The organism is Companilactobacillus nuruki, assembly GCF_002872255.1.
GTDB lineage: Bacteria > Bacillota > Bacilli > Lactobacillales > Lactobacillaceae > Companilactobacillus > Companilactobacillus nuruki.
Window position 1 is genome coordinate 57,672 of the sequence record NZ_NIPR01000005.1, and the last position, 115,343, is coordinate 173,014.

At 34.1% G+C, this 115,343-nt stretch carries 116 protein-coding genes and 2 pseudogenes (2 of these 118 cut by a window edge); 31 read left to right on the forward strand and 87 right to left on the reverse strand.

The window, feature by feature from the left end:
- Positions 1-22 carry the start of a nuclear transport factor 2 family protein gene (locus CBP76_RS02415; RefSeq protein WP_102195340.1) on the reverse strand. 350 nt of this gene lie to the left of the window's left edge, so only the first 22 of its 372 coding nucleotides appear in the window; it begins with the start codon at positions 20-22; its stop codon lies off the left edge, out of view.
- A gap of 92 nt (positions 23-114) precedes the next feature.
- On the reverse strand, positions 115-993 hold the full coding sequence (locus tag CBP76_RS02420; RefSeq protein ID WP_102195341.1) for a LysR family transcriptional regulator: 879 nt from the start codon (positions 991-993) through the stop codon (positions 115-117).
- Between the two features lie 104 nt (positions 994-1,097).
- On the opposite strand from CBP76_RS02420, the gene CBP76_RS02425 reads away from it, so the two are divergent.
- Positions 1,098-1,307 carry a hypothetical protein gene (locus tag CBP76_RS02425; RefSeq protein WP_102195342.1) on the forward strand — a complete coding sequence of 70 codons (210 nt, stop codon included), beginning with the start codon at positions 1,098-1,100 and terminating at the stop codon, positions 1,305-1,307.
- 99 nt (positions 1,308-1,406) lie between these two features.
- On the opposite strand, the gene CBP76_RS02430 is transcribed toward CBP76_RS02425, so the two are convergent.
- The 3 genes from CBP76_RS02430 to CBP76_RS02440 all read right to left on the reverse strand — a co-directional run bounded on the left by CBP76_RS02430 (position 1,407) and on the right by CBP76_RS02440 (position 3,442).
- Positions 1,407-2,003, reverse strand: a complete 597-nt coding sequence (locus tag CBP76_RS02430) for an NAD(P)H-binding protein (RefSeq protein WP_102195343.1) — start codon at positions 2,001-2,003, stop codon at positions 1,407-1,409.
- Between the two features lie 9 nt (positions 2,004-2,012).
- On the reverse strand, positions 2,013-3,053 hold the full coding sequence (locus CBP76_RS02435) for a zinc-dependent alcohol dehydrogenase family protein (protein ID WP_102195344.1): 1,041 nt from the start codon (positions 3,051-3,053) through the stop codon (positions 2,013-2,015).
- A gap of 158 nt (positions 3,054-3,211) precedes the next feature.
- Complete coding sequence (locus tag CBP76_RS02440; protein ID WP_102195345.1) at positions 3,212-3,442, reverse strand: cytochrome b5 domain-containing protein; 231 nt, start codon at positions 3,440-3,442, stop codon at positions 3,212-3,214.
- Positions 3,443-4,003: 561 nt separating this feature from the next.
- Here CBP76_RS02440 and CBP76_RS02445 point away from each other — a divergent pair.
- Positions 4,004-5,410, forward strand: coding sequence for an APC family permease (locus tag CBP76_RS02445; protein ID WP_102195346.1), 1,407 nt, complete (start codon positions 4,004-4,006; stop codon positions 5,408-5,410).
- 74 nt (positions 5,411-5,484) lie between these two features.
- Here the strand turns inward: CBP76_RS02445 and CBP76_RS02450 are convergent, their stop codons facing one another.
- The 3 genes from CBP76_RS02450 to CBP76_RS02460 form a co-directional block, all read right to left on the reverse strand.
- Positions 5,485-6,324, reverse strand: a complete 840-nt coding sequence (locus CBP76_RS02450; protein ID WP_102195347.1) for an SDR family oxidoreductase — start codon at positions 6,322-6,324, stop codon at positions 5,485-5,487.
- Positions 6,325-6,342: 18 nt separating this feature from the next.
- Positions 6,343-7,098 carry a carboxymuconolactone decarboxylase family protein gene (locus tag CBP76_RS02455; protein ID WP_102195348.1) on the reverse strand — a complete coding sequence of 252 codons (756 nt, stop codon included), beginning with the start codon at positions 7,096-7,098 and terminating at the stop codon, positions 6,343-6,345.
- Positions 7,099-7,654: 556 nt separating this feature from the next.
- The gene (locus CBP76_RS02460) at positions 7,655-8,167 is read right to left on the reverse strand and encodes a DUF2798 domain-containing protein (RefSeq protein ID WP_102195349.1); all 513 of its coding nucleotides are present in this window, start codon (positions 8,165-8,167) and stop codon (positions 7,655-7,657) included.
- A 202-nt stretch (positions 8,168-8,369) separates the two neighbouring features.
- Here CBP76_RS02460 and CBP76_RS02465 point away from each other — a divergent pair, with 202 nt between their 5' ends.
- A complete protein-coding gene (locus CBP76_RS02465; protein WP_102195350.1) occupies positions 8,370-8,714 on the forward strand; it encodes a hypothetical protein in 345 nt (114 codons plus the stop codon).
- Positions 8,715-8,803: 89 nt separating this feature from the next.
- Here the strand turns inward: CBP76_RS02465 and CBP76_RS02470 are convergent, their stop codons facing one another.
- Entirely contained in the window at positions 8,804-9,553 is a 750-nt protein-coding gene (locus tag CBP76_RS02470) for an alpha/beta hydrolase (RefSeq protein WP_102195351.1), read from the reverse strand.
- A gap of 98 nt (positions 9,554-9,651) precedes the next feature.
- Here CBP76_RS02470 and CBP76_RS02475 point away from each other — a divergent pair, with 98 nt between their 5' ends.
- The gene (locus CBP76_RS02475) at positions 9,652-10,512 is read left to right on the forward strand and encodes an SDR family oxidoreductase (protein WP_102195352.1); all 861 of its coding nucleotides are present in this window, start codon (positions 9,652-9,654) and stop codon (positions 10,510-10,512) included.
- 54 nt (positions 10,513-10,566) lie between these two features.
- On the opposite strand, the gene CBP76_RS02480 is transcribed toward CBP76_RS02475, so the two are convergent.
- The 3 genes from CBP76_RS02480 to CBP76_RS02490 are packed head-to-tail and all read right to left on the reverse strand — an operon-like array spanning position 10,567 to position 12,774.
- Complete coding sequence (locus CBP76_RS02480; RefSeq protein ID WP_102195353.1) at positions 10,567-11,433, reverse strand: aldo/keto reductase; 867 nt, start codon at positions 11,431-11,433, stop codon at positions 10,567-10,569.
- Positions 11,434-11,475: 42 nt separating this feature from the next.
- Positions 11,476-12,225 (reverse strand): SDR family oxidoreductase, encoded by a 750-nt coding sequence (locus CBP76_RS02485; protein ID WP_102195354.1) that lies wholly within the window; start codon positions 12,223-12,225, stop codon positions 11,476-11,478.
- Positions 12,226-12,237: 12 nt separating this feature from the next.
- Positions 12,238-12,774: a DapH/DapD/GlmU-related protein gene (locus tag CBP76_RS02490; RefSeq protein WP_102195355.1), complete on the reverse strand. Its 537-nt coding sequence runs from the start codon at positions 12,772-12,774 to the stop codon at positions 12,238-12,240.
- A 105-nt stretch (positions 12,775-12,879) separates the two neighbouring features.
- Here CBP76_RS02490 and CBP76_RS02495 point away from each other — a divergent pair, with 105 nt between their 5' ends.
- Entirely contained in the window at positions 12,880-13,728 is an 849-nt protein-coding gene (locus tag CBP76_RS02495; protein ID WP_245865554.1) for a LysR family transcriptional regulator, read from the forward strand.
- A 76-nt stretch (positions 13,729-13,804) separates the two neighbouring features.
- On the opposite strand, the gene CBP76_RS02500 is transcribed toward CBP76_RS02495, so the two are convergent.
- The 17 genes from CBP76_RS02500 to fabZ all read right to left on the reverse strand — a co-directional run bounded on the left by CBP76_RS02500 (position 13,805) and on the right by fabZ (position 27,252).
- On the reverse strand, positions 13,805-14,548 hold the full coding sequence (locus CBP76_RS02500; RefSeq protein ID WP_102195356.1) for a DNA methyltransferase family protein: 744 nt from the start codon (positions 14,546-14,548) through the stop codon (positions 13,805-13,807).
- Positions 14,532-15,566, reverse strand: coding sequence for an Eco57I restriction-modification methylase domain-containing protein (locus CBP76_RS02505; RefSeq protein ID WP_102195357.1), 1,035 nt, complete (start codon positions 15,564-15,566; stop codon positions 14,532-14,534). Before CBP76_RS02505 ends, CBP76_RS02500 begins: the two co-directional genes overlap by 17 nt.
- Before the next feature lie 128 nt (positions 15,567-15,694).
- Positions 15,695-16,234: a dihydrofolate reductase family protein gene (locus CBP76_RS02510; protein WP_102195358.1), complete on the reverse strand. Its 540-nt coding sequence runs from the start codon at positions 16,232-16,234 to the stop codon at positions 15,695-15,697.
- 205 nt (positions 16,235-16,439) lie between these two features.
- Positions 16,440-17,129: a zinc ribbon domain-containing protein gene (locus tag CBP76_RS02515; RefSeq protein ID WP_102195359.1), complete on the reverse strand. Its 690-nt coding sequence runs from the start codon at positions 17,127-17,129 to the stop codon at positions 16,440-16,442.
- 243 nt (positions 17,130-17,372) lie between these two features.
- The gene (locus CBP76_RS02520) at positions 17,373-17,627 is read right to left on the reverse strand and encodes an acyl carrier protein (RefSeq protein ID WP_102195360.1); all 255 of its coding nucleotides are present in this window, start codon (positions 17,625-17,627) and stop codon (positions 17,373-17,375) included.
- Between the two features lie 40 nt (positions 17,628-17,667).
- Positions 17,668-18,117, reverse strand: coding sequence for a MarR family winged helix-turn-helix transcriptional regulator (locus tag CBP76_RS02525; protein WP_102195505.1), 450 nt, complete (start codon positions 18,115-18,117; stop codon positions 17,668-17,670).
- A 129-nt stretch (positions 18,118-18,246) separates the two neighbouring features.
- On the reverse strand, positions 18,247-19,005 hold the full coding sequence (gene fabI, locus CBP76_RS02530; RefSeq protein ID WP_102195361.1) for an enoyl-ACP reductase FabI: 759 nt from the start codon (positions 19,003-19,005) through the stop codon (positions 18,247-18,249).
- A 22-nt stretch (positions 19,006-19,027) separates the two neighbouring features.
- Positions 19,028-19,798, reverse strand: coding sequence for a carboxyltransferase subunit alpha (gene accA / locus CBP76_RS02535; protein ID WP_102195362.1), 771 nt, complete (start codon positions 19,796-19,798; stop codon positions 19,028-19,030).
- Between the two features lie 4 nt (positions 19,799-19,802).
- Entirely contained in the window at positions 19,803-20,585 is a 783-nt protein-coding gene (locus CBP76_RS02540) for an acetyl-CoA carboxylase carboxyltransferase subunit beta (protein WP_245865562.1), read from the reverse strand.
- Between the two features lie 37 nt (positions 20,586-20,622).
- A complete protein-coding gene (accC, locus tag CBP76_RS02545) occupies positions 20,623-21,996 on the reverse strand; it encodes an acetyl-CoA carboxylase biotin carboxylase subunit (RefSeq protein WP_102195506.1) in 1,374 nt (457 codons plus the stop codon).
- Positions 21,997-22,005: 9 nt separating this feature from the next.
- Positions 22,006-22,425 carry a 3-hydroxyacyl-ACP dehydratase FabZ family protein gene (locus CBP76_RS02550; RefSeq protein WP_102195364.1) on the reverse strand — a complete coding sequence of 140 codons (420 nt, stop codon included), beginning with the start codon at positions 22,423-22,425 and terminating at the stop codon, positions 22,006-22,008.
- Complete coding sequence (locus CBP76_RS02555; RefSeq protein WP_102195365.1) at positions 22,415-22,858, reverse strand: acetyl-CoA carboxylase biotin carboxyl carrier protein; 444 nt, start codon at positions 22,856-22,858, stop codon at positions 22,415-22,417. The genes CBP76_RS02550 and CBP76_RS02555 overlap by 11 nt, the downstream gene beginning before the upstream one ends.
- A gap of 5 nt (positions 22,859-22,863) precedes the next feature.
- Complete coding sequence (fabF, locus tag CBP76_RS02560; protein WP_102195366.1) at positions 22,864-24,090, reverse strand: beta-ketoacyl-ACP synthase II; 1,227 nt, start codon at positions 24,088-24,090, stop codon at positions 22,864-22,866.
- Between the two features lie 36 nt (positions 24,091-24,126).
- Positions 24,127-24,852 carry a 3-oxoacyl-ACP reductase family protein gene (locus tag CBP76_RS02565; RefSeq protein ID WP_102195367.1) on the reverse strand — a complete coding sequence of 242 codons (726 nt, stop codon included), beginning with the start codon at positions 24,850-24,852 and terminating at the stop codon, positions 24,127-24,129.
- The gene (locus tag CBP76_RS02570; protein WP_102195368.1) at positions 24,852-25,760 is read right to left on the reverse strand and encodes an ACP S-malonyltransferase; all 909 of its coding nucleotides are present in this window, start codon (positions 25,758-25,760) and stop codon (positions 24,852-24,854) included. The genes CBP76_RS02565 and CBP76_RS02570 overlap by 1 nt, the downstream gene beginning before the upstream one ends.
- A 49-nt stretch (positions 25,761-25,809) precedes the next feature.
- Positions 25,810-26,787: a beta-ketoacyl-ACP synthase III gene (locus CBP76_RS02575; protein ID WP_102195369.1), complete on the reverse strand. Its 978-nt coding sequence runs from the start codon at positions 26,785-26,787 to the stop codon at positions 25,810-25,812.
- Positions 26,788-26,805: 18 nt separating this feature from the next.
- On the reverse strand, positions 26,806-27,252 hold the full coding sequence (gene fabZ, locus CBP76_RS02580; protein WP_102195370.1) for a 3-hydroxyacyl-ACP dehydratase FabZ: 447 nt from the start codon (positions 27,250-27,252) through the stop codon (positions 26,806-26,808).
- 379 nt (positions 27,253-27,631) lie between these two features.
- Here fabZ and CBP76_RS02585 point away from each other — a divergent pair, with 379 nt between their 5' ends.
- The 4 genes from CBP76_RS02585 (at position 27,632) to CBP76_RS02600 (ending at position 30,803) form a co-directional block, all read left to right on the forward strand.
- Positions 27,632-28,159, forward strand: coding sequence for a biotin transporter BioY (locus CBP76_RS02585; protein WP_102195507.1), 528 nt, complete (start codon positions 27,632-27,634; stop codon positions 28,157-28,159).
- Positions 28,160-28,173: 14 nt separating this feature from the next.
- A complete protein-coding gene (locus CBP76_RS02590; protein ID WP_102195371.1) occupies positions 28,174-29,136 on the forward strand; it encodes a biotin--[acetyl-CoA-carboxylase] ligase in 963 nt (320 codons plus the stop codon).
- A gap of 126 nt (positions 29,137-29,262) precedes the next feature.
- A complete protein-coding gene (locus CBP76_RS02595; protein WP_102195372.1) occupies positions 29,263-29,811 on the forward strand; it encodes a TetR/AcrR family transcriptional regulator in 549 nt (182 codons plus the stop codon).
- 149 nt (positions 29,812-29,960) lie between these two features.
- On the forward strand, positions 29,961-30,803 hold the full coding sequence (locus CBP76_RS02600; protein ID WP_102195373.1) for an alpha/beta fold hydrolase: 843 nt from the start codon (positions 29,961-29,963) through the stop codon (positions 30,801-30,803).
- Positions 30,804-31,216: 413 nt separating this feature from the next.
- On the opposite strand, the gene CBP76_RS02605 is transcribed toward CBP76_RS02600, so the two are convergent.
- From CBP76_RS02605 to CBP76_RS02630, 6 genes are all read right to left on the reverse strand, one after another.
- Positions 31,217-32,467, reverse strand: a complete 1,251-nt coding sequence (locus CBP76_RS02605) for a tyrosine-type recombinase/integrase (protein ID WP_102195374.1) — start codon at positions 32,465-32,467, stop codon at positions 31,217-31,219.
- Entirely contained in the window at positions 32,464-32,676 is a 213-nt protein-coding gene (locus CBP76_RS02610; protein ID WP_102195375.1) for a DUF3173 domain-containing protein, read from the reverse strand. Before CBP76_RS02610 ends, CBP76_RS02605 begins: the two co-directional genes overlap by 4 nt.
- 79 nt (positions 32,677-32,755) lie before the next feature.
- Complete coding sequence (locus tag CBP76_RS02615) at positions 32,756-33,895, reverse strand: replication initiation factor domain-containing protein (RefSeq protein WP_102195376.1); 1,140 nt, start codon at positions 33,893-33,895, stop codon at positions 32,756-32,758.
- 122 nt (positions 33,896-34,017) lie between these two features.
- The gene (locus tag CBP76_RS02620) at positions 34,018-34,866 is read right to left on the reverse strand and encodes a P-loop NTPase family protein (RefSeq protein WP_102195377.1); all 849 of its coding nucleotides are present in this window, start codon (positions 34,864-34,866) and stop codon (positions 34,018-34,020) included.
- A complete protein-coding gene (locus CBP76_RS02625) occupies positions 34,856-35,332 on the reverse strand; it encodes a hypothetical protein (RefSeq protein WP_102195378.1) in 477 nt (158 codons plus the stop codon). Before CBP76_RS02625 ends, CBP76_RS02620 begins: the two co-directional genes overlap by 11 nt.
- Positions 35,333-35,334: 2 nt before the next feature.
- Positions 35,335-35,817, reverse strand: a complete 483-nt coding sequence (locus CBP76_RS02630; RefSeq protein WP_102195379.1) for a hypothetical protein — start codon at positions 35,815-35,817, stop codon at positions 35,335-35,337.
- A 225-nt stretch (positions 35,818-36,042) separates the two neighbouring features.
- On the opposite strand from CBP76_RS02630, the gene CBP76_RS02635 reads away from it, so the two are divergent.
- Both CBP76_RS02635 and CBP76_RS02640 read left to right on the forward strand, forming a co-directional pair.
- Positions 36,043-36,492, forward strand: a complete 450-nt coding sequence (locus CBP76_RS02635; RefSeq protein WP_102195380.1) for a hypothetical protein — start codon at positions 36,043-36,045, stop codon at positions 36,490-36,492.
- Positions 36,493-36,559: 67 nt separating this feature from the next.
- Positions 36,560-37,069, forward strand: a complete 510-nt coding sequence (locus CBP76_RS02640) for a hypothetical protein (RefSeq protein WP_102195381.1) — start codon at positions 36,560-36,562, stop codon at positions 37,067-37,069.
- Positions 37,070-37,203: 134 nt separating this feature from the next.
- Here the strand turns inward: CBP76_RS02640 and CBP76_RS02645 are convergent, their stop codons facing one another.
- The 4 genes and pseudogenes from CBP76_RS02645 to CBP76_RS02660 form a co-directional block, all read right to left on the reverse strand.
- Positions 37,204-40,800, reverse strand: a complete 3,597-nt coding sequence (locus CBP76_RS02645) for a type IIG restriction enzyme/methyltransferase (RefSeq protein WP_425430294.1) — start codon at positions 40,798-40,800, stop codon at positions 37,204-37,206.
- 559 nt (positions 40,801-41,359) lie between these two features.
- Positions 41,360-41,758: pseudogene (tnpA, locus tag CBP76_RS02650) on the reverse strand (IS200/IS605 family transposase); the annotation flags it as partial.
- A 194-nt stretch (positions 41,759-41,952) separates the two neighbouring features.
- Complete coding sequence (locus tag CBP76_RS02655) at positions 41,953-42,174, reverse strand: hypothetical protein (RefSeq protein WP_102195383.1); 222 nt, start codon at positions 42,172-42,174, stop codon at positions 41,953-41,955.
- Between the two features lies 1 nt (position 42,175).
- The gene (locus tag CBP76_RS02660) at positions 42,176-42,565 is read right to left on the reverse strand and encodes a DUF6710 family protein (protein ID WP_102195384.1); all 390 of its coding nucleotides are present in this window, start codon (positions 42,563-42,565) and stop codon (positions 42,176-42,178) included.
- Between the two features lie 391 nt (positions 42,566-42,956).
- On the opposite strand from CBP76_RS02660, the gene CBP76_RS02665 reads away from it, so the two are divergent.
- Positions 42,957-43,766 (forward strand): SMODS domain-containing nucleotidyltransferase, encoded by an 810-nt coding sequence (locus tag CBP76_RS02665; protein ID WP_102195385.1) that lies wholly within the window; start codon positions 42,957-42,959, stop codon positions 43,764-43,766.
- Between the two features lie 15 nt (positions 43,767-43,781).
- On the forward strand, positions 43,782-44,339 hold the full coding sequence (locus tag CBP76_RS02670) for an SLATT domain-containing protein (protein WP_102195386.1): 558 nt from the start codon (positions 43,782-43,784) through the stop codon (positions 44,337-44,339).
- 99 nt (positions 44,340-44,438) lie between these two features.
- On the opposite strand, the gene CBP76_RS02675 is transcribed toward CBP76_RS02670, so the two are convergent.
- The 3 genes from CBP76_RS02675 to coaA form a co-directional block, all read right to left on the reverse strand.
- The gene (locus CBP76_RS02675; protein WP_102195387.1) at positions 44,439-45,131 is read right to left on the reverse strand and encodes a hypothetical protein; all 693 of its coding nucleotides are present in this window, start codon (positions 45,129-45,131) and stop codon (positions 44,439-44,441) included.
- Positions 45,132-45,324: 193 nt separating this feature from the next.
- Positions 45,325-46,890: a glutamine-hydrolyzing GMP synthase gene (guaA, locus tag CBP76_RS02680; RefSeq protein WP_102195388.1), complete on the reverse strand. Its 1,566-nt coding sequence runs from the start codon at positions 46,888-46,890 to the stop codon at positions 45,325-45,327.
- A gap of 57 nt (positions 46,891-46,947) precedes the next feature.
- A complete protein-coding gene (coaA, locus tag CBP76_RS02685) occupies positions 46,948-47,874 on the reverse strand; it encodes a type I pantothenate kinase (RefSeq protein ID WP_102195389.1) in 927 nt (308 codons plus the stop codon).
- Positions 47,875-47,966: 92 nt separating this feature from the next.
- Between coaA and CBP76_RS02690 the strand changes: the two genes are divergently transcribed.
- The 4 genes from CBP76_RS02690 (at position 47,967) to CBP76_RS02705 (ending at position 51,168) form a co-directional block, all read left to right on the forward strand.
- Positions 47,967-48,542 (forward strand): SGNH/GDSL hydrolase family protein, encoded by a 576-nt coding sequence (locus CBP76_RS02690; protein ID WP_102195390.1) that lies wholly within the window; start codon positions 47,967-47,969, stop codon positions 48,540-48,542.
- 11 nt (positions 48,543-48,553) lie between these two features.
- Positions 48,554-49,189, forward strand: coding sequence for a GPP34 family phosphoprotein (locus tag CBP76_RS02695; RefSeq protein WP_102195391.1), 636 nt, complete (start codon positions 48,554-48,556; stop codon positions 49,187-49,189).
- 70 nt (positions 49,190-49,259) lie between these two features.
- Entirely contained in the window at positions 49,260-50,135 is an 876-nt protein-coding gene (locus tag CBP76_RS02700) for a LysR family transcriptional regulator (RefSeq protein ID WP_102195392.1), read from the forward strand.
- A 97-nt stretch (positions 50,136-50,232) separates the two neighbouring features.
- Entirely contained in the window at positions 50,233-51,168 is a 936-nt protein-coding gene (locus tag CBP76_RS02705; RefSeq protein ID WP_102195393.1) for an NmrA family NAD(P)-binding protein, read from the forward strand.
- 165 nt (positions 51,169-51,333) lie between these two features.
- Here the strand turns inward: CBP76_RS02705 and CBP76_RS02710 are convergent, their stop codons facing one another.
- From CBP76_RS02710 to helD, 6 genes are all read right to left on the reverse strand, one after another.
- Positions 51,334-52,062 (reverse strand): GntR family transcriptional regulator, encoded by a 729-nt coding sequence (locus CBP76_RS02710; RefSeq protein WP_102195394.1) that lies wholly within the window; start codon positions 52,060-52,062, stop codon positions 51,334-51,336.
- A 77-nt stretch (positions 52,063-52,139) separates the two neighbouring features.
- The gene (locus CBP76_RS02715; RefSeq protein WP_102195395.1) at positions 52,140-53,573 is read right to left on the reverse strand and encodes a 6-phospho-beta-glucosidase; all 1,434 of its coding nucleotides are present in this window, start codon (positions 53,571-53,573) and stop codon (positions 52,140-52,142) included.
- 38 nt (positions 53,574-53,611) lie between these two features.
- Positions 53,612-54,973, reverse strand: a complete 1,362-nt coding sequence (gene celB, locus CBP76_RS02720; RefSeq protein ID WP_102195396.1) for a PTS cellobiose transporter subunit IIC — start codon at positions 54,971-54,973, stop codon at positions 53,612-53,614.
- Positions 54,974-54,993: 20 nt separating this feature from the next.
- A complete protein-coding gene (locus CBP76_RS02725; RefSeq protein ID WP_102195397.1) occupies positions 54,994-55,485 on the reverse strand; it encodes a hypothetical protein in 492 nt (163 codons plus the stop codon).
- A gap of 807 nt (positions 55,486-56,292) precedes the next feature.
- Positions 56,293-57,624 carry a dihydrolipoyl dehydrogenase family protein gene (locus tag CBP76_RS02735; protein WP_102195399.1) on the reverse strand — a complete coding sequence of 444 codons (1,332 nt, stop codon included), beginning with the start codon at positions 57,622-57,624 and terminating at the stop codon, positions 56,293-56,295.
- 155 nt (positions 57,625-57,779) lie between these two features.
- Entirely contained in the window at positions 57,780-60,101 is a 2,322-nt protein-coding gene (gene helD / locus CBP76_RS02740) for an RNA polymerase recycling motor HelD (protein ID WP_102195400.1), read from the reverse strand.
- A 461-nt stretch (positions 60,102-60,562) separates the two neighbouring features.
- Between helD and CBP76_RS02745 the strand changes: the two genes are divergently transcribed.
- Positions 60,563-62,539, forward strand: coding sequence for a hypothetical protein (locus CBP76_RS02745; protein WP_102195401.1), 1,977 nt, complete (start codon positions 60,563-60,565; stop codon positions 62,537-62,539).
- 114 nt (positions 62,540-62,653) lie between these two features.
- On the opposite strand, the gene CBP76_RS02750 is transcribed toward CBP76_RS02745, so the two are convergent.
- From CBP76_RS02750 to CBP76_RS02785, 8 genes are all read right to left on the reverse strand, one after another.
- The gene (locus tag CBP76_RS02750) at positions 62,654-63,340 is read right to left on the reverse strand and encodes a Crp/Fnr family transcriptional regulator (protein ID WP_102195402.1); all 687 of its coding nucleotides are present in this window, start codon (positions 63,338-63,340) and stop codon (positions 62,654-62,656) included.
- Positions 63,341-63,353: 13 nt separating this feature from the next.
- On the reverse strand, positions 63,354-63,908 hold the full coding sequence (locus CBP76_RS02755; RefSeq protein ID WP_102195403.1) for a ferritin-like domain-containing protein: 555 nt from the start codon (positions 63,906-63,908) through the stop codon (positions 63,354-63,356).
- Complete coding sequence (locus CBP76_RS02760) at positions 63,908-64,138, reverse strand: heavy-metal-associated domain-containing protein (RefSeq protein ID WP_102195404.1); 231 nt, start codon at positions 64,136-64,138, stop codon at positions 63,908-63,910. The genes CBP76_RS02755 and CBP76_RS02760 overlap by 1 nt, the downstream gene beginning before the upstream one ends.
- Positions 64,139-64,198: 60 nt before the next feature.
- Positions 64,199-66,100: a heavy metal translocating P-type ATPase gene (locus CBP76_RS02765; RefSeq protein WP_102195405.1), complete on the reverse strand. Its 1,902-nt coding sequence runs from the start codon at positions 66,098-66,100 to the stop codon at positions 64,199-64,201.
- Between the two features lie 203 nt (positions 66,101-66,303).
- Positions 66,304-66,777 (reverse strand): threonine/serine exporter family protein, encoded by a 474-nt coding sequence (locus CBP76_RS02770; protein ID WP_342746068.1) that lies wholly within the window; start codon positions 66,775-66,777, stop codon positions 66,304-66,306.
- Positions 66,778-66,780: 3 nt separating this feature from the next.
- Complete coding sequence (locus tag CBP76_RS02775; protein WP_102195406.1) at positions 66,781-67,545, reverse strand: threonine/serine exporter family protein; 765 nt, start codon at positions 67,543-67,545, stop codon at positions 66,781-66,783.
- Positions 67,546-67,631: 86 nt separating this feature from the next.
- Positions 67,632-68,453: a helix-turn-helix domain-containing protein gene (locus CBP76_RS02780; RefSeq protein ID WP_102195407.1), complete on the reverse strand. Its 822-nt coding sequence runs from the start codon at positions 68,451-68,453 to the stop codon at positions 67,632-67,634.
- 83 nt (positions 68,454-68,536) lie between these two features.
- On the reverse strand, positions 68,537-69,814 hold the full coding sequence (locus CBP76_RS02785; protein WP_102195408.1) for an LPXTG cell wall anchor domain-containing protein: 1,278 nt from the start codon (positions 69,812-69,814) through the stop codon (positions 68,537-68,539).
- A 188-nt stretch (positions 69,815-70,002) separates the two neighbouring features.
- Here CBP76_RS02785 and CBP76_RS02790 point away from each other — a divergent pair, with 188 nt between their 5' ends.
- Positions 70,003-70,908, forward strand: a complete 906-nt coding sequence (locus tag CBP76_RS02790) for a proline-specific peptidase family protein (protein ID WP_102195409.1) — start codon at positions 70,003-70,005, stop codon at positions 70,906-70,908.
- 81 nt (positions 70,909-70,989) lie between these two features.
- Here CBP76_RS02790 and ppk1 read toward each other — a convergent pair whose 3' ends face one another.
- From ppk1 to CBP76_RS02845, 10 genes and pseudogenes are all read right to left on the reverse strand, one after another.
- Complete coding sequence (gene ppk1 / locus CBP76_RS02795; RefSeq protein ID WP_102195410.1) at positions 70,990-72,993, reverse strand: polyphosphate kinase 1; 2,004 nt, start codon at positions 72,991-72,993, stop codon at positions 70,990-70,992.
- Between the two features lie 8 nt (positions 72,994-73,001).
- On the reverse strand, positions 73,002-74,375 hold the full coding sequence (locus tag CBP76_RS02800; RefSeq protein WP_102195411.1) for a DUF2252 domain-containing protein: 1,374 nt from the start codon (positions 74,373-74,375) through the stop codon (positions 73,002-73,004).
- 740 nt (positions 74,376-75,115) lie between these two features.
- A pseudogene (locus tag CBP76_RS02810) lies at positions 75,116-75,628 on the reverse strand (KDGP aldolase); the annotation flags it as partial.
- Positions 75,629-75,684: 56 nt separating this feature from the next.
- Positions 75,685-76,113, reverse strand: a complete 429-nt coding sequence (locus tag CBP76_RS02815) for a PTS sugar transporter subunit IIA (protein WP_102195412.1) — start codon at positions 76,111-76,113, stop codon at positions 75,685-75,687.
- An 11-nt stretch (positions 76,114-76,124) separates the two neighbouring features.
- The gene (gene agaD, locus CBP76_RS02820) at positions 76,125-76,919 is read right to left on the reverse strand and encodes a PTS galactosamine transporter subunit IID (RefSeq protein ID WP_102195413.1); all 795 of its coding nucleotides are present in this window, start codon (positions 76,917-76,919) and stop codon (positions 76,125-76,127) included.
- Positions 76,909-77,718 (reverse strand): PTS galactosamine transporter subunit IIC, encoded by an 810-nt coding sequence (gene agaC / locus CBP76_RS02825; protein WP_102195414.1) that lies wholly within the window; start codon positions 77,716-77,718, stop codon positions 76,909-76,911. Before agaC ends, agaD begins: the two co-directional genes overlap by 11 nt.
- Before the next feature lie 70 nt (positions 77,719-77,788).
- Entirely contained in the window at positions 77,789-79,015 is a 1,227-nt protein-coding gene (agaB, locus tag CBP76_RS02830; RefSeq protein ID WP_245865557.1) for a PTS galactosamine transporter subunit IIB, read from the reverse strand.
- Positions 79,016-79,314: 299 nt separating this feature from the next.
- Positions 79,315-80,733: a PTS galactitol transporter subunit IIC gene (locus CBP76_RS02835; protein WP_102195416.1), complete on the reverse strand. Its 1,419-nt coding sequence runs from the start codon at positions 80,731-80,733 to the stop codon at positions 79,315-79,317.
- Between the two features lie 31 nt (positions 80,734-80,764).
- A complete protein-coding gene (locus CBP76_RS02840; RefSeq protein ID WP_102195417.1) occupies positions 80,765-81,070 on the reverse strand; it encodes a PTS sugar transporter subunit IIB in 306 nt (101 codons plus the stop codon).
- Between the two features lie 15 nt (positions 81,071-81,085).
- Complete coding sequence (locus CBP76_RS02845; protein WP_102195418.1) at positions 81,086-81,598, reverse strand: PTS sugar transporter subunit IIA; 513 nt, start codon at positions 81,596-81,598, stop codon at positions 81,086-81,088.
- Positions 81,599-81,866: 268 nt separating this feature from the next.
- Between CBP76_RS02845 and CBP76_RS02850 the strand changes: the two genes are divergently transcribed.
- The 7 genes from CBP76_RS02850 (at position 81,867) to CBP76_RS02880 (ending at position 86,972) form a co-directional block, all read left to right on the forward strand.
- A complete protein-coding gene (locus tag CBP76_RS02850; protein ID WP_102195419.1) occupies positions 81,867-82,628 on the forward strand; it encodes a DeoR/GlpR family DNA-binding transcription regulator in 762 nt (253 codons plus the stop codon).
- 16 nt (positions 82,629-82,644) lie between these two features.
- Positions 82,645-83,079, forward strand: coding sequence for a galactose-6-phosphate isomerase subunit LacA (gene lacA, locus CBP76_RS02855; RefSeq protein ID WP_102195420.1), 435 nt, complete (start codon positions 82,645-82,647; stop codon positions 83,077-83,079).
- Between the two features lie 17 nt (positions 83,080-83,096).
- Positions 83,097-83,609 carry a galactose-6-phosphate isomerase subunit LacB gene (gene lacB / locus CBP76_RS02860; RefSeq protein WP_102195421.1) on the forward strand — a complete coding sequence of 171 codons (513 nt, stop codon included), beginning with the start codon at positions 83,097-83,099 and terminating at the stop codon, positions 83,607-83,609.
- 362 nt (positions 83,610-83,971) lie between these two features.
- Complete coding sequence (locus CBP76_RS02865) at positions 83,972-84,916, forward strand: hexose kinase (protein WP_102195422.1); 945 nt, start codon at positions 83,972-83,974, stop codon at positions 84,914-84,916.
- 27 nt (positions 84,917-84,943) lie between these two features.
- Positions 84,944-85,939: a tagatose-bisphosphate aldolase gene (lacD, locus tag CBP76_RS02870; protein ID WP_102195423.1), complete on the forward strand. Its 996-nt coding sequence runs from the start codon at positions 84,944-84,946 to the stop codon at positions 85,937-85,939.
- A 101-nt stretch (positions 85,940-86,040) separates the two neighbouring features.
- A complete protein-coding gene (locus CBP76_RS02875) occupies positions 86,041-86,355 on the forward strand; it encodes a hypothetical protein (RefSeq protein WP_102195424.1) in 315 nt (104 codons plus the stop codon).
- A 215-nt stretch (positions 86,356-86,570) separates the two neighbouring features.
- Complete coding sequence (locus tag CBP76_RS02880) at positions 86,571-86,972, forward strand: MerR family transcriptional regulator (RefSeq protein ID WP_102195425.1); 402 nt, start codon at positions 86,571-86,573, stop codon at positions 86,970-86,972.
- Positions 86,973-87,078: 106 nt separating this feature from the next.
- Here CBP76_RS02880 and CBP76_RS02885 read toward each other — a convergent pair whose 3' ends face one another.
- The 4 genes from CBP76_RS02885 to CBP76_RS02900 form a co-directional block, all read right to left on the reverse strand.
- Entirely contained in the window at positions 87,079-87,912 is an 834-nt protein-coding gene (locus CBP76_RS02885) for a DNA/RNA non-specific endonuclease (protein WP_102195426.1), read from the reverse strand.
- Complete coding sequence (locus CBP76_RS02890) at positions 87,912-88,580, reverse strand: sunset domain-containing protein (protein ID WP_102195427.1); 669 nt, start codon at positions 88,578-88,580, stop codon at positions 87,912-87,914. The genes CBP76_RS02885 and CBP76_RS02890 overlap by 1 nt, the downstream gene beginning before the upstream one ends.
- A 151-nt stretch (positions 88,581-88,731) precedes the next feature.
- Positions 88,732-89,181, reverse strand: a complete 450-nt coding sequence (locus CBP76_RS02895) for a flavodoxin domain-containing protein (RefSeq protein WP_102195428.1) — start codon at positions 89,179-89,181, stop codon at positions 88,732-88,734.
- 8 nt (positions 89,182-89,189) lie between these two features.
- Positions 89,190-89,810 carry an NAD(P)-dependent oxidoreductase gene (locus tag CBP76_RS02900; protein WP_102195429.1) on the reverse strand — a complete coding sequence of 207 codons (621 nt, stop codon included), beginning with the start codon at positions 89,808-89,810 and terminating at the stop codon, positions 89,190-89,192.
- 111 nt (positions 89,811-89,921) lie between these two features.
- Here CBP76_RS02900 and CBP76_RS02905 point away from each other — a divergent pair, with 111 nt between their 5' ends.
- From CBP76_RS02905 to CBP76_RS02920, 4 genes are all read left to right on the forward strand, one after another.
- Positions 89,922-90,578, forward strand: a complete 657-nt coding sequence (locus CBP76_RS02905) for a histidine phosphatase family protein (protein ID WP_102195430.1) — start codon at positions 89,922-89,924, stop codon at positions 90,576-90,578.
- Between the two features lie 71 nt (positions 90,579-90,649).
- The gene (locus CBP76_RS02910; RefSeq protein ID WP_102195431.1) at positions 90,650-91,309 is read left to right on the forward strand and encodes a histidine phosphatase family protein; all 660 of its coding nucleotides are present in this window, start codon (positions 90,650-90,652) and stop codon (positions 91,307-91,309) included.
- 243 nt (positions 91,310-91,552) lie between these two features.
- Positions 91,553-92,692, forward strand: coding sequence for a trans-sulfuration enzyme family protein (locus tag CBP76_RS02915; RefSeq protein WP_102195432.1), 1,140 nt, complete (start codon positions 91,553-91,555; stop codon positions 92,690-92,692).
- Between the two features lie 267 nt (positions 92,693-92,959).
- Complete coding sequence (locus tag CBP76_RS02920) at positions 92,960-95,410, forward strand: hypothetical protein (protein WP_102195433.1); 2,451 nt, start codon at positions 92,960-92,962, stop codon at positions 95,408-95,410.
- A 247-nt stretch (positions 95,411-95,657) separates the two neighbouring features.
- On the opposite strand, the gene CBP76_RS02930 is transcribed toward CBP76_RS02920, so the two are convergent.
- The 4 genes from CBP76_RS02930 to CBP76_RS02945 form a co-directional block, all read right to left on the reverse strand.
- Positions 95,658-97,382: a PTS lactose transporter subunit IIBC gene (locus CBP76_RS02930; protein ID WP_102195435.1), complete on the reverse strand. Its 1,725-nt coding sequence runs from the start codon at positions 97,380-97,382 to the stop codon at positions 95,658-95,660.
- A 130-nt stretch (positions 97,383-97,512) separates the two neighbouring features.
- Positions 97,513-98,940: a 6-phospho-beta-galactosidase gene (gene lacG / locus CBP76_RS02935; RefSeq protein WP_102195436.1), complete on the reverse strand. Its 1,428-nt coding sequence runs from the start codon at positions 98,938-98,940 to the stop codon at positions 97,513-97,515.
- Positions 98,941-98,953: 13 nt separating this feature from the next.
- The gene (locus CBP76_RS02940) at positions 98,954-99,298 is read right to left on the reverse strand and encodes a PTS lactose/cellobiose transporter subunit IIA (protein ID WP_102195437.1); all 345 of its coding nucleotides are present in this window, start codon (positions 99,296-99,298) and stop codon (positions 98,954-98,956) included.
- Between the two features lie 20 nt (positions 99,299-99,318).
- Positions 99,319-100,179: a PRD domain-containing protein gene (locus CBP76_RS02945; protein WP_102195438.1), complete on the reverse strand. Its 861-nt coding sequence runs from the start codon at positions 100,177-100,179 to the stop codon at positions 99,319-99,321.
- 410 nt (positions 100,180-100,589) lie between these two features.
- Here CBP76_RS02945 and CBP76_RS02950 point away from each other — a divergent pair, with 410 nt between their 5' ends.
- On the forward strand, positions 100,590-102,284 hold the full coding sequence (locus CBP76_RS02950; protein WP_102195439.1) for a phosphoenolpyruvate carboxykinase (ATP): 1,695 nt from the start codon (positions 100,590-100,592) through the stop codon (positions 102,282-102,284).
- A gap of 101 nt (positions 102,285-102,385) precedes the next feature.
- On the opposite strand, the gene CBP76_RS02955 is transcribed toward CBP76_RS02950, so the two are convergent.
- From CBP76_RS02955 to CBP76_RS03015, 13 genes are all read right to left on the reverse strand, one after another.
- Positions 102,386-103,117, reverse strand: coding sequence for a hypothetical protein (locus CBP76_RS02955; protein WP_102195440.1), 732 nt, complete (start codon positions 103,115-103,117; stop codon positions 102,386-102,388).
- A gap of 94 nt (positions 103,118-103,211) precedes the next feature.
- Positions 103,212-104,906 carry an FAD-dependent oxidoreductase gene (locus tag CBP76_RS02960; protein ID WP_102195441.1) on the reverse strand — a complete coding sequence of 565 codons (1,695 nt, stop codon included), beginning with the start codon at positions 104,904-104,906 and terminating at the stop codon, positions 103,212-103,214.
- Positions 104,907-104,927: 21 nt separating this feature from the next.
- The gene (locus CBP76_RS02965) at positions 104,928-105,416 is read right to left on the reverse strand and encodes a prolyl-tRNA synthetase associated domain-containing protein (RefSeq protein WP_102195442.1); all 489 of its coding nucleotides are present in this window, start codon (positions 105,414-105,416) and stop codon (positions 104,928-104,930) included.
- Between the two features lie 118 nt (positions 105,417-105,534).
- Positions 105,535-105,987, reverse strand: a complete 453-nt coding sequence (locus CBP76_RS02970) for a hypothetical protein (protein WP_102195443.1) — start codon at positions 105,985-105,987, stop codon at positions 105,535-105,537.
- Between the two features lie 9 nt (positions 105,988-105,996).
- Complete coding sequence (locus tag CBP76_RS02975) at positions 105,997-107,148, reverse strand: ABC transporter permease (RefSeq protein WP_102195444.1); 1,152 nt, start codon at positions 107,146-107,148, stop codon at positions 105,997-105,999.
- Positions 107,141-107,818, reverse strand: a complete 678-nt coding sequence (locus CBP76_RS02980; RefSeq protein ID WP_102195445.1) for an ABC transporter ATP-binding protein — start codon at positions 107,816-107,818, stop codon at positions 107,141-107,143. The genes CBP76_RS02975 and CBP76_RS02980 overlap by 8 nt, the downstream gene beginning before the upstream one ends.
- Positions 107,819-107,830: 12 nt before the next feature.
- Positions 107,831-108,742 (reverse strand): efflux RND transporter periplasmic adaptor subunit, encoded by a 912-nt coding sequence (locus tag CBP76_RS02985; RefSeq protein ID WP_102195446.1) that lies wholly within the window; start codon positions 108,740-108,742, stop codon positions 107,831-107,833.
- 285 nt (positions 108,743-109,027) lie between these two features.
- On the reverse strand, positions 109,028-110,437 hold the full coding sequence (gene nhaC, locus CBP76_RS02990) for a Na+/H+ antiporter NhaC (protein WP_102195447.1): 1,410 nt from the start codon (positions 110,435-110,437) through the stop codon (positions 109,028-109,030).
- A gap of 391 nt (positions 110,438-110,828) precedes the next feature.
- Entirely contained in the window at positions 110,829-111,482 is a 654-nt protein-coding gene (locus CBP76_RS02995) for an amino acid ABC transporter permease (protein ID WP_102195448.1), read from the reverse strand.
- Between the two features lie 12 nt (positions 111,483-111,494).
- Positions 111,495-112,133 (reverse strand): amino acid ABC transporter permease, encoded by a 639-nt coding sequence (locus CBP76_RS03000; RefSeq protein WP_102195449.1) that lies wholly within the window; start codon positions 112,131-112,133, stop codon positions 111,495-111,497.
- Entirely contained in the window at positions 112,130-112,957 is an 828-nt protein-coding gene (locus tag CBP76_RS03005) for a glutamate ABC transporter substrate-binding protein (RefSeq protein ID WP_102195450.1), read from the reverse strand. Before CBP76_RS03005 ends, CBP76_RS03000 begins: the two co-directional genes overlap by 4 nt.
- Positions 112,958-112,969: 12 nt before the next feature.
- Positions 112,970-113,701, reverse strand: a complete 732-nt coding sequence (locus tag CBP76_RS03010) for an amino acid ABC transporter ATP-binding protein (protein ID WP_166667161.1) — start codon at positions 113,699-113,701, stop codon at positions 112,970-112,972.
- Between the two features lie 499 nt (positions 113,702-114,200).
- On the reverse strand, positions 114,201-115,343 hold the 3' portion of the coding sequence (locus CBP76_RS03015; RefSeq protein WP_102195452.1) for an FtsX-like permease family protein. The gene runs 642 nt beyond the window's last position; the window shows 1,143 of its 1,785 coding nt (coding positions 643-1,785); its start codon lies off the right edge, out of view; its stop codon occupies positions 114,201-114,203.

Here is a 115,343-nt window from a genome sequence, read left to right on the forward strand (position 1 = left end):
CAATTACTTCTTTATCTGTCATTTCTATCACGCTTTCTTAACTTACAAAGAGCATGATACCAACATTTTTACTCACAAACTATTCTTAAACTAAGGTCTAATCATAAGTAAAAATTATGCAAAACTCTGTTTCAATAAGTCAGCAAAACTTTCAATATAATAACCTGAATTATCAGCCTGCCAATAAGCGTAATAGTTTTGCATCAACTTACGATCGCCTTTAACCAAAGAAATCATCTTCACAATATCTTGATCCAACTGCTTTCTCATTCGATGGTTAATTATCAAGTAACCTTGATTAGACGCAATCAACATCTGTGCCTCATCGTAATTCCTTGCCAAAACGAATTCACTTTTCACACCTAAAATATCTCGATAATATTCCTCTTCTGTTCCTTGTTGATTACCATCAACGATTAAAATACACGGGACATCTGCCAAATCAGCAATATCAATTTTCTTATCATCAACTGGCAAAGAATGATTAACAGCAACCATAAATTCACTAGACGTCAAAAATTGATTCTGATATTCATTTGATAAGGCTCGACGCTGATCTGAGAAATTCAAATCTAGTTTACCTGTACGCAACAATTCATAGAGTTCTTCGTGTGTCCCACTACTAATCTTGATTTTCACCTTGGGAAACTCTTGCGTGAATTTAGAAACCGTCTGTAAAAATTCAGTTGTTCCAAAGCTCCTTAAATAACCAATACGAAGTTCTACTTCGTCATTTTTTTCAATTTTGATAGTATTTTTAACTAATTGATCCACATTAGCCAAAGTATCCTGACTGTGTGTATAGAAATATTGACCCGCCTCAGTTACTTCAAAACTACGCCCTTTTCTATTCAATAATTTCACACCCAAATGACTCTCTAATTCCTTCATCTGTTGTGAAATAGCTGATTGAGAAATATTACAGTCGACTGCTGCTTGCGTAAAACTATGATTTTTTACAATTGCTATAAAGTACTGCATCTGTTGAAACATTTCTTCACCTCAAACACCATTATTTAATATATTAACCATTCATTGTGTGTCCCTTAAAATAATATTAATATTATAACCATGTTTGCTAAGGGGAAAATAACAATATGCGTAAATTTAGTTCTAGATTAACCATTATCCTATGGGCATTAGTCGTTGCATTCTTAATCAAGGACATTGCTGTAAACCACGGACTTAATAATTTTGATATCAGTATTAATTTTAAAGATCCTTTTGGATGCCTTTTTTCCATCACAATGTTAGTTACGGCATTTGATTATATTTATTACCATTTAATTTATCCTAAGAAAAAATAGTCTCTACAAAAATAATCCATTCAAAAGAAACAGACCTAATAATCAAGATGATTACTAGATCTGTTTCTTTTAATATTTAAAAAATAAAAACACTCTTTTCTATTTCGTATTCAAGCCAACACTATCATGTGAATAATAGTTATCGTTAGCAATTGCATTCTTCACAAAATCAGCAATTGAACTAATGGAGACATCATGTCCACCAAAGGGTTCACCTTTTTTTGTGATCTCATAGTCAACCGGGCCATTAGTAAACCATCCTGGACGAATAACTGTGTAATTCAGATCAGAGCCTTCAACTACATCAGCAGCTTCACGGTAAGAACTTAATATTGAATTACTACTCAAATTACCACTGGCACCAACTGAAGCAGGTATTTCATCATAAATTCCCATTGAAGTAATAAACAATAAACGAGAAACTTTGTTGCGGTCCATGGCGACAACAATCTTTTTAGCAAACTGACCTAAATTACCGCTTAAGGCGACAAAAACTGCATCTTGTCCAGCAATTGCTTTATCTAAATCGCTATCTTTAGTTACATCCCCAGCCATAACCTTTTCGCGGTCACTAGCATTCAAACGACTGGCACTTCTTGCAAATAAAGTTAATTGATCATCAGTTTCATTTAAAAGTGTTTGGCGAACTGCTCCACCAATTGTTCCAGTTGCTCCAATGATTAAAACTTTTTTCATTATTTTCTCCTATTTATCACTTACAATAATCAAAGATTTGATAGCTGTACGTTTATCCATTGCTTCATATGCATCTTGAATTTCATCAAGTGTAAATCTCTTGGTAAAGACTTTTCCTGGGTTAATCTTGCCACTCAATACAGCGTCTAATAAAATATTTTTATCATCAGTTGTTACTGAGGCAATTCCACCACGTAGGCCAATATTCTTCCAGAAAAGATTATTAGTATTCATTTCTGACTTTTGAGGAACACCAACACGACCAACAACAGCACCAGGGCGTCCAACTTTAACAGCTGTATCAACGGATTGTTCTGTTCCGACACATTCAAGAACAGCATCAGCACCATTACCAGTTAATTCCATAACTTTGGCAACGGCTTCGTCACCACGTTCAGGAATAATATCTGTTGCACCAAACTCTTTAGCTAATTTTTGTCTGTCTTCGTGACGACTCATAGCAATAATTCTCTTAGCACCTAATAGATGAGCTGAAAGAACACCACTCAAACCAACAGCGCCATCACCCATAACAACTACCGTGTCACCTTTTTTAACTTCAGCACTAGTTGCGGCATGGAAACCTGTTGCCATAACATCGGCTAAAGCTAAAAAGTTGTTAAGCATATCATCAGAATAATCCTCTGGTTGACCAGGAATCTTAACTAAAGCCCAATTAGCATTAGTAAATCTCAAATATTCACCTTGATAACCACCGTTACCGCCAGCTTCCTGATTCAAACAATCGCCATCAAAGCCTGCTAGACATGCGGCACAATGACCACAGCCATGTGTGAATGGAGCAATTACAAAGTCGCCAACCTTAACATCCTTAACTTCTGATCCGACCGACTCAATAATACCAATAGCTTCATGTCCTACGGTTGACCCTAGTTCACGTTTAGAAATTCCACGATACCACCAGAGGTCAGATCCACAAACACAGGCACGTACAATTCTAATAATTGCATCGGTAGGTTTTTGAATTTCAGGTTTATCATATTCCCTAACTTCCATTTTTCCTGGTTCTATAAAAGTTGCTGCTTTCATAATTAAAATCTCCTCTAAAATTTATTTTCTATCATATGATTATTTCGTTAATTTAACTTACAAGTCATATCTTACAAGCAAATCATGTTTGAACCAATTTCAAATCTAAAACTAATTAATAAGTTTTACTTATGTGTTTCAATAAAAAAAAACGCTCATCAGCGTTCCAATTTTCCAACCTCATTTAATTTTGCTAAAACTGAATGTTTATGTGGTGATTTCATTATTGCCTTAGACAAATCGTTTCCGGCGACATTTCCATGATGTTTCCCACCTTGCCAAGGTTCCACATTACTTACATCATAGACAATACCATCAATTGCCACATAAGCTGGTTGGCCGTTCTCACCATTATATTTTTTCAATTCCTCAAGTGTAAATTGCTTCATCTAATCAACCTCACTTTATAATTTGTTATATCTGGCTTCATTATGCCATGTTTTAGTTACAAATGAACACTTTTATTACTCATAAAATTTGTTAAATTCAACATCCACAGGCTCTTAAGGATTCCTATTTGGATGAATCACAAAAAATTATTGATCAATACTAAAAAAGAACCTCATCAACTAATTACGTTAACGAAGTCCCATCAATATTAATATATTCAATTATTTACGATTGATTCTCACTGGAGACATTGCTGGAGTGCGCTCCATTACCTTAAAAATTAGTGTTAATAAGATTATTGATAACCCGATTATTTGCAACATAATGTCATCCTTTCCATTAAGCTCCATTAATTATCTTAATTGGATAAATCATACTCTTTTGTAAATATAACTACAGTTATATTGTCTCACAACATCTAACTTTTTTTCACGTGTACTGCTCAATATCTATTAAATTATCTTAATTTGTTTTTAATAAAATTAAGAAATGAGTTGTGTTCGTTTAGAATTTGGGTAATAATGAAAATTACGTTTTTCTTTTTCATTAGGGGGTTTTTCATGAAGAGTATTTTTAAAAAAGAAAGTGTTGAAAACTATGTCAAAGCAGATTCTCATTTAGTGAGAACTCTACACGCCAAAGATTTGGTTGCATTAGGAATCGGTGCCGTTATTGGGACTGGGATTTTCATACTACCAGGTCACGAAGCTGCACTTCATGCTGGACCGGCAGTCGTCATCGCCTTTTTAGTGGCAGCTTTAGTTTCCGGAATGGTGGGTATGGCTTACGCCGAATTCTCTTCAGCCATGCCCGTTGCTGGTTCGGCTTACTCTTTTGGCTCCGTAATTTATGGCGAATTCGTCGGCTGGTTATTGGGATGGGCCTTGATCCTGGAATATTTCTTGGCCGTTTCCGCTGAAGCCACAGGTTTTGCTTCTTATTTCAATGATAATATTTTAGCGGCCTTTGGTATCACTTTGCCTAAAGCCTTACAGGCCGGACCTTTAGAAGGCGGCGTCATCAATTTAACTGCTGGCTTAATTGTCTTAATTGTTTCTTTCATTATTTTCCACGGTGTCGACCTATCTAAAAGAATCGAAAATATTGCCGTAGTCGTTAAAGTGGCAATCATCATTCTCTTTATCGTAGTCGGAGTCTTCTATATTAAGACATCCAATTACGTACCATTCTATCCAGCAAAATTTCATTCATCACCATTCGGTCTAGGTGGTATTTCTACTGCTGCCGCCACTGTCTTCTTTGCTTTCATTGGCTTTGATGCCTTAGCTGCCAATTCGGCAGAAACTGTTGATCCTGGTAAGAACGTCGTCAAAGGTATTATAGGAACTGTTATTGTAGCGGTTGTCCTTTACGTGGCCTTCTCTTTTGTCCTAACTGGAATCGTTCACTATACTAAATTGAACGTTGATGATCCGGCCGCCTACGCTTTGAAAGTTGTTCATTTAGGTGCTTGGAATAAAATTATCACTTTAGGTGCTCTGATTGGTATTTTTACAGCCATGATTACGATGTTCTTTGGTGGTTCTAGACTAGTCTACGCTCTTGGCCGTGATGGCCTTTTGCCTAAATTTCTGGGTCGTGTTAATTCTAAACGAGCTGTTCCAACTAATGCCATTATCATTGCAACAGTTATTCAAACATTCTTTGCAGCTTTAGTACCACTAACACAATTAGCTTCTTTAATTAATGCTGGAACATTATTAGCATTCGCCTTTATCTCATTTGGAATTATCCCTTTGAGACATCGTAAAGATATTCCAAATGACGGTTTCAAAATGCCACTGTATCCGGTATTACCAATACTTTCAGGACTATTTAGCGTCTACTTCATCGTTATGTTGCCAAGTCTGACCAAAATGTCCGTTTCACTCTGGTTAATTTTAGGCGTGATTTTCTACTTTGCTTATGGAATTAGACATTCTAAGTTACAACAGAGTAACGATTAACTAATACTAATGAGAAATCCAATATAACAATCAAAATGATTATTGTATTGGATTTTTTAATATCATTAATCCTTTTACTCACCCTCAGGAAAATCTGTTGAAGCGGACAAGTCTGTTTCGGATTTATATTCGGTCAATCTTTTTTCCATTGTTTCAATCGTACTTTGCAATGCTTGAGAACCCAAGACCATATGTAATGGCATATCATCATTATCCACGCTTTCTACGATTCTGGCTGCCATTCTTGCTGGGTCTCCGGGTGCCAATCCGTTGGCTGGATCAAGCATTTTCAAAAAGGCATGGGCTGGATTATTATCATATTCTTTCATTAAATTAGCGACGTGGGCACTACCATAACGAAATTCAGTTCTTGCGCCACCTGGCTCTACAATCGTCATCCCGATATTAAATTGTGCTACCTCTTGGGCAACGGATTCACAGAAACCTTCAATTCCAAATTTAGCCGCATGATACATTGAATTACCAGCAAAAGCGACTTGACCGCCATAAGATGAAATTTGAATAATTTGTCCATGATTTTGTTTACGCATAAATGGTAAAACTGAACGAATCATTTGAATAGAACCTGTCAAATCAGTAGCCAGAATCTTTTCAACATCCTCATCACTCAATTCTTCAGCTGCTCCAAACAAGCCATAGCCTGCGTTATTAACCAAAACATCGATTTGATGTTCAGCGCCTATTCTGTTTACTAATTCATGAATTGCTGAAACATCGGTCACATCCAGGATTTCACAAATAAATCTTTCTGGATATTTATCAATCAGATCCTGTACTTTTTTAGTGTTTCTAACTGTTCCAATAACTGTATTACCTGATTCCAATAATTGCGTAGTCATGGCGCGACCAAAACCACTACTTACTCCTGTAATTAACCATGTTCTTTTTGTCATAACGTTCTTCTCCAATTTTTATTTTTCTGGCAAAACTTTATTTAATAAATTCATAGCTGTTAAACTGCGTGGATAACCAATAAATGGCAGTAAAACCGTCACGGCCGATAATAAAACATCTTTATCATTACCGACGTTAACGTTATTTCTGATATGGCCTTGTACTTGTGGATCAGCTCCACCCATAGAGATTAGCATTGAAAATGTCAATAATTCACGGGTCTTATCGTCTAAACCTTTACGTGTGTAATAGTCACCAAAACAGTTATCTGCTAAAAACGTTGCGAAATGCTTTTCATTTTCAGGAAGATTCTCTTGCATCTTATCGACTGCATCACCGGCAATACGACGGACCGTTTTTTGGCCTTCTTCTAAACGATTTTCAGGAGTTGTAGTTGATTGACCAGCAATTGGCAACTTGATTTTTCTTTCTTCGAAGACATTATTAGTTGCATGTAGGAAATCAAATACCTTACCTAAACCGACATAAGGAACGGCCTGATAAACAATCTCTTTGACCTCAACTGGTGTAACGCCAACATTCAAAGCTCCGTTCAACATTGCTTTATATTCATTAACACATTGCATGGCTATTAAAGATGCTAAAGTGATTTTCATTCTCAATTTCAAATCCAAATTCTGATATTTCAAAACTTCATCAAAATTGAAATTATCAAAAATTTCGATAAACTCTGGATCGGTTTGCTTGAGAGTTGATTTTAGATTGGGAAATAATTCTTCATGATTCTTTTGTGCTGTTTCACTGATTGCCATATTTATTTACCTTCTTCTTTGTAGTGCTTTAACTTACGAGTGCTATATTACAGGCAAATTCTAATCAGACCAATTTCAAATACGGTAAGGATTAATAAGTTTTACTTATTTAAAAGTTGGGAAGTCCTTACCATTGACTGCTTTATAAGGACGTACAATATATATTGAATTCTAAACATAGAAAGAATCGAACAACTTGAAGCCAAAAGAGTTATCAAAAAATATACTATTGAAGTTGGCCTAGACAAAATGGGGCACACTTCCCAAGTTTCTATTCAAACTAAGATGGATTTCCGCAGTAATAAGAAATATCTCAATTTCATTGATTCCAAACAAAACTTTATCTGTCATTACTGATAAAATATCAGGCCAAATAAATTACATGATTCACGGCGCCTTTCATTCTAATCCTAAACTGGCCCTTTTATAATCTAACTAGGAAAGCACGCTAATTATCAAGTTCTATGTGATTTAAGAATTAATTTAATTTCCAAAAAAAGCTTCATCACACTAATAGTTGAATGTGATGAAGCCCTTTAAATTAATAGATTTAACCTTAAATTTCTTCCTCAACTGCTTTTGTTTCTGTTTCTTCAACTTTAGCAACTGCCTTTTGCATTTTTCCCAACACTCCACGAGCAATTGGCCCAACAATTAACAATTGTAGAGGCAAAGCAACAATCAAGTTAAATATCCAAGTATGACCATAAGTAGCCAGTACATGTCCTTGAGACAACTTACCTTCAACAGCAATTCCGAAAAATGACATCAATGTTACCATACCAAAAATCATTAAAACTGAGATCGTAATACCAATTAAAATAGTATTTTTCTTCATATAATCATTTATGATATATTTGAAAGCTAATCCTTTAGCGATCGGTCCAACAATTAGTAAATCCAATACAATAGCAACCCCTAAGCCTAATGGATAAGCACTTAAAATTGCCATTGGCAACCCACTACTGAGTCCCTGAGCCATGGCAACATTATATCCCGTCATTACTAGCACCATCAATCCTGCCATAATGGCCGTGAATATAATTTCTTCTTTTAAATTACGTGGCATCTTTAACACACTCCTATATTTAATAACAGAATCTTAATATAGCATGTTAAAAATTTCTTCATAAGTTACATTTTGATTACATTTTCAGTGAAGCGCTTGCATTATCCTTATTCTTGACCCTCATTGACAAAATGTTTTATTGCCCTCAGAATAATTCATAAGAAGATTTTTCTCAAACACAATAGAAAATGTAGGTATAGAAATGGACAAACAAACTAAATTTGTTAAATTATCAAATATTGGATTAGACAATCTAGAATTATACAAAAAATTAGAAACAGGTTACCTAGATAACGTTTGTTACCTATATGTTAATAAAAATAGTAACAATACCTTTGTTGCTATGAACTCTACCCAAAAGGTATTAGATTTTTATAAATTCCATACATCAATGGCTAAAGATGACATCATGAAAAAGATTATGGAACTTTTTAGCAATGATGAAGCAACTGATTTCAAGAAATCATTTGAAGCCGTAAGGGAGTTTGATTTAACTGATAATGTTGTCGTTGAATTACCTTTTGATAATGGTATTTTCACGATATAACAATGCTATTTTTCCTAAAATATCCACCAAAAAAGACATCTTGCGATGTCTTTTTTGTTCCATTCATTATCAAAATAACCTAAGGGATTTTACATCATCATAAAACTAGTAACAATATTCAAAGCCTCTTGTCGTGAATCAGCTAATTCAAATCCATGATCCGCATCCTTCAACAAATGTAATTGATCATTATTATAAATTGCATCATAACGTTTAGAAGCAATATTATTTACTACCCTATCTTCTAGTCCATGTAATAAACAAACTGGACCTTGATACTTTTTAGCAATTTCATAAATAGGTAACGTTTGTGCCGTTCTCAAGTAAAATCCGCCCAATGTCAAACCTTTTTTTATTGGTAACTTATCGGGAATATTTTGAGGATCGTAAATGAACCCTTGTGTATTACCTTTTAATGCATCATCTTTTAATGTAGCAGCAGGCGCCAACAAGACTAATTTATCAACTTTATCAGGATAATATCCCGCTAGCATACTTGCTACAACCCCACCTTGAGAGTGACCTAGCAAATAAACTTTTCGAACTCCTGAAATTTGACGACCATAATCCAAGATTGCCTTACCATCTGCAATTTCATTTAAAACCGTCATATCTTCAAAATCACCATCAGACTCACCATGCCCATTGAAATCAAATCTTAAAGTAGCTAGACCTTTATTTTCCAAATTTTTAGATAATTGATATAACAATTGATCTGGATTTATTCCTCGATTGGATGTAAAGCCATGCATTAAAATTACCAAGTCGAACTCCGCTGTTGATGGTTTAATAAAGGTTCCTCTTAAAGTTAGACCATCACGTTTAATTTCTACATTCATTAATATGTCCTCTTTAATATACTTTTTAGATTATCTTAGTACTATTTTGATTAAATCACTCATATAATTAGATTTATAAATAAAATCGAGGCTTAACTATGGAAAAAATTTTAGTAATAGGTGGAACAGGTAACATCGGATTTCCACTAATTCAATACTTACAAGACAAAGACGTTGCTATTGTAGCCGGAACTCACAATCCAAAACATGCACAACAAAAATTTCAAGGAATGGGAAATATTGAACTTTGTCATTTTGATTTCTTAGACCCATCCACCTTTGAGAAAGCTTTCGATGGCGTATCCAAAGTATTTTTCGTTCGACCTCCCCAGTTGGCTGATCCCAAACATGACATGCTACCATTTCTAAAATTTGCTAAACAAAAGCAAGTCAAGCAGGTGGTCTTTATCTCATTACTTGGAGTTGAAAAGAATCCAATGACACCGCATCACAAAATTGAACGAATGATTCTTGACTTGAAAATTCCCTATACCTTTATCAGACCTAGTTTCTTCATGCAAAATCTAAATACCACTCATTTAGAAGACATTAAAAAATCTCATGATCTTTTTATTCCCGCTGGAAATTCACGAACTAGCTTCATTGATACTAGAGACATTGCTGAAACTGCTGGAATTGTTCTATTAAATGACCAATATCTAAACCAAAAGTTAAATATTACCGGTCCAGTTGCTCTATCATACTTTGAGATTGCCAATATTATGACACAAATACTAGATACTAAAATAACTTACAGTAAACCAAGCTTATTGAAGTTTCGAAAAACAATGTTAAAGCGAGGTACTAAAAAAGAATTTGTTAATGTTATGGTCATGCTCTACTTAATTACTCAATTAGGAAACGCTAAAAAAGTTACCAATACCCTCTCTAAGGTTTTAGGTCATTCACCACGAACTATCGAAGATTATGTTAGAGATTATCAAGATGTTTTTATCTAAACTTAAAAAATAAGGTACCGAAATCAACGATTGATTTCGGTACCTTATTTACTTCTATAACTTTCCACCAAATACAGGATAAACACTGGCATCCCCGTAATTCATTTGGTCAATATCTTCTAAAGTTTTCATATCCTCATCAGAAATAACAAAATCTATTGCTGCATTAGCACGCATATGATCAGGATTAGCTGATTTAGGCAAAACGATCACATTTAATTGCCAATCATAACGAATACATAATTGAGGCACACTGACATGATATTTATCTGCCATTTTCTTAATTCTTTCATCATTCATTGCTGCACCATGAGCGACTGGAGAGAATGCTTCAACAGCAATTCCATTGTCTTGTGAATATTTGATAATATCCATTGGCGTATCACCAATATGAATTTGAACTTGGTTAACGGCCGGTTTTGTATCACTGTTTTTTATCAAGTTATCCAAATCTTCTTTGTCAAAACTTGAGACGCCTATTGTCTTTAGCTTTCCTGCTTTCACAGCATCTTCCATTGCACGCCATGTTTCCAGATTACCTTCAAAATGACGATCATTGCTTTGATTGACCTCTTTCCAAGGCTGAGGATTATGAATAATCATCATATCTAAATAATCTAGTTCCATTTTATTAAGAGTTTCATCTATTGATTTTTTAGCCGTATCATAGTCTTTTATTTCAGCGGCTACTTTGGAATTCACAAAAATTTTCTCACGGTCAACACTTGCATTACGAACGCCCTCTCCAACACCACGTTCATTGCCATAGGCCTGCGCCGTATCTATATGACGATAGCCAATGTCAATTGCACTTCTTACAGAACTAGATACCTCATTATCAGGTATCTCCCAAACACCTAATGCTAGTTTAGGAATTTTTATCCCATTATTTAAAGTAATTGTTTCATCAAAAACTGACATAGTATCTCTCCTTTTGAGTTCATAGATAATTATAAATTTAAACTATACTTCTTGTCCTGTAGGACGAATCACCATTTCATTAACGGCCATATTAGCTGGCGTATCAATTACAAATGCGACCGCCTGTGCAATCTCATCCGGCTGTAAAGCCATCATTTCTGATCCCGGTTGTTTCATAGATTCTTTGAGATTATTTCTAATTTCATCATTATTGATAGAATCAAATAGTTCAGTTTTAACAGAACCTGGAGCAATAATTGTCGTTTTAATATTATTCTTATGCTCTTCTTGACGAAGTCCTTCCATAATTGCTCTCACAGCATATTTAGTACCAGAATAAGCTGCATATCCTGGCAAAACCTCATAACCTAAAACTGATGATGTTGTAATAATATGACCACTCTTTTGATTTTTCATGACTGGCAAAGCAGCTGCGATACCATTTAAAACACCTTTGACATTAATATCCAACATATTTTGCCATTCATCTCTAGCAATTTGATCCAAATTATTAACTGGCATTATTCCTGCATTATTAAAAAGCACATCCACTCGACCAAACGCTGATACTGTTTGATCGATCACCTTTTGAACCTCACCAGCGTTTGTTACATCAGCTGCAAAAGCTTTTATTTCTGCATCAGGATTTATCTCTTTTATTTCTTCCAGTCGATCCAAACGACGAGCCGCAATACTAACTTTGGCACCTTGACTAGCTAAGAGACTAGCAGTAGCTGCACCAATACCACTAGAAGCTCCCATAATAACGACTATTTTATCTTTTAAACTCATTAATAAACTCCTCTATTCTTTAATAGTTTTAATAACTCTCGCCGGTACCCCAGCTACCATAGTATTTTTAGGAACATTTTTAGTAACAACTGAACCAGCTGCAACAATAGCATTTTCACCAATTACTGTCCCTGGTGTCACTGTCACATTAGCCCCCAACCAGGCATTGTCATGAATATAAACCGATTTGAAGCTCAAATGTCTTCTCTCCATTGGTTGAACTCGATGATTGACTGATGCAATTGTGACATTGGGTCCAATCAAAACATTATCGCCAATATAAATCCCACCTAAATCAACAAACATTGAACAATTGCTAATATAAACATTTTTACCAATATGAAGGTTTTGACCAAAATCAGTATAAAAGGGCAATCTAATTTCAGTTGACGTATCAACTTTCTCATTTGTAATTTGACTAACTAACTCGCGGATCTCTGCTTGAGTATGCAGAGATGTATTTAATTGTTGAACTAATAATTGATTCTTATGATTAATTTTTTCGATCTGCTCATAGGCTTCTGTACCAACATCCATTTCTGATTTCATGTAATACCTCCTTGACTGAAGTCAGTATACAAAGATATTATTATCATGTTAAATACTTATTATTAATAGATAACCATAACATTTAATTATAATAGAGGTCTCTCAATGGATGTTAGAGTTTTACGCTATTTTGTAACTATTGCTCAAGAACAAAATATTTCTCAAGCGGCTCGTATACTGCATGTCTCACAACCAGCGCTATCAAGACAAATTGCTGATCTAGAAACAAGACTAGGTACGACCTTATTTATTCGTGGTAAAAGACAAATTCAATTGACTCAAGATGGATATTACTTATTAGAAAGAGCTCAGGAAATTATCAATTTAGTTGATAAAACTACCTATAATCTTCAAAAACAAGATTCCATTAGTGGAACTATTGATATAGGTGCTGGTGAAAGTATTGCCCTACAAGGGTTGATGACAACAGTTAGTAATCTTATGCATAAATATCCAGAAATTCATATAAATTTCACTAGCGGTGACTCCATTAATATTCAATCTGAACTCGACAGCGGTATTTTAGAGTTTGGAATAATTATGGGACATCATAAATTAAACAATTACAACACACTGCAATTACCTGACAAAAATCGTTGGGGAGTTATTATGAGAGAAGACGAACAATTAGCTTTAAAACAGGTCATTCACCCTAGGGATCTGATTGGTCGACCACTACTTGTTTCGAGACAAATAAAACAACACCAAGATTTCAAAGATTGGAGCCAAGGATTATTCGACCAATTTAATTTCATAGGTGCATACAATCTAATTTTTAACGCCAGTTTATTAGCAAAAACAGGTTCTTGTTTAGTCTTAACCTATGATGGATTAGTTGACACCTCAATTGATAGCCGATTGACATTTAGACCATTAAGTCCTGAATTAAATGATCCTAACACTTTGATCTGGAGTAAAAAAGAAGCTTGCCCAAAGTGGATCAATTATTCTTAGATAATTTAAAAGAAGATATTATGAATACAGAAAAAGATAGTAACTGAATTGAGAGGTTCAGTTACTATCTTTTTCATTAATCAATTTCAATTAATTGTTTATAGATATCAGTTAATTTAACTGGAACATAGTGACACTCAACCTCGACATCCCCACTTGGTAGTTTTAAAGATTTATTCTCTTCTTCCGAAAATAAATCTAAGTCTAATTGTTCCGCATACCGTTGTTGAACTGTTCCGGTTGGCCCATTGCCTTCAATGATTGCATCAAAAGTATATTCTGTCCGTTGGATCTTTCTAATTCCACGTTTGATTGGTAATAATTCCCATTCAGTAATAATAATTGGATCACCATTTCTTCTCTGCCGTTTTAAGGCATCACCTTGAACCATATTGGCTCGAATTATTATCTTAGCACTATCCAAAACATGTTCATCTGCTTTTTCGTTATACTTGCGATTGATTGTTTCTATATAAACGTTGTTGAACTCAGAAACCATATTCATAACTAACATTACAATATTATCTTCCAACAATTCGATCCCATATAAGCTAGTCAATGCAATTAAACATTTCTCACCAAATTCCTTAGCATCAGTGCTTTCTTGATCCGCAACATACAATTTTCTTTTTAAAATTTCAACTAAAAATGCACCTTCTCCAGCCGCAGATTCTAAAAAGGTTGCCGTTAAAGATTCGGTCTTGGCCTTAATTTCAGGCTGTTCAAGCATTTTTTTAACCATCCAGTCAGGTGTAAAAACCTCACCGAAGTTTTCAACTCGTGATTTTGATTTAATATTTCGACTAATTGATTTTTCCATTGATGAATTCTTGTTCACTTTCATCTAAATTATATTTCACAAACAACTGTTGATCCAAATCTCTGGTCCAATCAAGATCTGACTTATCAGTAAAATTCTGATTAGGAACAAATTGATAAGTTTGACGAGTCCCATTCTGATTGGCTTTGGCTAAACTAATTAAAAATCTAACAAATTTAGTCTTCATATAGTTAGCAATATTCTGCGCTTGAACAAAAGTTAAGTCTAAGTCAGCACCGACCACCAAGTACGTCTCAGTCGCTACCGAATTAGGTTCCGCAATAATCGTTTTCAAATTATTATCCTTCAAATCAGTCCCAATATTATTAGCAAAAGGAGTTAATACTTTGATTTTTTCAAGCCATTGCTCATTTTTAGTAATCATTTTTCTTTCGGTAAAGCCAATTACATCACCACTTGCATAAACTTTTACCGGATTAATTAACCCCTTTGAATCGGTATAAAAATCTGCACTCTTTTTGAATGTCGTAGCTATAGCAAAAGGATTACGAACAGACACAATAGATTCAAACATTCTTTTATCTTGATCATCTAAAATAATTGCATCATTTTTTAATAATTTTTCTAGAATATGATATGCATGATTACTACTGATAAAAATAGGAATTTCTGCTAATTTGACAGGCCTAGTACCACTCTCAACTAAACTTTTTTTATGTATAGTATCGACTTTAATACCATCATTATTATCAAACTCGCGGTTCCACAAAAAATAATTGACTCCACCTCGCAAATTAGCAGTTGGAAAAACATCTTTAGGAGTATCAAAATTATAAATCGATTCTAGGTGCGGATCGTTCAACATTTCTCGCCGATAATCACTTAATCCTTTACCACCCGTAAACCAAACACTAGGAGTTATCAAAGATATTAAATCTGGTTTCAGTTCTTTAGACAATTGCACAAAATGTTGATAAATTGGCTTGGCACTACCCTTACCAGAATCATTATCGCTTTCTTGATATGGTGGGTTTCCGATGATAACATCAAATTTCATATTTTTGATTGCTCCTTAGTATTGTTTCTAACTTCAAGCATATCGGTATAGTTGATTTTTTGCAAAAAATATTTCTAACAAAAAATCTAGACCTCTACTACTGGTCTAGATTTTTTTAACGTAGAAATTTACTTACTATATTCCAGATAAGCAATTCCATTGATTTTTTTAGCTGCCTCTAAATTTAGTTCCTTAAATTTGGTCTTATCTGAGAATAACGGAATCCCTGATCCCAAAACGATCGGTACAATCCCAATTTGATATATATCAATTAAATCGCTATTAACTAATGGTGCAATAATACTGCTACCACCAACGATCCAAATATCTTTTTTAGAAGATTCCTTTTTCAATCCCTTAACCAAGTCAATAATATCACCGTCAACAAAGTGAATATTGCCAACATCATCATTAGGTTTTCGAGTCATAATATAATTTTCAAAATCATCATACGGATAACTATCTGGTGATAATTTATTAGCCACTTGATTATAAGTTTTACGTCCCATAACTACTGTATCAACATGTTTAACTAGCTTTTCATATTCACGATCATTTGTCTCACCAGATGTAAAATCATTATCAATTAAATAATCAATGTTACCGTTTTCTTCAGCAATATATCCATCTAAAGTTTCCGCAATGAATAGAATCACTTTACGTGTCATCTGCCTATCCTCCAGTCACTTTTACTTGAAACAATTATATATCCTTACTGTTGGGTATACTAGCAGAAGACTCTTTATTTGTTAGTGAGATTTACGGTTTGTCTATGTAATTAATTTTTCAAAATCGAAATAAAAAGGTATTTGATTTTCTCTAATAATTGGAGAAAATTCAAATACCTATTATATTGATGATTTATTAAAGTAATTAGCTTAACTTTGTACCACACTTTGTACAAAATTGAACCTCGGCTTTTAACTTTGTACCACAATGAGGACAAAATACTACATCTTGGGTTGATTCATTCCTAGATAGTGCACTCTCATCAATTGTTTCTTTTTTTACACTTGTACTGTTATTTTGAATAGCATTAACTACGTTTGCAGTGTTATTAACTGATTGAACTCTTGTCATTTCAGATTGTTTTCTGAAATTACGATCATCTTGATATTGTGCTAATTTCTTTGTTAGTTGATCCTCCAATTGATCTACTCGCTGCGCTTCAAAAAATGGAAACTCAATAATCTTAGTTATTCCTGAGCGTTCATATGTAAACGATGTTTTTATTCCACCACCAAGAACAGCAGCTCCAATTAAAATAGCGAGCAAGGCTCCAAAAAATGATGTAGACATCAAACTAAAGCCCAATAACATGATTATAGCCCCTAAAATAATTGATCCTAATTTGTATGACTTTGATGTGTAGACGTTAGTAATACCCGAGAGTGGTGATGTATCTTTATTTTTACCGGCTGGTAAGAGTCCAAATAAAATAGTATTTGGCATATTTACGTGTAAAAATGAATCATCTAAAGTTATACTTCCCTTTACCCAAAAAGCGATTAAACTAACTGAAAATAAATCATTATCATTTTCAGTTTTGACAGATTGTACCATAATTACTCCCCCTATAATTTTATCATATACTAGTATATTGTTATAAAAGACTAATTACAATATAAAGGAATATTTTTTAGAATAAATATTCATTTCGTATTAAATTATAATTTTCTATTTAACTAAATTCATAAAGTCACAAGATCTTAAGTAATTTTAAAATACTACCAATACACAATAAAACCCCTTTGAATACACGGAGTAAATAAAAGTCCGTATATTCAAAGGGGTTACTATTATCAATTATTGTTTTTCAGCAATGACTTTATAAATATATTCTGTCAATCCACCTACTGTATCAATTCCTTGATCGGTATCTGTATCAATTTCAATATCATATTTGTCTTCTACGACGTCTATAAGTTCAAATACATCTAAACTATCAAGGTCTAAATCCTTTTTCAAATTAGTATTTTCTTTTATCTTACTTTCATCAATGTTTTGACGATCAATTAAAATGTTTTTCAAGTCTGTAAAAATTTCTTCTTTTGTTTTCATAGTTAATCTCCATTTATTGAATTCGATCAACATTACACATTTAATATTTTGCAGCTTCGTTTACAAAATTTTGTAAGTTAATCATAGCTTTTTTTATAAGGTGCACTTCATCTTCATCAAATCCTGACAAAAAGCTCTCAACTAATTTCTTATGAAAAGCATCATGAGCTCTATAAAGTAGCTTACCTTTTCTTGTTAATTTTAAATTAGTAATTCGCCGATCTTGTTTGTTCTGTATTCTATTGAGATATCCCTTTCTTTCTAGGATATTAAGATTAATTGTAAGGGTTCCCTTGCTTAAATTTAAAAGTCTTGCGACTTCAGATATTGATTTATTTGAGCCTAATCCGATTGCATGTATTAGATGCAATTCCTTTACAGTAATATCGTTAAATTGACTTTTTCTTATTGATTTCTCTTCTATACGCATTATGTTGTCATATACATCAACTAACGCATTATTAATAAACCGTTGATCTTCTATATTCATGCTCAATAATAAAATATCTCCCTAAAAAATTTAAAGTAAATCACTTAATAACAATTTTACTTGAGAAAAGGTTTTAGTCAATTAATGTTAGCCAATAACGTATCAAGAAATCAATTAGATTAATCTCAATTAAATAAGGTGAACTCCCTTATCGACATAAATAATATCTCCGGTAATACCCGCTGATAAATCACTCATAAGAAATGCGGCCGTATCACCAATCTCTTTGATTGTTACACTCTTTTTATCAACTGTTCTCGCTTCTGATTCTCTTAACAGAGACCCATGGTCCTTAATGCCTGTAACGGCTAAGGTTTTAACAGCACCCGCTGATATTGCATTAACTCTAACACCATCCATCCCTAGTTCTTCGGCTAAATATCTTACATTTGCTTCCAATGAAGCTTTAGCAACTCCCATAACATTATAGTTAGGTATTGCTCTGCTTGATCCGAAATAAGTAAGAGTCATTATACTTGAAGAACTGCTAAGAATTGGCTTTGCATACCTGGCAATTGGTATTAAAGAATAAGAACTAATACTTTGGGCTAGTTCATATCCTTCTCTTGTAGTATTGATCAATCCTGCCTTTAAAGATTTCCTGTCAGCATAAGCAATGGCATGTATAATTCCATCTATCTTTCCATACTTATCACCAATATCCTTAAATAAATCACTAATATTCTCATCTTCAGAAACATCGCATTCAAACATGTCTACGTCTTTTGGCATAAACCGTTCGATGCTTTTCATGATCCTATCATTTTGATAAGTAGCGATCACTTTACCGCCTTGAGCAAGGATTTCTTGAGCACATCCCCAAGCTATACTTCGCTCATTAGTTATACCCATTATTACTATCAGCTTGCCCTTTAAAAAACCATCCATTCCTTTACCTCTTTATTATTAATCAAAATTTTCTAAACCTGTTTCTTCGATTCTCCATAAGTTTGTCAACTGGCATTTCTTTTAAATCCGAAAACTCTTTTATCAAAAAATCTTTCAGTTCTTTTAAATCATCAGAATTTTTATAATTTGAAAGTACCTTATCAATTATTCCATCTTTTAAAAGTTTTCCCGGCGTCAAATTAAGTTCTTCAGCAGCCTGAGACACTTTAGAAGAGTCTTTCCAAATAATACTTGCGTATCCTTCGGGAGAAACAACTGAATAAAAACTATTTTTAAACATGAATACTCTGTCTCCACAGGCCAAAGCCAGAGCTCCACCACTACCGCCTTCTCCAACGATAATGCTTATATAGGGAACATGAACTCCTAATCCTTGAACTATACATTCGGCAATTGCAGATCCTTGACCATGATATTCTGACTCAACATCTGGCCAAGCCCCGGGGGTATTTATCAAGGTAAGTATCGGACGATTAAACTTTTCGGCCTGTTCCATTAACCTTAATGCCTTGCGGTACCCTTGAGGACGTGCGCTTCCAAAATTGTATTCAATATTTTGTTCCAGATCATTTCCCTTTTGGATAGCAATAATCGTAATTGGCAGATCACCAATTTTCCCTATACCACCAATTAAGGTCTTATCATCTGCTTCAATTTTGTCTCCGTGTAATTCAAAGAAATTAGGCGATATTCCTTGAATAATTTCTTTAATTGAAATCTTTTCTTTACTACGTGCATTTTTTACTTCTTGATAGGCAGATTCTTTTTTCATAAATTCATCCTCCTTCATGCAAGAAAAGGATTTGTTTTAGTGTTGATTTTAAATCCGGCCTAGTAACAATCCGATCAATAAAACCATGCTCCATAATTGTTTCTGCATCTTGAAAATGTTTCGGGGTTTTTTCTCTGATTGTTTGCTCAATCACACGTTTACCAGCAAATCCAACCAACGAGTGTGGCTCAGCGAGAGTTATATCTCCCTGCATTCCAAAACTTGCTGTCACTCCGCCCATAGTCGGATTACATAGAACTACTACATACAATAATCCAGCTTTACTATGATCACTGACGGCCCCAGAAACTTTGGCCATTTGCATCAAGGCATTCATCCCTTCCTGCATTCGTGCTCCCCCAGAGGCAGTGAACATAACAACAGGCATTTTATTTTTAGTAGCGTATTCAAACATCCTGGTTATTTTTTCACCAGTTGCTTGTCCCAAACTACCCATGATCCAAAATGGATCCATTATGCCGCTCATAACTTGATAGTCTCCCAACGTAGCTATTCCTGTTAGAACACTTTCATTCATATTTGTTATTTTCTTAGATTTTTTTATTTTCCTTACATATTCAGCTTTATTAAAAAATCGCTCCGGAACAGTAATTTCACTGTCTATTTCAGAAAAACTATCAAAAACTAAGCTTGCCCTTTCTTTAGCAGTTACTCGGAATCCATAACCACAATTTGGACATACTTTATATTTACCAATACTTGAAGATAAAAATACATTTTCACAAAATGGACATTTCTTTATTAAGCCATCTGGTATTAATGACATTCTCTCAGAAAGTCTTTGTTTCCTGATTTGTTTATCATTAGGATTTATCGTTCTGATCACCTCTCCAGCTATCCATATTTTCCTCAACAAAGTTAGTATTAAAACTACCATCTTTAAACTCATTAGTATTTATTAGAAATTTTAAAAATTCAAGATTCGTTTTAATTCCATCAATTGATGCTTCAGACAAAACTCTAGTCATTTTATCTATTGCATCATTTCTACTGTCTAAACTAACAATGATCTTAGCTAGCATTGAATCATAATAAGGTGGTACAGTGCTTCCCTCCAAAATACCTGAATCAATTCTGACACCCAGAGTCCCTATTGGGAAAAAGAGATTCGTTATTTTACCTGGTTGAGGACTGAAATTTCTTTCCACATCTTCTGCATTCAATCGACATTCCAAAGCATGCCCTCTGATTAATACGTCTTTTTGTTCGATCGGCAACTTTTCACCACTGGCAATCATTATCTGAATCTTTATTAGCTCAAAACCCGTAATAGCTTCAGTTACTGTATATTCAACTTGGATTCTAGTATTCATCTCTACAAAGTAAAAATTATGACTTTCATCCATTAAAAACTCATAAGTACCTGTATTAACGTACCCAATCTCTTTAGTAGCTTGACTAACAATACTTCCTAAATAAGTTCTTTCTTTAGATGAAATCGCCGTACAAGGACTCTCTTCAATTACTTTTTGATGGTTACGTTGAACCGAACAATCCCGTTCTGGAAGATATACTACATTTCCATAGTTATCAGAAAGTACTTGCATTTCAACATGCTTAGCATTACAGATAAGTTTTTCTATATAAATTTCATCGCTATTATAAGAAATCCTAGATTCTTGTTGTGCTTCATAAAAAGCACTTTTTAAATCTTCTAGATGATCCACTCTACGAATTCCTTTTCCGCCACCACCCATGGCAGATTTCAATAGAACTGGAAAACCAATCTTCTTTGCTGTTTTTTCGGCTTCTAATACAGAACTAACCGCACCGTTACTACCTGGAATGACTGGTACGCCTATGTCATTCATTTTTTCTCTAGCTTTTGACTTATCTCCCATTAAAGAAATTGTTTCATAATTTGGACCAATAAATTTCAAAGAACACTTTTCGCATAGCTCCGCAAATTGTGCATTCTCTGATAGAAACCCATATCCTGGATGAATTGCATCACACCCAGTCAAATTAGCAGCATTGATGATTCTCAGCATATTTAAGTAAGAGTCATCAGAAGGCCCCTTTCCTATACATACTGTTTCATCAGCTAATTTAACGAATAAACTATCTTTATCTGCTTCAGAATAAACGGCAACCGCTGTAATTCCCATGTCATGGATAGCTCTAATGATTTGTACTGCAATTTCTCCACGATTAGCAACCAATATTTTTTTTAACATTACTTTCAATTATCCTTCAATAATAAAAATTAAATCCGCTTTACAGATCACAACCTCATTTCTTAATACAATTCCGCTGCCTAGTCCCACCTTGCCCTTTATTTTCTTCATTTTGACAGTTATATTCAAAACATCTCCTGGAACAATATCTTTGAAAAACATTGCATTTCTAATTCCACCAAAAAATACATTCAAATTTTCACCTTCATGAAGAGATAGGATAGCTCCAACCCCTGTTTGGGCCATCATTTCAATAACAAAAGGACGTGGCACAATTAAATTATTTGGATTATCTTGACTAAAAAACCATTCATTTATAGAAATCAATTTAATAGCTGATGCTTCGACTCCCGCTTCAACGCGAACGAATTTGTCAATAAATTCAAACGGATAACGTTGTGGTATGAGGTTTTCTGGCTTAGTTGTCATTAGAATCTCCTTTGGAAATCTTGAAAATTGGTTGATCAAATTCCACCATCGTACAATCATCAACTAATACATCTTCAATAACTCCAGAGGTATCACTTTTTACTTCATTAAACATTTTCATGGCCTCAACTACACAGACCACCTCACCTTTTTTTACGTGATCGCCAATTTTTTTAAACGGCTTTTCATCCGGACTTGGTGAAAGATAAAGTACCCCCACTAAAGGCGACTTTATTACATCAGAATTACTATCGACATTAATTTCCTTTTTGGTTTCTACACTTGCTGCAACAGTGGTTTCAATGTCCTTTGATTCGTTTTTAGTTTTAGCTTTATTAAATTCCAAACTAAAATCGTCTTGAGAAATTTTTAAAGTCTCTACTGATAAAGAATCAAATTTGGTTAATAATTTCTCAATATCTTGTTCATCCATATTAACTACACACCTCTAAACACGATCACGGCGTTGTGACCCCCAAATCCAAATGAATTACTCATGACATAATTAACTTCTGCATTCTTATTATCTTCGTTAACTAATTCAATATCACAGTCCTCATCTTGATTCATCAGACCTACATTCACCGGCATTTGATTATTCTCAATTGACAATACAGATGCGACAGCTTCAATAGCTCCCGCTGCTCCCAAGGCGTGACCTGTCATACCCTTTATACTGCTTACTTTCAAATGATCATTATTGGGAAAGACCTTATTGATTGCCTTAGATTCAGCCGAATCATTGGCTGCTGTACTTGTTCCATGAGCATTTATATAATCAATTTTCTTTTCATCAATATCAGCCTCTGCAATAGCTTGACTCATTGCTCGGGCGGCACCGTCTCCTTTGGGGTCTGGGGATGTCATATGATAAGCATCACTAGTAGTCCCATATCCAACGATTTCAGCCAAAATTTTAGCTCCACGCTCTTTGGCATGTTCATACTCTTCCAAAACAATCGTTGCAGCTCCTTCACCAAGTACAAAACCATTTCTGTCTTTATCAAAAGGTATTGAAGCTTTATTTGGATCAGTTTCTCTTGATAATGCTGTCAACGATGCAAATCCGGAAATTCCCATCTCATTGACAGATGCCTCAGTTCCCCCAGTAATCAACGCTTTAGCCTTGCCTTGTTTAATATATTCGTATGCATTTCCAATTGCATTTGTGGCTGAAGAACATGCAGTAACTATTCCTTGGCTGGTATTCTTGGCATTAAAAGCAATAGATATATTACCAGCAGCCATATTAATAATGGAATTAGGTACAAATAAGGGCGATACCCTTTTCACACCTTTATCATGCATTTTGATAACTTGATTCTGAATGGTAGTTAACCCACCAATACCAGATCCATAAATAACGCCTAGTTCTTCAGGTTGAATATTTTTTTCATTTAATCCTGATATTTCCATAGCTTCTTTGGCACTATATAAAGCATAGGTACAAAATAAATCGTTTCTTTTAGCAAATTTCTTATCTAATCTAACTAAAGGATCAAAATCTTTAACTTCGCCAGCTACAGTTACGCCAGTTTCTGACGCGTCAAATTTGGTTATCTTACTAATACCATTTTTAGACGCGAAAAGATTTTTCGTAAAATCATCAAGATCATTTCCAATCGGCGAAACAATTCCCATGCCTGTAACGACAACTCTATTCATAATAAGTTCTCCTTGAATATTAAATATATAGCCTCTTTATATTGTTAAACCACCATCTACAGTGATCACTTGACCAGTAATATAATTATTTTTAATTAAAAAAGATATCGTATCAGCAATCTCTTCTGGTCTCCCAAATCTTCCTAACGGAATTTGAGCGATAAATTCATTTTGTCGTTGTGCATTCATTTTGTGCACCATATCTGTGTTTATCATGCCCGGAGCAACAGCATTACATCTTATACCTCTAATTGCTCCCTCTTTAGCTGTGGTTTTAGTCAATCCAACTATTCCTGCTTTGCTAGCTGAATAATTTCCTTGACCAATATTGCCATGCAATCCTGATATGCTTGAAATATTGATGATATTACCTGATTTTTGTTTTTGCATAAATTTCATTACTAATTTGGTCATGTTAAATGTACCAACCAAATTAACTTTTAAAACAGTTTCAAAATCATCCAAACCCATTCTAAACAGCAATTTGTCTTTGATAATTCCAGCATTATTAACTAAAACATCGATCCGACCATATTCATCAATGACAGTTTTTATAATTCTTTGAGCATCATCCTCATTAGAAACATCACCTTCAAAGCCCTTGAAGACAATTCCTTGTTCTTCTAATTTTTCTGATTCTTTTTCCTCTAGCGGTGTATGAGTATTAATGACTACTGTCATTTCTTCCGATGAAAGACGATTGGCAGTTGCCAAACCAATACCCTTTGCACCACCAGTTATGAGTACAATTTTTTTTGACATTATTTATTTAGATTCCTTTCAAGATCAGCCAATGTTTCTACACTATCGACATGAAATACTCTTTTCTGACCAGATTTTTGAGCTAGTTTCATCAAAGTATTACCTGGACCAATTTCAACAAAAGTGTCACAACCAAAATTAGCAAGATAATCCAAATCATCTGAAAAATGTGTTGGTTTTACTAATTGTTCGACCAAGATGTTTTTAATCCCAGAAATCTCAAATGGCTTAACTGTAGTATTACTAATAACTGGAAAATCAAATGTATTAAATTCAACACTTTCAATTCGTTTTTTCAAAGAAGCTGCAGCATCCTGCATAAAAGGAGTGTGCGAAACGGCATTAACTTTTAAAGGAAAAATTCTTTTAATCCCATGATTCTTGAGGAACTCCACCGCACTATCTATTCCTTCTATAGAACCACCGATTACAATCTGAGTTACTAAATTGTAATTAGCAATATAGACGGCTCCCTTTTCTGACCCATAACTTATAGCTTCTTTGATAATATCGATACTACCGTTAATAATTGCAACCATTTTTCCTGGATGATCTATCTCGCTTTGTCCCATATATTTGCTTCGATCTCTAACAAGTCTTAGGCCATCGTCAAAATCTAAACAATGAGCTGAAACAAGAGCACTATATTCGCCTAAGCTAAGTCCTGTCGCAATAGAGGGTGTCAATTCAAGCTTAGTTTTGAGAACCTGGAATATACCAAAACTCATGGTTAAAATAGAAGTTTGGACATTATTTGGATCATCAAACACCAAAGGCTGACTCATATCAAGATTCAAAGCCTCAGATGCCCTATCCACAACTTCTCGATAAGCTACTTCATTTTTATAAAGGTCTTGTCCCATATTTTTAAATTGACTACCTTGACCACTGAACAGAAAACCTATCATCTTATTAAAATCCTCTATTGTTTATTTATTTTTACATATACAAAATCTATTAATATTTAATAATTATTGTTCCCACGGACAATCCTCCACCAAATCCAGAAAAGACTATTTTATTACCCCGTTTGATCGTCTTATCTTTAACAAACTGATCAAAGAGAATAGCTTCACTAGCAGCGGCAGTATTTCCATACTCACCGATATTGACTAAAAATTTATCCGCAGATATTTTTATTTTTTCAGAAATTCTTTTAATGATTCTTTCATTGGCCTGATGTAATAAAAAGAAATCAATATCATCAGTACATAAATTTGCTTGTGCTAAAGCATTATTAATAGACTTGGGTACTTCCTCAATTGCAAAATTATAAACTTTGCGTCCATTCATTTTAAAAAAAGGAGATCCCACTTCTTGACTAGAAAAAGGCGAAGGTCGACCAGTATAACCAGCCACTATATAATCTCCATAACTACCTAGAGTCTTCAAATCCTCTGCAATGAATGTACCTTCGTCTACAGTACTTCTAATCAAAACTCCGCCAGCTCCATCTCCGAAAAGAACGGCCGTGGATCTATCATTCCAATCCACTAATTTACTTAAATTTTCACCGCCGATAAGAATGGCATTTTTTTGATGATTATCTATTAATAATTGCCTAACCAAATGGAGTCCATAAGTAAAACCTGAACATGCTGTATTGATATCAATCGCAATAGCGTTTTTTGCTTTTATATTTCCTTGAACTATTGAACTAACGGACGGAGCCAAATAATCAGGTGACATGGTCGCAACAACTATTAAATCAATCTCATCTGCCATTAAATTGCTTTTCAACAAAAGTTGATTGGCAACTTGAGTACAAAGTGAACTTGTCGTTTCGTTAGTAACAACATGTCGTCTATGTATACCTGTTCGTTTAACTATCCATTCATCGGTTGTATCAAACAGTTTTGTTAGCTCCTCATTAGTTACAGTTTTTTCAGGAACATAACTAGCCGTTGATACTATTTCAAAATCTTCAAATTTCATCAAATTACCCCAACAAATTTAATTTCCATTTTTTACATCAGATACAATAAACGATAAATTAGCAGAACATACAGTTTGATCCTCAACAATTGCTTGGCACTCAACTTTTCCCATATTCATTCTTTGTTTCTCCATCGTTACTTGAAGTTTCAAGACATCTCCTGGACGTACCATTTTTCTAAATTTAGCATTATCAATAGAGCCAAGATAAGCCGTTTTTCCACGATACTTTTCTGTTTTTAAGATCAGAATTGAAGCAGCCTGAGCTAATGATTCTATTATCAAAACTCCAGGCATTACAGGATTCCCTGGAAAATGTCCTCTAAAAAATTCTTCGTTGATTGTTACATTCTTTGTGCAAGTTATAGATTGCCCATCTTCCAGACTATCGACTTTATCTATGAATAATATTGGATACCTATTTGGGATTAGCTCCATAATTTCAGATACATTTAATAAACTCATTAAGTCATTCCTTTCAATTACAAACAGCTATTTATATCAATAAATAGTTTGGACATCAAACCATTTAAAATATGAAATACCCTATCAATAAAATAAAAACATTGATAAATAACTTGAAGATGAAATATCTCAACTTCATAAAATGCATAATATATCATTTTAGTTTGATAATCAAACCATTTTTATATATTGAATTTATATGAAATTGAAAATAAACAATATTACCTTCAAAATCAATGATCTCTGTTTTATGAAAAATATAATATAACATTTTAGTTTGAATATCAAACTATTATCTGTTTTAATATACCTGTTTTATTATAAATTACCAAAAAATGAGGTATATACGTTGGCTAATCTAAAAACTAAAGGTTTCATAATGGCCGCAGTTATGACTGCAATTCTAATTGTTTTAGGTTTATTTCCTCCAATTCCATTAGGCTTGATTCCCGTTCCAATCGTCTTACAAAATATTGGAGTAATGATTTCTGGTGAACTACTAGGTCCAAAATATGGAACCATTTCGATAATTATATTTTACCTATTAATCATCTTAGGAATGCCTGTTCTTTCTGGATCTCGTGGTGGAATTATTGTTTTTTTAGGTCCTACTTGTGGATATTTAATATCTTGGCTTTTAACACCTATTTTCATTGGTTATTTTGTAAAATATCTTAACAAAAAAAATAAAAACTCTTGGTGGAAAGAATTTTTAATCGTCTGTTTATTCGGAATTTTAAGTACATATTTTATCGGCTCATTGGTGTTGGCTTATCAGTCCCATACATCATTTATTACTATTTTTATTTCAAACTTATTCTTTGTCCCCACTGATCTAATCAAGGCCGCACTATCTACCTTCATTGCTCGGCGTTTAAGACAACACACGCATATGTTTATTATTTAAGAAGGAAAATATATATGAATTCCACAAAGCAATTAATTATAAAATACTTACTTAGTCATTGCGATGAATGGGTATCTGAAAAAGACTTGTTTTTCGAAACACATCTGGACTACGAAGAAATATTTCAGATTATCAATAATCTAAAAGAAAATGAGGGTTACAAAATAATTGTTCGTAAAGATAGATACTATAAATTTTTAAACAATTATTCTCTAAAAACTGACATAATTAACTTTTACAGTCAGTATAAATTTTCCAATAATCTTCTAGTCTTCAAAAAAGTCGACTCTACTCAAAAATTAGCAAAAAGAATTTCCCAAAAAAATACCTTGAAAGAGCCTTCAATCATAGTTACTGATGAACAAACTAAAGGCTATGGACGCCATGGACGTCATTTTTATTCCCCTTCCGTTACTGGTCTTTACTTTAGTATTATTTTTCCAAACTGGAGCAATAATCTCTCTAAAAATGAATTATTAACCATCGACATAGCAGTAATAGTGATTAAAGTTTTAGAAAGATTTTTCCCTGATGAAGATTTTAAATTGAAATGGGTCAACGATATATATTTAAAAAATTTTAAAGTAGCTGGAATTATTACTGATATATTTTCTAAAACCGATGGTTCAAATAATCTTATTGTCGGTATTGGAATAAATCTAACCACAAAAAAATTCCCTAAGTATTTAGTACATAAAGCAACGGGAATCAATGGACAAATCAATATAAATCGAAATAAGTTATTAGCTCAAATACTTCAAGAAATTATTGATCATCATCGATCCCCAAAACATTTTTTAAATGATTATAGAAAACGATCAATGATCTTGGGAAAAAAGATTACTATCCAACTAGGAAATAGTGTAATGAAATGTACCGCTCAAAGGATCGAAGAAAATGGCTACCTTACCGTTAAAGATCGTTTCGGCAATTTGAAAACATACTCTGCAGGTGAAATAGTGCGGATAAAATGGTGAAGATTTAAGCTATCTATTGTTACGATTAGCATCGTGATACACTGGGATAGTAACAATTATATCGAAGTGTTAAATTATATATATTCTTATTCTCCCAATAAAAAATTTAGATTTAGGTGGTCTAAAATGTCACAACGAAATACTCACAGTCGTATTCATTTAAAAAAAGCCTTTGCAGAATTACTATCACAAAAGCCAATTGAACAAATTACTGTTAGGGATATTGTCAAACAATCTGGAATAGCAAGATCGACTTTCTATCGTAATTTTGAAAACAAAGATGATTTTTTAACCTGGCTAAGAAATGATCTAATCTCCGAAACTGCCTCAAAGTTTGCAGGATCTGGAAAGCAAATTCCTGATTTTGAAAAATTTTATCAATATGCTAGTCATAATCGTAGAATGTTAACATCATTTTTAACCGACTACCATTGGCCCGAGTTCGTTCAGGGGTTACAATCAAGCGCCAAAAAACACTACACTAGTCTATTAAAAGGCAGACAAAATATAATCCCGGTCAATGTCTTAGTTGCCTTTTTGGTTGGAGCGCATGTAAATTTATTTTTATATTGGCTACAAAGCGAAAATCCTGAATCTCCCCAAAATATGGCAAAATACCATAAAATATTAGCGCAAAATGGGATTCTACAAGGTATTGATGTAAAAATTCCATGAGAATTAACTAAATCTAACTTACCTGATTAAACTGTAATTTATACAAAATGGGACATTTTTTCATGGTTCTGTGCTGGTAGCTATATGGCCTGCATGCTAGGATATGCCTTGTTGAAAAACTAATATATGAATGAAACGGAGTGTTAAATATGTCATTTGTTGAAGTACAAGGTGCAAAATTACACGTTGAAAAAGTTGGTTCAGGTCCTGTATTAATTGTCGTTCCAGGAGCAAATGGTACTGGGGATATCTTCTTAAATATTGCTAAATACTTGCAGGATAGGTACACCGTAATAATGTTTGATCGTCGTGGATATGGCGATACAGTCATGGACTCATCTTTACCAGATGGTGCTGCCGACTATATGAATAATTACAGATTAATGACTGATGCAAAAGACGTCATTAGTCTAGCTAATAAATTTAGTCCCAAAGAACCAGTATTCTTAATGGGAAGTAGTTCAGGATCAATTGTTGCAGCAGAGGCATTTGTTCAGGCTCCGGATAAATTTAAAAAAGTCGCCCTCCACGAATGTCCAACTAGCACTGTGATTGATCAAGAAACAGCACGAAATAAAAATATAGAAATTGTTGAAGCTGCATTAAAGGGCGATGTCTTAAGCGCTCGTCAAGAATTTGCTGAAGCCATGCATATCCAACCATTAGATGCAAAAATGATGGGAATGACAAATGATCCTGATGCACCGCGTCCTGATAAAAAAAGAGTTGCAGGAATGATGTACTGGTTTAAATATGAAATTTTGCAATACACTGGACAACCTATTGACTGGGATATTTTTAAACAAAATAGAGATAAAGTCATTTTATTAAATGGTACTGATTCTGTTGGCTCTACCCCTCAATTGGTCAACCAGGCTATTAGTGAAAAGTTAAACGTACCTATAACAATTATACCTGGTGGTCATTTAGGTTATGCCCAAAAACCAGAAGGATTTGCTGAAACACTGGCTGCTGTGTTGGATCAACGTTAGTATTTTTAGTTCTATACTTTTTAAATTTGTAAATAAAACGCCCCATAATTATTAGATAAAACATCTAATGATTATGAGGCGTGTTTTTTATTTTTATAATAAATTAAATTATACCAGCTGCCATTTGCTTGTTCATCTCGTTTTCATTCAATGTTTTCTTAGTGAATCCTAAAATTAAAGCAGTTAGAGAGCGTTTTTCAAAGTATTCGGATTAAATTTGCAATCTGCATTATATAATAATAATCATTTTAAAAAAGTTATTATTTAATTAATATCATAAATATAATAAACAAGGTTGTACTATTAAAAGATTTAAAATAAAAAAGCATCTCTGAATTTAATCAGAGATGCTCTCATATTTTCTACAATACTTTATTCCCTTAGAATAAGGTACGTTTCTTTTATATCAATGTTTAAGCAGGCTTTTTCTTGTTTTGGCATACTTTTGGCATACCTGAAATTATATTTCCAGAAATGTTCTGATTGCCATTAAATTCAAAATGCGACTTTTCAGCAGGCTTAATATTCATACTGTTCTCCATCTTTGAAGCAATGACAATATCATTATCAGGAAACATGTGAGCATAGTATTTAAGAGTTGTCATTGGGTTCTTATGTCCCAATCTATGACTAACAGTTAATACATCTGCACCTAGTTCAGCAATCAAATAAGAAGCGTTTGAATGTCTTAACCCTCTGCCATTTACGTTAGGTACTCCAGCAAGTTCAGCATACTTTTTAAGCCATCTACTCAAGGTTGATTTGTTTAACGGTGTATCATCGTAGCTAAGCACAAATTCTTTAACATTATACTTCTCTTGTAATTTCTTCCACTCTTTTAAAACTTCAAGAAGCTCATTATCAAGAGTTAAAGTTCTACGACTGGCATCATTTTTAAGATACGGCTTAATCTCATAGTCCAACTTATTTCTATAATGAATAGTTTGAATAAATGAAACTTTACCGTTCACTAAATCAACATTACGCCAGGTTAAGGCTGAACCTTCAGCAACACGACAGCCTATCCGATAAAAGAATAGGAATGTAATATAAATCAAATGTTCATAAAAACTATCAGTTGAAATACAGGATAAAACATTTTCAAATTCTGATTTAGTCCAATATTTAGCTACTGATCTTCCTTTAGGTATTGCTTTAGTCTTCATTGATGGATTTTTAGCAATCAAATCAATCTCAACTGCATAATCCAAAGATTGCCGAAAAGCCGTATAAATCAAGCTGGCATAATTTTGCGAGTAACCAGACTCAGTTAATAGCCAAGTTCGATATTTTTCACATTCACCAACTGTGATTTTTTTAAGCATAGTTTCTTTAAAAAAATCAACAGCTTTCAAAAATATCTTACTATGTGTTTCATATGTTGTACTCTCAACGTCACCTCGATACTTTGGAAGAAACTTATTTTTCATAAAGTATGAGTAAGAGATATTATCAAGATCAACATTAAGATATTCTCTCTTTATCCGTTGTGCTTCTTGATATGCTTCACGTGCGCTCTTAAAAGGCTTGTTCAATTGATTGCGTCTACCTTTTTTGAACTTGGATTTGCCTAAAGCATCCCTACCAAGAAAAACTTGATAAAGAAACCTTCCGGTCTTAGAATCCTTATACACGTTAGCATATCTTGTTTTAGATAATGTCATTTATTATCACCCTCTGATTTTTCAGAGGATGATAAACCAATAATTTGAGTAACTGCATAAGCTGGAACAGATCCAACTCTTTTTCCATTATAGAAGGGATAACCCTTTTTAGCCATTAAAATCTTAGCGTTTCTTATAATGGTTCTAGCCTGATTAGGTTTGAAACCTAATTCTACTAGGTCCTTGTAATTTATTAACATCTTTTTCATATGTTTACCTTTCATTCTCAATAAAGATTGAGATAATAAAAGGTGAACGTCCCTCACGTAGGTATGTTCACCATAGGAGTTAATCATTGTCTTGGCGGGCTTGATTAGCTTCTTTTTCTTTTTCAATCTCTTTAACGGCAAGATCCAAATAATAATCTATTGTTTTGGGATTAGGATGTTGCTTTCTTATTAATTCCAAATCTTTATCCATATTGCTTGGAACAGAGAAATGTCCTTTCTGATCTGGAGATTTTACATATTCGAATAAATATAAGAAAAAATTAACTTTCCCAACTTTACCAAATAATTGAGCTACTCGATAGAATACTCCTGCCGCACCACCAGTTAAGAACCATTTGAGCTCCTGAATTAAACGATCAGTTAATTGAGGATCAAGCGGAGGAATCGTACCTTCCCCATTAGCTAATTCTGTAAGTTTATTCCAAAGTGGAATTAATTTTCCTTTTGCATCAGCTAATATCCATCTTTTAACCACATACCCTATTAATTTATGATTAAGATCATCTTTTTTCTTATCTTTCAAATCATTTAACACAGCATGCGCTGCATCGTGCTTAAACTCTCCTTCTATGCGTATCCAACTTTTACAACTTTTTGCTAGATCAGAATAGGGAGCATTAGATCTATTTTGTTCTACCTTTTTATCATAGATTCTCAAAAAATTATCACTTGATCGGGCTCCGCATGTAATTCCTGTGATTCTTTTATTAACGCCGAAAAATTTTTGATGTCCTTTAGATAACTTTCTCCCTATAGAATCAAGAAATTGAACTTGGTGAGATTGGATCTGATTATGTAATGACGTGATTGATAATGATCCATCAATCACATCAATTGCAACATCAATGCGGGTGAATTTTGCATTGTACTTAGTCAGGTACTTAATCAATGTCAAGAAATCAACACCTTTGACCCCTTGTAATTCTCCGAGATTTTGCCAGGCACGAAAGCCTGTTGCACTGAAATAAAGTAAAACCCCCTGTTTCTTTCTTTTCTCGTTCCACATTAACTTTATTTGGTTTTTATAATACCCAAAAGCTTCCGAATAAAAATTTAAAGCCTTACTCTTTTTGGATTCGCCAAAAATCTTAGATAAGTGTAAATCTTCTGCGACTTGTAGAGCGGTATTAAAGCCACCTTTATCGTTGATTGGAAAGTTAATGCTAACTTGATCAACTGTCACATAATACTTTGTCACATTTTTCCACCTTTCTAATTGATAGATATACCCGCCTAATAGTTATGACGAGTTAATGCTGAACGCTACCGCTCAACCCCGCTCCGCTTGCAGACCTCCGGTCTGCAGGTTGCCAGCACTACTCACGGTTCCTTCCAATAGTCTTCTTTAATGAACCAATTGGGATTTACTTCATCTTCAATTCTTTTAACAACTCCAGGAATATCTATTTGTGAAATATCAGGTAAATAAAGTGGTCTTGGAACCATCCAGTTTAAACCTTCTTCATAAATTAGCCCTGTTCCTCTCGCATTTCCCACTTCATTTGATTCCACAATTGGCAAAGATTGCACATTAGTCATTGGAAATAACATCCTTTTTGTATCACTATCTGCACCATTTGGAGCCAGTAAAATCCTCGTATTAAATTGTAGTGAAGTGTCACGTGGTAATATTTCAGCTGACGGGCGTTGTATTCCTACCATTACATGTTGCCCCAAACGGGGCGAAACATAAATTGAAGCTTGTCTTGCACCAACTAACAATTGAAATAGATAGCGAGATATCTCGCTTCTAAGTTTTGGATCATTCAGAAAAATACCTAGTTCATCTATACAAATTATTATTGGCCTTACTGATCTACCAATTTCATCAGTGTAATCAGTAGAATCCATGCCAAATAAACCAGAAAAATTTCTATATCGGGATTGCATGTTTTCTACCATAATTCTTAATAACTTGGCTAATTGATTTGAAGTTACAGCGATGTCTTTATTTAAAATTGAACCTAAAGCCCCCTTTCCGTCTACAAAGTACACTTTAGATTTCATCCCTTGTATATCAGTAGAAATACCTTTAGTACTCATACTTGATAATGAGGCTAATAAAAGAGCGCTAGTCTTAGCACTACCTGTTACACCACTAACCAACATATGGGGTGATTTTTTCCAGTCAACCGTATGATTTCCAAATCTAATAATGCTAGAAGTCATAATTATTAATCCTCTGATGTTTGTGATTTAAATCTATTCGATAAATGGCATAGCCATTGCCAGTATCGGTTAAATAGGCTGAATGGTGGAATGCAGCACCCACTTGCATGGCTAACTGATTAATGTTAGTTGTATTACTAATACCGTTAGCATCGATTTTCAGTAAGTTATATCCATCACGCATATCAAGGGTTAGCACCGCACTTGCACGATACCAGGTAAGTGTATGATTATCTGCTCTATCTGTTAAATGGGCTGATGTTACCAATCTATGCAAGGCTTCCATCTCGCTAGGAAATAATATTCCTTCAATTACAGAGATTGATAAATGATACTGACTAAGTAGTGGTAATATCAGAAACCATATAGCTTTATGTGTACTGAATCCAAATATCAACCCTAAGAGAACGCCAATTACCAATAAACCAGCTTTTATTGCGTGATCCGGGTAATACCTTATCTTCAAGACTATCCCTCCTTAAAGATCAATCCTTGTGGTCTGTTTGAAATAGCCTGCGCTGGACTAATACTTAATACACGCATCCCATCAGCCGTTAAGCCTTCGTTTGCACCTACTTGCCACAAACGAATATTGTCGAAGGCTACAACCGGAATGGTTTTGCCTTCTAATAACGCCAAATTATCTTCCTCGCTCAATACACTTTTTTGTCCTTTGATTTTAAAAGTCAAATTCGTTCCTAATGCAAGATGTTGACTATTCAAAGCTTGAACGTTATAGACCGCTCTTGGTGCTACATTACCATCCTTATCTTCAACCTCTTCGGTGGATGATCCGTTCAATCTGAACAAATCTCCGGTAGCATACACCGTTGGGCGTTGCAATGCACTCGTAAGAGGCAAGCGTGTACTTTCATACTTTGAAGCAAAAGTACTTGGTGTACTGACCTCGTTATTAGCTTGAGCTCTATTCCTAGTATTTTCTTCTGCCATAATATTATCCTTTCTAAATAACACATAATGACTTTTTTCTTTTAAGGTATCTTCTCAATACCTTACGATCCTATAATGCTATATTTTAAGAAATAAAAAAAAGCCCCTGGGAGGGGACCTCCTGGGACTCATATTTAGTATTTTTAACGATTTCAAGAAAACAAAAAAATTCTTTTCTTTAGTTTTAAACTGTAAACATCAAGTATTAAGAAAGGAACATTGTATATGACAAACATTTTTGAAAAACAATCAATCTTAACCACTAATTATCAAAAGTTAACTCTGAAGAAAAGAAGACAAATTAATAAACTAACAATGTCAGTTTCCAAGCCTCCTTTAGCTCCAAATAATCTCCCTAATCTTTTAAAAGACTCTATAGCCAAGACCGCTAAACTAAAGGGGCTTAAAAAGCTATCGCAAGAACAGTATTATGACCAATATATATATAATTTTCCTAAAGAATGGGATCAATTACTCAGAGGGAAAGACGATATAACATCTATGCCGTTTGAGTCTTACAAAAAATACTTTAGAAGTGGTGGTAAACGTCCCAATCCACTTAGACTCCATAATTTATTAAGGTGTGCCTACATTACGGCAAATAATCCTGATTACATAAAAGATATTCCTAGTTGTTTTATTTATAGAGATCAAATATCACGAAACCATTTTTAAAGATCGAAAATCTTTTGATTTTTATTTAAATAGCGTTCTATCTAAGTCCTTTCTCGATGTAAAAAACATGGTATTTGTATTGTCATCTTTAACCAACAACAATCTAAATGCTTGGAATCAAGTTGATCAATGGAGCAAAGCTTATGGTAAATTTGGTCCAGTTGGAAAAGCCAAACTTGATTTAATCACTACTTTAAATAAGTTTGAAACTGGAGCTATTAATTTAAATAAATTTAGAAAGGAGCAAAATGTAATTGTTGGTTTTTCGTTTATCCCAGAATACGACTTTTCATCCCTTGATTTACATACGATCCGATATTCTCTATCTCAGCCGGACTATAGAGCAGCTTTTCCATCAACAATAAAAGAATTGGATTCAGTAGATTGTTTTTCTAAAATGGGTATATTAAATGAAAACTTTGTAAACACATGCTATGATCGCATTTCTAAGATAACAGATATAGTTCAATTTAACGAACAACAATTTATTTTTATCAATACTGTACAAATTTTGAAAGAAATTTTGAAAAAATCAAAACAGAAAGCAATAAATCAACCTTACTTTTATTACATATAAGATTTAAAGCATTATAACATTTTAAGATCTTATAAAATAAAAATTACATTACATAGTACTTTAGTCGGTTATATCAACTAACTCTAACCAAATTACAAAAACTCCTGGTTAACAAAATAGTAACCAAGAGTTTTTTAGAATTCAAATTTTCTTACGGATTGCTTTTCTGCTTCAGTTAATCCAAAGGCTGTCATAACCAATTCATCAACTTTATAATTCTCATTATCATAATTTTGATCTGTTTCCGCTTTGATCATTATATCTTTAACAACAGAACTGATTTTCAATTGAAGCTCTTCATTTATTTCTGGAATAGGGAATTGTCCCAGTTCATTAACTCGATATTGAGGGAAAGTTCTTCTTTGAAACTTATCAAACTTCATTAAAAACCATAGAGTCATTAGCTTAGAATTAATTATTCCTAACAAAGATAATGGATCAATTTGAATATTACGAATTATCATCGTATTCATATCATTGATAATATTTTCATCAGTATATGCTGCTTGAATGCCATACGTTGCCTTTTTAGGTATTTGTCGAACTAAAATACGTGATCCTTTAAAGTATTCCGGCTTTCTCATTGCAGCCAAGTTAGGACCATATTTGATATATCCACTACTTAATGATATTGAATACCTATCAATATCTCCACCTTCAACATATGGTAAATAAGTGCCATCAATTTTAGTATCCGAGTTAAAAATATGATTTTGACCATCAAGAGCTGTTTGTTTTGGAGTTCCCTTGCCTGTCTCGTATCTTTTAACACCTGATTTTAAGTCTGCTAATGATTCTCGAGCAAGTGGAGCAAAAGAATTAATTTTCCAGTATGCATCAATAGCTTCTTTGTATTTAACCATAGAAATACTAAATATAGGTTTTTCACCAAAGAAATCATTTTTCACTGTGCCAACAGTATCATAATCCCCATTTTTCAAGGTCCCTACTGTAATTGAATTAGCTTTGGCCTTTTTAGCAAAAACTAAGCAATTATCTACGCTAGCATCGGCAAAAAGTTTATCGAGTGAATTAATCAATATTAAGTCTGCAAAATTTTCTTTTAAAAAGTCACGGGTTTTCTGTGCTTTTTGTAAGGTCAACAAATTATTAGGAACAATATATGCCAAATAACCATCTTTTCTTAATAAGTTATACCCCAATTCAAGAAATAATTGATAAGTATTAATTTGATACTCATTAACTACATATTCTTCCTTAAAGTACTCCTTCTCTCTTTCTCCAAAAGTCTTTGAACGAGCGGCTAAATAAGGTGGATTGGCAATCACAATATCAAACCCTACAAAATCACCATTCTCGTCTAAAACCTCAGGAAACTCGATTCTCCATTCCAACCCATTACTAAACATTGGATCATTTTTATGGTTATCAAAATTTTCTTGCGCTTTATCAGCTTCTTCTTTTAACTCTTTAAAGCGCTGATTATCAAATTTTTCAAAGAAACTTGTCTGTCCAGCCCCAGCCAATTCTGACTCTAACTTACGCAATTTTTGACCAACGGGAGTTGTAAAACTAGCAAATAATTTATCCTTTATTTTCTTAATACTGTCATTAATATCCGCTTTAACCTGTTTATCACTAGTTTCTTTATATTGTTTTACTAATGATAGATATTCTTTAAAGCTCGTACTACGTAAATCAAAAGTAGCATCTAATTTAAAACGATGAATAAGACTATCACCAGTTTTGATATTAATATCAATATTAGGAAGAGTAGTTAAAATCCGATTACTATTTTCATCTACTGAATAGTAAGCATTCTTCAACAATTCAATCCATAATCTTAAACGACAAATATTAACCGAGTTAGGATTTAAATCAACACCATAGAGACAGTTTTCAATAATCCTTTGCTTTTGATGGAAAAGCGCCTTTTGAATTCTTAATGTAGCAGGTTTATTAGCATCATATGCAAAATTATCACCAGTTTCTGTTTGAATGATCAATTCATCATTAACCACAGTACATTGAATATCATTCATCAATCTACCATCCGTATCAAAAAGAACTCTTAAGGACGATTTAATTGCTATCAATTCATTCAAGATAGATACAAGAAAGTGCCCTGATCCAACGGCAGGATCTAAAACTTTTAGTTCATCAATTGCATAACTTATTTTTTTACGATCTTCCATAGAAAAATCGTAATCTCTCATACGCATTCCCAATTGAACAACGTTTTTGGCATTCCATCCCATTACTTCATTTACTTTAGTTAAAACCGCTTGTCTTACGGCTCTCTTTGCCATATACATAGTAATTTTACCTGGAGTAAAGAATGATCCATCCTTATAACCATTGATTTTTTCAAAAATAAGTCCTAAAACAGATGCATTAATTAATTGATCTTGCTCTTTTTTACTCTTTGCTCCTACAGCAGAAGTAAAATCATATGAACTTAAGAATTTAAATAAGTAGTCAAGAATTGATATTTTTCCCGTTAATTTTTTACCATCGTTATCTTTTAAATTGGTCTTAGAATAAACTTCTATGTCTCCCTCACGTAACTCATTAATAGTTATTCCTTTACCTGATTTTTCTAAGTCTGTGGCTTCAAATAAAGAAGAATTCATATAAGGCACATTAGTATATTCCACTTTAATTCTCGGGTGTCTTTCATCTAATCTCTTAGCCATAACAGCAAAAAATAAATTATTAATATCATCAAAAGTATGAAGTTTTTTATAGTTTAAGAATTTATAATCTATGCTATTGTTAAACGAAACTAATGATGATTCTAATAACTTCAAGAATAGGATTCTATTGACCCAAACCACGACCAATTGAACAGCAATATCAAAGCTTTCTTTTTCTGGGACATCTTTCATGTCTAATTGCTCAATAGTATTTTCAACAAGGGATGCATATTGACGTTTATTTTCTTTCAAACGATCAATAACTTTGTTATCACTCTTCTTATGTTCTTCAAGCCCCATAATATAAAGAAGCTCATTATAAAAATTCTTATTAAGACTATTTGAATCAGAAAATATTTCTTCGTTCAACAGATTTTCTGAACTAAAGAAACGATACAGTTGAGTTATTTGATTTTGTTTAAATCGGTCTGTGCCCTTTACTAAGTAATCCTGTAAATTAAAATATCCAATCTTAATTTTTTTATTTAAAGCTTTATCAATTTCAGATGCTACAACTTCATCATACAAAAAATCCGTTGTCGTTCCGGATAATTGTCGTTTCTCAAATTTCTTAAAATTTTCAACTAATTTTTTATTTTTAATAAAATGTTTCTCTAATTCTTTAGAGTCTATTACAAAAAATTCATAACCATTAGTTACAATTCCACGTTTAACTTCAAGATTTTTATTAATTATCCGTTCTTTTAAGTAATATGAAACTAGTTCTCTAAATCCCTTTGCATTTAAATTGCTAGTACTCATCATTTCAGTCTTATTATTTAATTTCTTATATTCAACGATCACTCCAACAGTGCTTTCACTATTATTCCCGTTATAGATAGCTAAATCTATTCGATCACTAGTATTAATTTGATTATCAGGAATTACAGTTTCAAGAAAGTCTCTAAAAATTCCTTTTTGAAATTCTTCACCTTGATTTTCATTATTTTTCAAAGATTTAATATAATTAGTAATATTATTTTTAAAATCTTCTTTTTGATCTTCTTGAGGCATTACCGCTTGAACATTTCTATTTATTAATTGCTTCAAATTCAAAAGTTGCTTGTCAATCATCATTGTTCTCCCAAAAAATAAGATATTTTTATTTTACCCCCAATAAAAAGTAAAAAGCTCCTAGTTTAATAATAACTAAGAGTTTTTCTTTGCTGCTTAATTTGTTGGCTCAAACAAAACACTAGCCGCATAGTAATCATTATACATATCTGAAATACCATCTAATAATAGATCACACAAGTTCTTTTATGTTTTTCCAATATTATGATAATCTACTGAATTACGTGCTGTAAACAATAAATTAACAAAAGTTGTCTCCCTTGAAGTCAACTTTATTGGATCCTTTCTAAAATATTTCACATAATCTTGAGCAGTTGGATTTTTTGGAAAACTGATCTGAACCCTTAAGTTTAGACATTTAATTATGTCTGCTTTTAGAACGGAAAGTTCTCGGCATTTAACCGGTGACTTTTTTTATCGCCCTAGAAAGTCTACACCATGCAAAAAGCCCCTTAAAGGGGCCCAACAAAGAACTACCAACCGCTATCCATCCTATTTTATTTTTGAATGGGTCGATATATTCTCTCTTACTTATACTGTCTCTTACTCTATCTTCTTATTCCTGTTCTCTTATATATTTCGCTATGGTTTTTTGATTCAATCCTACAGTGCTCACGTAATATCCCTTAGCCCAGAAATTTCTGTTTTCATAATTATATTTCAAATTGGCATGTCTCTCATGAATTATTATGGTACTTCTACCTTTAAGATACCCCATAAAACTTGAAACACTCATTTTCGGAGGTATTTTTACAAGCATATGTATATGATCCGGCATTGCATGTGCCTCAATGATTTCTACTTCTTTCAGTTCACAAAGTCTTCTTAAAATCCTCCCTATGTCTTGTCTTAAATCCCCATATATCACTCTTCGCCTGTATTTCGGAGTGAACACTATGTGATACTTACAATTCCATCTTGTGTGTGCTAAACTACTATCGTCATTTGATTTAGACATAAAAAAATCCCTTTCGCATTATAAATTGGTTGGTAGCCTTTTATAATTATAGCGAAAGGGATTTTTAACGCTAAAGCTATTTTCACCCCCACACGTAAAACGTGTGGTTTTATTCAACATATTAAACAAAAAAGGACCTGCCGTTGATGGCAGATCCTTTTTAACTATTTTTCTACTTTATACTTCATCTTCTCTCATGATGATATCTTTAATTTTTTCATTATTTCATCAGGATATACTTCTGGAAATTTTCTTAAATATAAACCTACTCTGAAAATATCCTTAATTTCCTCAGTATACTCACTATCTTCAAAGTCAAAATATGCTTCACTTTTAAGATTTTCCTCTTCATCGATAGTAACAGTATCCAAAGATTCTGATATATCTACAATTGAGGTGATTTTAATTTCTTTCATATCATTTTGAATGAATACCTGAAAACTGTGAATGATTACCACCCTCACACATAACAATTCCTAAAGGATAAACATACTCATTTCTAATATTCGTATTGGATTCATCAAGATTGTTTCCTGAATTACCACCAATGTGTATCAAATTATCTATTATTCTCTCATTATGCCAAGGTTGTACTATAATTGCTGCCTCATTCGATCTTATGTAAATAGGATTTTTTAACAAATCAATCGTTTTATACTTTTTTACTTCATAATGATATGGTGGTGTGTACCAGCCTGTGTTGTTCATTGTTGAATGTGGCATTCTTAAAGTTTGATAAGCCATTTGATAATTTAAAGAAGAACAAATTATTTTAAGAATTTTGATTAATGTTCTTTGTCTTTCCATAGGCTGAATTCCTATGCTTGATCCATTTAACAAATATCTAATGGACCTAGATAGTTCATTTTTTCTAACTATTTTTTCTTCTTTTTTTCTTTTTTATTAAATATATTTTTAAACATTTTTGTCCTCTTTAAAAAATTAAAACAACTATTTCGTATGATTTGTATCCAAAAGCATATTTACCCACCCAAATATAAGTCTAAAAATTAATTTGATCATCTCAAAGAGAAATAGCAATCATCATGATAATGCCCTTATGGACAACAGAGATTAAGTACAAAATTCTAATTAACTTACTTTTGAGACAAATTGCATATTCTAGTCCTAAACTGGTAGTGTATAACTTGATATGAATGTTTAAAATATTAAGCATCATTTAGGAGGAATAAAAAATATGAGCAGTTATGTACAGAAACATAGCAATATAATTTCTAGGGAAGTTAGAAACATAGTTACTCAACGGTATCAGAACGTAACCAGCGCATCAAATCGAACATTTTGGCAATCAAACAGTAATACAAATCACTCCATTTATGTTGGATCATATGGCAGAGGCACAGCTGTCAAAACAGGAGATATAGATATATTATGTTCTCTGCCAAAATCAGAATTTGATCATTTTAATAACTCCAATGGTAATGGTCAATCAAGACTTTTACAATCTCTACGAAATTCTATTTTAGTTTCTTATCCCCACAGTGATATTCGAGCCGATGGTCAAGTAGTTAAAATATCATTTTCAGATGGTATGAAGTTTGAAATCTTACCTGCCTTTCATCAGTTAGATCCATGGGGATTAGAGCTATCTAGCTTTCGTTATCCTGATTCAAATATGGGTGGAAAGTGGAAATCTACAGATCCCAAGGCTGAACAAAAGGCTGTTCATATAAAGAATAAAGAAAGCAATGGCCTTTATCAAGCTACATGTAGACATCTGCGAATTATTAGAAATGATCATTTCAAAAGCTTTCATCTATCAGGAATCGTGATTGACAGTTTTGTATATTCAGCAATGCAAGGCTGGAGATTTACTCCAACTGGGGAACAATCCAAATCGTCATTGGGAGATTATGAAAATGTACTTTTAAAATATTTTTATGATCATTATTCAGATGCTCTTTATTCTCCGGGCAGTCAACAAAAAGTTGATTTGAATTCAAATAGTGAAGCGCTTGAGAAAGTATTAAATTATTTAGTTAAATAATGAGTATACATAAATATGGATAATTATCATAAGAAATTAATGAATCAATTGCGAGAATCATATGGAAAGCTTACATATACATATACAGCGCATAATAAAATGGCAAATCGAATGAACCGTAAAGCAAATAACATTGCTTTTTCTAAAATAATTTTGTCTGCTATATCAACAGGTGGATTATTAGGTACTATATTTCTTGATAAATATTATTTAAAAATAATAACTGCATTAATCTCAACAATATTATTAATTATTAATTTATATTTCAAAGAATCGCAACTTTCTGAAAAAATTCTAGAACACCGTAAAGCAGCGGACTCCCTTTGGTTAATACGTGAACAATATATATCTTTAATGACTGATTTCGAACAACTTTCAATAGATACAATATGTACTCAACGAGATCATTTAATAGATGCATCCAGCAAAATTTATAATAATTCTCCTAGAACTGATTCAAAAAGTTATGTTGCCACTCAAAATGCCCTTAAAAATGATGAAGAGCAATTCTTTACTGAAGAAGAAATTGATAAAATGCTACCAAAGCATTTACGGAATACTAAATGCAATTAATTATCAATATATGCTTGTGAAAATAAAATGATATTAGAAAGTTTGAGTGATAATTCCCTTCTTCCTAATACCATTTTATAATTTATGTTATTGGAATTATCATGGCTCAATTCTTTTCGACCATGCTTCCCTTCCCTTTAATTCTTTATCTCTTGTAATAAGTTCGCTCAATTTAACGTTGAAATCAAAATTTCCAAACGTAGTATTAACAGAAATTGTATTATTCTTTTTAATATTTATATTCTTTAGGTCTTCATCATATATTGGCCAAAATAAATATCCTTGTACAATTCCATATGGCTTTATTGTAACAATTGGTTTTATCCATTTTTCAGATATTGGAAATGACTCCATCCTACCCCGACCACCTGCAGTAATCCCATAAGGTAATTTATGAATACTCCTCCTAACTTCAACCGAATATTCACTTCCCGGTTGAGTATATTGGTTATATTCATAAAGACTATTTAATTTAAAAGAACTTATTGAAATTGGGTTAGAACTCTTATTTTTTAATGTAACTTCAATAATCACTCTGTACCGTCTATTTGAATATATATCTGGATTGTTTTCGTCCTTATCATTCCATTCCGGCTCAATAACTACTGATGTCTTCCCTCTATGAGCTTGTTCCAAAACAAGATTTGGCTTCCCATGAAGATATGAAATCAAGGATAATACGGCCGATCCGATTGCAATAATTAAGGACATCGTTGAAATTACAATTGGAGTCCAATCAGTCCAATTTAAAGGTTGAACCGTAGTCATTATTTTTAATAAATCTAAATTCATATATATCACCATATTTTAAAGAATTAGTTATTACTATAAAAAAGCCCTGCCATCAACGGCAGAGCTTTATTTTTTATAATAACTTTTGGCTGGGTTTTGGCTGGGAACCATGCTAATTCACATGGTTTTTACCATTAGTTCCGAGTTATAAAGACTGATATATAGGCATCCGCCTTCAAGTTAACTTGGCTCTTTATTCCCACTCAATAGTTGCAGGCGGCTTAGAAGTAATATCATAAACTACACGGTTAACATGATCGACTTCATTTACGATTCTAACGGAGATCTTTTGCAATACATCCCAAGGAATCTGAGCAAAATCAGCTGTCATACCATCGATTGATGTAACGGCACGGATACCGATTGTATAATCATAAGTTCTACCATCGCCCATAACACCAACTGAACGAATTCCTGGCAAGACTGTAAAGTATTGCCAAATTTTTTCGTCTAAGCCGTTCTTAGCGATTTCGTCACGAAGAATCCAGTCACTATCACGAACAATTTGTAACTTATCCTCAGTAACTTCGCCAATAACACGAATTCCAAGACCTGGGCCTGGGAATGGTTGACGCCATACAAGGTCGTGTGGCATTCCTAGTTTTTCACCAAGCTCACGAACTTCATCTTTGAACAATGTTCTAAGTGGTTCGATCAACTTAAATTGCATGTCTTCTGGAAGTCCACCAACATTATGGTGAGATTTGATTGTTTGAGCAGTACTTGTACCACTTTCGATAACATCTGTATAAAGTGTTCCTTGAGCTAAGAAGTCGATACCATCCAACTTAGTAGCTTCATCGTTAAACACTTGGATAAATTCGTTACCAATGATCTTACGTTTTCTTTCCGGATCAGTTACGCCAGCAAGTTTGTCTAAGAAACGTTTTTGAGCATCAACTTTGATGATGTTCAAACCAAACTTACCTTCCAAACTATCCATAACTTGATCTGCTTCATTTTTACGAAGAAGACCATGATCAACGAAGATACTTGTCAATTGTGTTCCAATGGCCTTGTGTAGTAAAACACCAACAACAGAAGAATCAACACCACCAGATAATCCAAGAAGAACCTTCTTGTCACCGACAGTATCACGAATCTTTTGAATTTGTTGATCAATGAAATCATCCATTGACCAGTTAGCTTCTGCACCACAAACGTCAAAGGCAAAGTGTTTCAAGATTTCTGAACCGAACTCAGTATTTCTAACTTCGGTATGGAATTGTACACCATACATTTTCTTTTCGTCATTAGCGATTGAAGAAATAGGTGCATTCTTACTTGTTGCAACAACTTTGAACCCAGTAGGTGCTTCTCTTACAAGATCACCATGACTCATCCAAACATATTGTTTTTCAGGTAAGCCTTTGAACAATACAGAATCTTTTTCTGTAACAGTAATATCAGCACGTCCGTATTCACGGTTATCAGCTGATTCTACTTTTCCGCCAAGATTATAAGACATCAATTGCATACCGTAACAAATACCAAGAATAGGAATACCTAACTTGTAAATGTCTTGGTCGATTGAAAAGGCATCTTTATCGTAGACACTCATTGGTCCACCAGAAAGAATAATACCTTTAGGATTGATTTCTTTAACTTCTGCAGCAGTAATAGTATTTGGTAGTAACTCAGAGTAAATTCCAATATCTCTGATTCTACGAGTAATCAATTGGTTATATTGACTACCGTAATCTAGAACGATGATGCTATCAGCATCAGGCCATTGCTTGCTCAAATCAATTTCCCCCATTTTTTTATTTATTCTATTGTATACGAAATTGAGCTCCATGTCATATATTGTATACGCTTAATATTTACGAAGATAAATTTTGTCAATTTGGTGATCCTCAGACTTATGCAAAATCAGATTAGCCCGGTTCATTGTCGGTTTAATATAATCACGCAAATTTGGATAGTTGATCGTATCCCAAACGTTTCTAGCCATTGCCATAGCATCTTTTTCTGGCATCTGGGTGAATTGATAATAATAACTGTTTGGATCATTTCTAGCTAAGTCTAATAGCGTTTCAAAGCGATTCAAGAACCACGCTTCAACATCTTTGATCTCAGCATCAATATAAATCGAAAAATCAAAGAAATCACTGACATAAATCTGTGCATTATGAGGTAATTGTAATACATTTATTCCTTCAACGATCAAAATATCTGGATTGTCTGTTTCTTCATATCTTCCCGGAATGATGTCATAAATATTATGTGAATAAAGTGGATACTTAATTTTTCCACCTTTAGTTTTGACTTCACCTAGAAAATTTAAAAGTTTCTCCATATCATAAGTTTCTGGGAAACCTTTCTTGTTCATTAAATTGCGTTCCTTCAGAATCTTACTAGGATACAGAAATCCATCCGTTGTCATCTGTGAGACTTTATATTGTGGATAAGCTCTTTCCAACATAATCTTTAACAATCGTGCAGTTGTACTTTTACCAACCGCCACGGAACCGGAAACTCCGATTATAAAAGGAATTTTCCGTGTTGATCCGTCAACAAATTCATTCTTTAATTTGGTTAGTTTTCGATAGTTCTTCAAATAAATATGAAGTAAATGACGGATCGGTGCGTAAACTGAACGAACATCATCAATTGAAATCTCATCATCTAAAGATTTGATTTTACGCAATTCACCATCGGTAATGGCTTGTTTAGTATATTCGCCGTGGAAATTTTCCCATTGTTTTCTAGTAAATTCATCATAGTTAGCTAAACTTTGCATATTATTAAACCCTGCCCAATATAATAATTAACTTTTATTAGTTTTCTGGTATTCTAGTATAGTATAGAACTTTTTCAACAAAGGAAACATATATGAAGAGAATAGTATTATTTGGGGACTCAACCATGATGGGATTTCGGAATGGAAAAGCCAGCGATATCTTGGCAAAACGCATTCGGAATGACTTTCCAGGTTTTGAAGTCATTAACATGTCGATTTCAGACTACAAAACCAATAATGCTATGACACGTGTTGATCGTGTTAAAAAGCTGAATCCTGCTGTTGTCATACTTGGATTCGGTGTCAATGATATTTCCATAGACGATGAAATCAAACCCGGTAAATTTGCAGCTAATCTGACTAATATAATAGAAACTTTGGGCAGTCAAAGGGTAATTTTACTATCTCCACCCTACATTGACTGGCTCAAGGACCCAACAAGGCCTTGGACACGTCAATTACAATTTGAATTGGTAACAGAACATCTCAGCAAGCAATTAAATGTACCATACATTGATTTATTGCATGATATGGCTAACTGTACTGATCCAAAGGAATTATTACAAGAGGATGGTTTGCACTTTACCAAGCAAGGTTATAATCTCTTAGAAGACGATTTAATACCAGAAATTAAAGCTACACTAACGGATGTGTTAGTGTCGAACTGAAGGAGCACTTTATGGATTTAAATATTCCTCAAAAATATTTTATTTTATCGTGTAACGAAAAAGGTAGTATTCGTATTTTTAAGAATACCAGACGTCGTGCTTATTTGGCGGAAAGTTCATTTTTTGACTTAGCGTTGAATGATATTATTGATTTAACAGATAACAGTGTCATCATTAATAAGGTTTTGCCAGACGACAAAAAATATCTGAACGAATTTTTCCAAATTATCAATAAAAATCAAGGTAAAAGTGTCACTCATGTCTTACGAGCAATGGCAACCAACGAAAAAATCACTCGAATTATTTATAACGAAATCGGTGATTCACTGGTAGATAAAGTTGACGTTACTAAGGCTGTGACCGGTTTAGTTTTTAAAACTAATAATTATTTACCTAATCGGAGTGTTAAAAGAGAACTTGTGGCAGATCTTCGCAAGGAAATCTTAACCGCTGAAAAAGTTTCTCCAGAGGCATTTGCACTCTTGGCAACACTTTATGGTAACCATGATTTGAAGTTTTACTTCTCCCAATTTGAGCAAAAACAATTGAAGGACAAAATGGATCTTTATCAAAAAGATCCTACTTATGAGAAGTTGTTTGAATTATCGAAGCGTTTGAATCGTGTTACTTTGACATTATTGAGTTAAAGACTCAAAAGGCCTGATTGTTTATTCAATCTGGTCTTTTTTTATAATAACTTTAATTAAGGAGAAAAAAATGAACTTTACCAACCTTCGTTATTTTTGTGATGTTGCCCATCTACATAGTTTTTCTCAAGCAGCCGAAGAAAATTTTATTTCTCAAACCGCCATTAGTCAGCAAATCGCCAAGTTAGAAACCGAACTTGGCATAACTCTAATTGATAGAGCTAAATTACCTATCGAACTAACAAGAATTGGTAAAGTAGTATACAAACGTTCACTAATAATTCTTGGACAATATGATGTTCTAAGGGGGGAGATAGCTCAACTAAAGCAGACACCAAAGTTATTAACTGTAGCTTATCCCAATGGTGCCGTAGAACCTGTTGAAAATTTGGTCTTACCGGTCATCAAATCTATCACTGACTTAGAACTCTTCTTGGTTAAAAGCGACTTGAATGATATTCAAGATAAATTATTAAATAAAACCGTTGATCTAGCAGTAAGTTTTGATTCAGAAATCACCGCAACTCAGCAACTATCCACATTACCGTTAGCTCAAGGTAATTATGACGTAGTAGTCGGTCCAGATCATCCCTGGTATCAAACTAAGACAATTACCCCTCAACAATTATTAAATCAACCAGTTATCTATGTAGTTAATCGACCAAATACCAATTCTTACTTGAAAATGAAAGACCATTCTAAAGCTGATAATGTTCCTTTAAATATTACTGCCACAGTCTCAGATATTGATACTGCTTTACTTCTAGTGCAACTCAATAAAGGAATTACTTTTATGCCTGATTACAAACAATTAACTAACAATTTTAATTCTTTACATCGGGTTAGGATAACCAACAGCCAACATAAGTATCAGATTTGTTTGGTCTGGAGAAAAAATGATTCTAATCCTGACTTAAAACAAGTTTTGCGAAAGTTTCATAGATAGAAGTATTTACTTATATCACACCATATTTTGATATTGGCAATTGTTAAAACATTCACATAAAATGAATTTAACAATAAATTAAAGGTGGTATGATTTTATGTATAAGTATATTTTTACTGGCGTTGATGGTAATTTTGGTGGCAAGGCAGCTGAAATTGCTTTAAAAGTTTTGGATAAATCTCAATTAATTTTTACTGCACCTACATCAAAGGGATTAGAAAAATATCAAGAACAAGGTATAGAAACCAAAACCACTGATTTTAACGACCCTGATGGTCTAGCCAAGGCATTCATGGGAGCAAAAAAAGTTCTATTAATCTCAATGCCATTTGTAGGAGAAAAACGTCGTCAAGCACACAAAAATGTTATTGATGCCTGCTTAGCTAGCGGAGTTAAACAAATAGTGTACACATCTTTAGTAAATGCTTCCGACCCAACTAATCCAAGTATTGAAAAACTAGATCATGCTTGGACAGAATCATATATTGAAAATACTGATTTAGACTACATTTTTTTACGCAATTCTCAATATGCTGAAGCTATGATTTCTAATTATTTTGCTATGGCAAAGACAGGTGTATTAGCTAATAATCAAGCAGACGGCAAAATAGCTTATATTTCTCGCCAAGATTGTGCTACTGCTGCGGCTTATGCCATGGCCTCTGACTTAGAACACTCAATTTTGAATATCAACGGCCCTGAATTAATGACCATCAGCGACTTTGTAAAGATTGGTAATGAAGTTTCTGGGAATAACGTTAAATACCAAGCAGTTAGTGATGAAGAAGACTACGCTATTTTTGATAAAATGGGAGTTCCTCGTAATACTGATGGCGACTTTAAGAAAGATAGCTCTGCACCCTTCTCATCTGATGGAATGGTTACTTTTGGCAAAGCTATTCGCGAGGGTAAAATGAATACTTACTCTGACGATTATTTCAAATTAACTGGTCAGAAGGCTAGAACTGTTAAATCCATGTTTGAAAATTCTGAAGAATATCAAATTGGTGCACGTCACTCAGTTGATGCTTAATGGAGGAACCAAATAAGAAATAGTCTTTCAATATTTAATTCCATAAATATAACAGATAAATCTTAATCACTATAAAGAAGACAAATTGCGAATGCAATTTGTCTTCTTTTATTTAACTTCCATAATTTTCTAATTACGAATCATTCTTTATTTTAGAAACATACTCTAATGAACCTTTTTTACTGCAAATAATTTAGCTATTCGATAATTATAATATTGTTTAGAAAAAGCCAACAATTGTCCTGAATTCAAATATGTTTCATCTTGAACTACCAAACTTGGACTATCAATGGGAAGTTTCATAAATTCACTTGCTGATTTAGGCAACGGCTCACTCATGATCAATTGATCGATAAATCCAACTTTAGTATCACGTTGTTGTTCAAAATAATGAAACAATGATCCATATAAATTTTTCTCAGGAATCTCCTTAATTACCGACTGCAAGTAATATGAATGTTCTAAAACATAAGGAACATCATCTAGAGAACGATATCTTTTTACCTCAATTAATCTACTATCTGGCTCAAAATCCCACGTATCAGGTAAAAACTCTGCCGCCGAAACGGGAACAATTTCTTCACTGGCCTTTTTAGTTGTCAAATTTCGACCAATACGGGCCGCCTCATCTGATAATCCTCCAGTATGATCTAAAACGATCGAACCGATATCTTGTTGTGGTCGGACAAAAGTTCCAACTCCATGTACCTGATAAACATACCCTGTTGTACTCAATTGTTTTAAAGCATGACGTAGGGCATAACGGGTTACCTGATAGCGTTCCATCAATTCTGGTTCAGATGGTAATTTTCTATTTTCATCCATTAACTGTCCAGATTGAATTCCCGTAATAATTTTTTTAACTAAAATACTAGTATCATTTTTCGTTGTCATTATTTACCCCTATCGATACAAAAAACGTACTTCGATTGATAGAAGTACGTTCTTCAACTTAGTATTATCATACCTCATTAACTGAGATCTGCACCGTTTGTTTCAATCACTTTATGGAACCAATTAAAGGAATCTTTCTTTCCTCGAGCTAAAGTTCCTTCTCCGGCATCGTTTTTATCGACATAAATCATGCCATAGCGTTTGTCCATTTGTCCAGTACCAGCCGAAACTAAATCAATAAATCCCCAAGGCGTATATCCCATCAGATCTACACCGTCATATTCGACAGCTAATTTCATTTGATTGATATGTTTTCTTAAATAATCAATTCGGTAATCATCATGAATCATGCCATCAGTATCTTTTTTATCAAAAGCACCTAGACCGTTTTCAACGATGAATAATGGTAAATCATATCGATCGCTGAACCAATTCATAGCATAGCGTAATCCAATCGGATCAATTTCCCAACCCCAATCAGATCTAACTAAAGCGGGATTCTTAACCTCATGATTCTTCATTGGTGTCATATAATCTACTGGTTCGTTTTCATCAGCCTTGATTACATGGGAAGCATAATATGAAAAACCAATATAATCAACTGTTCCAGCCTTTATAACATCCAAATCTTCCAATGTTATATCTAGATCAAATTTCTTATTATTAAAGTAATTCTTCAACCAATTTGGATATTTACCCTTGCATTGCACATCAGCAAACCAATAACTAGCTTGCATAGCACGTTCTGCCTTCATTACATCTTTAGGATCAGGAGTTGCAGGATAAGTTGGACCCATTGCCAACATACAACCAATTTGGAAATCTGGATTAATTTCATGACCAATTTGAACCGCCAAGGCACTAGCAACCGATTCGTAATGACCGGCTTGGTACATTACCTCTTCAGCATCCTCTCCTGGTTGAACTAGTATACCTGAATCAGTAAACAATCCCCATTCATTCAAACCAGTTTGATTATTAATTTCATTGAATGTCATCCAATATTTAACCTTGTTTTTATAGCGTTTGAAAACAACTGTCGCAAATTTGGTAAAGAAGTCGATCAATTTACGACTACGCCATCCGCCATATTCTTGTACCAAATGATAAGGCATTTCAAAATGTGACAGGGTAATAACTGGTTTAATATTATATTTATGTAATTCATCAAATAAATCATCATAGAATTTCAACCCAGCCTCATTAGGCTCAGTTTCATCTCCATTTGGAAAAATTCTTGTCCAAGCAATACTTGTTCGGAAACACTTCAAACCTAATTCGGCAAACATCTTGACGTCTTCACGATAATGGCCATAAAAATCAATTGCTTCATGATTAGGATAATTTTTTCCTGGAATGATTCCATCAGTGATCTCTCGAGCAGTTTCATTGTCACCTGCCGTCATAACATCAGCAATACTGACCCCTTTACCATCGGTATTCCAACCACCTTCTAGTTGATGAGCAGCAACGGCGCCACCCCATAAAAATCCATCTTTGAATCCTGTCATAAGATATTTTTCTCCTTAGATTTAAAGTTTAATAAACATTAAGCTGCAGCAACTTCTGTTTTTGCTTGTTCTTCGTTGTATAGTTTGTTGTCATAGAATTTAATAAATGGGAACCAAATCAAAAAGGCAATCAAAGCACAGACAATAGCCAATACAAAGGCACGCCAATCCCCACCGGAACCAATGAATCCTGATAGTCCTACAGGTGTAGGCCATGCAACTTGGGCAATCGGTGGATTAACCATATGTACCTTAATTGCAAAGTAGGCTACTGACATTGATGTCATTGGAGCCAAGAAAAATGGAATGGCCGTATATGGATTATAAACAACCGGCATACCGAAGAGAATTGGTTCATTGATATTGAAGAAAGCAGGAACGATACTGGCCTTACCAAGAGCACCCAGTTGAGCCGATTTGGCAAAGAACGCGATGAAAATAACCATTCCAAGTGTGGCACCAGAACCACCAATAGTTACGAAACAGTTGTTGAACTCGCCGGCATATGGCAAGTTTCCACCATGTTGATTTACAACCATATTTGACAATACGATTGGTGTTAAAAATGAGGTAACGATTGTAGCACCGTGAATACCGACTAACCAAAGAGCATGCATAAGGAAATAAATAACCAATAATCCGACCCACGTATTAGCAATATTCGTAACAAATCCAAATGGAATAGCAATGATCTTATAGATATCTGTATGCATTGCTACCAAAATCCCGTTGATAAGAATTACTGTAATAGCAATAGTTGCTGTTGGAATCAAAGCTGTAAATGAACGTGCAACCCCTGCTGGAACCGTTTCAGGCATCTTGATAGTCCAGTTACGTTTAACACACAAAGCATAAATTTTAACTGCAATAATTGACATGATAATAGCTGTAAAAATACCAGTTGTACCTAATCTTGTTACTCCGCCAGCCATTTCCCATCCGTCAACAATCTTAGTATCTTTATTTATGACACTAATTAGTGTCATAGCACCGTTTTTGAAAATCAATTCAGGAATACACATAAAGAAAGCCATCATTGAAATCAAAGCTCCATTAAGGGGATTAACTTCAATCTTTTCTTCCTGTGCTTGAATTCTCGTATATTCATAACCAAATACTAAACAGAAATATAATGAAAGAATTCCCATTGTGGCTTGATTAGCCAACATATATAATGGCGTAATTTTATCAAATGTAACATTAAAGAATCCTTGTAATACCGGAAAACTTTGTGGCAAAACACTGATGATCAAAAACATTGATCCAACGATCGTAAAAGGAATCGTAGCCATCCCTGCGGCCATAACTCCACGAACTATCCTAAATTGAGCCAATTTTCCCATTGGTCCCATTAAATGTTTGTTGAGAAATTGAAATAACTTGTTGTTACTTTCATCCATTGAAATTCACTCCCCTAATTTTATAAACTTGCTGAAAATTGTTTAATATGTTGTAAATAACGATCTCGATCATGCTCAATCAAATAACTTCGATACTCAAGTAAAGAACTGATAATGATTCCCACTGATAAGAATCCAATTAGCCAACCTTCACTTTTGGAAGTCAAGAATGGATAAAACACTGATCTTTGACCTAATGTCACACTAATAATCAGTAACAAGTTAAAGACGGCTTGGAGGCCATAATAAATTCTTGTGATAGGTAATTTATGATTATATTTCCAATACTTACCAACTTGTTCAACCATGACAGCTCCGGCTCCCATCAATAATCCCAACGGTAGTAAACTAATCCAACTTCCAGAACCCATCATAATAATGAACCAATATAAGTTGATAAAGAAAAATATTGCCGTTATATATCTAAAAATTAAAAAACGATTAAAATGCATACTGATTAAGCTCAGTTTTTTACCCCCGTTTAATTGCTTTGATGTTTTAGGTGACATCATTTGAATGTTCTCCCCTCTTACAAAATAGTCATCCGAATGAGTACTCGTTCGAATGACTATATAGTAGCAAATTTGTTGTTCTATGTAAACGCTTTTATAAAATAACTTTCTACTCAAGCAAAAAACAACTGTTCCATTCACAGCAAAGAGACCCATAATCAAAGCTAATTTTTACTTATGTTTGGTTAGGGTGTAAGTATTAGGAGGATTCTATTTGGATATATATAGTGGATGCCGCACTCCACTGCACAAGGAACAGTTTCGGAACGTGGTGGCCACAGTTTCAAGCCAATTCTGCAAATTGTCTCGAAATCTGGGCTTTTTGTAACCAGCAAAACTGGTAACAAAAATTTCACCACTGAAAACTGTCCTTGTTCCGTTACGTGCTAGACAATCGTTGTTATTTTAGGACTCAGCATTGCGGCAAGTATAAATAGTTCTCTTCCAAATTATCCAATATTCAAAAATAGTCTGTATTGATATCGATCAATGTTCTTTTTCGAACAGAGATGAAAATCAATACAGACTATTTATTTTTGTCAGTAAAACTAAAGCTATTTGAATAACAAAATATACAACAGTTAAGTAGCCTGGAGCAAAAATTAAAATCGGCTCAGCCATGAGATTTTTCTTGGCGGGTTTCCCGCCTAGAAAAAGGTCGAGCTTGGAAATCGCGTGCAGCGTGAGTTTCAAGTCGTGCCCATGGTGTTCCGGCCGAATTTTAATTTTTGTGGAAGGTGGCATCTACCATTTACAATCTAACCAATCTTAAGAAAAGACCTGCTTCGATTATTAGATTCTCATTTTCTATGCTCGATGCCAAGCAGCATATCCAATTGTTGGGAACAATCCAACCAATCGACTAATTTGTTCTTGATCCATCTTAAACTCGATTGCTGGTAACAATGAATTGACTGCATCTTCAGCCTGATCACTGATCTCAGTCACACCAACCAAACGTCCATCTTTATCATGAATCTGTTTGCTTTGAGCAATTGGCTCCTTATCGACTATGTAATACCAATAATTAGCCAAATCACTATCAGTAATTGTATAACCTTTTTCTTCTGCCTCCTCAACCGAAATACCTGCTTGAGCTATTCTTGGTGAGGTAAACACAACTGAAGGAATTACCGGCATTTCAATTGGCTTATTCGTTTGTCCTGAAAATAATTGCATCAAATATTTAGATTCAAAATAAGCGGCGGGAGTAACCTTTGGTAGGTCATTTGAAATGACATCACCTGAGGCGTAAATATTTTCAACATTTGTTTGTAGATATTCGTTAACAAACACACCTGTTTGATCATATTTAACACCAACTTTATCCAACCCCAAGTTATCAAGATTAGGAACTCGCCCTGTGGCATCCAAAATCCAATCAGTGGTTAACTTTTGGTTATCTCCATAATTAACTTGATAGCCATCATCCACTTCCTCAAAGGATTTCACATTAGCATTTTCAATAAAATTAACGCCACGTTTCTTCAAATCATCAACTACCAACTTAACATAAGGCTGATAAAACTTTCTCAAAACCTTATCTGAATGTAGCATCACTGTTACCTTTGCACCGGCTGCGTTAGCCATTGTCGCGAATTCCATACCAATGTAACCTGATCCAATAATCGTTAAATTCTTAGGTAGAGTCGACAAATTCATAAATTCTTCACTATCATGAGCTAGCTGTGTCCCAGCAACATCCAAACGATGAGGTCTTAGACCAGTTGAAATAACTATTTTTTCAGCTGTAATCTCTTTATCCCCCACTAATACCGTATGATTATCCTTGAATTTTGCATGTCCTTTAATAATCTCAGCACCAGCATCTTCCAATCGTTTCGTCAATCCTTGAGGTAATGGATCAATTATTTCTTGTTTATGTTCAACATTTTTATTCCAATCAATTGAGATATTTCCTTGTAAAACTTTCCCCAAACGTTCAGCTTCTCTGACCATCTTTACTGGTTCATCCAAAGTGATTTTGGCATTACAACCACGGTTAGGACAAGTTCCACCTACCAATCCACTTTCAATAACTCCAACTGGCACACCAGTTTTGGCCAATGGAGTTGCCCCATCAAAAGTTCCATGACCTGCTCCAATGTAAAGTACATCATAATCAAATTTTTTAGACATTGCCCAACCTCCAAGAAATATTTTATATATCCAAAATAAAACATTTCTGAGATTGTGACAATGTTTTTGGTTTATACAAAAAATAGTAATAACAATCATTTTCTGATTGTTATTACTATTTTTGTAATTTATTTGATTTTCAATTCAAATTTTTCCTAAACATCTTGTTCAATTTTGTAAAATTTTTCAGGTACTCGCTGCAATAATTGTGATAGTTCACCAATCGAAGCCACGGTTAATTTATGCATCGCACGTGATGCAATCGTATAAACTAATTGTTGTTCATCCTCAGTAAATTTGTCTTTTGAAGCATCCCACATAATAACTGCATCAAATTCCAATCCCTTAGCCAAGAATGATGGCAATACAATTGTACCAGTTGCTAGACGCTGATTTTCCGAACGAATCAAGGTTGACTCTACACCAGCTTCTTTCAGTAACTTATGCAGGTTTTCCGCATCAGCCAATGTTTTAGCAATAATTGCCGTTGTATATTTGTGTTTGTTATTTTCTTGTAATTGACTGACAACTTGTTGAACCGACTCGGTTTCATCTTTAGCCATCAAAAGGTTTGGCAGATCACCATTTCGATTAAATGGCTCAATTTTTTGACCGTTGGTTAAGATGGCCTTAGTGAAGTTAGTAATCTGCTTAGTTGAACGATATGAGTGTACCAATTGAACTACTTTGGTTTCATCACTATCAAATAGGTTTTGTGCTTCACTCAATAATGTTTGGCTATTCTTCTTAGTAAAGATTGATTGATTCAAATCACCCAACATTGTGTAACGAGCCCTTGGGAATTTATACTTCATATAGGCCAATTGGAACGGTGTATAATCTTGAATCTCATCCATAAAGACAAACTTCATATCCAATTCACCATGTTTACCAGTGACCAAATCATATAAATAAAGATAAGGGCTCAAATTATTCATTGATATTTGCTTATTATTGAATGACTTAACAAAGTTATCAACATATTGATTCCATTGATCATTAGTAACATTATACTTACTCAAATCAACGATCTTAGGTACAGCCTTCAAAAAATTCAAATAATTAGCGGCCACATTCAAAAATCTTAAACGTTTGATATTCTTATAAACACCTTGCATCATTGCTGTAACGATCTTACGGGCTAAAAATTTCTTTTCTTCATCGCCATTTTTGAATTCTTGATCCGCAGTATTATAAAGTGCCTGTAATTGTTCCTTATCTAGATTTTCAATACGCTCTGCCACCCAATTAGAACGCATTTCTGCTCCCATCTTACGATGCAATAATTTGACTAAACGTTCAACTGTAGCATCAAGGCGATTTCCTAAGTTATATTGTTCACCGTAACTATAATAAATTTCTTGAATCTTTTCTTTGGGAATAAATACTTTACCTTGGAACTTAATATCCTTAAAAGCCATTCCACTTTGGCCAAGTAATTTACTGTAATTAGTCATGATCTTGAAAAATTCAATGTCCGAAACGAATTTATTAGTATTCTGACTATCTGCATCAACGACTGTTTCAAACTGTTGCGAAAGACTCTCAACTTTAACATTAGGTAAGCGACGGGCTAAAAATTGTTTATATGTCATTTGAACCATATTTTGTTCACCCATCTCAGGTAAAACATCTTTAATATAGTCATTAAACAATGAATTAGGCGAGAACATGACGACTTGACTAGACGTTAATGTCCCACGGTATCTATATAGAAGAAAAGCGATTCTTTGCAAAATAGCTGACGTTTTACCAGAACCAGCGGCACCTTGAACAAATAAGAGTTTCGACTTGGTATCACGAATGATCTTATTCTGCTCACTTTGGATTGTTTTAACAATCCCTTTCATATGTGTAGAAGATTTACCATCCAAAACCTCAAGTAACATCTGATCCCCAATAGTCTCTTGAGTATCAAAGTAAGCTTTGATTTTACCATCTTCAACTAAAAATTGACGTTTTAGAAAAAGATTAACTGCCTGTTCTCCATCTGGAGTTTGATAAGTAACCTCACCTAATTTTCCATCATAATATATGGAAGAAATTGGAGCACGCCAATCGTAAACCAAAAAATGATCGGTCTTATCGGTAAATGAACTTAGACCAATATAAACTGATTCCCGCTTTGGTTCACCTTTTTCTTGAAAATCCAATCTAGCAAAGAATGGATTTTTTTCTAACTTCTTTAAAATTCCTAATCGTTGCTTTGATTGTTGCCAACTATTATTTCTTTCATCCAACATTTGTTGCTGTTGGTGAATGGATAAAGCCGCATCCATCGAAATAGAATCTCCATCCATTCCTAAGTGAATATCATCAAATGCATTATTGATAACTTTTAAATCCTCTTCGGCGACTTCCATATGCTCTTGAAGCCGATCTTCAGACTTTTTAATCTTATCGACCACATCATCAAGATGTGCTTGTTCAATCTTTTTTTCGTCTAGTTCATTAACTTCGGGTTTGTCTGTCATCATAATAACCTCTTAAATTAAAGTTATATAATGTTACCACTAATATAACTTGATTTCAAAAATTCGCAGCCCTTGAGCCACGCTATAAGAACGTAAAAAAGGACAGTAAAATTACCGTCCTCAAAGTTTAATTATTTTAATATTACTGTCGCAGGTCTTCCTCATTAACTTGTTAATCTATTCTATACCTTTTAAATTTGTTTAACCATCATTAAACACTATTTTTATTATGTAAATATAAATTCATCAATCAATAAATATGTGTGATATATCAAATTAAAAGTATCATTAATCAGATTTAATCTTTTTTACATTTTGTTAAAAAAATATTAATCATAATAATAATTGTTATTATTTTTAATAATATTTCAATTGTCGTAAAATTAATTTGTATATATCAACTATTTTATAGCATTGATTTAGTTTATTATATTTAGGGCATGATTATCGGGGGGAACTATATTTTGAAAATTCATATAAAACATAAATTAATATTAACGGTATTATTAATAACAATAGCATTCTCATTTTTTAGTGCTAATAATAATGTAAAGATGGTCACCGCTGCTGACCAAACTGTCAAACCTTATGCCACACCAACATCAGATCCAATAATATTTTTAGGAATCTGGTTGACCAATGGTTACTCTCTTCAACCGGAATCAGATTACTATACCCAAGTGAATAATTCGATAGTTATTCATACATCAGCTAGCCGATCTGTATGGACCTTTTTACAAGGTATGGGAATAATTAATGGAGATGCACCGCACTACCGATGGTACAAATCCACAAACTATGGCCAAAATTGGACAGAAGTTTCTTCAGCTGATGGTGGACATAGAATGAACTTCCCTGTTACCCCCAAAACAGCTGGAACAACCTGGTATCAAATGGATACGCAATACTATAGACTACTAAGCCCACTCCTTAAAACTCATATTTACTCTAAAGTCACAGCTGTTCATGCTAAAGACCCAGTAAATGCCACTTCCTTAAAAGTAACAGCTGATAATAATTATATTTATAACGAATCAGATAACGATTTGGCTCAAAATTACACATTTATTCATGCTTATCCAACCCCTGCAGATTCCACAGGACCGATTACCTATTCAGTTGATAAACCGGAGATAGCAGATTTTGCTACCGATAGTGAAAATGGGGGAACTACGAATCAATTATTAGCCAAATCTGGTGCGACTGGTATGGTCACAGTGACTGCTACTATGCAGAATCCTGATGGTTCTACAGCTAAAGGTTCCACGACTGTAAAAGTAGGTGGTGGTTTGGATGACCAAACTGTTATGGTCGGTAACCCTGCAACTTTCACAATTCATGGTAGTGTAGATGGTACTAATGATAATAGTCTTGGATCTATTAATATACAATGGTTCAAATATGATAAAAGTGGCAAGAAAACCACCGTGGCTTCAAGTAGCAGTACCAATTATAAGGATTTCGTTAGCTATACAATTCCCAAAACAACAATGGATGACAATGGTACTCAATATCAGGCCCAAATAACAGTTTCCTTACTTGGTGGGCTTATTCAAACCGATAGTTTGACTACTAATAAGGCCATTTTAAATGTTAAAAATAAACCAAATATTTCCATAACCGATAAGGCTATTAATAAAACCTACGATGATGGTAGTAACACTGATACAACTCTTAATAATGTAACCAAGAAGGATAATATTAACTATAGTTTTACCTTAAATAATACTAATGATAACTCAGAGGTCGATAATGGTTTCTATGTGATTCCTTTACACTCTGGAACTACGATAAATAGTGTCACATTAGATGGCAATGTCTTAGATTCAAGCAAATATACTATCATTACTGACGGCAATAATGATGACTTAACAATTAGTGGTTTGAATTTTGATAACAATACAAAATCACACTCTATTTCAATCGACACCACTACTCCTAATATAACCTCAAAAGAATCTTTTGAATCTCAATCTTATATTTATGGAAATAGTTACGGTGGAACTACCTACATGACAAATGCTGACCCTATAGAAATAAATTATGTTAATGATGAATTTAACGTTTCCGTAAATGATATTGATTTCGGCTCAATAAATCCCTTTGACAAAGATCAAATAAAATATCGTCCTGACAAATACAACTTGCCTAACAATGTGATAAACATCGATGATCAAAGACGAAATAAAACGGCTATGAAAATATTTGTTTCAGAGCCATCTCAATTAGCAGATGGATTGTCATTAAGATATTATGAAGGTCAAAATTATACCGATTTGTCCTCAAGTGAAACTCTAATTACCCAAACTACTGACAACAGTGTTTCACCTTCAATCGGATGGACTAAAAACAATGGACTTCTTCTTTATAAAGATGACACAATTTTACCTAGTGGAAAATACACTACTAAACTAAATTGGAACTTTGAAGATAGCATTTAAAAAATAAGGTGCGTAGTAACTATTCAATTTTATCTATTTAAAACAAAAAACTAGTAATCGAAATATGATTACTAGTTTTTTCTAGTTAGAAAAGCTATATTTTTAAATTCCAAATTAATCAATCAGCATCAATCGATCAGCATCTAAAATTTTAAATTCATTATTACTAATCTTTTCGATCATACCTTGCTTAGTTAAAGCAGTTAATTTACGACTGATCGTTTCAGGAGTAGTTCCTAGATAAGTGGCGATATCCTTCTTCTTCAAAGGTAAAGTAAATACCTCTTCATCTAAACCGGCACTAGTTTCCAATAAATAATTTGCTAAACGGCTTTCAACACTGGCAGTCGTTGCTTCTGTAGTCTGCTGCTCTAACTGACCAACTCGGCGTCCCAAAGCATTGACCATATTAACTGCTAATTCAGGAGTCATCTGCAACAATTTTTGGAAATCTGTTCTCGATATCTGACAGACCGCTGTATCCATTAGAGCTTGAGCATAACTATTATGTTCTGAATTTGAGAACAAAGCTGCCTCTCCATCAAAGTCCCCTGTTTGCAATATCCGTAACATCTGCTCCTTGCCACTAGCAGACATTTGGAAAACTTTTGCCTGACCATGAGCCACAATTATCAATGAATCAGCAGCATCTCCTGCTGAAAAGAGATATTCACCACTCTTATAATGATGATGCGTTACCAAAGTAGCTACGGTCTTCTTATCAATTGCTGACAAATTTTGAAATATCGTTACTAACTCTACACAATCCTCTGCGGTATGGTCATGCGCCAATTTTCCCATTAATTATTACCTCTTAATCAAAATCTTCATCATCGTCATCTTCAAAACCTTCTTTAGCAGACTTGCCAAGCAAAGCTTGATAAATTCTAATTTGATGGTTATTGAAACCTAATAACTGAACTAGTACTTGAGCCATGAATGGACGATCTTCATTTTCGGCCAACTTAATAGCACGAGTAACAAACATATTATCAGTAGCAAAATCATCAACGATTGTTTGAATCATTTCTTCTGAATTCAAGTATTTGTTCTTACCATCTTCATCGATCATTGCATAGTCTGAATACTCTTTTACGGTTGATGGTGGCAATTCACCCTCGTCTAGTAATTCATCAGCTACTTTATCATACCATGCACTATTTTCAGTAATAGTTTGATTTAGAACCGCTTTATAATTCTCAGCATTTGGTCCCTTGATAAACCATTTTAGTTGGTGCAATTTAACATTCAACAAGAAATGGTTAGAAACTATATGTCCTGTCATTGCTCCTGCGGTTGGCTTATGGTGATCTGCATCGGCTTGTTTTTGCTCAGCCTCAAATTTTTCATCAATTGTCAATTCAGTCATTATGCCATCTCCCTAACTTTCACTTTTAACACTTCATATCCCAAATCAGTTATTACTTCAGCTAACTTATCAGCGGATGTTTTGCTTTCATCAAAATCTGCTCTTACTTTACCAGCATTGAAGAGAACCTTAACATTTGAAACACCGTCTTGATTTTCAACAGCTTTTTGAATTTTTGTCATACATGATGGGCATGTTAATTCACCTAATTGTAAAATTACTTTTGCCATAATCGATTCCTCCATATTTCTTAAACCGTTTGTTCTACTAACTTACAAATACTATCTTAATCAGTTAGCCGTTTTAAGAACTTGATCTGTATCAAGTTTTTGAGATTTATTTTTAATTAATCTCATTGCATTGAAAATAACTACTAAAATACTTAATTCATGAACGAACATTCCACTACCCATATGAATAACTCCAACGATCAAACCAAGTAATAGTAAGGCTACCGTGCCGACTGCAATAACGATATTTTCTTTTGTATTAGCTACAGTCTTTTTTGCCAATACGTACGCATGTGCTAAGGCATCAAAACTTGATTTAACTAGAATAATATCTGATGTCTCAATAGCCACATCTGTTCCGGTTCCCATACCAATACCAATATCAGCTGTGGCAAGAGAAGGACTATCATTGATACCATCTCCAACAAAGGCCACGATACTACCTCGTTCTTGGAACTTCTTAACAAATTCAACTTTATCTTCTGGCAATAATTCAGCGTGTACTTCATCAACAGGCAATCTTTCAGCCACACGTTGAGCAGCCAATCTATTGTCACCAGTTAACATAACAACTCGTTTCAAGCCGGCATCTTTTAGAGCCTGTAGACCTTCCCTTGCATCAGGTCTCAATTGATCGTTAACACCAGCTACCAAACGTAATTCTTTATTTATAGCCATAAGTACCACAGAATCACCATCGTTCATGCGTTTGTTGATAGATTCTCTTTGTTCACCGGAGATCTTGACATTATTTTCTTTCATCAAACGTTCATTGCCGACAAGAATCCTAAATTGATCAGTTTGTCCAACTAAACCTTGACCTTTAATAGTATCAAATTCTGGTAGTTCAGGAGTTTTCTTAATACCTAGATTGCTGATATATTTAACAATTGCCTGTCCCAAAGGATGGTCTGAGGTCTTTTCAACGGCTGAAAGCAAACCAAGCATTTCATCCTTATCGGTACCAAAATTATCAATATCAGTGACACTCATTTTTCCAGTCGTTAGAGTACCAGTCTTATCAAGTACTAAAGTATCAACCTTCGAAAAACTATTTACGGCATTCCCACCTTTCATCAAAATACCATTCTTAGCCCCGTTACCAATCCCGGCAACATTTGAGACTGGAGCACCAATAACTAAAGCACCAGGACATCCTAGAACAAGAACCGTAATTGCTAATGGGAAATTACGTGTGAAAATCCAAACTAAGATTCCAATAATTAATACAGCAGGTGTGTAATATGTAGCAAACTTGTCAATAAAGCGAGCGGCGGGCGATTGGCTATCTTGAGCCTCTTCAACTAATTCAATGATTTTACCAAAAGTAGTATCTTCACCAACTGAAGTGGTTTCAACCGTAATGGTTCCGTTATCTGTTAAAGATCCAGCAAAAACCTTATCGCCAACATCCTTTTTAACCGGTGTCGATTCACCAGTAATTGAAGCCTCATTCATATAGCCTGTTCCACTGATAATCTTTCCATCGACTGGAATTTGACCACCTGGTTTAACTAGAACATGATCCCCCTCGTCCAGATCATCAACATCAACCGTTTCAGTTTGTCCATTATCATTGACCAATTCGGCTGTGGTTGGAGCCATTTTAGTCAAACTTTTAACTGAAGAACGCGTCTTTTCCAAAGTTTTTTGTTCTAGATAATTTCCAAAGAGAAATAAGAAAGTAACGACTGCAGACTCTTCATATTCTCCAATAATGAAAGCACCAATAACTGCAATAGTTACCAATAATTCAATACTGATAACTTTATTTTGCAAAGCACTAATAGCATGTAAAGCAACTGGAATAGCTCCCAAGATACTGGCAACTATCATAAAAATCGTTGCGACCATTTCTAACTTTAATAAGAAACTTGAAACCAAACTCAATGCAATAAAGATTGCGATTAAAGCAGTGATTTTATTTTGATGTTTTGAAATCCATACGTTTAATTTTGTCATCTTACTTACCTCTCTCTTAACTTACAAGACATATTCTAAAGGGAGAAAGCAATTAAAAACTTGATACTAATCAAGTTTAAAGAAAAAGGTTAATTAAATTTATGATGGAATATTGTTTCCATTTAGAATTACAGATACAAAAAATAAGCTATATCGACTTATACTCAATTCAGTCAATATAGCTTTATTTGTATATATCTTATCTAATCATTCTTTTTTCTATTCTCTCTTTGCGACATATAACGTTTTACTGGTGGGAAAATCTTGTTAGCAATTACTTCAGCAATAATAAAACCAACTGCTAATGACATTCCAACTGTTAGAGCCTTAATAAAACCGTAGGCCGCTAAACTATCTTTACCCAAAGCAAAATTCTTCATACTATCATATAAAATTGCTCCTGGGACCAACGATACTAAACATGGTACATAGAAAATATTAACTGGTGACCTAAATAAAATTGCACATAAATTACCTAGTATACCAATTACAATTGATCCCATTAAGTTTGGCATAACCAAGCCATGATTATACCAACCAACCACAATATAGACTATCCAAGCGATAGCCCCTACAAAACCTGAAGGTATCAATGTTCGTCGGGGATTATTAGTAATGATTCCAAATCCAACACTTGAAAGGAAGCCAAAGATAAATCCATAAACAATATCCATCATAATTTAGCCTCCAAATACCGTTTTAACTAAAATTTGACCAATGATTACACCGCCACCGATAGAAATACCAGACATAATTGCATCAATTGCACGCACAGCTCCTGAAATAGTATTTCTTTCAATGATTTCTCTTAACGAGTTAGTCATCGGCACACCTGGAACCAAAGGCATCAGTGCACTAATAATTATATAGTTAGCATCATTAGCTATATTTGTAACTCCCAAAATGTGCGCCACAGTACTGAGTACTAAACTCCCCATCGCTACTGGTATATAAGCTGTAGTCGTATGGCGACCCACATACTGACTAACAACATATCCCAAAATACCCACAAAAAATCCTAGAAACAAATCTTTCCAAGTAGCTTTAAATAATAGCATTGGTGGCATTGAAACCAAACCTGCTCCAATACATTTGATAACCCAGGAGAAATCAGGAGTTTCAGTATCAACTTTTTGGACTTCTTTTTTTAATTTATCATAAGTAATCTCATGTCTTGAGAATTGTCTTGAAAGAGTGTTGATTTCGTCCACTTTTTGTAAATTGAAATCACCCACTCGAACTTTAAAAATTCTAGTTGCTGCACTTTTTTCTGAGCTAACAAAAATACCAGTCATCGTCGCATGACAGACAACCGGTAAATCGATAGTTCGTCCGATATATTCAACTGTATTCTCCACTCGTGCCGTTTCAGCCCCGTTTTCTAACAGTATCGTACCTACCTGACCACAAAGAGTAACAATATCACGTTCACTGATAGTCCCCATACCGGTTTCCTCCAGTATATATTTTTATTAATAGATAATTATTACCACATTTTTTCAAATAAAAGAAGTAAATAAAAAAGTTGAGATCAACCCCAACTTTTAATTTCATTAGCTATTTTATCGTGCTGTAAGGCCAAAGCAGTATAATAAGCAATATTTTTGTAAGTATAATAGCTTTCACTATTAAAATTAATCATTGCCAATGTTCGATAAAATTCATCTAAGAAGTACGATTCCTCGGTTTTTCTGGCAATTTCTATCCCAAGATGAACGGCAATTGCTGACAATTCGTTTCTCCCTAACTTAGCAAATGCTGAGCCTAGTTCTTTATACAAATAAAGAACTTCAAAACCCTTAGCCTTTGAGAAATCATGATAATTTTTTACAATATTATAAACTGTTTCAAAATAATGATTCGACACATCATTATTATTTTTTTCAAGATATACCAAGCCTTTGACCAAAAATGCCAAAGCATCATATATATTATTAACATCCATTTTTGTTTCTAAGTTGACCTTATCAAGATTAAACAATGCATCTTCTAATTTATCTGATTTCAAATCTAAAATTGCTTCAATCAGATGAAACTGAGCCTTGTCCTCTTCTCTAATATCTTTTTCAATTAATTTGTTAGAATCGGATAGATTGCCAACAAGGATATTTTTTTCAATATCATCTAATACACTAACTTTTTCTTTTTGATAATCATCGGAAAAATCACTAAAAATTTGGTTTAACGTCAGATCCAATCGTTTACAAATCTTGACTAAAACATTTATCTGAGGAGTATCATTATGTTTTTCAAGCTTACTAATAGTGTTTTGATTACATAAATTCTTAGCTAAATCTTTCTGTGTTAAATTCAAACTGCGTCTTTTATCGTGTATAACATATCCTAATAGCAATTTTTCATCCCCTACATATTATTTTGCTCTTCCTAATAAAAATGATAAATCCACTCACACGGATTTACCATCATTTTTATTAACTAATGTTTTAAATATGTACCCTTCAACAAAATAACAAACAAAATGAGGACCACTCCACTAATAATTAACAGAATATTATTAGCCTGGTTCCCTGTCTGTGGCAAGGTTCCAGTATCTTTATTTGTATCATTTTTTGTAACTGGTTTGATGTTACTGATATTACTCAAACTACTCAAATCTGATAATAAGCCCGATATATCAGTATTATTCATCAGATTAGATAAATCAGATGAATTCAAACCATCAAAGTCTAGATTAAATCCTAAATCCTTATTTAATCCAAAATCAGGCACATTCAAAGTAATATTTCCAGGGATCAAATCACTTAAATCTGTAATCTTATTAATAGGGAAATCAAAAGTTATATAATTGCTATCTCCCTCACTCTTAAAACTAATATTAAATGGTTTTTGATTATTAATTGAATTAATCTCAAACGCATTTGTACCAAACTTCTTTGGATACTTGATAGTTACCTCAACATAATACGTACCATCAGGATTTTGCATAACCTTTGCAGTATTAGTAAAGTATGGTGAGATTAATGATCCATCACCATTATTTTTAGCAACCTTATAAGTTAACTCCTTCAATACTGTTTTGGGATCATTTGTATTATTATCTGAATCTTTCGTTGTAGTTGTTGTATTATCACTTGGAGTTTCAATAATATCATTATTGCTATCTGAGTTAGAACTCAAATCGCTAATAATACTTTTAGCATTATTAATGCCATTAGTAATATTATTCTCAGTCTCAGTAATTTTGTTTAGACTATCTGTAAATGAGTTATCCCCTTGACTATTCATTGAACTCATATCGAATTTAAAAGTAACATTTTGCTTATCAACGTTTAGATTTAATAATTTAGTCTGAACCGTTGCAGGTATGTCTTTATTAAGGCTATTCAAGTCACTTATCGTGAAACTAATATCAACACGATTATTCCCCTCATTTACCACCTTTGGAGTCTGACCATCGATTGTAGAAACATCTAAACCACTAACTCCAGAAACTCTCGCTACCAATGTCACTTTATAAGTTCCATCATCATTATCTGTCACTGAAGCACTTTTAGTAAATAAAGTATTCATCGGTGAAAGTGAATTAGAGTTCTCCTTATAAACCTCATAATTAATTGTTCGACTATTGTTTGTTGTATCTGCTTGAACAGTTTTTTCCATTTTATTAGGCGAATTAGTATTTACACCAATTGAGCCAAATATTCCCAAGAGCATCCCCACAGACAATAGACTGATCAAAAATTTCTTCATCATATCGCCCCTCTTTAACATATACCAATTTTATCATAATTATTTTAAACACTTAAATATTACGCTATTTTTATCCATTAATAAAATAAACTTTTGATTAGAATTATTAGTACAATATTATAGAATATTTGAAATAAACTAAGAATTAGATATATACTTATACTTATTACTTGCAGGAAGGTGAATTTTTTATGAAACAAGGAACAACAATCCTTACTTTGGATAATGGTTATCATTTATGGACTCATACAGCCGGCCATGGTGACATTAAATTGCTTTGCCTACATGGTGGCCCCGGTGGAAATCATGAATATTGGGAAAACTTTGGCGACAAATTAGCCGATCTAGGTGTTCAAGTAACATTTTATGACCAATTAGGTTCATGGTATTCTGACCAACCCGATTATAGCGACCCCGAAATCGCTAAAAAATATCTTACCTATGACTATTTCTTGGAAGAGGTTGAAGAGGTCAGACAAAAACTTGGACTCGACAACTTCTATCTTATCGGTCAATCATGGGGTGGCGCTCTAGTTCAAATGTACGCTGCTAAATATGGTCAACATCTTAAAGGTGCAATCATTTCAAGTATGGTTGATGAAATTGATGACTATGTGATTAATATCAATAAATGTCGTATGGACGCTTTAGGCCCTGACAAAGTTAAATATATGGAAAAAATAGAAGCTGAAAATAATCTTTCAGATCCTACATATCAAAGTTACGTTGACATTTTAAATGCTGAATATGTTGATCGTAAACAACCAACAGCCATCAGACATTTGGTTGATACAACTGCTGTTCCTGTTTACAATACATTCCAAGGTGATAATGAATTCGTTATTACTGGTAAATTGAAAGATTGGCACTTCAGAAAACACCTCAAGGAAATAACGGTTCCTACATTATTGACTTTTGGTGAACATGAAACTATGCCTATTGAAACAGCTAAGATCATGCAAAAGGAAATTCCTCATGCACGTCTAGTTACAACACCAAATGGTGGACATCACCATATGATTGATAATGCTCCAGTTTATTTCGATCATCTTGAAACATTCATCAAAGATGTTGAAAGTGGTAACTTTAACGATTAGAATTATTAGTGGAATTAAACTAAATTCAAACAAAAAAAGAAGTAGAAATCCTTGTTTTCACATAGGTTTCTACTTCTTTTTTTACTTAGTATTAATATATTTTCTCCACTTAAGTCGGCTAATCCAAGTCTGTTGTGCAGAAATACCATGTTCCTCACTCATCTTTTCATAATCGCCTTCATTATTCATCCGGTATGAATTTTCAGTATCTTTACTATACATCTTGATGATTTTCAATAATTGGCGTTTGGGTTTTTCTTCAATAATCGGAACGGCCAATTCTACACGACGTTCTAGATTCCGAGTCATCATATCAGCTGAAGATATCCACACATCTGTTCTTTCGGTACCATATTGGAATTTAAATATTCGACTATGTTCCAACATTTCCCCAACAATACTTTTAATTCGAATATCTTCTTTAGGACCACAAACACCCAATTTCAGAGAACATGCTCCCCTAACTAAGAGTCTGAATGGTAATCCAACTTTGGCAGCATCGTAGATGGCATTGATAATATCAATATCAGTCAAACCATTAACTTTCATAAAGACTTCACCTTGACCATCACGTTTATAAGCGACCACGGCCTTTTTAATATTTCTCAATATCATATCATTAATACCATTTGGCGACGTAGCGAATAACTGGTATTGAACTTTGGCTTGATTAACTAAATGATCAAAAAATTTAATTGCATCATCTATATACATTTGATTGCTAGTAAAGAAACTTATATCAGAGAAAAAGTGTGCAGTAATTGCATTATAATTTCCAGTTCCGATTTGGACATAACCTGTATTATCAGCATGTAAAGCTAAACAAATCTTAGAATGGACCTTATTAACCTTGTCCCCATATAATACATTTACTCCAGCAGATTGAAGCACCTTGGCAACATCAATATTATGAACCTCATCAAACCGAGCCCGTAATTCAACAATAGCCGTGACATCAATTCCCTTAGCAGATGCTTCTTGAAGCAATCGTAGTAAATCTGAATTGTCTTCAGTTCGGTAAATCGTAATGAAAATTTTAGTAGTCTTAGGGTCATGAACAGCAGCTTCTAAATAGTCAATAAAGACACTGAACGAATCGTATGGATACTGAACTAATAATGATGAATTATCCAAATGTCTTAAAATATTTTTATTAGAATTCCATTTTAAGGCGTCTACTGGAGGAAAAACTACATCACTATGATCTTTATAAAGTTTATAAAAATTATTCAAGAACTTTAGATCTACTGGTCCTGGTATCTTATAAACACTCTTCTTAGTAATATTTAATAATTTAGCAAAGTAATCTCTTCCTTTAGATTCATCATTACCAGAAAATTCTACTCGCATGACCTCACGCAGATCTCTTGTATCTACATAATGAATCATTGTATTCAGATATTTTTCATTAGGCATCTTTTTATCTAAGAAGTCATAGGGTTTATTTTTATCATAAGTTACACGGAAAACAAAAATTTTAGATATTTTATATTTTCTAACTAAATCTTTAGCAGCATGACGCATTACATCTTCAATCAAAATATAATGATTATCGACACCAGTTGCCACTAAGCGACCTAAATCTTCAGGGATTTGACAAGTATAGACATACTTTGGTGTTTCCATCAAAAAGTAAAGATTTTTTCGAAATTTATACTCCTTCGAAAACCTCTGCATATCTAAACGTGGAACGACTTTCTTCGTATAAAATTTTTTTACTGTTTTCTTTTCAGAATCAGAAAGATCTCTATATTTCATCAAACTAAATAATTTTCTTTTTTTGGCTTCTTTAATAGCAGCCTCATAAGCCGTATATTGTTTTTTAATGTTCTCAGTATTGAATTCATAGGCCAAATCCAGAATTTTTTTACCAGAGAATCCAGTTCTGGTTTCTGACTTGTTTTCTTTAACTAAAGTATGAATATTATGCATTCTGACACGGAAAAATTCATCTAAATTATTAGAAGCAATAGCTAAGAATCGCATTTTCTCGAGTAATGGAATGTTTGGATCATACGCCAAGTCAATAACCCGTCTATCAAATAAAATCCAGCTTAAATCCCTATTATAATATTTATCCTTCATATAATTATTTAACCTTCGTCCCTTTGTTCCTTTTTAAATGATTCGTAATCGTACTCCACTTGTTTTACATAACTATTTGTAAAATTCATTAATGAATTAGCAATATCTGCATATTCCGCGCCAAATCCGATAATCAATGGATAGTTTGGAGAATGTGAATGAGCTCTGGCAAGTAAAATGACACAAACTTTAACGTAATCTTCGAAAGAGGCAAAATCTAGTTTGTCTAAATTAATTGATGATTTCATATCTTTAAATTGACGCATATAAAAACTATATTTCTTAGTGTCGAATGCACCCAAGAACGGATCTGAAGCACTTTGTAAGATCAATTGACTATTAACAATATTTTGTCCCTGACTAATTTCTCCATCAGAGTACAACTTGGCATCAGCATAAATTGGTAGAGCCTGCTTAGCCTGCAATACTAAATAGTTATTATCCAGGTCACGTAAAAGTATTAAATAGCATAGTGTTCCTACACTACCAACACCTACACTATGACGAACGATATCTATGATGTTAAAGTCTTCCAAAAACAGCCTTACATCGCTTCGTTGACCCTTTTTGTATTTTTCATAACCATTAGCCATACTCTTATAATCTTTTTCACTAATATGCTGTGTAACTGGCTTATTCTCAACAAACCGGCGTTGACCAGCATCATCTACGTCAGTATATTTTTCAATAACTAATTTGGAATTACTTTTTTGAGCCTTCTTAATACTCTTGGCAATCATATTATTAAACGATTCTTGAAAGTATTCTTCATCATCTTTTAATTTACCAAATATTTCAGTGATATTTTGGAGTGTATTAGGTAAAATAAATCGCTTCATTTCAGAAATTTTGGTCATATGTCTTAAAGTATCAAAATATGTATCAACAACCGTTAATAAAAATTCTTGAACATCACTTTCAACAAATCCATGTTGACGTGCCACAATTAAAGCACTAACCAAAAGACGTTTTAAGTCATATTCCCAATGACCCAAGTGGGCTTCATCAAAGTCATTCATATCAAACAAAAGCTGACCTTCTGATGAACCATAAAAACCAAAGTTTCCTAAATGAGCATCCCCACCAACCAGAACTTTGATACCACTATTTTCAGAATGCGACATATCATAATGCATCACATCGACAGTCCCTCTAAAAAAAGCAAAAAGCGATTTTGACATTCGCTCATACTTAACCGCTAAGAGTTCTGGAACTAACAGTTTATTCTTTATATTTAATATTTTATGTACATTACGCTTCTTAGGTTCAAATTGATCAAACTGATCAGAAACTGTAGTAGCGAAAAATCGTCCTCTAATAATTAATTGCTCGGTGCTCTTAAAAGCATCAGTATCTTGATATGTATATGGTGTTCTGCTCATTAAGGTCATCTCCTCAAATTTATTATACAATAGCTGACTTAGATAATTATTGGCTTTTACTATTTTCTACATTATAGTTTGCTATAGAAAAATATATTTATTAAGTATGTCTAACATTTTTACTTTTATATTGGGAAATAAAAAAGAACCCATCTCTGAGTTCTATTGTAATGTATCATTTACATTCCAAGTCATTTGAAGTTCCGAACAGGGTCAGTGATTTTTTTAAATATCACTCTCCAATTTTGTACCATATAATTCTTAATTTTTCTTTGCTAATTCCTCACGAAGTTAATCTAATTCATTTTTATCCACTAATAATTGGCGTAATTTCTTTTTATCATGTTTCACTTTTGGTTTCCTGCCTTTTGGATGAGTCTTCAAGACTTTTATACCATATTTATTAAAAGCTGTTTTTCAAAGACTGATTTGACACAAATTAATATCAAATCTTGCAGATACTTCAACTAAGGTTTCATCATGAGTTTATTACATCTACGTTTAAATCAACTGAGAAGGTCCGCTTAAACGTCATTCTTGAATCCAGAAACTGACTTGTCATTGAGGTAATTTATGTTTCTTTGAGAAGTAATTAATACTAATTCCTCCCTGAAGGTATTCACTGACAATTTCTACTTTTAGTTTTGAACTATATTTAACCATATAAAAAATACTTCATAACTGTCAGATTTTTTGTCTAACAATTATGAAGCACTTTATCTAAACTAGTTTTTTATAATTTAATCCAAAACCTTTTTAACGATTTCATATAACTTCTTTACATCTTCCGGTCTTGTTAATCCGTCATCTCCAATAATTGAGCTATATACATGAGGGATAATCTTTTTAACGCCAGCATCAACGGCAATCTGTAAAATCTCTTCAAAATTATCTAAATCAATTCCACCAGTTGGCTCAAGATTGAAGTCATACTTAGCACATGCTTCTGCAACTGCCTTATATTCATCTTTATGTTTCAAACCTTTCATTGGGAAAAATTTAACCGCTGTTCCACCCATGTCCTTTAATAATGCAATAGCTGTTTCAATGGGAACCTCAGCATCTGGTTGTTGACTACTCAATGGACCCGTTGCAATATTTACCAAACCCACCTTTCCTGTTGGTGATATTAGTCCATTAATGACGGTCTCATCTTCACCTAACAATGCACGCGATGTAGCAACTCCTGTAAATACCTGGTTAACGTGTTGAGGTTTTAATACTTTAGATACACGACTAACCATTTGGCTCTGCTTCAGAGACCATTTAAACATTGGTCTTCAATTGAGAGCTTTTTAAAATTCAATAATTAGATTCCATCTTCAAAATCTTCAGAATCATCAACTTTTTCAGAATCATTCATCTCAAACAATTCTGTACTATTCTTTGTAACCGAAACCAGATCATTAGCATAATCCTTCAAATTATCATAACTATTGAAAGTGGTTTCAAGCAAAGAGGCTAAATTACAACCTGCAACTACCAAAACATTTTCAGACTTATAAGCAATCTTGGCTGCCTCTTTATAAGGAGTACCACCAATAAGATCTGTGAAGAATAGAACTGGTTCATTACCTATAGCTTTCAAATACTCTTCACGAAGATCCACTTCACTCATACCATCTTCAAAGTTAATAAATTTCATATTTAATTGTTTACCGGCTAGTAATTTTACAGCACCTTCAAACCCTGTTGCAAACTTGCCATGTCCAGTAACAATAGTCTTATATTGTGGCATTTTCTATCCCCCTACATAATTCCTAAGAAAGAACATAAAATACATAGTACAAACACTACACCAATTAATACAATTGGAGATACCTTTTTCTTAAGCAACCAGTATAAGAAGAAAGTAAATGCTAATGGCAAAATATTTGGAAAGACTTTATCTAAGAAATCTTTCTGTAGTGAAACTGTACCAATTTTTACTTTTAGTGAAAGAGAAACGTAAGAACTAATCAGCGCTCCAATTACTGTAAGACCCATAATCGTTGCAACTCTAGCAATGATCTCGGAATTATCTTGAATAACATCAATGGCTTTAACACCTAAGTTATATCCCAGATGTGCAAAAGGAATTCTACATAAGAAGATTCCTATGTACACTATGAAGAAAATAATAGGTCCAAGGATATTGCCCTTTGATGCAAATGATGCAGATATTCCGCCAACGATTGGCATCAACGTGAACCAATAAATAGCATCACCTATTCCTGCCATTGGACCAAATAAACCGTTCTTCAAACCACGAATTGTTTGTCTATCAACACGTTTTTCTTCCAAACTAGTTAATAGTCCCATTAATATCGAAACAAGTGGTGGTGAAGTATTGATAAATTCCATGTTATCCTGCATGGCCTCTGACAGGGCTTTTTTGTCACTGCCAAATATTTTCTTCCATGTTGGTACCTGGGACCATGCCCAACCACCAGCTTGCATACGTTCATATGAGAAAGCCGACTGCAAGAATGCCGAACGTAATCCTAGCATTGTTATGTCATGCTTGGTCAATTTTTTATCAGTGTCTTGTGTACTAGATGCCATCTTCTTCACCTCCACCACTTATTCCAGCTTCTTTCATCTCATCAATTTGTTCTTGAAGCTTCTTGTTCTTCTTATCACGGAAGAACTCGATCATTGCAAAAACAATACCAATAACGGCTGCTGGTAATACATTTGAGAAATTAATAAAGCAAGCAACAACGAAACCTAAAAGTAAATAAGGAACATATTCTACACGTAACAATACCTTAAGTAACATAGCAAAACCAACAGCAGGTAGAGCCCCACCAGCCAATTCAAATCCATGGATCAACCATGCTGGCATTGCTTTTACAAGTGCTGCCATAGGTGCTTGTGCAGCATATGATGATAAGAAAATTACAACGAAGAACGCAATACTTACAATACCCATGATTAAAAATGGGACTGAAGAAAACTTTTTAGTATCAGCTTCCTTAGCTGCCTTGTCCATAACAGGCATGAATACAGAAAATATTGAATAAAACATTAATAAAATATATTGCATTAACATAGCGAATGGTAATGATAGACCAATTGCGGTAGCTGGAGCAACATTCGTTGTATGTGCTATAACCACTGTCATAATCCCGCAGACCGCTGGATTAGGTGGCTGAGTCCCACCAGCCGGTGTTAAACCTGCAAAAGCTAATTCTGTTAATCCACCTGCAATAACACCTAATCTTAAATCACCTAAAATTAGTCCTGCAATTGTACAACTAATAATTGGTCTAAAGATATAAAATACTTCAAGCCATGAGTCTAATCCAGCCAATACTGCAAATATTGCTAAACCTAACCCTTGGGCTAATGTAATAGACATATTGTTTCCCCCTCAATAATTAAATAATCATTTGATTCTTTAGGTAAATATTTCTATACAATATCAATCATTAAAAATCAATTTGTGTCTTATGGTCTCCAGGAACATCTTGGATATATACATTGACACCAGCGTTTACCAATTTCATAAGATCAGTCTTATCTTGTTCGTCAACATATACTTTTTTTGTTACTTCTTCTTTTCCAGGGGCAAAGTGCATATTACCAACATTAACTTCTTTAATGGGTACTCCACCCTCTACCAAGGCAGCTGCATCTGCTGGAGTCTTAACTACAATAAATATCTTTTGACGATCGGCAGCTTTACTAATGATGTCGATTGTCTTTTTCAATGTAAAGAATCTAATCTGTGCACCTGATGAATCTGCAGTACTCTTCATTAGTTTTTGTTGTAAGACATCTTCAGCGGCAACATCATTAGCCACCAAGATCAAATTAGCCCCCAAAGTCTTTGTCCATGTAACACCAACTTGTCCATGAACTAACCTATTATCAATTCTTGTAAGTAAAATATGTGGTTCTGACATATCATTTTCCTCCTCATTTTCCAAAAAGAATATTCTTGATGCAGATGGAGCAACTGCAGTGCTTATATAATTAACTACTCCTTCATCATTCATACCCTTAGTAGTTGTTTCTACATATGTATTTCTACGAGCATAATTGGGAATCACCAATGATTTGGAAGGACTATCATCCACACTGGTATCAATATCATGTTGTAAGAAATTGGGATCTAAATTATATTTATGAATCAACATTGGCATTAATTCTCGATTTTCAATTTCATTAGCCATTATCAACGGAAAATCTTTAAACGATAGATACGTTAATCTCTTAATTAAAGGTTGTTTATCCGATACATAAACTTGTTCTATTTTATAAATATAATCCGATTCAGATAGATTCATAATATTTCTTATATCAGGTTCTTCACCATAAGCTAATATTTGAAAAGTGTTCAACAGAATCCTTACATCATGTCCATAACGTTTTAGTTGCAGACTTGGAGTATCAACATAACTGATTCCAAGATTTATTGGATCCTGTGATTTAACAAAACTTCCTTGTCCTTGACGCTTCTCTATATATTTACTTTTCTCTAGATCCGCCAATGCCTTGCGAATTGTAATCCGACTAACACCATATTCTTCACATAATTCTTTCTCCGATGGCAACTTTGAACCAATAGATAATTGACCGGTCTCAATCTCATGAATTAATTCTTCACTTATTTGTTCATATTGCCAGAATGGCTGTTTTTTCAATATTCTCACCAACTTGTTATATCGATATAACAACCATGGTTTTATTATAAGTCCTGCATCCGTTTTATGTCAACGCTTACATTATTTAATGAATTAAATAGCGATTAAATTAACCTTATGGTTTTTCTCCAAAAGCCATACACAGAACTTATTACATGGTTGAAAATGTTAACTGGTATCTTTTTATAATAATGTTCAAATATACCAATTTGATTCCACGATCACTATTTAATAATATAATGTAAATTTTTTAAAAAGAAGTAAAAAAAATCCCGAATTCAAAATTCAGGATTTTTAATATTAATATACTATTTGGCAGCCTTTGCAGCAGCCTCGTCAGCATAAACTTTATTTCTCTTCTTCATTTGTTGTGCGTACCAGATAAAGATCAATAGGTATGCAACAAGTGCTAATGCAGCATATAGAATAAACTTAATTTGACCAGTTGAAGCGTTACCTACTAAGTAAGCTAGGAACTTTTCAATAGGACCTTCCATAGTTGAGTGAGAAATCATTGTACCTGATGCAAGACCCTTAGGGAATGCGCCAAGTTTCTTAGCAGTTTCTGTAACCATAGGAGCTGATAATGTACCTGCCCATAGGAACAATGGTAATTCGATAGCACCGATAACGATCATACGGATAATCTTACCACGTGTAACAACTAGCAAAGCTGGTGTAACACCCATGGCGATAATACCACCTAAAGGCAAAATCTTGTTACCAGGTAGTACAAGTGCTTCAAGAAGCATGATAGGTGCTAGAACGTTAGCAGCAGCCCAGATTTCAGCACGTCCGGCGATAAATGGCCAGTCAAGTCCAACATTCATTGTACGACCTTTAAGTCTCTTGTTAGCAAAGTCAGTAATACCTTGTGATAATGGTTCAACAGCAGCGATAAACCATGAACCGATCAATGAGAATAGTTCCAAACAGAAAGCAGCTGTAAATGATAGTGTAAAGATTTCCTTAACACCTTGATGTGAAAGTAAACCAATAAAAATACCTAGATAGATACCAATGGCGAATTTACTTCCCCAGAATCCAATCTTCTTGTTCAATGCAGCAGCATCGAAATCGAATTTATCTAACCATGGGAAGATAACATCAAATAGCTTATCAAAAACCATGATAATTGGGTTCATCATGTAGTTCATATGTGTTGTAGTCATTGGGTTTGAAGCTGGAGCATGTAATAGATCATTAAAAGTAGGTTTCATCAAATCTGAATTGATAATCTTCAATACACCAATGAAAATGACAAGAATTGTTGTAATTAGTAAGTTTGCGCCAAAGAACATAGCTAGCAAACCAACGAAAGCTAGATGCCAAATATCAAAAATATCAACATCCAATGTATTTGTCTTGTTCAAAACGATCATAACAATATTAACGATAACCATAACAAGCAAGAAGAATAATGTATATGGTGAACCCCATGTGATAGTAGCCAATGGAGCCCAACCTAAGTCGGTAACTGATAACTGAATACCAGTTGATTTAACAAACGCATTCAAAGCATCTTGGAACGCTGTTGTTAAAAGACCGATAACGGCACTAATAGCCGTAAGAGCGATGGCTAATTTAATACCACCCTCCAAAGCTTTAGAGAATTTAACTCTAAAAATCAACGCAATGATCGTCAAAACGATTAACATCATTGGTGCAGCACCAAGATCAATTAAAGGTTTGAAGATCGCATTGGCGAAACTAATTATTCCTGACATATCCTGTTTCCCCCCAGATTAATATGTTTTTTTATGCTTTGCCACTGTCTTTGATAGCTTGTTCAACTTGATCATAAACAGGTGCAGCTAAAGCAGGCATTCTATATAGAATAGGACCAGCATCAATAACCGGGATCTTTGGTTCGAATCCAAGGTCTGTAGCGGCGATTGGTGTAAATAGATCATAATTGTCTAACATATCCTCAGTAATATCTTTAACCATAACGGCATCGGCTTGAACATCATATCCACGATTACCCATTTCTGTTTCCAAAGCATCTTTGATTTGGTGACTTGAGTTAACTCCGGCACCACAAGCAGCTAAAATTTTGAACATAATTCTTACTCTCCTTTATTCATTACTCTTTGCATATTGAGTGAACTTACGACTCAAGAAAGAATAAATTTCCTTGGGATCATCACTCTTGAAAAATGGTATTAACTCGTTTTCTGATGTACGAGCCATGAAATCCATGATCTGTGCCAAAATGTTTGATTGGCCTTCAGGATCATTATTTAAGATCATGAACAAAAACTTCACATTGAATTCCTTCGATGGATCAATCATATTATGGAAGGAAATTTCATTATCTAACTTAATTGGAACAATCATCCGTGCTTTGACGAATTCACTTTCCGTATGTGGGATTGCTATATTTGGTATCTTCGTTGATACGACTGACATATCAATTCCAGTAGGATAGTTTTCCTCACGTTCCAATAAATTATTAATGAAGTCTTTAGTCACAAGATCTTTCTTTAATAACGAGTCCGCTATTTCACGAAAAACCTCTTCTTGAGTTGAAGCCTTTGAAATATAAATTTCATTTTCGTTAAATAGTTGATCAGTAGCTAAATCACTCATTAACCCCATCACCTACCTGTTGTTTGTTTTTGTTTACAAGAACAATAGTAAACGCTAACATTAATTATGTCAATATAAATTATAAATATATAATAATATAATTCTTTCTTCATATATATCAATAAGATTCCTTAGCTTAGGTAATCAATAGATAAAGTAAATGCTTACAACAATTTGATAATTACTATTCAAAAGTGATTGACAAGTGAACAGTCTGATGCTAAATTATGTTTGTAACGAACAATAGTAAACAAAAAGAGGTGATCTTTTGTTAAAGAAAGAACGCTTTCTAAAGATACTATCTGAATTAGATAAGAACGACATCGTTACTGTTAATGATTTAACTACATTATTGCAATGTTCCGATATGACTATTCGTAGAGATCTTGAAGAGTTGTCAGAATCTGGCAAATTGATAAGAATTCATGGTGGTGCACAAAAAATTACTGTTTCACCATTAGAAGAAGCCTCTCATGTTGAAAAACGTGAGGTTCATATTAAGGAAAAACAAGAAATAGCTAATTTAGCAGCAAATGAAATTGATAATTTTGATACTATCTTTATCGGTCCAGGAACAACGCTTGAATTGATTGCTCAAAACATTAAGAACATAACTTCCTTGAGGGTCGTGACAATTAGTATTCCTGTCTTTGAAAGCTTTAAAAATTCAGATTTGAATTGTGAATTGATCTTAGCTGGTGGCATTTATCGTAGTCGCTCAGGAACACTGATTGGTGCTTTAGCAAGTAACGCTGTGAGTGGACTGAAATTCGACAAAGCCTTCGTCGGTGTAAACGGAATTCAAAATTCTCAAATCATGACTGCTAATACCGAGGAAGGTCGAATTCAAAACGTTGCTTTGAATAATTCTCAGACAAAATACATCGTTGCAGATAAATATAAGTTAAACAGAAATGATTTCTATACTTTCTATAGCTTAGACGATGTTGATTATCTGGTTACTAACAAGAGTGCTTCCAAAGAAACTATAGATTACTATCAACAATATGTAAGACTTATTACCAATTAATGGAGGGATTATTTTTATGAAAATCGCATTAGCTTCAGATAAAGCAGGATTTGAATTAAAAAACTATATCAAGGATTACCTTGAAAGCGAAGGTAAAGATTACGAAATCGTTGATCTTTCAGAAGAACCTGCTGCTGACTTCGTTGATTCATCAACTGCTGTTGCACATGCAGTTCTAGATGGCAAGACAGACCGTGGAATTATGTTTGATGAATATGGTACTGGTTCAGCTATGGCAAGTAACAAGATCCATGGCATGGTAACTGCTAATGTTACTGAAGAAAATACAGCCCATATGACAACACAACACAATGGTGCAAAAGCTATTGCCATTGGTTCAGGAATCGTTGGTAAGAAACGTGCCGAATCAATCGTTGACGAATATTTAGGTGTTAACTACGCTGGTGGACGTCACCAAATCCGTTTGGATATGCTTGAGAAGCTATATTAATAGGAGGGAATCAATTTATGATTATTGCATTAGGAAACGACCATATTGTTACAGATGTTAAAATTCAAATTTCAGATATGTTAAAGGCTATGGGCCACAAGGTTATTGATGTTGGTACATATGACAATACTAGAACACACTACCCTATCTATGGTTTACGTGTAGCTGATCTTGTTCGTGATGGCAAAGCTGATTACGGTGTTGTTCTTTGTGGTACTGGTGTTGGTATTTCTACTGCTGCTGACAAGAACGAAGGAATCCGTGCTGCTTTGGTTGCCGATACAACAACAGCTAAATATGCTAAAGAACATTTGAATGCTAATGTTATCAGTTTTGGTGGTGCCGTTGTTGGTGAACATCTAGCTGAAGAAATCGTTAAGACATTCCTTGCTTCTAAATACTTGGGTGAAGACGATGATCTTATCAAGAAGATCGAAGCTGTTGAAACAGATAACCCAGAACAACATGATAACCCTCACTTCTATGATCATGAAATGAAGCTATGGGACGAAGGATTCTATCACGATTAGAGAGTCGAGAACGGCGATTAACTTCAAAGTGTAATAAAACACTGGAAGCTATTGTTCGTAATTTGTTTAAAAAAATCGATTTTACCAAATCCAAAAAATTCAAAAAAATATATTTTTTTACTGCAAATGTATGCGCTTTACTGTAAACTAAAGTTTGCGCTTACATTATAAATTAAAATGTGAGCTACCATTGTGTAACTCATCACGGGCTATATGAAATAAAAAAGTTAGCCCGGCTTCAAACACTAAACCCTAGTTTTTAGTGTTTGAAGCTGGACTAACTCGAAGGACTTATTTCATAGAACCCATTTTTAATGACCTAAATCAGATCATTCGAAATCTTATAAAGAGGAGTCCACACAATGAGTAATTCAGTTTTAACGATCACTATGAATCCGTCAGTTGATATCTCCTATCCACTAGAACATCTACAAATTGATACAGTCAATCGTGTAAAAGATGTTTCCAAGACAGCTGGTGGTAAGGGATTGAACGTTACAAGAGTTCTAAAACAATTAGATACTCAAGTAACAGCTTCGGGTATTATTGGCGGAACAATCGGCCAATATATTACTAATCAACTTGATGAAAACCATATTGATCATGCTTTTATGAAAATCAATCAGGAATCTCGTAACTGTATCGCTATCTTGCATGACAATGGCGATCAAACCGAAATCCTTGAGGCTGGTCCTACCCTTTCAAAAGACGATGAAGAAAGTTTTCTAGAACACTTCAACGATCAAGTAGGTGGTTTCAGTTTAGTAACTATTTCAGGAAGTCTACCACAGGGACTTTCAACTGGTCTTTATTCAAAAATGGTTCAAGTCGCTGCTAAACACGATGTGCCCGTTATTCTAGATAGTTCTAATGAGGCATTACGTTTGGCTCTAGAAAGTGATGTTAAACCATTTATGATCAAACCTAATCAAGATGAAATTGCTCAACTTATTGGCAAGGAAGTCAGTGATTTGAACGACTTGAAGGAAAAATTAGCAACCGAGGATATCTTCAAGGGTATTCCTTGGGTTGTAGTATCACTCGGTTCACAAGGCGCATTTGTTAAATACCAAAATAACTTCTACAAAGTAAACATACCAAAAATTCACGCCGTTAACCCTGTTGGATCAGGTGATTCTACCGTGGCTGGTTTGGCCGCTGGTTTGGTTAAAAATGAAAGTCCAGAAGATGTTATGAAAAGAGCCATGACAGTTGGAATCTTGAATACTTTACAAGAAAAGACTGGAAATATTGACATTAGCCAATATAAAGATTATTTTGAAAAGGTAGACATAGTTAAGTACTAATGTTTAATTTATTATTCGGAGGAATGAATGTATATGACAACACCAAAAAAGTACGCAGCACTAGAAAAAATGTCTGACAAGAACGGAGTTATTGCAGCTCTTGCTATTGACCAACGTGGATCACTAAAGAAGATGTTAGCAGCAGCCGCAAACAAGCCTGCTAACGAAGAAGATATCGTTGAATTCAAGAAAGCTATTTCAAGTGAATTGACACCTTATGCTTCAGCTATCCTTTTGGACCCAGAATATGGTCTTCCAGCATCTAAAGTTAGAGCTGATGGTTCAGGTCTTTTGGTTTCATATGAAAAGACAGGTTATGACGCAACTGAACCTGGTAGATTGCCAGATTTGATTTCAGTATGGTCAGTACGTCGTCTTAAGGAAGCCGGAGCAGACTCAATCAAGTTCTTGCTATACATCGACCCAGATGAAGATAAATCAATTATTGACCAAAAAGAAGCCTTTGTAGAAAGAGTCGGTGACGAATGTGTTGCTGAAGATATTCCTTTCTTCGTTGAATTGGTTACATACGATGATTCAATCGGTGACGTTAAGAGTGCCGAATATGCTAAGGTAAAGCCTCACAAGGTTATCGAAGCTATGAAAGAATTCTCAAAGCCACAATATCACATTGATGTTTTGAAGGTTGAAGTTCCTATTAACCTTGACTACGTTGAAGGATTTAACGGCGACAATCCTGTTGTTTACACAAAGGACGAAGCTATCAAGTACTTCAAGGAACAAAGTGATGCTACAGACTTACCATATATCTTCTTGAGTGCCGGTGTTTCTGCTAAGGCCTTCAGAGATGAACTACACCTAGCTAAAGACGCTGACGCTAAGTTCAATGGTGTTCTATGTGGACGTGCCACATGGAAAGGTGCTATCGAACCATTTGCTAAAGACGGCGAAGAAGCTGGTAAGAAGTGGATGAACGATCAAGGTAAGAAGAACATTGAAGAATTAAACGAAGTTCTTGCTGAAACTGCAACTTCATGGAAAGAAAAAGTTTCAAAAGACTAATTTAAAACTTTTAAACTAACTATTTTGAATAAACTGGGTTTTCTTGAACAAACGCGTTGTTCAGGATTATCCAGTTTTTCATTTACCAAGGGGGAAATCACATGGTACCTGCTAACTTTGAGCTTGCACGAAATGCTATTACATCAATGGTCGCTGTCCTATTGATAGTCGTTTATATCATTTATATGATCTCTAAGTATTCACATCGAAACGAGTCGAAAGTCTGGACTATGGATACAGTTCTTTTAACTTTTATTGCACTATATTGTATATATTTAACTTTGATGAACTTTGTTAAACTGCCAGCCAATTTAAGTTACATTAACACGATAGTCACATTTGTGGTTATGGTGGTCGTACTTATATTTATTATTAGTTCTATTTTCAAGAAATCAACTAATAAAGCAAAAAAATAAATTATTATCTATTTTATCTGTTATACTTAATGGTGGTACGTAATTAATAGACGGTTATCTCGACTGTCTTGTACCAAAGAAGGGCTGGATGTGGTCATCCAGTCCTTTTTGTGTGCCCTTTTTTTTACAAAGCGTCTTCTTGTCCAATTAATAAAAGTGCTATTATCAATGCAAAATTAATCTACATTATCGCCTTTCAAAGGATGTGACCGATCATGAAGATTTCAGATGTAAGTAAAAAAGTAGGTCTACCAGTAGCTACAATCCGTTATTATTCAGATTTAGAAATGATTCCTTCTCTCAAAAGAGATACTGACGGACAAAGAATTTTCGATGACGAAGCAATAGTTTGGTTAGAGGGTATCAAGTTTCAACGGGATTTAGGAATGTCTTTAGCTGAAATAAAAAAATTTATCGAACTAAGTCAGGACCCCAGCACTGCTGCATTGAAAAAGCGCCATCAAATACTTTTAGAACAACGTATCAAGGCCAATCAAAGAATGCTTAGCTCAGCCGATACGCTTAAACGTATTGATCTTAAAATTAAATTAGACGAAGATATTATAGCTAAGAAAAAACGGGATAGTTTGAGTGCTGCTCGTCGGTTTAGTTTATAAAAACTAAAATTCTGTAATTCAAAACAAAATAGAGCTAGTAAAATCAAATTATGACCTTACTAGCTCTATTTACTTTAATATCCACAAACTGAGAACTATCTCTTAATCATCCAACCTGACTAGTTCCATCCGTATAATTCAAAGTAATTCCAGATTCCACATTAAAAATATAAACATTGAATTGAACCGAATTATCACCAACAGATTGAGCTTCCATTTGAACACCACGAGCTAATAACTCATCCCCACGAAAGATTGGCGTAACACGATATCTCACGTAATGTGAGCCACTCTGCTTCAGATAATAAGCTATATCCATTTCATGAGCCAACATCTCCGGACTATTTAATGAACGAGTACCCGTCATCAAATTCTTAGGATTATTATTCTGACCTGTCAATTGATAACCGATTAAATGGCTACGATTGTATAACCAACCGCCATTAATCTTCTTATTATGCCACCCCGTTGGGTCTACATGTAGTGGCTCTCTTTTAGCTGTTGGCATCAAAGATATATTTAATAACGCATTGGCAGCACTGACTCTATTGAGATTATCCAAATCGCCATACTGTTGCCAAGCACCCTTAGCAGTACTCAAATCATCTTGAGAAAAATTAGGTTTATTATCGTTAACGATAATTTCTTGTGTACCGCTATAATTCATATTTGCTAAATCCGTAGTATCGGCAGTTGGGTCTGGTTTATTAGTGTGTTCGCTAATAAATTTTTGGTTATCTTGAATTTCTTTTTGTAATTCTGTAATAGATTGCTTGAGTTTCTTATTTTTTGTTACTAACTTCTTGGTTTTCTTCTGATATGAATAATCCTTAACAATTTCAGTCTTATTTTTAGCCGTTACTATTTGACCATTATCAGTTAATAGTGCTATCGAAGGTACTAAAGTCATTAATAACAATATCCTAGTTAACTTTTTCATTAGACCTTCGACCTCCTATAACCGGCATTGATAGCATCCTGCTCAGTTTTGAAATAAACCGCATTCGATGAATTCATGTTATAGCCACGTTGACCTGGAACATGGTAAATATGTGAATTCGAATTGCCAACAATCGTCCCAGTATCTCCTGTGTTCATATCCCCACGAGTTTGAGTTGCTTGTTGACTTTGTTGTTGTGATTGAGCCTGTTCTTGCTGTTTTTGTGCTTCTTTAGCCTGTTGTTCCTGTTGCTTTTGAGCTGCAGCCGCCTGTTGTTGTTCACGTTCTTTAGCCTTGGCTTCATCCGAAGATATTTGATCTTTTTGTTCTTGAAGTTTTTCCTCTTGATCTGATAGCTTTTTTTCTTTTGCTATTAAGGCAACGTTTTCTTTTTTAGCAATCTTATAATCATCTTTGCCAACATACTTTTTCTTTACTACTTTAGCCGTATCGGCAGATTTTTTAGAACTAGTATCCGTTTTATCATTTGAACCACCAATTCCTGCAAAAACTAACATTACTAGAATACTAATGAATAATCCTATTTGATATTTTTTTCGTAAAGCTAATTCGTTTCGATTTTTGACCTTGGTCTTCCGATATTTAAATATTTTCACACCAAAATAGCACAACGCTATAAAAGCCAAAAAGCTTATAAAATCAGTCATCCCCTTATCCCCCTATATATTTTATACTTTCATATTATCGAAGATAATATCTTGACACAAGGATGATTTCAAAATTCAAGAATAATTTCAAACACAAAAACACGGTCTAACAACTATCATAAATAGTTACTAGACCGTGTTTATTTATAAACTAATCGAATTTTTCTCCACTTTTCAAAACTCGATCTCCTAACTCGCGTACTCGTTTAAAATCATCATCATCAGGGTCCTGATCAATTTTGACCGAATCAGCGACTTGTTCTCCATTAGCTGAATTCAACGCCATCGTAAAGTAATCAACGGCTCTACCAAAATGAATATGTCCCTTTGAACTAGAACCTAATACCGCAAACTTAGTTCTACTTAAATCAACGTCTTTTAAATCATCATAGAAGTCCTCTGCCTCATCAGGAACATCGCCATCATGATAAGTATATGTTTCTACAATAATCGCATCATATTGATCCATTTCAAACGCGTCAGTTTCAATAATTTGTTTTAAGTCAACCTCAGCTTGTTTTTCCTTGAGATAATCAGCCAAATATTTTGCTATCTTCTCATTTCGACCAGTCATACTGGTATAAGTTAATAAAATTTTCATTTGTCCACCTACCATCTAACACTTATACGTTCATTTGGATGTTTCTTATTAATAATTTCATCAACCATAGCAATCGCATAATCAGCATAACTAATTTCACTTTTTCCTTCAGTATCAAAAGTTAACTCTTCACCAGCCAAAACATATTTTTCAGTTCTTTCACCTTTAGCATCAAACATTGCGGCTGGGCTAATATATGTCCAATCAATTGAACTATCACGTAAGACATCTAATGATTTACCCATTTCTTCACTTAAAGGTTTTACCGCAGCTGGAAAATCTTCTTCTTGATATAGTTGCTTATCATGATTCTCATCAACGTATAAAGAACCAGCACCGCCAACAACCAATAATCTTGTTTTTAATCCCGTCAGGATCTTAATTAAGCGTTTCATGGCAGGCACGTATTCTTTTACTGCAGGACCAAAAAAGCCTAATGCATCAACCAAGACATCAAATTCTTTAATATCTTCAGTTTGCAAACTATATACATCGCGAACCAAATAATCTTCTGTTGGTGACTTCTTTGCATCACGTACAATTGAGGTTACATCCAACCCTCTACTAATGGCCTCTTTAACAATCAAAGAACCTTCTTTACCATTTGCACCAATAACTGCTATTTTCAAAATTCGTTACCTCCAAGTTATATCAACAGTTTCACTTTACACAATTTCAAGCAAAATCACTAAAGATAAGCACCAATTATAGTAAACTAATCCTACTAGGAGGCAATCTTTATGGCATATGAAATTTATTTAGTAAGACATGGTAGAACTTGGTACAACGAATACGAGAAAATGCAAGGCTGGTCAGATACTCCATTAACCGATTCAGGGGTTGAGGTTGCTCAAAAAGCAGCTGAATCTTTAAAAAGCGTTGATTTTAAAGCCGCATTTACTTCAGATATGAAACGTGCCGTTGATACATCCCGTATTATCATGAGACGTAATAAGAATCATTTAACTCCTCAAGAGTTATCTGAATTTAGAGAACAATTTTATGGTTATTTTGAAGGTCGCAGTATTGATGAATCCTGGTTTGCGATTGGCAAGCCTCATCATGCCAGAAACTTCGCTGAAATCGTTCAAAAATATGGCTTTGATGCCACAATGGATTTTGTTAAAGAATCTGATCCGTTACATGATGCTGAAAACTCCCAAGAGTATTGGAGTCGAATTGAGCGAGGTTTCAAAAAAATCGATCAAGTTGCCAAAGACGGCGATAAGATTCTCTTGGTAACTCACAGTATTACTATTTTAGGATTGGCTGTCAGATACAAAACCGCTGACATAGAGTTGAACGACGTCCCCGCAAATGCCAGTTTGACCTTGCTTGAACGTGATAACGGTGTTAATAAGATTACTAAGTATAATCAATCTTTAATTGAACCTTAACTTGGAGTAGATTAGAATTTTATAGTAAGATAAATAAGTAACTTAAACAAATCGAGGGGGTTTTATTAATAATGGCAAAATACCAAATCTACTTAGTACGTCATGGGCGTACTTGGTTCAATCGTTACAACAAAATGCAAGGCTGGTCGGATACTCCGCTAGCTCCTGATGGGGTTGAGGTAGCTAAACAAGCTGCTAAAGCACTAAAAGACGTTGATTTCGCAGCTGCCTTTTCATCAGATGCTAGAAGAGCAATTGATACTTGCAAACTAATTGTCGACGAAAATATTAACCACAATAAAATCACACCTCAAAAATTGATGGAATTTCGTGAAGAATTCTATGGTTACTTTGAAGGTATGAATTCACCTGAGGCTTGGTATATGGTAGGTAAACCACATGGTGCCGATACTTTTGCAGAAATCATCGCACAACATGGTATGGATGCCACTAAAGATTTCATGAAAGAAGCAGATCCTTTCCACGATGCCGAAAATGCTGAAGAATACTGGACTCGTGTCGAAAAGGGATTTGATAAGATCGACAAAATTGCTAAAGATGGTGACAAAATTCTCTTGGTAAGCCATGGGACAACCATTCGTTCAATTACTGACCGCTATAACGATGGGGGCTTTGATATAACGGTTAGTCCTAAAAATTCTAGTTTGACAATGTTAGAGAGGGATAACGGTGCCAACAAAGTTACTAGCTACAATCAAATGCTTAATTAAAAAATATTTATTTGACAAAGTAAAACAATTAATATATTCTCAATTCATCAATTACTTGGAGGTCCAGACAATGATTTTGAACAATACTCAAACATTTTCAACATGTTGTTGCGGCACGCATTCTATGCGTACCGTCAGTTTGAGTGCTTAAAATCAGACTAGACTACTGGTATACGCGTAGGGTGCAAATCAATTCGATTTGCACCCTTTTTTTACGCTCAAAAATCAAAGGAGAAATTTATTATGAAATTCAATACAAAACTTATTCACGGTGGAATCAGCGAAGATCAAGCTACTGGAGCAGTTTCAATTCCCATTTATCGCTCATCAACTTTTCATCAACACAAACTTGGTGGCGAACCAAAGTGGGAATATGCTCGAACTGGTAATCCCACACGTAATGCTTTGGAATCATTGGTCACAACCCTCGAAGGTGGAGTTGCTGGATTCGCTTTTGCATCAGGATCAGCGGCTATCCACACAGTCTTTTCATTATTTTCTAGTGGTGATCACATTATCATTGGCAACGATGTTTATGGTGGAACTTTCAGACTCGTTAACAAAGTCCTCAAACGCTTTGGACTAGAATTCACTGTTGTTGATACTAGAGATCTTTCTGCAATCAAAGCAGCTATTCAGGATAATACTAAAGCAATTTATTTTGAGACGCCGACTAATCCGCTACTAAAAATTACAGATATAGCAGCTGTTGCCAAGATTGCGAAGGAACATCAATTAAAAACAATCGTTGATAATACCTTTGCCACACCATACAATCAGAATCCCCTTCAATTAGGCGTTGATATCGTTGTTCATAGTGCAACCAAATATCTCGGCGGTCATAGTGATGTAGTTGCTGGTTTAGCTATCACAAGTGATGAAGATATTGCTGAAGAATTAGCCTTTTTACAAAATTCAATCGGTAGCGTCCTAGGACCAGACGATAGCTGGTTATTAATGCGTGGTATCAAGACTCTTGGAGCCAGAATGCGTGTCCATCATGAAAATACTCAAGATATATATAACTTCCTATTTAGTAACAAAAAAGTTGCCAAAGTATATTATCCAGGAAACCCAAACTCTGAAGATTACAATATTGCCAAGAAACAAATGCGTAATTTTGGTGCAATGATATCGTTTGAACTACAACCCGGATTGGACACGAGGAAGTTTGTTGAAAGTCTTCAATTAATTGATCTTGCCGAAAGTCTTGGTGGAATTGAAAGCCTGATCGAAGTTCCTGCAATAATGACCCATGCTGCTATCCCCAGAGATATTAGATTAAAGAGTGGTATTACTGATGAATTGATTAGATTATCCGTTGGTATCGAAGATCAAGAGGACTTGGTCGATGATTTGAAGCAAGCATTTAATAAAATTTGATCTCTTTATCTAATTAAAAACATATTCAGAATATTAACATTATTAATTAATATATATAAAAAGCTTTCTCAGTAGAGAAAGCTTTTTATATTAGATCAAAGATAATCAATAATTTGATTTTTTATTATATATCCGTAATGGACAATTTTTTCCTACTTTATCAGTGCTTCCATCATTTTATATATAAATTTATTATAAAAATTGAGATACTTCACAATTGTTATCGTTATATTATAGTAGATGTATAAATATCCTAGGAGGGGTCTCATGAAACGTTCGAAGAAATATTATTTCATTATTATTGGTGTCTTTTTACTTTCGACTTTTGTTAATCCCTTCTTGGGATTGACAGTTAATGCGGCAGATACAAACGCCAATCTTACAAGGGCTTTAAGCACTGCTCCACAGGGCATTGATTTGAGTAACGGCCGATTTAAAATGCCTGAAAAAGATGCGAATGGTGTTGCCTATAGTCCTGCCGTTAGTAGCAAAGTTGTTTCAGCTACTAATGATCTTCCCAATCCAGAACGTGTTGTTCAAATTACAAATGGTGGGATCCAAGCCGGAGGTATCTGGGGTGATCCTGATCGTAATAACTATATTAGTACAAATAAAAAGCAAACAATTTCCATGTGGTTAAATATGTCCAAAGTTGGAGGCAATCCATTAGGTGACGGGTTAGCATTCGTCCTTCAAAATGACTCTCGCAAAACAAATGCCATTGCGACAAAGGCTGATTTATCAAAAATAAATAATGGCGAAACTCTTGGTGTTTGGGGTTATGATCACTATGGATCATCAGCTGATACCAAAGCTGTTGCTTCAAATGCAATACAAAACAGCTGGGCTTTGGAATTTGATGCTTTATCTGACAATAATACATATTCCTCTTCCATGGATATTTCTAAAGATGCTCTCTATGGTGATAGTTTTCTACATACTACGCCTCTTCCTGATAAAACAGTCCAACAGAATGCCACTGCAAAAATAAATGGTAACGATTTATTAAATGGTACTGGACCTGCTAATTCTTTCGATATTGGTTTAGGTAAACATATTGCTTCAGGTTTCCCGGGGAATCCTGACGCTTATAAATCAAGTAAAATGTCCTGGTATGATACTTCAAACACACAAAAAATATTAAATACTACATATACACTTGGATTAACTAATCCTAAGAGTGCATATTACTATACTCAAAATCATACTATGCCAACCAGTGGACTATCAGAATTAGATGTAGATTCTCTATTTGATGATACTGCTAATACTGGATTTGCTAATGGCGATTGGCGTCATCTTACCATAACGATAGACATCCCCAACAATTATATTGAATATCACTATAACGATAAAAGTACTGATGGTAAGGATATTAGCTCAGATCGTCAAGTAATCGGACATGTTACCATACCCCCAGATACATTCGGAAACGTCACTGACAATAAGTTATTATATGGATTTACCGGAGCAACGGGATCCGAAGCCATGAACGGTTTAGTAATTTTTGAACAAATTCCCGGTTTTGCTGAAACAGATGTAACAACAGATTTCACAGATACTTCTAGCGGTGATAGCCTAAAATCAAGTTCTGATTATGCTTACTCAGGCGACCAACTTAACTTGAAGTATAATCTAACATACCAAGATGGTAATGAAGCTTGGACTGGTGTTAAGAGTCATATTATCTTACCAAAGAACGTTACCTTCACTCCTGATAGCGATGGTAATATCGGCAAGGTGAGTGTTGGCGGAACGTCTGAGAAAATTCCATCATCGGCTATTACCACCGATTCCGACGGTAATACAGTCCTAGAATATGCACTACCAAGCAGTATGAGTACTGGTGACACATCAACTGCTTCTTATTCAATCAACGGTGTGGCAGGTAGTGTAACTAGCGATACCACGGTATCCTCAACTCACTCAAGATTCATTGGTGATAACGGAATTGCCAATGTTGATTCACCTGTATTTACAATTAAAAATCCTGATCTGATTTTTACACCAAAGACCGATATTTACACTACTATCAATAAAGGACAAGGTACAAAAATCGAAGGTACTGTTAGTTATGCTGACACATCTAAAACACTACAAAATAAAGATATGACTATTCACGCTAGCGTCAACGGTAATGATTACACTCTGACCCCTATGACTGATACATCCACTATCCAAGGACAGGTTATATATAGCCTTACTAAGGAGCAACTAATAAATAGCACTAACACAGTTCGAATCTATATTGCTGATAGTGCCACGGGCAAGATTAGATCAAGAACTGAGACTTTCTATATTTCAACTAAAGATGGCGGCCTATCCATAAGCGAATATCCAAAGGCTGCAAGCTTCAAAACAGTTAACACAACCAGAAAAGACCAGGTAATTAGTCGTTCCGGTAACTGGGACTTATCAGTCTTAGACAGTCGCGGTTCTGGAAATAATTGGAAATTAATGGCTAACTCTACTCAATTACAAAGTGGTTCCACAGACTTCAATGGTTCATTGATTTTCAAAACCGGTAACAATTCTTATTCACTAACTGGCAATGATGTTCAAATAGCCACTGGACAAACAATTTCTAACGATCCAGTTACAACTGATATTGATTCTACTTGGACTGGTGACAGTGGTGTCCTTTTGAAATCTAGTGGTACTAATCAAGCTGGTACCTATGATGGAACTATCAACTGGACACTTTATGATAGTATTTAAATATTCAACAACTAAAAACCAATCTAATAACCACTTTTTGAAGTGAACCCCTTGAGTTGGAGAAATCCAACCAAGGGGTTCACTTCAACCTCGATTACTAGGAGCATTTTTTTTACTTGGAAAAGTCTACGTTCTCGTTGTAAATTTATATTATAAGTTATCTGACAAATAAAAAAGGCATCCATAAGGATACCTAAAAAGATATGTTGAACAGTCCAAAAGTTTTTCATATCTTCGCCTCGAAGGATTAATCTTCCTTCTTATTCAAATTATCCATGACAAAGTTCAAAGCCTTCTTAGAATCACGTGTTAAAGCAATATACTGTTGACCCTTTGTAGCAACTAACTGGATACCTAAGCGATCTGTATCAGCCTTTAGATCATCGTAATATGTTCTAACTTGTGGAGCTAAGACAACCAAATCATAATTTGGAAGAACATCATGATGAGAACCATAAGCGCCAGCACTGGCAACGATTGGAACGTTATACTCTTTAGCGCCGTCCATTAAGGCATTGGCTAATTGTTCACTAGTTCCACCACCAGCACATAAAACTAAGACTTTAACTTGATGGTCGAGATTAAATTCTGATGAATCTTTTTCTGTTGTTGCTGCAACGGTTGCAGTAGGTGTAGTTGTTGCTGTAACGGGTGTTTCGCTTGTTGTTTCAATGGCTCCTGCGGCAGCTTCTTTAGCATCAACTTCAGCTTCTTGTTTAACAAGTGAAGCATCATAAGCTTTACAGAATGGCAGGTAGATCAAAGTATCTAATGCCAATAGAACTACGATCAACAATAATGAAACTACTTGCATATTAGTATTCAAGAAAATACCGATAGGCCCTGGTAATGCCCATGACAAGACATACATGAAACCACGCATATGTAATAGATCAATAAACATTTTACCAACGACAACGTTAACCATTGGTGATAGAACAAATGGAATAAAGAAATAAGGATTCAAAATAATTGGTGCACCGAACAATAATGGTTCGTTAACAGCAAACATTACAGGAACAATCGAGGCTTTACCAATAGCCTTCAATTGTTTAGATTTCATTAAAAGAATAAAGATAAATGGAACAACAAAAGTAGCACCTGTACCACCAAGTTCACCAACAAAATTACCAAAGTTTTCTGTTAGTGAATGGTATGGAAAATGACCTGACTTGAATAAGGCTAAGTTAGCGGTTGTATTACCATAAAGTGCAGCTTCTAGCGCAGGTTTTACAACTGAAGGTCCGTGGATACCCATGAACCAGAATAGTGGGATAAGGAACCAAATGATAGCCATCCCCCAATAACTTTCTGCTCCTTTGAATAATGGTGAAATCAAAGTTGTTAGCATTTCGCCAAATGGAACATGAAGCCATAGACGTACTAATGCATCGACAATACCCATAGCAATAACTGAAAATGAGAATGGGAATATATCACGGAAGTTTTGCGCAATGGCACCCGGAACCTCTTTAGGCATCTTAATAGTAATATCTCTTTCAACACAGAACTTATAAATTGCGACGGTAGTAAAAGCTGATACGAAGGCTGACAAAAGACCTTTTGTACCAAAGTAATCACCAATATAAGCACCACTCTTAGTAGTACCAATGGCTAGTAACATGAAACCACACATTGAAGCCATCATTGTTGAAGTAGAGTTTATGAAGCGTCCACCTTTAATACGTTGGTTTTTGGACCCTGTCAAAGCCTTAGCAGTAGTTCCGGCAACATAAAGTCCAACGAATCCCATGGTGTAGTTATAGATCTTGTTGCACCAATCGTTCAAAGCTGCTGGTAAATGAATACCAACCAGCGGAAGAACGGAGGTAATTAGAATGAAAATACTTGAGAACAAGATAATTGGCATAGCTGCCAAAAATCCATCTTTGATAGCCATCAAATAAATATTCTTCGAAATTTTATCAAAGAACTTTTGATGAGCTTCCAATTTATCAATAATAAATTGCATGATAACACCCCTCTTTTATTGTTTTGAAAAAATTCATAAAAAAATGACCGCAATTGGGCAAGGTACGACAAAGTACCAAGCACCAACTGCGGTCATGCCTAATCTAATAGTAACAATCCACAACTAGAAGCTATTTTGTATCAGCAAGTGCCTTATACCACAAAGCACTCTTCTTGATATAACGTTTTTGTGTAGCAAAATCAACGAAGAATAAACCATAACGCTTGTTATAACCATTGGCCCATGAGAACTGATCTTGCAACGACCATATAAAGTAACCATTAACGTTGACTCCCTCATTACGTGCTTTCAAGATGGCCGCCAAATGTTGGTCAACAAAATCAATTCGCTTATCATCATCAATGATCGTATCATCAGTGACATTATCTGGTAGTTCTTCTTTTAAACCAAGACCATTTTCAGTAATGAAGATTTCTTTACTGTTTGGATATTCTGCACTAACTCGTTTCAAAATATCATATAGTCCCTCTGGGTAGATATTCCAATCCCAATCTGTCGTTGGGATATCTGGATTTTTAACTGCTTGACCAACTCCTTTAAATTTAAACGATGTCGTACCCTTCTCGCCAGTTCCATTGAAATGATTAGTGCTATTACCGTTATATGCGGCAAAAAATGATGGTTGATAGTAATTAAGGCCAAAGTAATCATTTCTAGTTGAAGCTTGTTTCAAGATATCCATATCGCCAGGTTCAATATCTAACTTAGCATCATTGGCATCAAGAATTTCCTTGATCAACTTCATTGTTTTCTCAGTATATTCACCCTTAAAAGTACCATCTAGTAAGAAAGCGTTCATAAAGGCATCACTAAGATCGGCCGCATGCTGATTCTCAGGTGTATTAGGATATGGATAGACTGGTTGAAGTACATGGATCAAGCCAATCTTGCCATCATAATTACCATCTTTAAACAAATTGACCACTCTTGCATGAGCTAGTAATTCATTATGTTCAGCCTGAATAGCACTAGTAACATCAAAATGGTGATTAGGTGGGAAATTCCCTTGAATATATTGTGAATATGCTAAAGAAATCAGCTCATTGATAGTAAACCAATGCTTAACCTCTTTAAATTCATCAAAGCAGAACTTTGCATAATCAACAAAATAGTCAATATTCTTACGGTTCAACCAATCCCCAGTATCGAATAACGTCTTTGGTGAATCAAAATGATGCAACGATACATATGGAGTAACGCCGTTATCAATGCATTCTTTAAACAACCGGTGATAATAATCGATTCCTGCTTGAACTGGTTCACCATAACCTTTAGGGAAAATTCTTGTCCAAGAAATTGATATTCTAATCGCATTCAGACCATACTTCTTTGATAAGGCTATATCTTCCGGATATAAGTGGTAAAAATCACTAGCAGGGTCTGGGGCAAAACGCCCTTGAGCTTTCAAATAATCATCCCACATTGTCTTACCCTTATTATCAACCTTCGTAGCACCTTCAACTTGATAAGCTGCTGTAGCACCACCCCAGATAAAATCTTTTGGTAACTTTTTAACACGATTTAATTCAATACTCACAGCATTACCTCCTCTAATTGATTCCTAAATTCTTTTCAATCTTATCAATTCGCTTGTACTCATCAATAAAGAATCTAACCTCATCCATCAACATCATCGTTGTCATCAAAGTATCTTGACCGTGAACCATGATAAAGGTTACATCCATGTCTTCACCGCCAGCTTCTTTACTTAACAACTTTGTTTGTTCATTATGTGCATCGACAATTGATTGATTAGCTTCATCAACACAAGCTTGAGCCTTAGCAAATTCACCTTTTTGCGCATGCTGTAAAGCCTCGATCAAACTAGTCTTGGCGTCTCCCGCATACGCAACAATTGAAAATCCTGTCATTGAAATTTCTTCTTTAGTAGCCATCAGAAATCCTCCCCGAATTATTATTTTTCCTGTATTAACCTTTGAATATGAATTACAAAATATACCAGTTCGTTATCATTTAATTTAATTTCTAGACGTGTTTGAATCTCATCACAAATTTCACTGGCAATCTTGTATGATTTTGGATAAAGCTTTTGAAAGTCTGATTCAATATTCTGATTCAACTCTTGTTTATCCTGTTCATCCGTCTGTATTCGAGCAACTAGATACTGTAAATGGATCATCAGCCGATCAAAGTAATTTTGATTAGTGATATTTCTAGTAATACCATGTTCAGAAAATACTGATTTAACGATTTTATTAACATTCTCACCAAAGTTCTCGGTATCAATCTTTTCTTCTTCCCCTAAATTCTCTATTCCATGAGCATTAATAAAGTGTAGAGCAATTGGCTGGGCAGCATCTTTTGGAAAATGAACGTTCAAATCGTGATTGATCATATCTACTGCTTTATCGGCAATTTCATATTCAATCGGATATTTATCACTAATATCTGGCACAGTACTCTTTTGGTACTTGCCTGACATTATGTGTTTGTAAGTCTGTGATATGTGATCGGTCAAAGTTACATAAATATAATCAAGAACGGGGTAATGAAAGGCTTGTTTTGCCATCTCAATAATTGCAAAACTTGTCATTGTGATATCAATTGGCACATCTTTTAACAAAGTACCAAATCTTTGCTTTGCTTCATCGGTATTCAAATAAAAAATACGTTCTACCTGTGCTGGTAAGATTTTATCGCCATGTCGCTTTTGGAACCCAACACCTTTACCTTGAACAATTGCTTGATCCCTTTTGCCAACATTAACAAGAACCGTGTTGTTATTGTAGACACGATTTACTACCAACAAAGCCATCCCCCTCCTCTCTCAAAAAAAATGACCATAAACTACGCCCTATTGCGTAATTCATGGTCATGCCTAATTTAATAGTAACAATCCAATATTTATTTAACTTACAAGGTTAGTATAACTGCTCTTTTTAATTTTGTAAACGCTTCACTTATAAAAATTATCAATAATTTCTTAATAGCTTACTCAAGACTTTTTAAATATTCTTTCATAAAGATCAAGATTATATTTAGTCTAATAAAATAATTTTTTTATTTGAAATTTTTAAAATATAGCTTTCATAAGCTTATATTTTCACTATTAATAGCCATTTGAAATAATTTAAAAATTAAATTCTTTCTAATTTTAACTATCGGTTTACTGAAAATTATTATAAACTGTTACTTAAGTTATATTTGAAAGGAGTTCTTTAAAGTATGTCGAACACAACCCAACCAGTCGAATCAAAGGCGTTTTATCTTAATCCTAATCGAGCCGTTGCTGTAATTAACTACAACGAGGAATATATATCTGATGTATTTCAATTGATCAATAGCCAGGGCTTTTACAATTTAGTTGATCTGTATCTTGAAGAGAGCCAACTTGCTGTAACCAACAAAGTTGAGGGATTATCTACTGATATTTACATCAACATCTTGAAAGCTATCTTAATTGATGATAAACCTGCATACGAAAAATACGGTAATGAACAAATCTTGAAGAGTATTGAGGATTTTTATTCATTCTACCGCTCATATTTTAGAGTTTCTCTGATCAATAAACACAATAGTGCCATTGTTAAGGGCAACTTTATGAACATCGACAATCGCTTCAATGAGGTCGTTATTCGTCTTTATCGTGCGATTGAAGAAAAATTACAAGGTTTTTCTAACCGTGCCTATCGTCAAATCAATGCTGGAACTAATGCCTGTGTTTTAACTCAATCCATCAAATGGGATATGCCTAAAAAATATGCCGCTCTTGAGAGTATTCGTTTCCTAGATACGATTATGATGCGACCACCAATGATGATGCACACTAAGAGCAACAAACGTGAAGGTGTCTTCAGCGCCGTTAACGATAATCCAATTGATAAATTCGATGGTACTCAAAATGATTGGTACTGTTTCCCGGCTAAGATCGGCGAGAGCCTTGCTTTCATTTACTTCCATCGTGATTACTTTGTTAGTGGAATCGCCTTGGCCAACTTATTTGAAGTGGCTGATGAACAAAGTATCGCTGGTAAGAAACCAGACGAGATCATTCTCTTTGGCCTTAAAGAAACTGAAGGTGGCGTAAGTCATTACTACCACGATGAGGAAAACGATATTTGGGTCGGCGAGGTTCCATACAACGATAAGACCACCTACTTTGGATATATGAAGAAAATGTGTCTAACCGTTCACAATTTACATATGATTTATGAAAACCATTTGCCAATCCATGGTTCAATGGTCAAGATCAGCTTCTCAAATGGAAAAACAAAATCAGTCGTTTTCTTCGGTGATTCTGGTGCTGGAAAATCCGAATCTATCGAAGCACTACAAGAAGTAGCTGATGATAAGATCATCAATATCGAAACAATTTTTGATGATATGGGTAGTTTTAGCTTTGATGAAGACGGTAATGTTTATGCTCAAGGTACTGAGACCGGAGCCTTCGTTCGTCTGGATGATCTAAGCAGTTCCGTCGCCTTCAATAATATGGATCGTGGAATTTATTTGAACCCTGAATTGAAGAACGCTCGAGTAATTCTGCCTGCTAATACTTATAAACATGTTGTTGAACACCATGAAATTGACATGTGGGTCTATGCTAATAACTATGACCCAGAAATTGGTTTGCATCAATTCCCAGATGAGAAACAAGCTAAAGAAACTTTTATTTCTGGAAAGCGTAAAGCTCTAGGAACAACTGATGAGGTCGGTATGAGTACTACTTTCTTTGCCAATCCATTTGGTCCAGTCCAAGAAGAAGAAAAGACTCGTCCTATCATTGATAAAGTCTTCAATAAGCTCTATCAAGATAAGGTTTATGTTGGCGAAATTTATACTCATCTTGGTTATGACAAATCCAAGGATAGCTTGCACGAGTCAGCTAAGGAATTATTAAGTGAGTTGATGAACAACTAATCGTTTTTAATTTAAAATAAACAGCCTCCTGGTAATCAAAATTAGATTACTAGGAGGCTGTTTTTCTTAATCTTCGAAAGTCGAATATTCTTTGTCCATTCTCAATGATTATATTTTTTATTTATTTCAGTCGTTAAACTTTGTAATTTCTTTTCAAAACTTTGCTTTTTAACCTTAGGATTATTTAAAACAAACTTTTGACTATGTGATTTTTTGATCCACAGATTATATTGTTGATTATCTACAGCATAAGAATTGTGAATAGTAAAACCACTTTGCCTTAAAGCGTCGTTATACTCTGATGGTTCATCAATAACATTTGGAACTAACCCTGTAATTATTTTTGAACCGATATTAGGCAATGGGGCTTGATCATTCTTTACTAGAACATCGTGATTGAAATCCCCTGAATGGTCAGAGTTATGCAAACTATCCAAAGAAACTAATCCACCAACCAAAGCCATATAAACCGTCTTATTCTTTAATGTTTTATCACCACTAATAACTTGATCGATATGAACGGATGCCTTCGTATAAGCCACATTCTTAGGACTATTCATTTTGTCTAGTTTATAAATTGTTCCTTTGATAACTGATTTACTGTGGTTTCTTAATTGATCCAATGACGTGGCCACAAATGAATTATTATCATCAAATTCTTCACTATTAATAATATCTACATTTTGAATCTGTTTCTTCCATATAGATTGGTTTTTTCTAATTATTCTTGATACATCAACTTGTTGAGTTGTATTCAAACTATTGATACTAAAGGCAGATAACGGTAATGCGAATACTAATAAACTAAAAATAATCATTAGTGTTTTTCTCATCGCGGTCCTCCTCGACAACATTATCGCACGTGTTGAATCGGTGTTGTACCGCGATTATTTTATATAATTTAATAAATAATTCATACTAAATATATTACAAATAATTTGTTACTATAGCCTGTCTATCAGTTGTTTGATCCTTAAAATATTCATACTCACATAATTCCAAATAGGAGCCCGAAATATTAATGATATTTGTATAACCAAGATTATTCAAGGCACGAACCATATTATAACTACGCTGACTTGACTGGCAATGGATATAAACTTTTTGATCAGTTGGTATCTCTGCCAAACGTTGGCGGAACTGACTTAAAGGAATATTCTTGGACGTTACAATATGTCCATTGGCATACTCGTCCGGTTCTCTAGCATCAATAATAAATGCACCCTTTTCAATTAATTGGCGAACCTTAGTTACAGGGATCTGTTCATATTCACCATTTAAAATATTCTCAGCCACCAAAGCGGCGACGTTGACGGCATTCTTAGCTGTACTAAACCACGGTGAATAGCATAATTCTAGATGCGTTAATTCAGAAATGTGTCCATGCATTGTAATCATCGTTGCTACTATGTCAATCTGTTTATCTACTCCAGATTTTCCTAAGGCTTGTGCGCCAAGAATTTCTCCACTAGGATAACTAAAGATTAGTTTCAAATAAATCGGTGACGTATCAGGCATAATACCAACTCGATTCTGTGGTATAACGGTGACAAAACGATAATCGAATCCATTCTTTTGACAATCATTTTCATTTAAACCGGTTGAAGCAACATTCAAATCAAATAGGTGAATTACCTGTGATCCAATTACACCGTGATTCTCAATAGGACGCTTGTATATATGATCAATTGCATCACGTGCTTCCATTTGAGCAGGAAATGCCAAAGATAATTTTGTCTTTTTTCTCGTTAACCTATTAGTAACCTCAATCGCATCACCCACTGCATAAACATTAGGTACTGAAGTTTCATACTGCTGATTTACTGCAATCGCTCCGGTTACGCCTAACTTACATCCAATCTTTTCTGCTAGCTCAGTTTCGGGGCTGACTCCAATTGCCATAATTACTGCATTGGCCTTAACTTCTATACCAGAACGTAATCGAATATGATCATCAAAAATCTCTATTAAAGAATCCTCTAAATGTAAATCAACTCCATTATCATAAAGGTTCTTTTGAACTATTTGTGCAAAATCATCATCAATTGTTCCTAAGACATGTGAGTTTGCTTCGATTAATGATACCTTTTTACCACTTTGAACTAAATTCTCGCAAACCTCTAATCCGATAAAACCTCCACCAATAACTGCCACACTTTTGACTTTATTATCAGTTAGGTATTTTTGAATATTTTTAATATCAACGACATTGCGCACAGAAAAAACGTTTTTCTTATCTATTCCCTTAATACTCTGGGGCATAATTGGTTTAGCTCCGGGAGACAAGATCAATTCATCATAATCCGTTTTAGTTATTTCGCCTGTAACGGTATTCTTCACTCGAACATTCTTTTCTAAGGGATCAACATCAACTACCTCTGAATTAACAATGGCTTTGATATTATACTGTTTTTGAAATTGTTCTGGAGTCTTTAGAATTATGCTATCAGCATCAGGAATCAATCCTCCTAAATAATACGGTAAGGAACAATTTGAAAAAGAAATACCGGGTCCCTTTTCAAACATAGTTATTTCAGCCATTTCATCAAGACGTCTCGCTCTAGCAGCTGCCGAAGCTCCACCACCTACTCCTCCGACAATAACAATTTTTTTATTATTCATAAATTTGACTCCTCCTAATTTCTATAATTCGATCACATGATACTCATATCCTAAATCGTTCAAAAATTTTTCTAACCCCTTCATCCTGACAAAGATAGTTTTAGTATTATCATTAGGATGAAAAGTTAAAGGGACGTTACCAACGATACTTTTTTCAAAATAAACCTGAACATCTTTTTCTTTATTATTTAACAAACCAAATATTGATACAAATCCTGGTTTCAAACCTAATTTTTTCATTAAAAGGTCTTCTGAAGCAAATTTAATGTGCTTCTCTCCAACGATTTCAGCAAAATTCTTCATATCTAGGCGTTTGACATCTTCCATAAAAACTAAATAAAAAGTATTTTTCTTCCTATTTGTTAAAAATAATGACTTAGTTCGAACACCAGCTTTCCCTGCAATATACTTATCGGCTTCCTCAGTTGTATAGACGGCCGGATGTTCAACAATATCAAAACTTATCTTCAAATTAGTTAATTTGGTTTTTACCTGTTCATATGGACTCATTCATCAATACCCCCACTTTATAATTTAAATTTTAGCATTTAATGACTTGCGGTGTAGTGCAAAAAAAATACGACCTAGCGACTATTTTCAATAGTTGCTAGATCGTATTTACTGTTGTTTAAAATAAAGTTAACAAGAACCAAATTGCCGTTAAAACACTAATCTTAATCTTATCCGACTGTGGCACATTCAAAAAGCGCCAATTCAATCCTGCTAGAATTCCAAAACCAATCACTCCAGAAACCCCACTGACCCAAACATTAGTCTTTCCAGCAATCAAATAAATAATAGTAATCAAGACTGCTTCAATCGTTAAACCGATGGCCATATTAACAACCAAGGTATTTTTATAATTATCATTATTTTTCAATAATAGATTAAATAATCCATAAGCAATTGCAAAAGCAATCACGGCTCCTATCAAATAAATAACTAGCTTCAACCACTTACCCATCTGTGGCATGTCAGCAACATTAGGATCAGAGATAATCATTTCAATAACGACCATCCAGATACTAATTAGAGCTACTCCTAAAACTGAAAGTCGATCTAATTTATATAATTTTTTCATAGTCTACCCCTATTCTTCTTTCAACAATCCGACAAGTTCTGATTGAGCTGCTTTATTAGATGGAATAAAGCCAAATATCAACCCTACTGCCGTTGAAACTGATAGTGAAAGGATTATTGCATAGCCCGTTATAACGGCCTTAAATGGTAAGAACGCATTAATTATTGAAACCAATAAGTACCCGAAAATTATTCCGATGATCCCACCAATTACACATAAAACAACACTTTCAATTAAGAACTGATTTCTTATATCACTAGATGTAGCACCAAAAGCTCGTCTAATACCAATTTCTTTTCTACGTTCAGAAACAGTGATATACATAACATTCATTACACCAATTCCAGCAATCAATAATGAAATACCAGCTACAAAGGCAATGAAGTAAGTAACATCATTAAGTATCCTAGTAAATTGTTTGCTGATAGCATCTGGATTTGAAACTGAATATTTACCTGTATTCTTTTGTTCGCCTAAACTCTTCATTTTTTTAACAGCTGTCTTACCAATCTGTTTTTTGTTAGAACCAGCTTCTAAATATAATTTAGCCTGATCCTTAAAAATTTGATTAGAGAACAGTTCCTTAAAGGTTTTTTTGGCAACGTAAGCATCTGGTCGATATTCCATTGATCCAATACTATAAATACCTTGGACTACAAAGACACTGCCATCAATTGTAATTAATCGATTAATTGCGTTTTCTTTAAACAATTTATGAGCTAGACTTTCTGATATATAAATACCATTGTCTGAACCATCCATTGTAAAGTAACTTCCCTTAACCAATTTTAAATGCTTGGGTTGTTTGTTTAAACCAATCGATGTCGTCTTAGCCTTATATGAGGCCTTTGCACTGGCTTCGGCAGAGCTACTAGCCAATTTAACTCGATTAACACCAGGAATCTTTGATAGAATATCGGCATCATTGTCAGTAAAACCATTATCAGTACTGACATCTGTCGTAGGTTCATAAGCAATTGTAATTTTATTACGCGTATCGTGATTACCCATACCCTTTGTCATAGTATGTGTAAATCCATCTCCAATCGCCAGAATACAAAGAACACTGGCAATACCAATGATTATTCCCAACATTGTTAGGAAATTTCGATTTTTATTTTTACCAATTGATTTAAAAGCGATCAAAATTTTATCAGTCATGATTCTTCACGCTCTTTTCATCGTTGTATAAATGTCCATCACGAATATAAACTGTCCGCATAGCGTATTCAGCTACCTCACTATCATGAGTAACCATGATAATAGTAGTTCCCGCCTGATTCAATTTAGTAAAAATATCCATGATTTCCTTACTTGTCTTTGAGTCTAGTGCCCCCGTTGGTTCATCAGCAATAATCAACTTTGGTCGGTTAACAATTGCTCGAGCAATCGCCACACGCTGTTGCTGACCACCAGATAATTCAGACGGTAGATTCTTTTCTTTACCATCCAAACCAACTTTCTTTATAACGTCGGCTACTAATTCATGCTTATTATGCTGAGCCTTTTTACTATAAATAAGTGGAACTTCAATATTTTCATAGACACTATAAGTTGTTAATAGTTTAAAGTTTTGAAAAACAAAACCTAATTGATCACCACGGATCTGTGACAATTCATTATCGTTCACATCTTTATAACTTTTATCTTCCAGCAAATATTCACCGGTATAACTTTGATCTAAAAGTCCCAAGATATTAATCAAAGTAGATTTACCTGATCCGGAAGGACCCATAATAGCTAAAAATTCGCCATCAGCTACCTCTAAATTGATATCTTCTAGTGCTGTGAATTTGCCGTAAGCCTTTCCTACGTCTGTAACTTTAAGCATTATTTCACCGCCCTATCTCAAGACTAGCTTATCGCCAGCCTTAAGTCCGTCGATCACATAATATTCGTGATCTTTCTTAGTCATCGTTACATGTTTCTTATGTTTTTTACCATTCTTCAATAAGTAAACCGTATTCTTGTCCCAAACAGCATTAGAAGGCAATTTGTAGCCATCTGAGGCTGTTTTTATCTGAACATGCATTCCGTATGGTAATTTGTCCTCTGTAGCGACACGGAAATGATAATATGAAACATTGCGTGTGCTATAAGGAATAGCATCCTTTTGTTCATAATTACCAGAGATCTTTGTACCATCATTTTTGATAACCGTTACATCAGCACCCAATTTGATCTTATCAAGGCTATATTCGTTAACATTACCTTCAATCACTGGGTTGCCATAAATGTAACTTCTACCTGCATCATCCCTAAAGTAAGTTCCACTGATTGGTGCTGTTACAGTACGGTTTTGTGCCTTAGTTAATTTAGTTACTTTGGCTTGTGCTTCAGTCAATGCTTCTTGATCCTTACTCAATTCAATCTTATCAGCAGTTGCCTTGTCAGAGGAATTGTAAGCCTGAATAGCCAACTGAGCTTGTTGAATCTCAGCATTAGCACTACTAATATCGCTACTTAAATCACGATAGAACGTAAACAATACTTGTCCTTTAGTAACCTTTTCACCGCTAGTAACTTGTCTTGAAGCTAGAGTTTCATCTTCTGACTTTAGTTCGTCACTGACTGGTTGTTTGTCATCCTCTTGAACTATTCCATTGAAATAATTTGAATTATCTCTTTGAACAGTATAAGTTTTGTAATCTGGTTTATTATCATTATTTTTAAAACCATTTCCCAAAACTAGAAAAAGAATAATGGCAATTAAAATAATATTAATACTCCAAATAGCAATTTTAATTCTCTTCATATAATAATCTCCCGTAATTGTTGTCTCAAAATAGCATAACAGTCTTAAACTAGACAAAATTTGGCATACTGTCAATGTCTAATGGAAATAAAATGATATGATTTTTATCTAAAAAATAACATTCTTATTAGTAAAGTAAGCACTAGCAACAAGGTTTGCGCTTACATATAAATAATAAAAATTTTCAGAAAGTATTAATATATTTAGTCCACTTAAAACAAATAAATCCCTAGTAATCAAAGTACGATTACTAGGGACTTTCATTCTTTTAAGTAATTAAACTAGCTAAGCTGTTGCAATTTTTTTATTCGTCTCTTCTTTATCAATACGTTTTAAACCAATTCCAGTGAATCCACTGATAATAGAAAGAATTGGTGAGAGTAAACTAAAGAAACAGAATGGCAAGAAAGCTAATGTTGGTACTCCTAAAGTGTTGGCAGCAAAGGCTCCAGCAACACCCCAAGGTATCAAGTAATTAATCACTGTACCACCATCTTCTAGTACACGACTCAAAGCTAGATTATCTAATCCACGTTTATTAAAGGTTGTTTTGAATGCTTTACCAGGTAAAATAACTGATAAGTATTGCTCACCTACAAAAATATTAACTCCAATTCCTGAAAGAATTGTTGCGGTAACTACTGAACGAGGTGTCTTTAATTTTTCGGCTAATGGTTCCATAGCTGTTTGAATAACGTTAAATTTCATCAATAAACCACCAAGTGACAACGTCAAGAAAATCAACGAAACTGTTCCCATCATTGAAGTAATTCCACCACGTGTTAGCAAAGCATCAACACTAGCATTACCAGTTTTTGAAACAAATCCTGATTCGATAAATCCAGCAATATTTTTCACTGGTGTATTGGGATTTTCAACAAAAATCATCCCTACTGTAACCGCGATATTTAAAATCAAAGTAGCAATAGCTGGTATTTTCATTAACGCACAGACAAACAATAATAAGATCGGTAGAATTGCCCACCAAGTAATGACAAAATGTGTGTTTAAAACATTAAGTGTGGTACTGATCTTACTCAAACTTGCTCCTGAACCAGCGTTACCTAAAATTGCGTAAAGAACTAATGAGATTAGAAAGGCAGGAATTGTTGTCCACATTAAATTCTTAATATGAGCAAACAAATCATCTTCGGCAATGGCTGCTGCCAAATTAGTTGAATCGGAAAGTGGTGATGTCTTATCACCAAAGATTGCTCCTGAAATAATGGCTCCAGCAACTAAGGCTGGATTCATACCCAATGTTTGACCCATTCCAAACAATGCAATCCCGATAGTTGAAATAATTGTAAAAGCACTACCGATTGATGTACCGATTAATGCACATACTAGAAAAACTGAAGGTACAAACCATTGAGCTGAAATCATATGGAAACCTGCAACCATCATTGATGGAATAATACCAGCTGCGATCCAGGTACCGATCAAGGCACCAATCAAAATAAAAATAAAGATTGGGATAATACCATTCTTAACACCATCGACAATACCATCAAATATATCATCCCATTCACTCCCACGAACTTTTGCCCATAGAATTAATAGTCCAATGACTACTAGTACCGGTGTTTGTGGTGAAAGTCCAAACTTGATAACCCCAAACCCCAAAATAATCAACATCATTACTAAAATTGAAACTGCTTCTCTAAAGCTAATAGCTTTTTTACTCTTATTCATTTCATTTCCTCCAAATTAATTTTATCTATTACCGAAAAAACTAATATCGAGGATTACCACCACATGTATTTATTATCATCTTATTTACCCCTTGGTATAAAAAAAGTCCCTGCTGCAACTATGCAACAGGGACGATTTACCGTGGTACCACCCAGCTTGAGAATAGTTAAATAAACTATTACTCCACTCTTGAGAATAACGGCTCTCTTATTCCGCTTGGAAAAACCAAGTCATGTCTGGTATTTCATAACTGCACCCTGACCGGTTCGCATCACCCACCGGCTTTCTTACACCCAGATACATTACTAATTGATTCAGACACTTATATGTGTTTATTTGATTGTTACCAACTCTAACAGGTCTAAATTGATCTGTCAACAAAAAAATATTTTTATGCCATTCGATGATCGATAAATTTGGATAACAACGATAAAGCATAGCAGACTACAAAGTACATCAACGCCATTGCCACGAAAACAGGAATAATATAATTAGGATCCTGTCCATAAACAACTTGACCATGTTGCATCAATTCCGGCACAACGATAATTGTTGCCAAAGATGTATCCTTGATCAATGAAATAAATTGACTAACCATTGCTGGTATCATTTTTTTATATGCCTGTGGTAAAACAATATGCCACATAGCTTGGTACATCTTCATACCCATTGCCCTAGAAGCTTCCATTTGACCAATATCAACAGCCATAATACCTGATCTGATAATTTCAGCAATCATCATTGATTCAAAGACTGTCATAGCCAAAATTGCGGCTGGAATTGTATCTGGCTTGAAACCAAAAGCAGGTAATCCAAAGTAAACGAAGAAAATAATCAATAGTAATGGCAAGTTACGAATAACATCAATTATAAAGCCCACGATTTTTGATAAATATGGAACCTTAGAATAACGAATAATCCCTAAGACTGAACCAATAATAAAACTTAAAATCACCGATATAACGGAGATTAAAATTGTGATCCACAAGCCTTGGAGAAGAAATCTGATATTGATCCATGAATAAGCGTCTATCCAATTTTGCATAATTTACCCCTCCTAAGCCAATTTCTTTTCTAGATGTTGCATATAGTAACTGATTGGTAATGTGATAATTAAGTAGAAAATACCAACGATCACGTATGTATTAACTGTTTCAAAGGTTTGTGAAGCAATTGCATTTCCTTGGTACATTAAATCGAACCCGGCCACAAAGGCAAGAACTGAAGAATTCTTAACCAAGTTGACGAATTGATTACCCAATGGTGGAATAACATACTTAAATGCTTGTGGCAAAACGATATAACGCATAGCTTGCCAGAAAGTCATACCTTGTCCACGAGAAGCTTCCATCTGACCAATATCAACTGAATTGATACCTGCACGAACTGTTTCAGCAATAAAGGCTGATGTATAAATTGTTAAACCAATTGTTCCAGCAGTAAAACCATTAATCTTAACGATATATAGTGGAATTACCAGATAAAAGAACATTGTAATAACTAGTAAAGGAATGTTACGAAAAACTTCAACATAAACATTTCCCACAATACGTAGAAATTTGTTAGGAACAACTTCAAGAATGGCAAACAGTGAGCCAATAATTAAACTGAAAAACAATGCCAAAATACTTGATAGCAAAGTCCAACCAAATCCACTAATGAATTCGCTCCAATTATTTGTTAATAAATTGATCATTTGCGTAACACCTCCTTATAGTTAAATCCAGGAACATTACCGAACCATTTAATAATTAACTTATTGTAGGTACCATCTTTCTCTAACTCTCTTAAGGCCTTGTTAGTGGCATTCTTAAAGTCTGTTTGCCCCTTATTGATACCTATACCATAAGGCTCTGTAGTGAAAGCCTTACCTTGTAGTTTATAACCTGGATTATTAACAGCCATACCAGCCAAGATAACATTATCAGTTGTTAAAGCATCACCTTGTCCTGACTTCAAAGCTGTTAATGCCTGAGCATAATCTGGCAATTGTAAGACTTGTGCTTTTGGCGCAAACTTCTTAACGTTTTGAACAGAGTTAGAACCAACAACCCCAATAATCGTTTTGTTATTTAAATCTTGAACTTTTTTAATCGATGAATCATTTTTTACTAAAATAGATTGTCCGGCGTCAAAATATGAATTAGAAAAATCCAATGTTTTTTCACGTTCAGGCGTTATGGTCATTGTAGCGATAATTGCATCGATATTACCATTCTTCAATAAAGGAATACGAGATTGTGAAGTAACTGTAACGAATTTAGCTTGTGCATCCTTACCAAGCATTTTTTTAGTAAGAGCTTTGGCAAGATCAATTTCGAATCCCTTCTCTTTTCCATCTTTAACATCTACTAATCCCAATAACTTAGTATCGGCTTTAACACCCCAAGTAATTGTTTTAGATTTTTTATCATTTTCTAAAACATTCTGTGATGACAATGGCTTTGAGCCACAGGCAGTTAATGTAAAGACCAAGAGTAAAGAGGTGATAATTAATGCTAAATATTTAAGTCGTTTCATATTCTTATCCCCCTAGTGTTTAATAATCTTGCTCAAGAACTGTCTTGCACGCTCATTACTTGGATGATTAAAGAATTTGTCCTTGCTATCATCCTCAAGAATCTGACCTTCATCCATAAAGATAACTCGGTTAGCAACTTCTTGGGCGAAGCCCATTTCATGAGTAACAATCAAAGATGTCATGTCACTTTGACTTGTAACATATTTGATAACTTGCAAAACATCATCGATCATTTCTGGATCAAGCGCACTGGTTGGTTCATCAAAGAGCATACAACGTGGTTTCATAGCTAGGGATCTAGCAATAGCAACACGTTGTTTTTGACCACCAGAAATCTGTGAAGGCATGTTATTAGCCTTATCAGCCAAGCCAACTTGATCAAGCAAAGCCATAGCTTGCTTTTTGTTTTCTTCTTCGTTCATTTTTAAAACGATTCTTGGAGCCAACATGACATTTTCCAAAACATTCTTATTAGCATATAAGTTAAAATGTTGGAAAACCATACCGACATCCCTTCTAATACGGTTGATATCAGTTGATCTATCAGCAATATCACGTCCATTGACGATCAATTGTCCCTCCTGAATTGTTTCCAAACCATTAACAGTTCTAGATAAAGTACTCTTACCAGAACCTGAAGGTCCAATTAAAACAACAGTCTCCCCCTTATCAATCTCAAGATTAATATCTTTTAAAGCGTGGAAATCTCCGTAATACTTTTGCACATCGCGAAATTCGATCATTGATGACATAGTTATTACTCCCTTCCTATATTCGGAATAAAATAATCCTAAAAAGTTTATTAAGAAAATTTTAATGTTTAAATTGTAATTTGGCAACAAAAAAACATTTTGTGAATTAAATGTTCGACTTTTTGTCTACCGACCATGTATCCAAAAAAACTATAACACTAATATTATTCAGATTATAATTTTAATATTGTCATTATTAAAAAAAATTTCTGAACAAACAAATAATATGGGAAAAAATTTCAAAATTAATATAAAATTTGAATTCAAACACAAACAAAAAATAGAGTCCAGCAACTATTTTCAATAGTCGTCAGACTCTATTTTTTATTAAATGCAAGCTAGATTTCTTGCCTGCTACTTTCGAAAATTGTTGAGGATCTCGAAATTTTTAATTATTAAGGGGGGAAGGTGCTTCTCAGAAATTCCGAGAAGCTGCGCACGAAAGGTTGAATACCCGTCGTGCGCAGTTTCCCGGAGGAAACTGTGAAACTTACTTAAGAACGATTTTCTTATAAAGATATCTTGTTAGGAAATAATAGCCCAAGTAAAGAACCAAGAAAATCAGAAATGGAATTTCAATATTTGCATAGGGTTTATAAAGAATCTTAGTGAATAATTGTAATCCTAATAGAACATGAACTACTCCCAAAATTGCTGGGACTGCAAAGAGAACAGCTATTTCTTTATTGATCGTTGCACGTAAAACTTTTTGTTGAGTTCCAATCTTATAAAGCATGTTGTAACGCTTAACATCACCATTAGCACCAGATAGAATCTTGAACATCAAACAACTAGCTAACATTGCCAGGAATGCAATTCCTAAGAAGAATCCCATAAATTCCAATCCTGAGAAGAAACCATTAATTAATGTATATGCTGAATATTTATCGCCACCAGCATTTTTTAATATTGGATAACGTTTATTTTCAGCTTTAGAGATAGATTTTATTTCTGATAAATTATTCTTAAATGAGTTCGTCTTTACAAGCACAGTCGTTGACTCTTTAGCGTTAATCGCATCATAGTCCTTATCACTAACCAAAACTGTTTCTAACATTCTTAATTGTGGTAAACGCGTATTCATGATTTCATAACCACCGTTTTTAGTTGGATCAGTTGTCTTATGTAGTGATGACTTCATTGTTTTTGTATCAATACTTGAATAGCCAAATGGTTGTTTCTTAAATTCACTGGCACGATAATAAACTTTCTTGCCAGATACTTTATAGTCATAAGTATTTTTTTCTTTAATACTTAAACTCTTCAAGCGTTTTTGTTGAGCAGCATCTGGATTAGTTAATTGAACATCATAATAATTTTGCCCGTTTACAACGTTATCAATTTGATTATTGAAACCTAGACCTACAGTTATAGCACCTAAAGCTAGAGCAAACATCATTGATACCATTGATAGAATTTTAGTATAATCGTTGATTCTAAAACTCAATTGTGAAAGGGTAAAATTGTTCAAACCCTTTTGAGAATATTTAGTATTACGCTTCAACATTACGATCACTGCTGTAACAAATGAATTAATCGTTAGATAGGTACCAGCAACGATTGTTACTAAAGCAATTGGAATACCTAAATAGATAAATACAGGATTATTACCGGCATACCACATCGAAACATA

Bases quoted from the DNA above. Each gene is read 5' to 3' on its own strand.
- CBP76_RS02420 (WP_102195341.1), bottom strand. From the start codon at position 993: ATGTTTCAACAGATGCAGTACTTTATAGCAATTGTAAAAAATCATAGT.
- CBP76_RS02425 (WP_102195342.1), top strand. From the start codon at position 1,098: ATGCGTAAATTTAGTTCTAGATTAACCATTATCCTATGGGCATTAGTC.
- CBP76_RS02430 (WP_102195343.1), bottom strand. From the start codon at position 2,003: ATGAAAAAAGTTTTAATCATTGGAGCAACTGGAACAATTGGTGGAGCA.
- CBP76_RS02435 (WP_102195344.1), bottom strand. From the start codon at position 3,053: ATGAAAGCAGCAACTTTTATAGAACCAGGAAAAATGGAAGTTAGGGAA.
- CBP76_RS02440 (WP_102195345.1), bottom strand. From the start codon at position 3,442: ATGAAGCAATTTACACTTGAGGAATTGAAAAAATATAATGGTGAGAAC.
- CBP76_RS02445 (WP_102195346.1), top strand. From the start codon at position 4,004: ATGAAGAGTATTTTTAAAAAAGAAAGTGTTGAAAACTATGTCAAAGCA.
- CBP76_RS02450 (WP_102195347.1), bottom strand. From the start codon at position 6,324: ATGACAAAAAGAACATGGTTAATTACAGGAGTAAGTAGTGGTTTTGGT.
- CBP76_RS02455 (WP_102195348.1), bottom strand. From the start codon at position 7,098: ATGGCAATCAGTGAAACAGCACAAAAGAATCATGAAGAATTATTTCCC.
- CBP76_RS02460 (WP_102195349.1), bottom strand. From the start codon at position 8,167: ATGCCACGTAATTTAAAAGAAGAAATTATATTCACGGCCATTATGGCA.
- CBP76_RS02465 (WP_102195350.1), top strand. From the start codon at position 8,370: ATGGACAAACAAACTAAATTTGTTAAATTATCAAATATTGGATTAGAC.
- CBP76_RS02470 (WP_102195351.1), bottom strand. From the start codon at position 9,553: ATGAATGTAGAAATTAAACGTGATGGTCTAACTTTAAGAGGAACCTTT.
- CBP76_RS02475 (WP_102195352.1), top strand. From the start codon at position 9,652: ATGGAAAAAATTTTAGTAATAGGTGGAACAGGTAACATCGGATTTCCA.
- CBP76_RS02480 (WP_102195353.1), bottom strand. From the start codon at position 11,433: ATGTCAGTTTTTGATGAAACAATTACTTTAAATAATGGGATAAAAATT.
- CBP76_RS02485 (WP_102195354.1), bottom strand. From the start codon at position 12,225: ATGAGTTTAAAAGATAAAATAGTCGTTATTATGGGAGCTTCTAGTGGT.
- CBP76_RS02490 (WP_102195355.1), bottom strand. From the start codon at position 12,774: ATGAAATCAGAAATGGATGTTGGTACAGAAGCCTATGAGCAGATCGAA.
- CBP76_RS02495 (WP_245865554.1), top strand. From the start codon at position 12,880: ATGGATGTTAGAGTTTTACGCTATTTTGTAACTATTGCTCAAGAACAA.
- CBP76_RS02500 (WP_102195356.1), bottom strand. From the start codon at position 14,548: ATGGAAAAATCAATTAGTCGAAATATTAAATCAAAATCACGAGTTGAA.
- CBP76_RS02505 (WP_102195357.1), bottom strand. From the start codon at position 15,566: ATGAAATTTGATGTTATCATCGGAAACCCACCATATCAAGAAAGCGAT.
- CBP76_RS02510 (WP_102195358.1), bottom strand. From the start codon at position 16,234: ATGACACGTAAAGTGATTCTATTCATTGCGGAAACTTTAGATGGATAT.
- CBP76_RS02515 (WP_102195359.1), bottom strand. From the start codon at position 17,129: ATGGTACAATCTGTCAAAACTGAAAATGATAATGATTTATTTTCAGTT.
- CBP76_RS02520 (WP_102195360.1), bottom strand. From the start codon at position 17,627: ATGAAAACAAAAGAAGAAATTTTTACAGACTTGAAAAACATTTTAATT.
- CBP76_RS02525 (WP_102195505.1), bottom strand. From the start codon at position 18,117: ATGAATATAGAAGATCAACGGTTTATTAATAATGCGTTAGTTGATGTA.
- fabI (WP_102195361.1), bottom strand. From the start codon at position 19,005: ATGGATGGTTTTTTAAAGGGCAAGCTGATAGTAATAATGGGTATAACT.
- accA (WP_102195362.1), bottom strand. From the start codon at position 19,798: ATGAAAAAAGAATCTGCCTATCAAGAAGTAAAAAATGCACGTAGTAAA.
- CBP76_RS02540 (WP_245865562.1), bottom strand. From the start codon at position 20,585: ATGTCATTAATACCAGATGGCTTAATAAAGAAATGTCCATTTTGTGAA.
- accC (WP_102195506.1), bottom strand. From the start codon at position 21,996: ATGTTAAAAAAAATATTGGTTGCTAATCGTGGAGAAATTGCAGTACAA.
- CBP76_RS02550 (WP_102195364.1), bottom strand. From the start codon at position 22,425: ATGACAACTAAGCCAGAAAACCTCATACCACAACGTTATCCGTTTGAA.
- CBP76_RS02555 (WP_102195365.1), bottom strand. From the start codon at position 22,858: ATGGATGAACAAGATATTGAGAAATTATTAACCAAATTTGATTCTTTA.
- fabF (WP_102195366.1), bottom strand. From the start codon at position 24,090: ATGAATAGAGTTGTCGTTACAGGCATGGGAATTGTTTCGCCGATTGGA.
- CBP76_RS02565 (WP_102195367.1), bottom strand. From the start codon at position 24,852: ATGTCAAAAAAAATTGTACTCATAACTGGTGGTGCAAAGGGTATTGGT.
- CBP76_RS02570 (WP_102195368.1), bottom strand. From the start codon at position 25,760: ATGATAGGTTTTCTGTTCAGTGGTCAAGGTAGTCAATTTAAAAATATG.
- CBP76_RS02575 (WP_102195369.1), bottom strand. From the start codon at position 26,787: ATGAAATTTGAAGATTTTGAAATAGTATCAACGGCTAGTTATGTTCCT.
- fabZ (WP_102195370.1), bottom strand. From the start codon at position 27,252: ATGAGTTTATTAAATGTATCTGAAATTATGGAGCTAATCCCAAATAGG.
- CBP76_RS02585 (WP_102195507.1), top strand. From the start codon at position 27,632: ATGGCCGCAGTTATGACTGCAATTCTAATTGTTTTAGGTTTATTTCCT.
- CBP76_RS02590 (WP_102195371.1), top strand. From the start codon at position 28,174: ATGAATTCCACAAAGCAATTAATTATAAAATACTTACTTAGTCATTGC.
- CBP76_RS02595 (WP_102195372.1), top strand. From the start codon at position 29,263: ATGTCACAACGAAATACTCACAGTCGTATTCATTTAAAAAAAGCCTTT.
- CBP76_RS02600 (WP_102195373.1), top strand. From the start codon at position 29,961: ATGTCATTTGTTGAAGTACAAGGTGCAAAATTACACGTTGAAAAAGTT.
- CBP76_RS02605 (WP_102195374.1), bottom strand. From the start codon at position 32,467: ATGACATTATCTAAAACAAGATATGCTAACGTGTATAAGGATTCTAAG.
- CBP76_RS02610 (WP_102195375.1), bottom strand. From the start codon at position 32,676: ATGAAAAAGATGTTAATAAATTACAAGGACCTAGTAGAATTAGGTTTC.
- CBP76_RS02620 (WP_102195377.1), bottom strand. From the start codon at position 34,866: ATGACTTCTAGCATTATTAGATTTGGAAATCATACGGTTGACTGGAAA.
- CBP76_RS02630 (WP_102195379.1), bottom strand. From the start codon at position 35,817: ATGGCAGAAGAAAATACTAGGAATAGAGCTCAAGCTAATAACGAGGTC.
- CBP76_RS02635 (WP_102195380.1), top strand. From the start codon at position 36,043: ATGACAAACATTTTTGAAAAACAATCAATCTTAACCACTAATTATCAA.
- CBP76_RS02640 (WP_102195381.1), top strand. From the start codon at position 36,560: ATGGTATTTGTATTGTCATCTTTAACCAACAACAATCTAAATGCTTGG.
- CBP76_RS02645 (WP_425430294.1), bottom strand. From the start codon at position 40,800: ATGATTGACAAGCAACTTTTGAATTTGAAGCAATTAATAAATAGAAAT.
- CBP76_RS02655 (WP_102195383.1), bottom strand. From the start codon at position 42,174: ATGAAAGAAATTAAAATCACCTCAATTGTAGATATATCAGAATCTTTG.
- CBP76_RS02660 (WP_102195384.1), bottom strand. From the start codon at position 42,565: ATGGAAAGACAAAGAACATTAATCAAAATTCTTAAAATAATTTGTTCT.
- CBP76_RS02665 (WP_102195385.1), top strand. From the start codon at position 42,957: ATGAGCAGTTATGTACAGAAACATAGCAATATAATTTCTAGGGAAGTT.
- CBP76_RS02670 (WP_102195386.1), top strand. From the start codon at position 43,782: ATGGATAATTATCATAAGAAATTAATGAATCAATTGCGAGAATCATAT.
- CBP76_RS02675 (WP_102195387.1), bottom strand. From the start codon at position 45,131: ATGAATTTAGATTTATTAAAAATAATGACTACGGTTCAACCTTTAAAT.
- guaA (WP_102195388.1), bottom strand. From the start codon at position 46,890: ATGGGGGAAATTGATTTGAGCAAGCAATGGCCTGATGCTGATAGCATC.
- coaA (WP_102195389.1), bottom strand. From the start codon at position 47,874: ATGCAAAGTTTAGCTAACTATGATGAATTTACTAGAAAACAATGGGAA.
- CBP76_RS02690 (WP_102195390.1), top strand. From the start codon at position 47,967: ATGAAGAGAATAGTATTATTTGGGGACTCAACCATGATGGGATTTCGG.
- CBP76_RS02695 (WP_102195391.1), top strand. From the start codon at position 48,554: ATGGATTTAAATATTCCTCAAAAATATTTTATTTTATCGTGTAACGAA.
- CBP76_RS02700 (WP_102195392.1), top strand. From the start codon at position 49,260: ATGAACTTTACCAACCTTCGTTATTTTTGTGATGTTGCCCATCTACAT.
- CBP76_RS02705 (WP_102195393.1), top strand. From the start codon at position 50,233: ATGTATAAGTATATTTTTACTGGCGTTGATGGTAATTTTGGTGGCAAG.
- CBP76_RS02710 (WP_102195394.1), bottom strand. From the start codon at position 52,062: ATGACAACGAAAAATGATACTAGTATTTTAGTTAAAAAAATTATTACG.
- CBP76_RS02715 (WP_102195395.1), bottom strand. From the start codon at position 53,573: ATGACAGGATTCAAAGATGGATTTTTATGGGGTGGCGCCGTTGCTGCT.
- celB (WP_102195396.1), bottom strand. From the start codon at position 54,973: ATGGATGAAAGTAACAACAAGTTATTTCAATTTCTCAACAAACATTTA.
- CBP76_RS02725 (WP_102195397.1), bottom strand. From the start codon at position 55,485: ATGATGTCACCTAAAACATCAAAGCAATTAAACGGGGGTAAAAAACTG.
- CBP76_RS02735 (WP_102195399.1), bottom strand. From the start codon at position 57,624: ATGTCTAAAAAATTTGATTATGATGTACTTTACATTGGAGCAGGTCAT.
- helD (WP_102195400.1), bottom strand. From the start codon at position 60,101: ATGATGACAGACAAACCCGAAGTTAATGAACTAGACGAAAAAAAGATT.
- CBP76_RS02750 (WP_102195402.1), bottom strand. From the start codon at position 63,340: ATGGGAAAATTGGCGCATGACCATACCGCAGAGGATTGTGTAGAGTTA.
- CBP76_RS02755 (WP_102195403.1), bottom strand. From the start codon at position 63,908: ATGACTGAATTGACAATTGATGAAAAATTTGAGGCTGAGCAAAAACAA.
- CBP76_RS02760 (WP_102195404.1), bottom strand. From the start codon at position 64,138: ATGGCAAAAGTAATTTTACAATTAGGTGAATTAACATGCCCATCATGT.
- CBP76_RS02765 (WP_102195405.1), bottom strand. From the start codon at position 66,100: ATGACAAAATTAAACGTATGGATTTCAAAACATCAAAATAAAATCACT.
- CBP76_RS02770 (WP_342746068.1), bottom strand. From the start codon at position 66,777: ATGATGGATATTGTTTATGGATTTATCTTTGGCTTCCTTTCAAGTGTT.
- CBP76_RS02775 (WP_102195406.1), bottom strand. From the start codon at position 67,545: ATGGGGACTATCAGTGAACGTGATATTGTTACTCTTTGTGGTCAGGTA.
- CBP76_RS02785 (WP_102195408.1), bottom strand. From the start codon at position 69,814: ATGATGAAGAAATTTTTGATCAGTCTATTGTCTGTGGGGATGCTCTTG.
- CBP76_RS02790 (WP_102195409.1), top strand. From the start codon at position 70,003: ATGAAACAAGGAACAACAATCCTTACTTTGGATAATGGTTATCATTTA.
- ppk1 (WP_102195410.1), bottom strand. From the start codon at position 72,993: ATGAAGGATAAATATTATAATAGGGATTTAAGCTGGATTTTATTTGAT.
- CBP76_RS02800 (WP_102195411.1), bottom strand. From the start codon at position 74,375: ATGAGCAGAACACCATATACATATCAAGATACTGATGCTTTTAAGAGC.
- CBP76_RS02815 (WP_102195412.1), bottom strand. From the start codon at position 76,113: ATGCCACAATATAAGACTATTGTTACTGGACATGGCAAGTTTGCAACA.
- agaD (WP_102195413.1), bottom strand. From the start codon at position 76,919: ATGGCATCTAGTACACAAGACACTGATAAAAAATTGACCAAGCATGAC.
- agaC (WP_102195414.1), bottom strand. From the start codon at position 77,718: ATGTCTATTACATTAGCCCAAGGGTTAGGTTTAGCAATATTTGCAGTA.
- CBP76_RS02835 (WP_102195416.1), bottom strand. From the start codon at position 80,733: ATGTCAGGAATAATTAGTTTCGCCAATGCGATCTTCAAACCTTTAATT.
- CBP76_RS02840 (WP_102195417.1), bottom strand. From the start codon at position 81,070: ATGTTCAAAATTTTAGCTGCTTGTGGTGCCGGAGTTAACTCAAGTCAC.
- CBP76_RS02845 (WP_102195418.1), bottom strand. From the start codon at position 81,598: ATGAGTGATTTAGCTACTGATCAACTATTTAACGAAAATGAAATTTAT.
- lacA (WP_102195420.1), top strand. From the start codon at position 82,645: ATGAAAATCGCATTAGCTTCAGATAAAGCAGGATTTGAATTAAAAAAC.
- lacB (WP_102195421.1), top strand. From the start codon at position 83,097: ATGATTATTGCATTAGGAAACGACCATATTGTTACAGATGTTAAAATT.
- CBP76_RS02865 (WP_102195422.1), top strand. From the start codon at position 83,972: ATGAGTAATTCAGTTTTAACGATCACTATGAATCCGTCAGTTGATATC.
- lacD (WP_102195423.1), top strand. From the start codon at position 84,944: ATGTATATGACAACACCAAAAAAGTACGCAGCACTAGAAAAAATGTCT.
- CBP76_RS02875 (WP_102195424.1), top strand. From the start codon at position 86,041: ATGGTACCTGCTAACTTTGAGCTTGCACGAAATGCTATTACATCAATG.
- CBP76_RS02880 (WP_102195425.1), top strand. From the start codon at position 86,571: ATGAAGATTTCAGATGTAAGTAAAAAAGTAGGTCTACCAGTAGCTACA.
- CBP76_RS02885 (WP_102195426.1), bottom strand. From the start codon at position 87,912: ATGAAAAAGTTAACTAGGATATTGTTATTAATGACTTTAGTACCTTCG.
- CBP76_RS02890 (WP_102195427.1), bottom strand. From the start codon at position 88,580: ATGACTGATTTTATAAGCTTTTTGGCTTTTATAGCGTTGTGCTATTTT.
- CBP76_RS02895 (WP_102195428.1), bottom strand. From the start codon at position 89,181: ATGAAAATTTTATTAACTTATACCAGTATGACTGGTCGAAATGAGAAG.
- CBP76_RS02905 (WP_102195430.1), top strand. From the start codon at position 89,922: ATGGCATATGAAATTTATTTAGTAAGACATGGTAGAACTTGGTACAAC.
- CBP76_RS02910 (WP_102195431.1), top strand. From the start codon at position 90,650: ATGGCAAAATACCAAATCTACTTAGTACGTCATGGGCGTACTTGGTTC.
- CBP76_RS02915 (WP_102195432.1), top strand. From the start codon at position 91,553: ATGAAATTCAATACAAAACTTATTCACGGTGGAATCAGCGAAGATCAA.
- CBP76_RS02920 (WP_102195433.1), top strand. From the start codon at position 92,960: ATGAAACGTTCGAAGAAATATTATTTCATTATTATTGGTGTCTTTTTA.
- CBP76_RS02930 (WP_102195435.1), bottom strand. From the start codon at position 97,382: ATGCAATTTATTATTGATAAATTGGAAGCTCATCAAAAGTTCTTTGAT.
- CBP76_RS02940 (WP_102195437.1), bottom strand. From the start codon at position 99,298: ATGGCTACTAAAGAAGAAATTTCAATGACAGGATTTTCAATTGTTGCG.
- CBP76_RS02945 (WP_102195438.1), bottom strand. From the start codon at position 100,179: ATGGCTTTGTTGGTAGTAAATCGTGTCTACAATAACAACACGGTTCTT.
- CBP76_RS02950 (WP_102195439.1), top strand. From the start codon at position 100,590: ATGTCGAACACAACCCAACCAGTCGAATCAAAGGCGTTTTATCTTAAT.
- CBP76_RS02955 (WP_102195440.1), bottom strand. From the start codon at position 103,117: ATGAGAAAAACACTAATGATTATTTTTAGTTTATTAGTATTCGCATTA.
- CBP76_RS02960 (WP_102195441.1), bottom strand. From the start codon at position 104,906: ATGAATAATAAAAAAATTGTTATTGTCGGAGGAGTAGGTGGTGGAGCT.
- CBP76_RS02965 (WP_102195442.1), bottom strand. From the start codon at position 105,416: ATGAGTCCATATGAACAGGTAAAAACCAAATTAACTAATTTGAAGATA.
- CBP76_RS02970 (WP_102195443.1), bottom strand. From the start codon at position 105,987: ATGAAAAAATTATATAAATTAGATCGACTTTCAGTTTTAGGAGTAGCT.
- CBP76_RS02975 (WP_102195444.1), bottom strand. From the start codon at position 107,148: ATGACTGATAAAATTTTGATCGCTTTTAAATCAATTGGTAAAAATAAA.
- CBP76_RS02980 (WP_102195445.1), bottom strand. From the start codon at position 107,818: ATGCTTAAAGTTACAGACGTAGGAAAGGCTTACGGCAAATTCACAGCA.
- CBP76_RS02985 (WP_102195446.1), bottom strand. From the start codon at position 108,742: ATGAAGAGAATTAAAATTGCTATTTGGAGTATTAATATTATTTTAATT.
- nhaC (WP_102195447.1), bottom strand. From the start codon at position 110,437: ATGAATAAGAGTAAAAAAGCTATTAGCTTTAGAGAAGCAGTTTCAATT.
- CBP76_RS02995 (WP_102195448.1), bottom strand. From the start codon at position 111,482: ATGCAAAATTGGATAGACGCTTATTCATGGATCAATATCAGATTTCTT.
- CBP76_RS03000 (WP_102195449.1), bottom strand. From the start codon at position 112,133: ATGATCAATTTATTAACAAATAATTGGAGCGAATTCATTAGTGGATTT.
- CBP76_RS03005 (WP_102195450.1), bottom strand. From the start codon at position 112,957: ATGAAACGACTTAAATATTTAGCATTAATTATCACCTCTTTACTCTTG.
- CBP76_RS03010 (WP_166667161.1), bottom strand. From the start codon at position 113,701: ATGATCGAATTTCGCGATGTGCAAAAGTATTACGGAGATTTCCACGCT.